113 protein-coding genes and 1 pseudogene (1 of these 114 cut by a window edge) are annotated in these 112,846 nt (G+C 72.1%); 79 read left to right on the forward strand and 35 right to left on the reverse strand.

The window, feature by feature from the left end:
- The first annotated feature begins 275 nt into the window (after window positions 1-275).
- The 3 genes from trpS (at window position 276) to ACIBEA_RS11050 (ending at window position 3,199) form a co-directional block, all read left to right on the forward strand.
- The gene (gene trpS, locus ACIBEA_RS11040) at window positions 276-1,289 is read left to right on the forward strand and encodes a tryptophan--tRNA ligase (protein ID WP_399259547.1); all 1,014 of its coding nucleotides are present in this window, start codon (window positions 276-278) and stop codon (window positions 1,287-1,289) included.
- 151 nt (window positions 1,290-1,440) lie between these two features.
- On the forward strand, window positions 1,441-2,028 hold the full coding sequence (locus tag ACIBEA_RS11045) for a 2'-5' RNA ligase family protein (RefSeq protein ID WP_399260111.1): 588 nt from the start codon (window positions 1,441-1,443) through the stop codon (window positions 2,026-2,028).
- A gap of 214 nt (window positions 2,029-2,242) precedes the next feature.
- Entirely contained in the window at window positions 2,243-3,199 is a 957-nt protein-coding gene (locus ACIBEA_RS11050) for a YihY/virulence factor BrkB family protein (protein ID WP_399259548.1), read from the forward strand.
- Here the strand turns inward: ACIBEA_RS11050 and ACIBEA_RS11055 are convergent.
- Window positions 3,147-4,412, reverse strand: coding sequence for a D-alanyl-D-alanine carboxypeptidase family protein (locus tag ACIBEA_RS11055; RefSeq protein WP_399259549.1), 1,266 nt, complete (start codon window positions 4,410-4,412; stop codon window positions 3,147-3,149). The two genes, ACIBEA_RS11050 and ACIBEA_RS11055, sit on opposite strands and share 53 nt — an antisense overlap.
- A gap of 121 nt (window positions 4,413-4,533) precedes the next feature.
- Here ACIBEA_RS11055 and ACIBEA_RS11060 point away from each other — a divergent pair, with 121 nt between their 5' ends.
- The 3 genes from ACIBEA_RS11060 (at window position 4,534) to ACIBEA_RS11070 (ending at window position 7,957) form a co-directional block, all read left to right on the forward strand.
- Window positions 4,534-4,788, forward strand: coding sequence for an SCO4848 family membrane protein (locus ACIBEA_RS11060; protein WP_399259550.1), 255 nt, complete (start codon window positions 4,534-4,536; stop codon window positions 4,786-4,788).
- A gap of 5 nt (window positions 4,789-4,793) precedes the next feature.
- A complete protein-coding gene (locus ACIBEA_RS11065; RefSeq protein WP_399260113.1) occupies window positions 4,794-6,266 on the forward strand; it encodes a metallophosphoesterase in 1,473 nt (490 codons plus the stop codon).
- Window positions 6,267-6,397: 131 nt separating this feature from the next.
- Entirely contained in the window at window positions 6,398-7,957 is a 1,560-nt protein-coding gene (locus tag ACIBEA_RS11070; RefSeq protein WP_399259551.1) for an ABC transporter substrate-binding protein, read from the forward strand.
- Between the two features lie 87 nt (window positions 7,958-8,044).
- Here the strand turns inward: ACIBEA_RS11070 and ACIBEA_RS11075 are convergent, their stop codons facing one another.
- From ACIBEA_RS11075 to ACIBEA_RS11120, 10 genes are all read right to left on the reverse strand, one after another.
- Window positions 8,045-8,866, reverse strand: a complete 822-nt coding sequence (locus ACIBEA_RS11075) for a TetR family transcriptional regulator (protein ID WP_399259552.1) — start codon at window positions 8,864-8,866, stop codon at window positions 8,045-8,047.
- On the reverse strand, window positions 8,848-9,279 hold the full coding sequence (locus tag ACIBEA_RS11080; protein ID WP_399259553.1) for a thiol-disulfide oxidoreductase DCC family protein: 432 nt from the start codon (window positions 9,277-9,279) through the stop codon (window positions 8,848-8,850). The genes ACIBEA_RS11075 and ACIBEA_RS11080 overlap by 19 nt, the downstream gene beginning before the upstream one ends.
- Window positions 9,280-9,282: 3 nt before the next feature.
- Complete coding sequence (locus ACIBEA_RS11085; protein WP_399259554.1) at window positions 9,283-9,687, reverse strand: hypothetical protein; 405 nt, start codon at window positions 9,685-9,687, stop codon at window positions 9,283-9,285.
- Window positions 9,688-10,100: 413 nt separating this feature from the next.
- The gene (locus tag ACIBEA_RS11090; protein WP_399259555.1) at window positions 10,101-10,616 is read right to left on the reverse strand and encodes a hypothetical protein; all 516 of its coding nucleotides are present in this window, start codon (window positions 10,614-10,616) and stop codon (window positions 10,101-10,103) included.
- Between the two features lie 55 nt (window positions 10,617-10,671).
- On the reverse strand, window positions 10,672-11,274 hold the full coding sequence (locus tag ACIBEA_RS11095) for a Uma2 family endonuclease (protein ID WP_399259556.1): 603 nt from the start codon (window positions 11,272-11,274) through the stop codon (window positions 10,672-10,674).
- A gap of 206 nt (window positions 11,275-11,480) precedes the next feature.
- Complete coding sequence (locus ACIBEA_RS11100; protein WP_399259557.1) at window positions 11,481-12,248, reverse strand: succinate dehydrogenase iron-sulfur subunit; 768 nt, start codon at window positions 12,246-12,248, stop codon at window positions 11,481-11,483.
- Window positions 12,248-14,011 (reverse strand): succinate dehydrogenase flavoprotein subunit, encoded by a 1,764-nt coding sequence (sdhA, locus tag ACIBEA_RS11105; protein ID WP_399259558.1) that lies wholly within the window; start codon window positions 14,009-14,011, stop codon window positions 12,248-12,250. The genes ACIBEA_RS11100 and sdhA overlap by 1 nt, the downstream gene beginning before the upstream one ends.
- Window positions 14,012-14,022: 11 nt before the next feature.
- Complete coding sequence (locus tag ACIBEA_RS11110; protein WP_399259559.1) at window positions 14,023-14,514, reverse strand: succinate dehydrogenase hydrophobic membrane anchor subunit; 492 nt, start codon at window positions 14,512-14,514, stop codon at window positions 14,023-14,025.
- A gap of 5 nt (window positions 14,515-14,519) precedes the next feature.
- Complete coding sequence (gene sdhC / locus ACIBEA_RS11115) at window positions 14,520-14,900, reverse strand: succinate dehydrogenase, cytochrome b556 subunit (protein ID WP_330332151.1); 381 nt, start codon at window positions 14,898-14,900, stop codon at window positions 14,520-14,522.
- A 152-nt stretch (window positions 14,901-15,052) separates the two neighbouring features.
- A complete protein-coding gene (locus ACIBEA_RS11120; protein WP_399260115.1) occupies window positions 15,053-15,616 on the reverse strand; it encodes a 2-oxo-4-hydroxy-4-carboxy-5-ureidoimidazoline decarboxylase in 564 nt (187 codons plus the stop codon).
- 357 nt (window positions 15,617-15,973) lie between these two features.
- Here ACIBEA_RS11120 and ACIBEA_RS11125 point away from each other — a divergent pair, with 357 nt between their 5' ends.
- Window positions 15,974-16,753, forward strand: coding sequence for an RNA polymerase sigma factor (locus ACIBEA_RS11125; RefSeq protein ID WP_399260117.1), 780 nt, complete (start codon window positions 15,974-15,976; stop codon window positions 16,751-16,753).
- Window positions 16,753-17,793 (forward strand): hypothetical protein, encoded by a 1,041-nt coding sequence (locus ACIBEA_RS11130; protein ID WP_399259560.1) that lies wholly within the window; start codon window positions 16,753-16,755, stop codon window positions 17,791-17,793. Before ACIBEA_RS11125 ends, ACIBEA_RS11130 begins: the two co-directional genes overlap by 1 nt.
- Before the next feature lie 192 nt (window positions 17,794-17,985).
- Here ACIBEA_RS11130 and ACIBEA_RS11135 read toward each other — a convergent pair whose 3' ends face one another.
- Entirely contained in the window at window positions 17,986-18,867 is an 882-nt protein-coding gene (locus tag ACIBEA_RS11135) for a peptidoglycan-binding protein (RefSeq protein WP_399259561.1), read from the reverse strand.
- Between the two features lie 203 nt (window positions 18,868-19,070).
- On the opposite strand from ACIBEA_RS11135, the gene leuE reads away from it, so the two are divergent.
- Window positions 19,071-19,721 (forward strand): leucine efflux protein LeuE, encoded by a 651-nt coding sequence (gene leuE, locus ACIBEA_RS11140; protein WP_399259562.1) that lies wholly within the window; start codon window positions 19,071-19,073, stop codon window positions 19,719-19,721.
- Window positions 19,722-19,755: 34 nt separating this feature from the next.
- On the opposite strand, the gene ACIBEA_RS11145 is transcribed toward leuE, so the two are convergent.
- Together ACIBEA_RS11145 and ACIBEA_RS11150 are read right to left on the reverse strand one after the other, a co-directional pair.
- Window positions 19,756-20,292, reverse strand: coding sequence for an NUDIX domain-containing protein (locus tag ACIBEA_RS11145; RefSeq protein WP_399259563.1), 537 nt, complete (start codon window positions 20,290-20,292; stop codon window positions 19,756-19,758).
- A gap of 1 nt (window position 20,293) precedes the next feature.
- Complete coding sequence (locus tag ACIBEA_RS11150; RefSeq protein WP_399259564.1) at window positions 20,294-21,649, reverse strand: tetratricopeptide repeat protein; 1,356 nt, start codon at window positions 21,647-21,649, stop codon at window positions 20,294-20,296.
- A gap of 194 nt (window positions 21,650-21,843) precedes the next feature.
- On the opposite strand from ACIBEA_RS11150, the gene ACIBEA_RS11155 reads away from it, so the two are divergent.
- From ACIBEA_RS11155 to ACIBEA_RS11170, 4 genes are all read left to right on the forward strand, one after another.
- Window positions 21,844-22,593, forward strand: a complete 750-nt coding sequence (locus ACIBEA_RS11155) for a hypothetical protein (RefSeq protein WP_399259565.1) — start codon at window positions 21,844-21,846, stop codon at window positions 22,591-22,593.
- Between the two features lie 80 nt (window positions 22,594-22,673).
- Window positions 22,674-23,585 (forward strand): aminoglycoside phosphotransferase family protein, encoded by a 912-nt coding sequence (locus tag ACIBEA_RS11160; RefSeq protein WP_399259566.1) that lies wholly within the window; start codon window positions 22,674-22,676, stop codon window positions 23,583-23,585.
- Entirely contained in the window at window positions 23,586-24,278 is a 693-nt protein-coding gene (locus ACIBEA_RS11165; RefSeq protein ID WP_399259567.1) for a class I SAM-dependent methyltransferase, read from the forward strand. It abuts the gene before it with no gap.
- 21 nt (window positions 24,279-24,299) lie between these two features.
- On the forward strand, window positions 24,300-24,857 hold the full coding sequence (locus tag ACIBEA_RS11170; RefSeq protein ID WP_399259568.1) for an HAD domain-containing protein: 558 nt from the start codon (window positions 24,300-24,302) through the stop codon (window positions 24,855-24,857).
- A gap of 41 nt (window positions 24,858-24,898) precedes the next feature.
- Here the strand turns inward: ACIBEA_RS11170 and ACIBEA_RS11175 are convergent, their stop codons facing one another.
- On the reverse strand, window positions 24,899-26,266 hold the full coding sequence (locus ACIBEA_RS11175; protein ID WP_399259569.1) for a polysialyltransferase family glycosyltransferase: 1,368 nt from the start codon (window positions 26,264-26,266) through the stop codon (window positions 24,899-24,901).
- Entirely contained in the window at window positions 26,263-27,255 is a 993-nt protein-coding gene (locus ACIBEA_RS11180; RefSeq protein ID WP_399259570.1) for a glycosyltransferase family 2 protein, read from the reverse strand. The genes ACIBEA_RS11175 and ACIBEA_RS11180 overlap by 4 nt, the downstream gene beginning before the upstream one ends.
- A 177-nt stretch (window positions 27,256-27,432) precedes the next feature.
- Here ACIBEA_RS11180 and ACIBEA_RS11185 point away from each other — a divergent pair, with 177 nt between their 5' ends.
- The 12 genes and pseudogenes from ACIBEA_RS11185 (at window position 27,433) to ACIBEA_RS11240 (ending at window position 40,742) form a co-directional block, all read left to right on the forward strand.
- Window positions 27,433-28,764 (forward strand): DUF6716 putative glycosyltransferase, encoded by a 1,332-nt coding sequence (locus tag ACIBEA_RS11185; RefSeq protein WP_399259571.1) that lies wholly within the window; start codon window positions 27,433-27,435, stop codon window positions 28,762-28,764.
- A pseudogene (locus tag ACIBEA_RS11190) lies at window positions 28,761-29,459 on the forward strand (cytidylyltransferase domain-containing protein); the annotation flags it as partial. The gene ACIBEA_RS11185 and the pseudogene ACIBEA_RS11190, both read left to right, overlap by 4 nt.
- Before the next feature lie 56 nt (window positions 29,460-29,515).
- The gene (locus ACIBEA_RS11195; RefSeq protein WP_399259572.1) at window positions 29,516-30,424 is read left to right on the forward strand and encodes an N-acetylneuraminate synthase family protein; all 909 of its coding nucleotides are present in this window, start codon (window positions 29,516-29,518) and stop codon (window positions 30,422-30,424) included.
- Window positions 30,425-30,490: 66 nt separating this feature from the next.
- Window positions 30,491-31,651: a hypothetical protein gene (locus tag ACIBEA_RS11200; RefSeq protein WP_399259573.1), complete on the forward strand. Its 1,161-nt coding sequence runs from the start codon at window positions 30,491-30,493 to the stop codon at window positions 31,649-31,651.
- A gap of 137 nt (window positions 31,652-31,788) precedes the next feature.
- Window positions 31,789-33,033 (forward strand): amidohydrolase, encoded by a 1,245-nt coding sequence (locus tag ACIBEA_RS11205; protein ID WP_399260119.1) that lies wholly within the window; start codon window positions 31,789-31,791, stop codon window positions 33,031-33,033.
- A 218-nt stretch (window positions 33,034-33,251) separates the two neighbouring features.
- A complete protein-coding gene (locus tag ACIBEA_RS11210; RefSeq protein WP_399259574.1) occupies window positions 33,252-34,307 on the forward strand; it encodes a BMP family protein in 1,056 nt (351 codons plus the stop codon).
- A gap of 273 nt (window positions 34,308-34,580) precedes the next feature.
- The gene (locus ACIBEA_RS11215) at window positions 34,581-36,158 is read left to right on the forward strand and encodes an ABC transporter ATP-binding protein (protein WP_399260121.1); all 1,578 of its coding nucleotides are present in this window, start codon (window positions 34,581-34,583) and stop codon (window positions 36,156-36,158) included.
- Window positions 36,155-37,270: an ABC transporter permease gene (locus tag ACIBEA_RS11220; protein ID WP_399259575.1), complete on the forward strand. Its 1,116-nt coding sequence runs from the start codon at window positions 36,155-36,157 to the stop codon at window positions 37,268-37,270. The genes ACIBEA_RS11215 and ACIBEA_RS11220 overlap by 4 nt, the downstream gene beginning before the upstream one ends.
- Entirely contained in the window at window positions 37,267-38,532 is a 1,266-nt protein-coding gene (locus tag ACIBEA_RS11225) for an ABC transporter permease (protein ID WP_399259576.1), read from the forward strand. Before ACIBEA_RS11220 ends, ACIBEA_RS11225 begins: the two co-directional genes overlap by 4 nt.
- The gene (locus ACIBEA_RS11230) at window positions 38,529-38,927 is read left to right on the forward strand and encodes a cytidine deaminase (protein ID WP_399259577.1); all 399 of its coding nucleotides are present in this window, start codon (window positions 38,529-38,531) and stop codon (window positions 38,925-38,927) included. The genes ACIBEA_RS11225 and ACIBEA_RS11230 overlap by 4 nt, the downstream gene beginning before the upstream one ends.
- Window positions 38,928-39,035: 108 nt before the next feature.
- The gene (locus tag ACIBEA_RS11235) at window positions 39,036-40,313 is read left to right on the forward strand and encodes a thymidine phosphorylase (protein WP_399259578.1); all 1,278 of its coding nucleotides are present in this window, start codon (window positions 39,036-39,038) and stop codon (window positions 40,311-40,313) included.
- Between the two features lie 75 nt (window positions 40,314-40,388).
- Window positions 40,389-40,742, forward strand: a complete 354-nt coding sequence (locus tag ACIBEA_RS11240; RefSeq protein WP_399259579.1) for an STAS domain-containing protein — start codon at window positions 40,389-40,391, stop codon at window positions 40,740-40,742.
- Here ACIBEA_RS11240 and ACIBEA_RS11245 read toward each other — a convergent pair.
- Both ACIBEA_RS11245 and ACIBEA_RS11250 read right to left on the reverse strand, forming a co-directional pair.
- Window positions 40,638-41,615 carry a sigma-70 family RNA polymerase sigma factor gene (locus ACIBEA_RS11245; protein WP_399259580.1) on the reverse strand — a complete coding sequence of 326 codons (978 nt, stop codon included), beginning with the start codon at window positions 41,613-41,615 and terminating at the stop codon, window positions 40,638-40,640. The genes ACIBEA_RS11240 and ACIBEA_RS11245 overlap by 105 nt on opposite strands.
- Before the next feature lie 93 nt (window positions 41,616-41,708).
- Window positions 41,709-42,764 carry a ScbA/BarX family gamma-butyrolactone biosynthesis protein gene (locus tag ACIBEA_RS11250; RefSeq protein WP_399259581.1) on the reverse strand — a complete coding sequence of 352 codons (1,056 nt, stop codon included), beginning with the start codon at window positions 42,762-42,764 and terminating at the stop codon, window positions 41,709-41,711.
- 345 nt (window positions 42,765-43,109) lie between these two features.
- Here ACIBEA_RS11250 and ACIBEA_RS11255 point away from each other — a divergent pair, with 345 nt between their 5' ends.
- Window positions 43,110-43,751 carry a ScbR family autoregulator-binding transcription factor gene (locus ACIBEA_RS11255; RefSeq protein WP_399259582.1) on the forward strand — a complete coding sequence of 214 codons (642 nt, stop codon included), beginning with the start codon at window positions 43,110-43,112 and terminating at the stop codon, window positions 43,749-43,751.
- A gap of 77 nt (window positions 43,752-43,828) precedes the next feature.
- On the opposite strand, the gene ACIBEA_RS11260 is transcribed toward ACIBEA_RS11255, so the two are convergent.
- Window positions 43,829-44,527 carry a TetR family transcriptional regulator gene (locus tag ACIBEA_RS11260; protein ID WP_399259583.1) on the reverse strand — a complete coding sequence of 233 codons (699 nt, stop codon included), beginning with the start codon at window positions 44,525-44,527 and terminating at the stop codon, window positions 43,829-43,831.
- Window positions 44,528-44,685: 158 nt separating this feature from the next.
- Between ACIBEA_RS11260 and ACIBEA_RS11265 the strand changes: the two genes are divergently transcribed.
- The 18 genes from ACIBEA_RS11265 to ACIBEA_RS11350 all read left to right on the forward strand — a co-directional run bounded on the left by ACIBEA_RS11265 (window position 44,686) and on the right by ACIBEA_RS11350 (window position 61,979).
- A complete protein-coding gene (locus ACIBEA_RS11265) occupies window positions 44,686-45,567 on the forward strand; it encodes a helix-turn-helix domain-containing protein (protein WP_399259584.1) in 882 nt (293 codons plus the stop codon).
- A gap of 18 nt (window positions 45,568-45,585) precedes the next feature.
- The gene (locus tag ACIBEA_RS11270) at window positions 45,586-46,443 is read left to right on the forward strand and encodes an MBL fold metallo-hydrolase (protein WP_399259585.1); all 858 of its coding nucleotides are present in this window, start codon (window positions 45,586-45,588) and stop codon (window positions 46,441-46,443) included.
- A 179-nt stretch (window positions 46,444-46,622) separates the two neighbouring features.
- Window positions 46,623-47,267, forward strand: coding sequence for an AAA family ATPase (locus tag ACIBEA_RS11275; RefSeq protein WP_399259586.1), 645 nt, complete (start codon window positions 46,623-46,625; stop codon window positions 47,265-47,267).
- Between the two features lie 117 nt (window positions 47,268-47,384).
- Window positions 47,385-48,179: an AAA family ATPase gene (locus ACIBEA_RS11280; protein ID WP_385775246.1), complete on the forward strand. Its 795-nt coding sequence runs from the start codon at window positions 47,385-47,387 to the stop codon at window positions 48,177-48,179.
- 38 nt (window positions 48,180-48,217) lie between these two features.
- Window positions 48,218-49,705 (forward strand): MFS transporter, encoded by a 1,488-nt coding sequence (locus ACIBEA_RS11285; protein WP_399259587.1) that lies wholly within the window; start codon window positions 48,218-48,220, stop codon window positions 49,703-49,705.
- Window positions 49,706-49,918: 213 nt separating this feature from the next.
- Complete coding sequence (locus tag ACIBEA_RS11290) at window positions 49,919-50,671, forward strand: HAD family hydrolase (protein ID WP_399259588.1); 753 nt, start codon at window positions 49,919-49,921, stop codon at window positions 50,669-50,671.
- Complete coding sequence (locus ACIBEA_RS11295; RefSeq protein ID WP_354379835.1) at window positions 50,668-52,017, forward strand: long-chain fatty acid--CoA ligase; 1,350 nt, start codon at window positions 50,668-50,670, stop codon at window positions 52,015-52,017. The genes ACIBEA_RS11290 and ACIBEA_RS11295 overlap by 4 nt, the downstream gene beginning before the upstream one ends.
- Window positions 52,014-52,775 carry an SDR family NAD(P)-dependent oxidoreductase gene (locus tag ACIBEA_RS11300; RefSeq protein ID WP_399259589.1) on the forward strand — a complete coding sequence of 254 codons (762 nt, stop codon included), beginning with the start codon at window positions 52,014-52,016 and terminating at the stop codon, window positions 52,773-52,775. The genes ACIBEA_RS11295 and ACIBEA_RS11300 overlap by 4 nt, the downstream gene beginning before the upstream one ends.
- Window positions 52,769-53,053, forward strand: coding sequence for an acyl carrier protein (locus ACIBEA_RS11305; RefSeq protein WP_330332185.1), 285 nt, complete (start codon window positions 52,769-52,771; stop codon window positions 53,051-53,053). The genes ACIBEA_RS11300 and ACIBEA_RS11305 overlap by 7 nt, the downstream gene beginning before the upstream one ends.
- A 1-nt stretch (window position 53,054) precedes the next feature.
- Entirely contained in the window at window positions 53,055-54,122 is a 1,068-nt protein-coding gene (locus tag ACIBEA_RS11310; protein WP_399259590.1) for an AvrD family protein, read from the forward strand.
- Between the two features lie 133 nt (window positions 54,123-54,255).
- Window positions 54,256-54,996: an AAA family ATPase gene (locus ACIBEA_RS11315; RefSeq protein ID WP_399259591.1), complete on the forward strand. Its 741-nt coding sequence runs from the start codon at window positions 54,256-54,258 to the stop codon at window positions 54,994-54,996.
- Window positions 54,993-56,519: an MFS transporter gene (locus ACIBEA_RS11320; RefSeq protein ID WP_399259592.1), complete on the forward strand. Its 1,527-nt coding sequence runs from the start codon at window positions 54,993-54,995 to the stop codon at window positions 56,517-56,519. Before ACIBEA_RS11315 ends, ACIBEA_RS11320 begins: the two co-directional genes overlap by 4 nt.
- A gap of 1 nt (window position 56,520) precedes the next feature.
- Complete coding sequence (locus tag ACIBEA_RS11325) at window positions 56,521-56,967, forward strand: ester cyclase (protein WP_399259593.1); 447 nt, start codon at window positions 56,521-56,523, stop codon at window positions 56,965-56,967.
- Window positions 56,964-57,863 carry an FAD binding domain-containing protein gene (locus ACIBEA_RS11330; protein ID WP_399259594.1) on the forward strand — a complete coding sequence of 300 codons (900 nt, stop codon included), beginning with the start codon at window positions 56,964-56,966 and terminating at the stop codon, window positions 57,861-57,863. Before ACIBEA_RS11325 ends, ACIBEA_RS11330 begins: the two co-directional genes overlap by 4 nt.
- A complete protein-coding gene (locus ACIBEA_RS11335) occupies window positions 57,860-58,414 on the forward strand; it encodes a (2Fe-2S)-binding protein (RefSeq protein ID WP_399259595.1) in 555 nt (184 codons plus the stop codon). The genes ACIBEA_RS11330 and ACIBEA_RS11335 overlap by 4 nt, the downstream gene beginning before the upstream one ends.
- Window positions 58,411-60,750, forward strand: a complete 2,340-nt coding sequence (locus ACIBEA_RS11340; protein WP_399259596.1) for a xanthine dehydrogenase family protein molybdopterin-binding subunit — start codon at window positions 58,411-58,413, stop codon at window positions 60,748-60,750. Before ACIBEA_RS11335 ends, ACIBEA_RS11340 begins: the two co-directional genes overlap by 4 nt.
- A 60-nt stretch (window positions 60,751-60,810) precedes the next feature.
- Window positions 60,811-61,212, forward strand: coding sequence for an acyl carrier protein (locus ACIBEA_RS11345; protein ID WP_399259597.1), 402 nt, complete (start codon window positions 60,811-60,813; stop codon window positions 61,210-61,212).
- On the forward strand, window positions 61,209-61,979 hold the full coding sequence (locus tag ACIBEA_RS11350; RefSeq protein ID WP_399259598.1) for a 4'-phosphopantetheinyl transferase family protein: 771 nt from the start codon (window positions 61,209-61,211) through the stop codon (window positions 61,977-61,979). The genes ACIBEA_RS11345 and ACIBEA_RS11350 overlap by 4 nt, the downstream gene beginning before the upstream one ends.
- 112 nt (window positions 61,980-62,091) lie before the next feature.
- On the opposite strand, the gene ACIBEA_RS11355 is transcribed toward ACIBEA_RS11350, so the two are convergent.
- Both ACIBEA_RS11355 and ACIBEA_RS11360 read right to left on the reverse strand, forming a co-directional pair.
- A complete protein-coding gene (locus tag ACIBEA_RS11355) occupies window positions 62,092-62,385 on the reverse strand; it encodes a DUF6087 family protein (RefSeq protein ID WP_399259599.1) in 294 nt (97 codons plus the stop codon).
- Window positions 62,386-62,398: 13 nt separating this feature from the next.
- A complete protein-coding gene (locus tag ACIBEA_RS11360) occupies window positions 62,399-63,772 on the reverse strand; it encodes a Tat pathway signal protein (protein WP_399259600.1) in 1,374 nt (457 codons plus the stop codon).
- Window positions 63,773-63,925: 153 nt separating this feature from the next.
- Between ACIBEA_RS11360 and ACIBEA_RS11365 the strand changes: the two genes are divergently transcribed.
- The 11 genes from ACIBEA_RS11365 (at window position 63,926) to ACIBEA_RS11415 (ending at window position 76,008) form a co-directional block, all read left to right on the forward strand.
- Window positions 63,926-64,192, forward strand: a complete 267-nt coding sequence (locus ACIBEA_RS11365; protein WP_399259601.1) for a putative ATP-grasp-modified RiPP — start codon at window positions 63,926-63,928, stop codon at window positions 64,190-64,192.
- Between the two features lie 3 nt (window positions 64,193-64,195).
- Entirely contained in the window at window positions 64,196-65,176 is a 981-nt protein-coding gene (tgmB, locus tag ACIBEA_RS11370; protein ID WP_399259602.1) for an ATP-grasp ribosomal peptide maturase, read from the forward strand.
- Window positions 65,173-66,378 carry an ATP-grasp peptide maturase system methyltransferase gene (gene tgmC, locus ACIBEA_RS11375; protein WP_399259603.1) on the forward strand — a complete coding sequence of 402 codons (1,206 nt, stop codon included), beginning with the start codon at window positions 65,173-65,175 and terminating at the stop codon, window positions 66,376-66,378. Before tgmB ends, tgmC begins: the two co-directional genes overlap by 4 nt.
- A 253-nt stretch (window positions 66,379-66,631) precedes the next feature.
- Window positions 66,632-68,050 (forward strand): protein kinase, encoded by a 1,419-nt coding sequence (locus tag ACIBEA_RS11380; RefSeq protein ID WP_399259604.1) that lies wholly within the window; start codon window positions 66,632-66,634, stop codon window positions 68,048-68,050.
- Between the two features lie 69 nt (window positions 68,051-68,119).
- Entirely contained in the window at window positions 68,120-68,758 is a 639-nt protein-coding gene (locus ACIBEA_RS11385; RefSeq protein WP_399259605.1) for an HAD family hydrolase, read from the forward strand.
- A gap of 54 nt (window positions 68,759-68,812) precedes the next feature.
- Entirely contained in the window at window positions 68,813-69,973 is a 1,161-nt protein-coding gene (locus ACIBEA_RS11390) for a helix-turn-helix domain-containing protein (RefSeq protein ID WP_399259606.1), read from the forward strand.
- Window positions 69,974-70,068: 95 nt separating this feature from the next.
- Window positions 70,069-70,287, forward strand: coding sequence for a hypothetical protein (locus ACIBEA_RS11395; RefSeq protein ID WP_399259607.1), 219 nt, complete (start codon window positions 70,069-70,071; stop codon window positions 70,285-70,287).
- Between the two features lie 307 nt (window positions 70,288-70,594).
- Window positions 70,595-71,803: a transposase gene (locus ACIBEA_RS11400; RefSeq protein WP_399259608.1), complete on the forward strand. Its 1,209-nt coding sequence runs from the start codon at window positions 70,595-70,597 to the stop codon at window positions 71,801-71,803.
- A gap of 46 nt (window positions 71,804-71,849) precedes the next feature.
- Window positions 71,850-73,016, forward strand: a complete 1,167-nt coding sequence (locus ACIBEA_RS11405) for a ParB/RepB/Spo0J family partition protein (protein WP_399259609.1) — start codon at window positions 71,850-71,852, stop codon at window positions 73,014-73,016.
- Window positions 73,017-73,046: 30 nt separating this feature from the next.
- A complete protein-coding gene (locus tag ACIBEA_RS11410; RefSeq protein ID WP_399259610.1) occupies window positions 73,047-74,573 on the forward strand; it encodes an MFS transporter in 1,527 nt (508 codons plus the stop codon).
- Between the two features lie 100 nt (window positions 74,574-74,673).
- The gene (locus tag ACIBEA_RS11415; RefSeq protein WP_399259611.1) at window positions 74,674-76,008 is read left to right on the forward strand and encodes an FAD-binding oxidoreductase; all 1,335 of its coding nucleotides are present in this window, start codon (window positions 74,674-74,676) and stop codon (window positions 76,006-76,008) included.
- Window positions 76,009-76,097: 89 nt separating this feature from the next.
- Here ACIBEA_RS11415 and ACIBEA_RS11420 read toward each other — a convergent pair whose 3' ends face one another.
- Both ACIBEA_RS11420 and ACIBEA_RS11425 read right to left on the reverse strand, forming a co-directional pair.
- The gene (locus ACIBEA_RS11420; protein WP_385775210.1) at window positions 76,098-76,517 is read right to left on the reverse strand and encodes a VOC family protein; all 420 of its coding nucleotides are present in this window, start codon (window positions 76,515-76,517) and stop codon (window positions 76,098-76,100) included.
- Window positions 76,514-77,227 carry a class I SAM-dependent methyltransferase gene (locus ACIBEA_RS11425; RefSeq protein WP_399259612.1) on the reverse strand — a complete coding sequence of 238 codons (714 nt, stop codon included), beginning with the start codon at window positions 77,225-77,227 and terminating at the stop codon, window positions 76,514-76,516. The genes ACIBEA_RS11420 and ACIBEA_RS11425 overlap by 4 nt, the downstream gene beginning before the upstream one ends.
- Before the next feature lie 246 nt (window positions 77,228-77,473).
- Between ACIBEA_RS11425 and ACIBEA_RS11430 the strand changes: the two genes are divergently transcribed.
- The 22 genes from ACIBEA_RS11430 (at window position 77,474) to ACIBEA_RS11535 (ending at window position 100,897) form a co-directional block, all read left to right on the forward strand.
- Complete coding sequence (locus ACIBEA_RS11430; protein WP_399259613.1) at window positions 77,474-78,298, forward strand: SDR family NAD(P)-dependent oxidoreductase; 825 nt, start codon at window positions 77,474-77,476, stop codon at window positions 78,296-78,298.
- Window positions 78,299-78,394: 96 nt separating this feature from the next.
- Window positions 78,395-79,597 carry an acyl-CoA dehydrogenase family protein gene (locus tag ACIBEA_RS11435; RefSeq protein WP_399259614.1) on the forward strand — a complete coding sequence of 401 codons (1,203 nt, stop codon included), beginning with the start codon at window positions 78,395-78,397 and terminating at the stop codon, window positions 79,595-79,597.
- 32 nt (window positions 79,598-79,629) lie between these two features.
- Window positions 79,630-80,211, forward strand: coding sequence for a PhzA/PhzB family protein (locus ACIBEA_RS11440; protein WP_399259615.1), 582 nt, complete (start codon window positions 79,630-79,632; stop codon window positions 80,209-80,211).
- Between the two features lie 14 nt (window positions 80,212-80,225).
- Window positions 80,226-80,849 (forward strand): isochorismatase family protein, encoded by a 624-nt coding sequence (locus tag ACIBEA_RS11445; RefSeq protein WP_399259616.1) that lies wholly within the window; start codon window positions 80,226-80,228, stop codon window positions 80,847-80,849.
- A complete protein-coding gene (locus ACIBEA_RS11450) occupies window positions 80,846-82,720 on the forward strand; it encodes an anthranilate synthase family protein (protein WP_399259617.1) in 1,875 nt (624 codons plus the stop codon). The genes ACIBEA_RS11445 and ACIBEA_RS11450 overlap by 4 nt, the downstream gene beginning before the upstream one ends.
- Window positions 82,717-83,085: a hypothetical protein gene (locus tag ACIBEA_RS11455; RefSeq protein WP_354379812.1), complete on the forward strand. Its 369-nt coding sequence runs from the start codon at window positions 82,717-82,719 to the stop codon at window positions 83,083-83,085. The genes ACIBEA_RS11450 and ACIBEA_RS11455 overlap by 4 nt, the downstream gene beginning before the upstream one ends.
- Window positions 83,078-83,941, forward strand: coding sequence for a PhzF family phenazine biosynthesis protein (locus tag ACIBEA_RS11460; RefSeq protein ID WP_399259618.1), 864 nt, complete (start codon window positions 83,078-83,080; stop codon window positions 83,939-83,941). The genes ACIBEA_RS11455 and ACIBEA_RS11460 overlap by 8 nt, the downstream gene beginning before the upstream one ends.
- Before the next feature lie 15 nt (window positions 83,942-83,956).
- Window positions 83,957-84,631, forward strand: coding sequence for a phenazine biosynthesis FMN-dependent oxidase PhzG (phzG, locus tag ACIBEA_RS11465; RefSeq protein WP_399259619.1), 675 nt, complete (start codon window positions 83,957-83,959; stop codon window positions 84,629-84,631).
- A 63-nt stretch (window positions 84,632-84,694) separates the two neighbouring features.
- Window positions 84,695-85,216 (forward strand): flavin reductase family protein, encoded by a 522-nt coding sequence (locus ACIBEA_RS11470; protein WP_399259620.1) that lies wholly within the window; start codon window positions 84,695-84,697, stop codon window positions 85,214-85,216.
- Between the two features lie 89 nt (window positions 85,217-85,305).
- Window positions 85,306-85,905 carry an NAD(P)H:quinone oxidoreductase gene (gene wrbA, locus ACIBEA_RS11475; protein ID WP_399260123.1) on the forward strand — a complete coding sequence of 200 codons (600 nt, stop codon included), beginning with the start codon at window positions 85,306-85,308 and terminating at the stop codon, window positions 85,903-85,905.
- A gap of 53 nt (window positions 85,906-85,958) precedes the next feature.
- Window positions 85,959-87,536 carry an amino acid adenylation domain-containing protein gene (locus ACIBEA_RS11480; protein WP_399259621.1) on the forward strand — a complete coding sequence of 526 codons (1,578 nt, stop codon included), beginning with the start codon at window positions 85,959-85,961 and terminating at the stop codon, window positions 87,534-87,536.
- Window positions 87,533-87,826: a phosphopantetheine-binding protein gene (locus ACIBEA_RS11485; protein ID WP_399259622.1), complete on the forward strand. Its 294-nt coding sequence runs from the start codon at window positions 87,533-87,535 to the stop codon at window positions 87,824-87,826. The genes ACIBEA_RS11480 and ACIBEA_RS11485 overlap by 4 nt, the downstream gene beginning before the upstream one ends.
- A gap of 7 nt (window positions 87,827-87,833) precedes the next feature.
- Complete coding sequence (locus ACIBEA_RS11490) at window positions 87,834-88,850, forward strand: 3-oxoacyl-ACP synthase III family protein (protein ID WP_399259623.1); 1,017 nt, start codon at window positions 87,834-87,836, stop codon at window positions 88,848-88,850.
- Window positions 88,851-88,995: 145 nt separating this feature from the next.
- Complete coding sequence (locus ACIBEA_RS11495) at window positions 88,996-90,096, forward strand: phenazine antibiotic biosynthesis protein (protein ID WP_399259624.1); 1,101 nt, start codon at window positions 88,996-88,998, stop codon at window positions 90,094-90,096.
- Window positions 90,096-91,475, forward strand: a complete 1,380-nt coding sequence (locus tag ACIBEA_RS11500) for an aldehyde dehydrogenase family protein (protein WP_399259625.1) — start codon at window positions 90,096-90,098, stop codon at window positions 91,473-91,475. The genes ACIBEA_RS11495 and ACIBEA_RS11500 overlap by 1 nt, the downstream gene beginning before the upstream one ends.
- A gap of 92 nt (window positions 91,476-91,567) precedes the next feature.
- A complete protein-coding gene (locus tag ACIBEA_RS11505) occupies window positions 91,568-93,550 on the forward strand; it encodes an FAD/NAD(P)-binding protein (RefSeq protein ID WP_399259626.1) in 1,983 nt (660 codons plus the stop codon).
- Complete coding sequence (locus ACIBEA_RS11510; protein WP_399259627.1) at window positions 93,547-95,004, forward strand: lyase family protein; 1,458 nt, start codon at window positions 93,547-93,549, stop codon at window positions 95,002-95,004. Before ACIBEA_RS11505 ends, ACIBEA_RS11510 begins: the two co-directional genes overlap by 4 nt.
- Window positions 95,001-96,224, forward strand: a complete 1,224-nt coding sequence (locus ACIBEA_RS11515; RefSeq protein ID WP_399259628.1) for a 3-deoxy-7-phosphoheptulonate synthase class II — start codon at window positions 95,001-95,003, stop codon at window positions 96,222-96,224. Before ACIBEA_RS11510 ends, ACIBEA_RS11515 begins: the two co-directional genes overlap by 4 nt.
- Window positions 96,221-97,597, forward strand: a complete 1,377-nt coding sequence (locus ACIBEA_RS11520) for an acetyl-CoA carboxylase biotin carboxylase subunit family protein (protein WP_399259629.1) — start codon at window positions 96,221-96,223, stop codon at window positions 97,595-97,597. The genes ACIBEA_RS11515 and ACIBEA_RS11520 overlap by 4 nt, the downstream gene beginning before the upstream one ends.
- The gene (locus ACIBEA_RS11525; RefSeq protein WP_399259630.1) at window positions 97,594-98,901 is read left to right on the forward strand and encodes an MFS transporter; all 1,308 of its coding nucleotides are present in this window, start codon (window positions 97,594-97,596) and stop codon (window positions 98,899-98,901) included. Before ACIBEA_RS11520 ends, ACIBEA_RS11525 begins: the two co-directional genes overlap by 4 nt.
- Before the next feature lie 109 nt (window positions 98,902-99,010).
- A complete protein-coding gene (locus ACIBEA_RS11530; RefSeq protein ID WP_399259631.1) occupies window positions 99,011-99,820 on the forward strand; it encodes a LuxR family transcriptional regulator in 810 nt (269 codons plus the stop codon).
- 6 nt (window positions 99,821-99,826) lie between these two features.
- Entirely contained in the window at window positions 99,827-100,897 is a 1,071-nt protein-coding gene (locus ACIBEA_RS11535; protein WP_399260125.1) for a histidinol-phosphate transaminase, read from the forward strand.
- 88 nt (window positions 100,898-100,985) lie between these two features.
- Here ACIBEA_RS11535 and ACIBEA_RS11540 read toward each other — a convergent pair whose 3' ends face one another.
- The 11 genes from ACIBEA_RS11540 to ACIBEA_RS11590 form a co-directional block, all read right to left on the reverse strand.
- On the reverse strand, window positions 100,986-102,668 hold the full coding sequence (locus tag ACIBEA_RS11540) for a class I adenylate-forming enzyme family protein (protein WP_399259632.1): 1,683 nt from the start codon (window positions 102,666-102,668) through the stop codon (window positions 100,986-100,988).
- Window positions 102,669-102,815: 147 nt separating this feature from the next.
- Window positions 102,816-103,694 carry a prephenate dehydrogenase/arogenate dehydrogenase family protein gene (locus ACIBEA_RS11545; protein WP_399259633.1) on the reverse strand — a complete coding sequence of 293 codons (879 nt, stop codon included), beginning with the start codon at window positions 103,692-103,694 and terminating at the stop codon, window positions 102,816-102,818.
- A complete protein-coding gene (pabB, locus tag ACIBEA_RS11550) occupies window positions 103,691-105,853 on the reverse strand; it encodes an aminodeoxychorismate synthase component I (protein WP_399259634.1) in 2,163 nt (720 codons plus the stop codon). Before pabB ends, ACIBEA_RS11545 begins: the two co-directional genes overlap by 4 nt.
- Window positions 105,850-106,146: a chorismate mutase family protein gene (locus tag ACIBEA_RS11555; protein ID WP_399259635.1), complete on the reverse strand. Its 297-nt coding sequence runs from the start codon at window positions 106,144-106,146 to the stop codon at window positions 105,850-105,852. Before ACIBEA_RS11555 ends, pabB begins: the two co-directional genes overlap by 4 nt.
- Window positions 106,147-106,361: 215 nt before the next feature.
- Window positions 106,362-106,568 (reverse strand): hypothetical protein, encoded by a 207-nt coding sequence (locus ACIBEA_RS11560; RefSeq protein WP_399259636.1) that lies wholly within the window; start codon window positions 106,566-106,568, stop codon window positions 106,362-106,364.
- A gap of 32 nt (window positions 106,569-106,600) precedes the next feature.
- Window positions 106,601-106,795 (reverse strand): hypothetical protein, encoded by a 195-nt coding sequence (locus ACIBEA_RS11565; protein ID WP_399259637.1) that lies wholly within the window; start codon window positions 106,793-106,795, stop codon window positions 106,601-106,603.
- Window positions 106,792-107,127, reverse strand: a complete 336-nt coding sequence (locus tag ACIBEA_RS11570) for a hypothetical protein (RefSeq protein WP_399259638.1) — start codon at window positions 107,125-107,127, stop codon at window positions 106,792-106,794. Before ACIBEA_RS11570 ends, ACIBEA_RS11565 begins: the two co-directional genes overlap by 4 nt.
- Window positions 107,124-107,285, reverse strand: a complete 162-nt coding sequence (locus ACIBEA_RS11575) for a hypothetical protein (RefSeq protein WP_399259639.1) — start codon at window positions 107,283-107,285, stop codon at window positions 107,124-107,126. Before ACIBEA_RS11575 ends, ACIBEA_RS11570 begins: the two co-directional genes overlap by 4 nt.
- Complete coding sequence (locus tag ACIBEA_RS11580; RefSeq protein ID WP_399259640.1) at window positions 107,282-107,572, reverse strand: hypothetical protein; 291 nt, start codon at window positions 107,570-107,572, stop codon at window positions 107,282-107,284. Before ACIBEA_RS11580 ends, ACIBEA_RS11575 begins: the two co-directional genes overlap by 4 nt.
- Window positions 107,573-107,739: 167 nt before the next feature.
- Window positions 107,740-108,477 carry a GntR family transcriptional regulator gene (locus ACIBEA_RS11585; RefSeq protein WP_399259641.1) on the reverse strand — a complete coding sequence of 246 codons (738 nt, stop codon included), beginning with the start codon at window positions 108,475-108,477 and terminating at the stop codon, window positions 107,740-107,742.
- A 164-nt stretch (window positions 108,478-108,641) separates the two neighbouring features.
- Window positions 108,642-109,925, reverse strand: coding sequence for an MFS transporter (locus tag ACIBEA_RS11590; RefSeq protein ID WP_399259642.1), 1,284 nt, complete (start codon window positions 109,923-109,925; stop codon window positions 108,642-108,644).
- A 98-nt stretch (window positions 109,926-110,023) separates the two neighbouring features.
- Here ACIBEA_RS11590 and ACIBEA_RS11595 point away from each other — a divergent pair, with 98 nt between their 5' ends.
- Window positions 110,024-110,950, forward strand: coding sequence for a LysR family transcriptional regulator (locus tag ACIBEA_RS11595; RefSeq protein ID WP_399259643.1), 927 nt, complete (start codon window positions 110,024-110,026; stop codon window positions 110,948-110,950).
- Between the two features lie 16 nt (window positions 110,951-110,966).
- Here ACIBEA_RS11595 and ACIBEA_RS11600 read toward each other — a convergent pair whose 3' ends face one another.
- Window positions 110,967-111,998: a LuxR C-terminal-related transcriptional regulator gene (locus ACIBEA_RS11600; RefSeq protein ID WP_399259644.1), complete on the reverse strand. Its 1,032-nt coding sequence runs from the start codon at window positions 111,996-111,998 to the stop codon at window positions 110,967-110,969.
- 166 nt (window positions 111,999-112,164) lie between these two features.
- On the opposite strand from ACIBEA_RS11600, the gene ACIBEA_RS11605 reads away from it, so the two are divergent.
- Window positions 112,165-112,846: the 5' portion of an acetyl-CoA carboxylase biotin carboxylase subunit family protein gene (locus tag ACIBEA_RS11605; protein ID WP_399259645.1), read on the forward strand. The gene runs 452 nt beyond the window's last position; 682 of the gene's 1,134 nt are visible here — the first part of the coding sequence; the start codon lies at window positions 112,165-112,167; its stop codon lies beyond the right edge, outside the window.

Raw genomic sequence — 112,846 nt, forward strand, 5'->3', positions numbered from 1 at the left:
CTCCGGGGGCGCCTCAAACGCCGGCGAGGCTGGATGTGGCCGGGGCCTGCCCGGGGCCACCTCGGCCGCGCCGGTGTCCGAGGCGCCCCCCGGAGGGGTGGGGGGCGGGCGGAAAGCGGTCGCTTGATTCGCACAAGATCAAGCCGACCGGGTACGCGCGAGTACGCGGGGTCACGCCCGCACCGCACCGCCCCGCACAGCGCAGAGGCGCCGGAGCCAATCGATTCCGGCCAGCGCGGGCCGAAGACCGCCCCCGCACCTGAGAGAATGGGCCCATGGCCTCTGATCGTCCCCGCGCGCTCTCCGGTATCCAGCCCACCTCCGGTTCGTTCCACCTCGGGAACTACCTCGGAGCGATTCGGCAGTACGTCGCCCTGCAGGAATCCCACGACGCCTTCTACATGGTCGTCGACCTGCACGCGATCACCATGCCGCAGGATCCGAAGGAACTCCGCGCCAATACGCGGCTCTCCGCCGCCCAGCTGCTCGCCGCCGGTCTCGACCCCGAGCGCTGCACCCTCTTCGTCCAGAGCCACGTGCCCGAGCACGCGCAGCTCGGCTGGGTCATGAACTGCATCACCGGCTTCGGCGAGGCCAGCCGGATGACCCAGTTCAAGGACAAGTCCGCCAAGTCGGGCGCGAACAACGCCACCGTCGGCCTGTTCACCTACCCGATCCTGCAGGTCGCCGACATCCTGCTGTACCAGGCGAACTCCGTCCCGGTCGGCGAGGACCAGCGCCAGCACATCGAGCTGACCCGCGACCTGGCCGAGCGCTTCAACCAGCGCTTCGGCCGGACCTTCACCGTCCCGGCCGCCCACATCGTCAAGGAGGTCGCGAAGATCTACGACCTCCAGGACCCGGCGATCAAGATGTCGAAGTCCGCGTCCACCCCCAAGGGCCTGATCAACCTCCTCGACGAGCCCAAGGCCACCGAGAAGAAGATCAAGAGCGCGGTCACCGACACCGAGGCCGAGATCCGCTTCGACGCCGAGAAGAAGCCCGGCGTCAGCAACCTGCTCACGATCTACTCCACCCTCACGGGTACGGCGATCCCCGTCCTGGAGGAGAAGTACGAGGGCAAGGGCTACGGCGCGCTGAAGACCGACCTGGCCGAGGTCATGGTGGACTTCGTCACTCCGTTCAAGCAGCGCACGCAGGAGTACCTGGACGACCCGGCGACCCTGGACGACGTCCTCGCCAAGGGCGCGGAGAAAGCCCGCGCGGTCGCTTCCGAGACGCTGGCGAGCGCGTACGACCGACTCGGTCTCCTGCCCGCGAAGCACTGACGGCGCCGGTCGCGAACCGCTGGGACCTGCGACTCTGGCCGTTTGGATGCGCTGGCCTCACACTGGGGGCGGAACACCGCGCACAGGCGACGCACAGACGCATGACGACGACCGCATGCGGATCACGGATCAGATCACCGAGGAGACATACGTGGGGACCGTAACGCTCGGCGTTTCGATCGCGGTCCCGGAGCCGTACGGCAGCCAGCTCCAGCAGCGGCGCGCCGGCTTCGGGGACGCTGCCGCGCACGGCATCCCCACGCACGTCACCCTCGTACCGCCGACCGAGGTGGACGCCGAGCGGCTGCCCGCGATCCGGGCCCACCTGGCCGAGGTCGCGGCGGCCTTCCGTCCCTTCGCGATGCGGCTCTCGGGCACCGGTACCTTCCGGCCGCTCTCGCCCGTGGTCTTCGTCAAGGTCGTCGAGGGCGCCACGGGCTGCACCCGGCTCCAGGGCCAGGTCCGCGACCCCGGGGGCCCGGTCAGCCGGGAGCTGGCCTTCCCGTACCACCCGCACGTCACGGTCGCCCACGGGATCTCCGAGGAGGCGATGGACCTGGCCTTCGAGTCCCTCGCCGACTACGACGCGGACTGGACCTGCACGGGCTTCGCGCTCTACGAGCAGGGCTCCGACGGGGTCTGGCGCAAACTGCGCGAGTACCCGTTCGGGACCGGTCCGACGGGCGTTCCGGCGCAGGCCGGGTCACCGGTCGACGAGCCGACCGCGCACCGCGCCTGACCCCGCTCCCGACCCTGCTCCCGACCCTGCTCCTGCCCCTGGGGCCGGCCGACCGGACGCAGCGGCCGCAGGCCCACCATCGTGTGGAACCGGAGCTTGCGCAGGAGCAGGTCGTGGAACGGGCGAGCCGTCAGGCGGAAAGTCACAATCGACGACCGTAGCGCCCAAAAGCCACAATCCCGGCTATTTCGGGAGGCTGAATTACGGTGACCCCATGGACTGGCTGACGAAACTCCCTTTGATCGGGCCCCTGGTGCGTCGCCTCATGCGGACCCACGCGTGGCGTTCGTACGAGCGTCTGGACCGGGTGCGCTGGAGTCGGCTCGCCGCGGCCATCACCTTCATCAGCTTCCTCGCGCTCTTCCCGCTGATCACGGTGGCCGCCGCCGTCGGAGCGACGCTGCTCACCGCCGACCAGCTCGACCGGCTGGAGGCCAACCTGGCCAAGCAGGTCCCCGGGATCTCCGACCAGCTCGACATCGACGGCCTGGTCCACAACGCCGGCACGGTCGGCCTCGTCGCCGCCGGGATCCTGCTCTTCACCGGCATCGGGTGGGTGGGCTCCATGCGCGGCTGCCTGCGCGCGGTCTGGGAGAAGGACGACGAGGACGACGGGAACCCCTTCGTCCGCAAGGGCAAGGACGCCCTCGTCCTGATCGGCCTCGGCGGTGCGGCCCTCGGCTCGGCCGCCGCCTCGATCGTCGGCTCCAGCGCGGTCGGCCGCTTCGGGAAGTGGCTGGGCATCCCCGACCACGGCGGCGGCGGCGCGGTCCTGCGCGCCGCCGCCTTCGCCGTCGGGGTGCTGGCCGCCTTCCTGCTCCTGCTGTACGTCCTGACCCTGCTGCCGGGGGTCCAGCCGCCGCGCCGGCGCCTGGTCCAGGCGGCCCTGATCGGCGCGGCGGGCTTCGAACTGCTGAAGCTGCTGCTCAGCGGCTACATGCGGGAGGTCGCGGCCAAGAGCATGTACGGGGCCTTCGGCGTCCCCATCGCCCTGCTGCTCTGGATCAACTTCACCGCGAAGCTGCTGCTCTTCTGCGCCGCCTGGACGGCGACCCGCGACGACGCCGACGGCGACGGCGCGGAGGACGCCGAAGCCGACAGCGACGGAGCGCAGGACGTCAGCTCGGGTCCCCGCCGCGCGCCTGGCGGCCCCGCGGCCACCGCCGGTTGACCAGGAACGCCCCGGCGGCCAGCACCGCCACCACGGCGCCCGCGATGCCGAGCGCCGTGCCGAGCCCGCCGCCGCCCTCCTCGCCCGCCGCGGCCGACGTGTTGTTCTCGTGCGACTGGGCGGGGGAGCCGTGCGAGGAGGTGTCCGCGCTCTTCGGTGGCACCAGCTCGCCGACCGGCTTCACCTTCCCGACCGCCGCGAAACCCCAGTCGAAGAGCGTCGCGGTCTCCTCGTAGACCGAGTTGACGCCGCCCGCGCTCGGATTCATCACGGTCACCACGAGCTTCTTGTCACCGCGCTGCGCGACCCCGGTGAAGGTGGACCCGGCCATGGTGGTGTTGCCGTTCTTCACCCCCGCGATGCCCTTGTAAGGGCTGATGCCGCCCGCGCCCGTCATCAGCCGGTTGGTGTTCTGGATCTCGAAGGAGTCGCGCGGCTGGCCGGGCCGCTGCTCGCCCGGGAACTTCGCGCTGGCCGTGGCCGCGTACTCCCGGAAGTCCTTCTTCTGCAGCCCGGAGCGGGCGATGAGGGTCAGGTCGTAGGCGCTGGACACCTGGTCCGGGGCGTCGTAGCCGTCGGGCGAGATGACGTGCGTGTCGAGCGCCTGCAGCTCCTCGGCGTGCGCCTGCATGTCCTTGACGGTCTTCTCCACGCCGCCGTTCATGGCCGACAGCACGTGCACGGCGTCGTTGCCGGAACGCAGGAACACCCCGAGCCACAGGTCGTGCACGGTGTATTCCTGGTCCTCCTTGACCCCGACCAGGCTGCTGCCCGCGCCCATCCCGGACAGCTCCTGCTGACTGACCTTGTGCACCTGGTCCTTGGGGAGCGTGGGCAGCACGGTGTCCGCGAAGAGCATCTTCAGCGTGGAGGCCGGGGGCAGCCGCCAGTGCGCGTTCTGCGCCGCCAGCACCTCGCCGGTCTCCGCGTCCGCCACGATCCAGGAACGCCCCGTCAGGTTCGTCGGCAGCGCGGGCGCGCCCGGCATCAGGTTGACCTGCGGGCCCGGCTGACCCAGCAGGCTGCCGCCGATCCCGGACATCTTGGGGGGCGGTGCGGGCGCCTTCACGGGGGGCTTGCCGCCCTTGTCGTCCGAGGACGGCGTGGGGGTGGGCGTGGGCGGGGGAGTGACGGCGTACGCGGGGGCCGCGACCAGGGCGGGCAGCAGCAGCGCGGTGGAGAGGACCGTCAGCGCGGTCTTTTTGGCAGACACGCACGAGAACGTACATCCCCTCGCCGCGTCAGCCGGTCCGCTCCGGCCAACCCGCCGCAACCACCGCCGGGACAGCCCACCCCGACGCGTCCGTCCTGGGGACGGAACCGATACTGGGCCCATGAGACTCAGCCGCGCCGCATCCTGGTTCCTGCTCGCCTTCGGGGCGTGGTCCTGGTTCATCTGGACGACCTTCGTTTCGAACCTGTGGAAGGACGGCAGTGGGCTGGCCTTCGACGACGCCGGTGAGCCGACCGCGTACTTCTGGGTGCACCTGATGCTCGCCATCGCGTCCTTTCTCCTGGGGACGGGTGTGGGGATCATCGGGTTGCGTGGGGTGCGGGCGCTGCGGCGTGGATCACGTGGTGAGCGGTGACCGTCCTGGTCTTCGCGCTGGTGGCGCTGGCGGTGCTGGCCCTGTTGGTGCTGGTGCACCGGTGGGTGTGGGTCCGGCTGGTGCGTGACACGACCGCGCCGGGCGGGTGGGCGCGCCGGGTGCTGACGGGGTGTGTGGTCGGGCTGCCGCTGTTGTCGGTGGCGGCGCTGGTCGCGGGGCGGGCGGGGGCGCCGTTCTGGGTCCAGCGGGGGGTTTCGTGGCCGGGGTTCATGTGGCTGGCGCTGCTGTTGTACCTGGTGCTGGCCCTGCTGGTGGCGGAGCCGCTGCGGCTGTTCCTCCTCCGCCGGGCCGCCTCCGGCGGGGTCGCTGGTGTCGGGGGTGGCGCGCCCGCCGGGGCCGAGGGTGGCGTGGCCCCCGCCGGATCCCCCCACGCCTCCGGCGGCGCCTCAAACGCCGGCGGGGCTGAGGGTGGCGGGGCTGAGGGGGGTGCGCCCGCTGGGGTCCGTTGTGCCTCCGGCGGCGCCTCAAACGCCGGCGGGGCTGACGGTGGCGGGGCTGGTGATGGGGGTTCCGGGCGGGCGAATTCAGCCTCGCCGGCGTTTGAGGCGCCGCCGGAGGCTGCGTCGGCCCACCCGGCGCCGCAGGGCTCCCCACAGGCCGGCCCCGGCGAGGTCGGCTCCGGGCCCGGGAGTACCCGGCGGGTGTTCGTGGCGCGGGCGCTGGCCGGCGCGGCGGTGGCGGCCGCGACGACCACCGTCGGCTACGGCACGTACGGCGTCCTGCGCGGCCCCAAGGTCAAGCGCGTCACCGTCCCCCTCGCCAAACTCCCCCGCGCCGCCCACGGCTTCCGCATCGCCGTGGTGAGCGACGTACACCTCGGCCCGATCCTCGGCCGCGCCCACACCACCCGCATCGTCGAGGCCGTCAACGCCACCCAGCCGGACCTGATCGCGATCGTCGGCGACCTCGTGGACGGCTCGGTCCACGACCTCGGGTCGGCCGCCGAGCCGCTGGCCCGGCTGCGCGCCCGGCACGGCAGCTTCTTCGTGACCGGCAACCACGAGTACTTCTCCGGCGCCCAGCAGTGGGTGGACCACGTCCGCGAGCTCGGGCTGCACCCGCTGGAGAACGCCCGCCAGGAGCTGCCGTACTTCGACCTCGCGGGCGTCAACGACGTCGCCGGCGAGAGCGAGGGGCACGGCCCGGACTTCGACCGCGCCCTGGGCGGCCGCGACCGCGACCACCGCACGGCCGTGCTCCTCGCCCACCAGCCGATCGTGATCCACGACGCGGTCCGCCACGGGGTGGACCTGCAACTTTCGGGGCACACCCACGGCGGTCAGCTGTGGCCGGGAAACTACCTCGCGGAACTCGCCAACCCGACCGTCGCGGGTCTGGAACGATACGGGGACACGCAGCTTTACGTGTCCCGGGGAGCCGGTGCGTGGGGACCCCCCGTAAGGGTGGGGGCACCCTCTGACATCACCGTCGTTCAACTCGCCTCATACCAGACATAATTCCTCGGACCCGGCACCGAAACGCCCTTCCACCTCCGAATTTTCCGTGATTGGGTGACCGGTAATCGGATAAATATGCGCCAGCAGCGGACGAGCGGCTCGGCGCGGGGTGGGCTATGAGGAGTTCTGGGATGCTGCGGTCTGTCCGCTCCAAGATCATCGCGGCCGGGCTGGTCCTGGGCACAGTGGGGGCCGGAGCCTGGGTGCTGCTGCCCGACGACGCCGCCGGGCATGGCGCGATCACGGTGGGTACGACCGACTCGGTCTCCTCGCTGGACCCGGCGGGGGCGTACGACGCCGGGTCCTGGGCCCTGTACAGCAACGTCTACCAGTCGCTGCTGACCATCAAGGCCGGATCGGACGTACCGGTCCCGGACGCGGCCACGGCGTGCAAGTTCATCGGGGCGAAGCTCACCACGTACCAGTGCGAGCTGCGCACCGACGTGAAGTTCGCCAACGGGCGCACGATCACGGCCGAGGACGTCAAGTTCTCCATCGACCGGATCAAGGCGATCAACTCCAAGCAGGGCCCGGCGCCGCTGTTCAACACCCTGGAGTCGGTCAAGGCCGAGGGGCGGACGGTCACCTTCAACCTCTCCGCCCGTGACGCCACCTTCCCCTTCAAGATCGCGACGGGCGCCGCCGCGATCGTCGACAAGGACAAGTACCCGGCGAAGGGGCTGCGCGAGGACGACAAGGTGGACGGCTCCGGGCCGTACGTCCTGGGCGCCTACAAGGACGGCGCGAGCGCCGAGCTGAAGCCGAACCCGGCCTACAAGGGCGCGGTCAAGTCGGCCAAGGCGCCGGTCACGGTCAAGTACTTCAAGGACTCCGACTCGCTGAACGCGGCCTGGAAGGACAAGGGGATCCAGGTCGCCCACCGCGACATGCCCCCGGAGGTCCTGGCGGCTCTGAACCCGAGCCTGAAGGACACCCGCTACCAGGAGTCCGGCGGCACCGAGACCCGCAGCATGGTCTTCAACGTCCGCCCGGGCTCGGCGACGGCGAAGCAGCCGGTCCGCCAGGCGATCGCCGCCCTGCTCGACCGGTCGAAGATCGCGGGTGACACGTACAAGGGGACGGTCACCCCGCTGTACTCCACCGTCCCGGCCGGCATCGCGGGTCACAGCACGCCCTTCTTCGACACCTACCCGTCGCCGAACGCCGCGACCGCGAAGAAGATCCTCAAGGACGCCGACATCCCGACCCCCATCAGCTTCAAGCTCGGCTTCAACGTGCGCGGTGCGAACGTCCCCGAGGCGGCCGAGATCAAGAAGCAGTTGGAGTCCTCGGGCCTCTTCCAGGTGCAGACCGAGGCCGTGCCGGTGTGGGAGGACTTCCAGCGGGACTACGCGGCGGGCAAGTTCGACGCCTACACCATCGGTTGGATCCCCGACTTCCCGGACGCGGACAACTTCACCGCTCCGCTCGTCGGCGCCGACTCCAGCATGAACAACGGCTTCGCCGACAAGACGGTGGGCGACCTGATCACCCGTACCCAGTCCTTCTCGAACCGCAGCGAGGCGGCGAACGACTTCCGCGAGCTCCAGCGGGTCGTCTCCCAGCAGATCCCGATGCTGCCGATCTGGCAGAAGAAGGACTACGTCCTCTCCCGCGAGGCCGTCACCGGGGCGCAGTACCTCTCCGACGGCACGGGCGTGTGGCGCCTGTGGGAGCTGAACTGGCTGTGAGGCCGGGCGGCCGCCGGGCCGTAGGGGCCAAAGGGGCCGCGGGGCCCCGTCGGTGGGAACGGATCGCAGCGGGAGGCGTCGGACGACTCAGTCGTCCGACGCCTCCCGCGTTCCCGCCCTGTCGGCCTTCTCGGCCCTATCCGCCTTGTCAGCCTTGCCCGGCTTGGTGAAGCGGGACGCCTTCTTCGTGGAGGCGGCGGCCTGGGCCATGCCGGGCAGGAAGTCCGCGAAGAGCTCGTGCAGTTCGCGCACCAGCGGCCGCAGCACCCGGAAGCGGGCCAGGACGATCCCGCGCGTGGTCAGCTGCGCGCCGCGCTCCGCCAGCCGCCGGGTCTTCTCGCTGTTCTCCGAGCGGTCGAAGACCCAGTAGAGGACCAGCCCCATCTGCGAGAGCCACATCAGCTCCGGCAGTACGTCGGCCAGTTCCTCGGGCACCTTGGTCTTCGCCCCGGCCAGGACTTCCTTGTGCATCTCGATCGCCTGGCGCCGCGCGGGCTCGGACTCGGCCGAGAACGGGCTGAGCGGACTCTCGGGGTCCGCCGCGTTCTTGAAGAACTGCGCGGCGAACTCGTGGAAGGGCTCCGCGATGTCCAGCCAGCTCAGGAAGACTCCGGCGAGCCGCTTCTGCAGGTCGCTCTCGCTCTCCAGGATCGGCCGGACGGCAGCCTGGTGGGAGCTGCCGATCCGGTCGTAGAACCCCTGGACCAGGTGTTCCTTGGACTCGAAGTAGTAGTAGGCGTTGCCCACCGAGACTCCGGCCTCCTTGGCGATGCCCCGCATGGTCGTCTTGTCGTAACCGCGTTCCTGGAACAGCTTCAGGGCGGTTTCGAGGATCAGCGTGCGGGTGTGTTCGCTCTTGGGAGCCTTCTGATCAGTCACGGTGTCCGACCTTATCGGGGTACGGCGCATTGGTCGTCACAGGCGACCTCGGCGGCAGGATCCTGCGAGGAACGGACGGCTCCGCGCCAGGCGGCCGCCGCGAGCATCGTGGCCCGGGCGAAGGGCCGTCCGGTGGTCGTGGCCAACCAGTTGGCCTTGGGGCGGTGTTCGAGGAGGGCCCACAGGGTCACGATGAAGGCGTCCGTGCCGGTCCACACCTGGCCGCGGTCCCCGATCACCGTGATCTCGCGCCGCGTCGCCGCGTGGTCGAGTCGGGGGAAGCGGTTCCGGGCCCCCTGCGACCCGGCGGGGATCAGTGCCAGGGGGACCAGGCAACGTTGGCTCAGCAGCCAGTTCCTGATGTGCACGCAGAGCGGGCACTGGGCGTCGTAGAGGACGACGAGCTTCTGTACGGGCGCACTCGCCACCCCGGCGGTGAGCATCGGTCAGGCTCCGGCCGGGGCGGTCCAGCCCTGCGGCGCGACCGGCGGGGTCTGCTGGCGCTCCATGATGCCCCGGCGGCGGATCTTGTTCAGCACCCACACGTTGCCGAGGTGCATGACGCCGAGGACGAGCAGGACGACGCCGAGCTTGACCGAGAGGGCCTCGAAGATCCCGCGGGCCTCCAGGATGGCGTAGTCGGCCTGGAGGTAGAGGGCCACGAAGCCGAGGTTCACGAGGTAGAACCCGACGACCAGCAGGTGGTTGACCGCGTCGGCGAGCTTTTCGTTGCCCTGGAGGACGTCGGCGATGAAGATGCGGCCGTTGCGGGTGAGGGTGCGGGCCACCCAGACGGTCAGCCCGACGCTGACCAGCAGGTAGATGACATAGGTGAGGACGGTGAGATCCATTGCCCCGGCTCCTTGAACGTGTTCAACTGCTTGATGTGCATGACTGTAGACCTGTTTTTGAACACGTTCAAGCGAATGGCGCGAGCAATCCTCGACCGGCCGCGGCTCGGCCGACGCGCTTCGGGGTGCGGGGCGCTGACGCGCGATGCCCATGGGGGAGCTGCTGGCGACGGGCGCGAGCCCGGCCCAGGGCTGTCACCGCATGGAGGGATTGATCGGCGGGGGCGCGGGCGCGGGCGCCCGCGCGGTCCGCTCGGCCCCGCGCGCTGCCCGCTACGGCGCTGTTCGCGGACCGGCGGGTCCCGTACCTGCCCACGGACCCCGGAGGGCCGCCCACGGGGCGCCCTGCGCGTCCTGGGCGGCATGCCGAGGGGCCATCGTGGCGGCGGTGCCGGCCAGGAAGCGGCGAGCCCTCAGATGCTGAGCGAGCGGGCGTAGTTGAGCTGGTTCATCACCCAGGGGAAGGTGTTCATGTCGACGGCCGGGATCATCGTGGCGTGGTGGCGACCACCGCTGGTCACCGTCACCTGGATGTAGCCGCTGGTGACCTTCTCCTTCATCAGGAGGAAGAGCAGGCCGAGCAGGCAGAAGACGGCGAAGACGACCGCGAGCACGATGGACGAGGTGGGGATCTTCTCCTCGGTGCGCGAGAAGTCCGTGGCGTTCCACATCGCGCCCCTGAGCGGCATGGTCCCGCTCGGGGTGATGATCTGGTCCCCGGCGACGGTGATGTCCCCGAGGGCGAAGGACGCCATCCCGGGCGCCGCGTACGGGACGCCCTGACCGCCGATCGTGGGCTGCTGGTAGGGCGGGGCGTCGGGATAGGGCTGGGGGTATCCGTAGCCCGGGTTGCCGGGCTCCCACTTGGGCTCGCCCGATCCGCCCTGCCCGGGATCGCCTGCGTACGGGTTCGGCTGCTGCTCACTCATACGGCCGATCTTTCCACAGTCCCCGCACGGCTCCCACGGCCTCGCGGACCGCCGCCTACGGGGCGGTGAGCTCCCCGGTGATCGTCAGCCCCTTGGCGGGGCCGTCGGGGATCGTGACGGGGGTGCCGTAGCCGACGCGGCTCTTCGACCCGTACGCACCCTTGGCCGGGTCGGGGGAACTGAAGACGGTGACCGTACCGCCGTCGTCGAAGTCGTCGATGACGATGTACACGGGGATGCCGGCCTGGGCGTATCGCCGTTGTTTGCGAATGTGGTCCCGCCTGTGGGCGTCCTTACCGGGCGAGACGATCTCTGCGACGAGCGGTACCCGGGTGGCGTCCACGCCCAGATCCTCTTCGTCGGGAATCTCGTCAAGATCTCGCGGGCCCACGAAGAGATCGGGGATGCAGACCTTGCGGCCGTGGATGACGTTGATGTCCTGGAAGACCTTGAGGTCGCCTTCGAGATGGGCGTCCAGGGCCCATCGCAGACGGCTGGTGAGTAGGCCATGGCGGCGACGGCCGGTGGGAGACACCTCGATGAACCCTTCGATGATCTCGGCCCGGTAGCCCTCCGGAAGGTCCATCGCCTTCCAGGCCTGCCAAAGGACCTCATCGAGCCCCGGGTCATATGGGGTCTCATGGGCAAGAGCGGACATGGGAAGCACCTCCTTCTCTCAGTGTGGGTGCGGACAGCGCTTCGGTACAAGCGACGTCGGGGACCGTACCGCCGTTCGCCCGTCGCCCCGGTGCGATGAAAGGTTCATCCGGGGGATCTCCACCCTTACGGGGACCGGTACGCCGAAGGCCCCGCCCCGGTGCGAACACCGGGGGCGGGGCCCTCGTACGAGAACTGACCCGGGGGTCAGAAGCGGCGCGTGATCAGGGCGCGCTTGACTTCCTGGATGGCCTTCGTGACCTCGATGCCGCGGGGGCACGCGTCGGTGCAGTTGAAGGTCGTGCGGCAACGCCACACGCCGTCCTTGTCGTTCAGGATCTCCAGGCGCTGCTCTCCGGCCTCGTCGCGCGAGTCGAAGATGAAGCGGTGCGCGTTGACGATCGCCGCCGGGCCGAAGTACTGGCCGTCGTTCCAGAACACCGGGCACGAGGACGTGCACGCGGCGCACAGGATGCACTTGGTGGTGTCGTCGAAGCGCTCACGGTCCTCGGCGGACTGCAGGCGCTCGCGCGTCGGCTCGTTGCCCTTGGTGACGAGGAACGGCATGACGTCCCGGTACGCCTGGAAGAAGGGCTCCATGTCGACGATGAGGTCCTTCATCACCGTGAGGCCCTTGATGGCCTCGATGGTGATGGGCTTCTCCGGGTTGAGGTCCTTGATCAGCGTCTTGCAGGCGAGCCTGTTCTTGCCGTTGATCCGCATCGCGTCGGAGCCGCAGATGCCGTGCGCGCAGGAGCGGCGGAAGGTCAGCGTGCCGTCGAGGTCCCACTTGATCTTGTGGAGACCGTCGAGCACGCGCTCCTTCGGGTCGATCTCGACCTGGAAGTCCTGCCAGGTCGACTCTTCCGAGATCTCCGGGTTGAACCGGCGGATCCGGAAGGTGACCGTGATGAACGGGGAGGCCGCGGCCGCCGCTTCCATCTCGTCCGTCTTGGACATGGTCGGGGTGGCCATCAGTACTTACGCTCCATCGGCTGGTAGCGGGTGACGACGACGGGCTTGTAGTCCAGCCGGATCGTGTCCTTGGCGTCCGGCCCGTCGCCGACGACCTCGCGGTACGCCATGGTGTGGCGCATGAAGTTGACGTCGTCGCGGTTCGGGTAGTCCTCGCGGTAGTGGCCGCCGCGGGACTCCTTGCGCGCCAGGGCCGAGACGGCCATGACCTCGGCCAGGTCGAGCAGGTTGCCCAGCTCGATGGCCTCCAGCAGGTCCGTGTTGAACCGCTTGCCCTTGTCCTGGACGGACACGTGCAGGTACCGCTCGCGCAGCTCCGCGATCTTCTCGACCGCGGTCTTGATCGTCTGCTCGGTGCGGAACACCATCACGCAGGCGTCCATCGTCTCCTGGAGCTCCAGGCGCAGGTCGGCGACCCGCTCCTTGCCCGTGGAGTTGCGCAGCCGCTCGACCTGGTCGATGACCTGCTGCGCCGGGTTCTCCGGCAGCTCGACGTAGTCGTTCTCCGCCGAGTACTTCGCCGCCGCGATGCCCGAGCGCTTGCCGAAGACGTTGATGTCCAGCAGCGAGTTGGTGCCCAGGCGGTTGGCGCCGTGCACGGAGACGCAGGCGACCTCGCCGGCCGCGTACAGGCCCGGGACGACGGTGGTGTTGTCCGACAGGACCTCACCCTCGACGTTGGTCGGGATGCCGCCCATGGCGTAGTGCGCGGTGGGCTGGATCGGGATCGGGTCCGTGTAGGGCTCGATGCCGAGGTAGGTGCGCGCGAACTCCGTGATGTCGGGCAGCTTGGCGTCCAGCTGCTCCGGCGGGAGGTGCGTCAGGTCCAGGTACACGTGGTCGCCGGCCGGACCGCAGCCGCGGCCCTCACGGATCTCGGTGTAGATGGAGCGCGAGACGACGTCACGGGACGCGAGGTCCTTCATGACCGGCGCGTACTTCTCCATGAAGCGCTCGCCGTCCTTGTTGCGGAGGATGCCGCCCTCACCGCGGGCGCCCTCCGTCAGCAGGATGCCCATGCGCCAGATGCCCGTCGGGTGGAACTGGAAGAACTCCATGTCCTCCAGCGGCAGACCGCGCCGGAAGCAGGCCGCCTGGCCGTCACCGGTGAGGGTGTGCGCGTTGGAGGTCACCTTGAAGAACTTGCCCGTGCCGCCGGAGGCGTAGATGACGGACTTCGCCTGGAAGACGTGGATCTCGCCGGTCGCCAGCTCGTACGCGACGACGCCGGCCGACTTCTGGACCCCGTCCTCCTCCACGAGGAGCTGGTCCAGGACGTAGAACTCGTTGAAGAACTCCACGCCCTCCTTGACGCAGTTCTGGTACAGCGTCTGGAGGATCATGTGGCCGGTGCGGTCCGCGGCGTAGCAGGACCGGCGGACCGGGGCCTCGCCGTGGTTGCGCGAGTGGCCGCCGAAGCGGCGCTGGTCGATGGTGCCGTCCGGGGTGCGGTTGAACGGCAGGCCCATCTTCTCCAGGTCGAGGACGGCGTCGATGGCCTCCTTCGCCAGGATCTCGGCGGCGTCCTGGTCGACCAGGTAGTCACCGCCCTTGACCGTGTCGAAGGTGTGCCACTCCCAGTTGTCGTCCTCCACGTTGGCGAGCGCGGCGGCCATGCCGCCCTGCGCCGCGCCCGTGTGGGAGCGGGTCGGGTACAGCTTCGTGAGCACGGCGGTGCGGCTGCGCTTCGTCGACTCGATGGCCGCGCGCATGCCCGCGCCACCGGCGCCGACGATGACGGTGTCGTACTTGTGGATCTTCATCAGGATTCGCCTCAGCCCGTGCCGCGGATGTTCGGGTCGAAGGTGAAGATCACCAGCGTGCCCAGAAGGATGGTGAACACCGTGGCGGTGTAGAGCAGGCCCTTCAGCCACAGCCGCGTGTTGGCGCGCTCCGCGTAGTCGTTGATGACGGTACGCAGACCGTTGGCGCCGTGCAGCATCGCCAGCCACAGCATCAACAGGTCCCAGCCCTGCCAGAACGGCGAGGCCCAGCGGCCCGCCACGAAGGCGAAGCCGATCTTGGACACGCCGCCGTCCAGCACGAGCTGGATGAGCAGGTGGCCGATGACCAGGACGACCAGGACGATGCCCGAGAGGCGCATGAAGAGCCACGCGACCATCTCGAAGTTGCCGCGGGTCGCGCGGGGGGTCTTGCTGGTGCGCTTGCGCGGGGCCTCGATGTACGGCGCCGGGTTGTCGACGTCGTAGAGGCTCACGCCCTCCACGTCGCTGATGCCCTGGGCGGAAGAAGTGTCAGAAGACATGCGTGTCACTTCCCGAACAGTTCGAGGTAGGCGTGGTGCAGGACGGGGTACACGGCCCCGGCCATCAGCACGACCCAAACGCCCACCACGGACCAGAGCATCTGCTTCTGGTAGCGGGGGCCCTTGGACCAGAAGTCCACGGCGATGACACGGAGACCGTTGAGCGCGTGGAAGAGGATTGCGGCGACGAGGCCGTACTCCATCAGCGCGACGATCGGCGTCTTGTAGGTAGCCACGACATCGTCGTACGCCTCGGGGGAGACGCGGACGAGAGCGGTGTCGAGGACGTGTACGAACAGGAAGAAGAAGATGAGGACGCCGGTGACTCGATGAGCCACCCAGGACCACATTCCTTCCCGGCCGCGGTACAACGTTCCAGCCGGCACGGAAAACCCTCCGGAAGCGGGGCGGGGGCCAGCCGGCTTCATTGTCGGTCGGGCCCGGCCGGGTACGGTCCTCCGGCCCCGGACATCGTAGCGACGCTTTGTCGGTTCCCTTGCGCGGGGGCCATCGGTGTGATCAAACAGGCACGGACGGACTATCCCACAGGAGCGAAACGCCCCAATTCAGACGCGTCGTCGGTGGTTCCGGCACCGGCCCCGCCCGACATGTGGAGAAAACCCACGAGGTGGGCGAGTCGCGAACACGCGACCCGGCGCAGTTCGTCGGCCGAGGTGGCCCGCTCCTCGTCCACCTCGTGCGCCATCCGCCGCCGGATCGCGGCCAACACCTGGTGCGCGTGCTCATCGGCCGGGTGCCCGTCGAGGCAGATCACGAAGGCGTGCCCGAACTTCCGCTCGTACTCCGCGTGCGCCGCGCCCAGTGCGAGGTGCGCGGCGTACGGGGCGTCGGGGGCCAGCTCCGCCGAGGACTCCTGGGCGAGTGCCTGGGCCAGGTCCGCCTGGCGCAGGTCGTACGCCGCCTCGTCCGCGGCGGCCAGCAGCGCGTCCAGGTCCGGGTACGGCCGGTGCTCGGCCACCCGGTGCGCCCAGCGGTCGCTGCCGCAGCAGCGCAGCAGGGCCTCCCGGGCGGACTCGGCCGACGCCGCGTTGAACCGAGCCAGCGCGCTGCCGCGGACCTGCGCCGGAAGGTGGCTGGACAGCGTGGGGCTCCTCGGGATGCTGGTGGGGTGTCACGCCACGCTATCGACGCGGAGGCCCGGGCGACGTACCCAACCGCGGATTTCACCCGGAAGAGAGCCGAAAGGAGGAGATGGGGCGGGTTGTGGAGGGGAAGGCGACCGAGACCGCCACCCCCCACAGGAGAGGCCCCGGCCGCCATCCGTTACGGGCTCGTGCGACAAGCCCGTACCCCTGTCAGCGCCGCGAGTGCGTTTTGTGTCACACCTCGCTTCGCGCACGGTTGGTTGCAGGTTGTACAACGCGTGGACGGGAGCCGCGACACGCCGTAACGTGCTGATTTGCGCCAGACGTACAGGACAGTGAACGGGTTGGGGACTTTGCTGGGGGACGACGCGGAGCTGACCGCCGCGGTGCTCGCGGCACAGGACGGCGACGAGAGCGCGTTCCGGACTGTGTACCGCGCGGTGCACCCGCGACTGCTGGGCTATGTCCGCACGCTCGTCGGGGACGGCGACGCCGAGGACGTGACCTCCGAGGCCTGGCTGCAGATCTCGCGCGACCTCGACTCCTTCACCGGCGACGCCGACCGCTTCCGCGGCTGGGCCGCGCGCATCGCGCGCAACCGCGCCCTCGACCACATGCGGATGCGCGGCCGACGCCCCGCCATCGGCGGCGACGAGAGCGAACTCACCGGCCACGCCGCCGACTGCGACACCGCGGGCGAGGCCATGGAAGCCCTCTCCACCGGCCGCACCATGGCCCTGATCGCCCAGCTCCCGCAGGACCAGGCGGAGGCCGTCGTGCTGCGCGTGGTCGTCGGCCTCGACGCCAAGAGCGCGGCCGAGACCCTGGGCAAGCGACCCGGCGCCGTACGGACGGCGGCGCACCGCGGGCTCAAGCGGCTCGCCGAGCTGATCGTGAGCGAGAACGACCTCGGGGCGGGCGACGGGGCGGGCGACGGGCGCACCGCGGGCCTCGGGGATAATCGGCCGGGCCGCACCGGTGACGGAGGCGGCAGCGGAGCCGCGGGAGCCGCCGGGGACACCGGTGGCGGCCGGGATCTGGACGCCGTACCCGCCCAGCGGGCCCGGTTCGGAGGACTCGCGGAGCGAACCGGTGTGACGCATTCACGTTGGCGGACGCAGAAGGACATGTGATGGCCGACGATCGCACCAGGTGGCTGGACAAAGCCGCGGCGGACAGACTGCTGCGCGGTGAACCGGTGGACCCGAGCGGCGACTTCCGCACCCGCGCGGACGCCGCCCGGCTGCGCGACGCCTTGGACTCCCTCGCTCCCCGCGCGGCCGCCACGACCGAACTGCCCGGAGAGGCCGCCGCGCTGGCCGCCTTCCGCGCGGCGCACCCGGACCGTGCGGCCGGCCGATCGGTCGGCGCCGCCGCCGGTGCTGTCGGTGGTGCTGTCGGTGCGGAGCCGCTGGTCGCCATCGTTCCCGTACCGACGCCGGTCGCGGTCGGGGCAGCGGTCGGGGCCGCCCGTGCCCCGCGCCGGGTCGGCGCGTGGCGACTGGGCCTCGCGGCCGCCGTCGCCAGCGTGGCCATCGGCGGCGTCGCGGCCAGCGCGGGCTCCGGCCTCTTCGACCGCGCCCTGCACCTGAACGCCGGCCCCCTGCCCTCCGCCGACGTCAGCGTCGAGCCCACCCCGGAGCCGGTCGGCGGCACCGCCGCACCGAGCGTCGAGGCGCCCCGGTGGTCGCGGCCGTCGGACGCCGGCAGCACCCCGGGCGGCCCGCACACCCCGGGCCCGGATGTCCGCGCCACCCCGGGCGCCACCGGCGCCGCGGCGAGCGGCGGGAACAACGGCGGAGCGGGCGGTACGGACGGCACGGGCGCCACCACGGGCAACGGCGCGGGCAAGGACAACCGAGAGCACTTCGGGATCACCGAGGGCGGCGGCGCCGGCGAGGGCAAGGACGCCCTGCGCGGGGCGGCCGACCTGTGCCGCGACTTCCGCTCCGGGCGGCTGAACGGCGACCGGGAGAACCGGCTGAACCTGTTGGCCAAGGGTCGCCAGAAGGTCCAGCGCTACTGCGACGAGCTGCTGAGGACCACCCCGGCCACCCCGCCGAAGGGGACGGGCCCGACGGACACGCTTCCCGTTCCGGGCCCCGGCCCGGGCCCGGGCACCGGGGACCCGTCGGGTGCGGCGGGCTCGCTGGGCCTGCGCCTGCGGCGCTGAAAGACGTCCCGCACACCTGCTCTGAGCTGGCTGTAACACTTTTCGAACCACCGGCGCAGTAACAAGTGAGCCGACTGGTCATCGGCCGCGCATGAGCCGGGGTTCCCCCCGTACCCCTGGGCTCTGCGCAACCTGGCGCGGGCGGGGTTCGTTCCCCCGGCCCTGCCCGCGCCTCTTACTTCCGTCCGCCGGTCACCAGTAGACGACGACCTTGTCGCCGACCTTCACCTGGTCGTAGAGCGCCGACAGCTTCGCCTTGTCGCGCACGTTCACGCAGCCGTGCGAGGCACCCGCGTAGCCCCGGGCCGCGAAGTCCGACGAGTAGTGCACGGCCTGGCCCTCGCTGAAGAACATCGAGTACGGCATCGGCGTGTGGTAGATCGTCGAGACCCAGTCCTTCGCCTTCCAGCCCACCGCGAACTCGCCCTCGCGGGTCGGGGTGTTCTCCGAGCCGAAGCGCACGTCCATCGTGGAGACGACCTTGCCGTCGATCATCCAGGCCAGGGTGCGGCTCTCCTTGCTGATGCACATCACCCGGCCCTTCATGCAGCGCGGGTCCGGCGCGTCGACCTGGTTCGTCGTCGGCGACATCTCCTCGGCGGTGGGCTTCTTGCTGACGCTCTGGACCTTCTTCCAGGTGGCGTCGTCCACCGAGCCGGACACGGTCAGCTGGTGCTTCGTCTGGAAGGACTTGACCGCCGCGATCGTCTTGGAACCGTAGAAGCCCGTGGGCGTCGCGCTGAACATGCCGAGCTGCTTGAGCCGCGCCTGGAGCTCGCGCACGTTGTCGTCCTCCGTGCCCTCGGCCATCAGGTACTTGGCCTGGGAGGCGGAAGCGGAGGCGGAGGCCGAGGGGGACCCGGACGCCGAAGCGGAAGCCGAGGGTGAGGCGTCGCCCGGCTTGTTGTCCTGGGCCGACGGCGAGGCCGGCGTCGAGGCGGCAGAGCTGGAGGAGGCCGGCCCCTTCGCATCCGACTTGTGCGGCCCGCAGGCGGTGGCGGTGGCGGCGAGAGCCACCGCGGTGGCCACTCCGAGCGTGCGGATGACGACTCTCTGGCGGTTCAGGCGGTGCATGGCAGGTCCCCCGGTTTCTATGACGTGTAACTAGACGATGCCTCGCGGGCGCGGATAGTTGCGGGCGCTCCCGGGATGTTGCGCCTTTGTGACCGGAGGCCGCTGCGGAGACGTTCTACCAGGCCGGGCCCCCTCCCCGCGGCGGGCAACGGGGCGTGTACGGGCACTATGTTTCGGCCACCTGGTTCTGAGACACTCCGGACATGTATGGCGTCACAGACCTTCCGACCTACCTCGCCGGCCTCGTCCTGATCATCCTGCTGCCCGGCCCCAATTCGTTGTACGTGCTGTCCGTGGCCGCCCGGCGCGGTGTACGGACCGGGTACAAGGCCGCCGCCGGGGTGTGGACCGGGGACACCGTGCTGATGACGCTGGCGGCGGTGGGGGCGGCCTCGCTGCTCCAGGCCAGCCCGGTGGTGTTCGGGGTGGTGAAGGTGCTGGGCGCCGGCTACCTGTCGTGGCTGGCGGTGGGGATGCTGCGGGGGGCCTGGGCGATGTGGCGGGCGCGGGGGGCGGAGCCGGAGGTGGTCGCCGCCGCTGCCGCCGCGCCCTCCGGTCCGGAGCGCCCGTACCGCCGGGCGCTGCTGATCAGCCTGCTCAACCCGAAGGCCATCCTGTTCCTGATGTCCTTCTTCGTGCAGTTCGTGGACCCCGCGTACCCCTACCGGGGGCTGTCGTTCCTGCTGCTGGGGTCACTGCTGCAGGTCGGCAGCTTCCTGTACCTCACGCTCCTGATATTCGGCGGCACGAAGCTCTCGGAGGCCTTCACCCGCCGCCGCCGACTCTCGGCCGGAGCCACCTCGATGGCGGGCGTCCTCTTCCTCGGCTTCGCGGCGAAACTGGCGATGAGCTGAGGCCTGGGGGTGCGGGGGCGGGGGGAGGCCCTGGTCAGGCTGCCGACCATCCGCTCAGGGAGACCGCTTTCTCGCCTCTCAAGTAGTGGTGAAGGGCGTTGGCCGTGGTGTCGACGAAGGCGTCGGGGATGGCGGCGACATCGATCCAGCGGACCTGGGAGTGCTTGCGGGGTTCGCGGTTCTCGGGTTCGCCGGTCCATTCGTGGGTGGCGAAGACGACCGTGAGGAAGCCGTTGGGGGCTTCGACTCCCCAGGCGCCGTGGATGACGTGGGCGACCTTGAGGGACTCCGGCTTCACCGTGAGGCCCGTCTCCTCGTGAAGCTCGCGGACCGCCGTCTTGGTGATGGGCTCACCCGGCTCGCTCTTGCCGACGGGGAGGTCCCACATGCCCTGGGCGAACTTGGCGTTCTCGCTGCGCTGGAGGAGGACGATGCGGTTGGTGGCCCTGTCGTGGACGATGACGGCCGCGACCAGCAGGGTCATGGAGTCGAGTGCCGGCTTGAGGGCTTGGGAGCGGTCGTCGGTCTGCTGGGCCACGGGGTTCCCTTCGTCGGGCGGGTTGTTGGGCATGTTAGGCGAGGGCCTCGCGGGCGCAGCGGGCGAGATCGGAGGCGCCGGGGACGCGGCGGCGCTGGTAGACCGCGAGGGTCGAGCGGATCGAGGAGATCGCCTTGCGGGTGCGTTCGGAGGTCACGCCCTCCATGAGGACGAGGGCCTGGGCCCAAGCGGCGACCGCTTCGTCGGCGCGGGCCTGGGCGGCGAGGCTGTCTCCGAGATCGGCGTGGGTGAGCGCGTGGACGCGCTTGTACTTCTCCGGGTCCCACCGGGTGAGCGCGTCGCGGTGCTGCTGCTCCGTGCCGAGGTGGTCCGCGAGATCGGTGAGAGTGCGGGCGGTGTGGCTGGCCACCGTGCCGGCGGCCGGCCCGCTGACGCGCGAGAAACTGGGCTGGGGCCCGTCCTCGCGTTGGAGGGCGTCCTCGGCGGCGAGGAGGGCGCGTCCGGCCGAGGGATTCTCGCCGACGGCCGCGTATGCGCGCGCGTGGGTGATGTGGAGGAGGGCTTCGGTCTGGCCGTCGACGTGGCCGAGGCCGAGCCGCAGAGAGCCTTCGACCAGTTCCACACAGTGCTGGGGCTGTTTGAGGCTGAGGGCTTGGTGGGCGAGGGCTCGCATCATCCAGGCTGCGTGGCCGTGGGGGTCGGCTTCGCAGGCGAGCTGGTAGCCGACCTGGTAGTAGCGCTGGGCGGCGCCCTCGTTACCGAGGTCGTGATGCTTCCACCCAGCCAGGTAGGCGAGTTCGGCGACGGCTCCAAAGGCCGCCTTGCGAAGCGGTTCCGAAGGGAAGCGCCCACGGAGCATCGGGGCTGCCGTGTCTGCGAGGTAAGCGGTGACCGTGGTCAGGCCGTGACCGCCGCCGAGGCGTTCGTCAGCGGCGCTGAAGGCTTCCGTGATCTGCCGTACGACGTCGATGTCGACGCTACCGACCAGGGAGCGGGCAGTGCGGGCGCGGAGCATCCGGGAGGTGGCTTCGTGGTCGTGCAGGAGCGGCATGGCCACGCCGGCCGTGGTGAAGGCGGCGATGGCCAGGAAGCGCCGGCGTTCGACGTCCGCCCGCCCCAGGTCCGTGATGGCGGTGACTGGGTCGGTCTCCGGTGATGACTGCGCGTCGGGTGAGCGGAGGCCGATCTCGGTCGGGGTGACGACGCGGTCCAGCCGTCGGGAGAGGGCCTCGGCCAGGTACTGGCCTGTCCGGCCGGAGGGCGAGCGGGTGCCGTTCGCCCAATGGGAGATCGCCGACTTGTTGGTCTGGAGCAGCTCGCCGTTTTCGGCGGCGATGCGGCGGACGTCTCTGGCGAGCGCGTCGTACGTGCACCCGGCGGACTCGATGGTGTCGCGCAGGCGGGGGTTGGGGGTGCTCGGCGCCTTCACGATTGCCTCCGGTCCGGAGCTGTAAACCGCGTATACCGCTTGGCCTCCGTCACACCGTACCCACTCTGCGTAGCCGGCGGTTCACTTATCGATAGCTGCCCCGCTTTCGAGCCGGGCGGCCCCCAAGTTCCGTACGCCCTCACGGGCTCGGGCATCCCTATGCCCGAGCCTGGACGATCAGAGACGGAGAAACGGTGACCGCCATCGATACCGAGACCATCACGGTCGAGTTGCACGACGCCTTCGACCCGCGCTGGAGTCGCCTGCCCGGCATCCAGGTGGACGGTCGATGCATCAGCATCGACCCGGCCGATTACTTCTTCCGGTTCGAGTCCAACACCTGGCTCGTCGCGGACTGGGGGCTGGTCAAGACCCAGCTCATGGACGTGGAGGAGACGATCGAGAGCGCGGTCGAACAGCTCGCGCTCGACTTCATCAAGAACCACGGCGAGTCCACGTCGGACGCCGCCCGCGTGCTCGCCACGGCGTACGGGGTCTACTCGTACCTCTTCCGCGAAGAGCACCTGGCGGGCCTCGGCCTGCCGCAGATCACCGCCGATCACCTGCGCATGCTGCGCGAGGCGGCCACGCTGATGGCGCTTAACAAGGTCGAGCTGGACGGGCACATCTCCAACGTCGGGCCGTGCTGGTTCTTCCCCGCCGCCACCTCCGTCGTTTTCGACCTGGACGACACGATGGGCGCAATGCTGGACGAGGTCTACCACGGCGGCTGGTTCAACGAGCACCGCCGGATCGAGTCCATCAAGGCCCACGCCGCGCTCGGCGGCCGGCTCGTGCACGGCTGCCAGTCCGTGCCGGACCAGACCGGCGGCGTCGTCGCGCCCTACGGTGCCTCGATGGCGAACTTCCGTGACGACCTGGCCGAGTTCAAGGCGGGCTGGATCGAGCAGGTCTTCGCCCACCGCGTGACCGTCGCCGAATAGCCCCAACCCCTGTACGGCTCCGGGGCGGAGTGCTGCGCTCGCCCGCCCCGGAGCACACACCGGACTCCCGGAGCCACCCTATGGACCAGAGCTTGACCGCCGCCCTGCTGGACGGCCTGTGCACCCTCGTCGGCAAGCCCCTCCCGGAACGGGCCGAGATCCGGGTCTGGGGCATGTCCGGCGTCGAACGCGTCACTTTCCCCGACGGGGAGAGCGCCGTCTTCAAGTACGCCAAGGAGCCCTTCGACCGTGAGGCCCAGGCTCTTCGGGTGGCCCATCGGCGCGGCCTGCCAGTACCCGAACTCCACGCCATTGCTATGCAGGACAAGTGGCTCGGGATGCTCATGGACGACCTCGGCACCCCCGTACGGGAGGCAGAGGACCTCGATGGTGTGGCCGCCGCCGTGATGCTCCACGCAGCCCGGCCGTCCGGCGCCCTGCCCTTCCTTGACGGGCAGGGCCTCGCGGCCTTGCCCGGCCGAGCCCTCGATCACCTCCAGCGGCTGAGGAGGGCCGACCGCTGGACGGACTGCGACGACATCGAGACCGCTCTGGGGAAGATCTCCGCTGCGGCCGACGCCCGCGTCCAGGGGGCGACGCTCGACCCGTTCGGCTGGGTCCACTCGGAGTTCCATCCCACGAGCGTCCACATCGGCGAGGACAGCTGGCACCTCCTCGACTTCGCGCGCGCCTTCACCGGCCCCGGCCTGATCGACCTCGCCTCTTACCACGGCACCACCGCCGTGCCGAGCCCCGTGCGACTGCGGGTGTTCCTGGAGCAGTACGTCGCCGTAGGCGGCCACGAAGACGCTCTCGCCGCCCGGGGCGGACTGGCCGCCGAAGAGTGGGCCCTGGGCTGGCACCGCATGTGGGCGGTCGAGTGGTTCATGGAGCAGGCCGTCCGCTGGATCAACGACCCGGCCAAGGACCCCGCCTACATCCCCGTCGTCCGCCGCCACCTGAACGACGTGGTCCAACTACTGGAGGTCTAGGTGCTCGCCCCGGTCTCCCCTTGGTATGTCCATGCCGTCCAGCGCTTCGCCGCCGGCCCGGCTCAGGCCCTTCCCGCACCGACTCGGATGGAGTGGAGCACTCACCCGGGTCTCGGCCCCGGCGCCGAGACCCTTGGCCGGGACCTGTGCCGCAAGCGCGTCCTGGAACTGGGCTGCGGCTCCGGACGCAACGTCGCCCACCTCGCCAAGCATCACCAGGCCCGCGCCATCGGTGTGGACCTGGTCGGACTCCAAGTACGACGCGCCCGCTCCCACTACGGCCACATCGCCGGCGCCACCTTCGCCGCCGGCCATGCCCTGCACCACCTACAAGCCGCCAGCCACACCTTCGACGCGATCTACTCCGTCTTCGGTGCCGTCGGCCTCGTCGCTCCCGAGCTGCTACTCGCCGCCATTTCCCGACGCCTGGGGCCGGGCGGTGTCCTGGCTTTCTCCGTTCCGCACCCGGCCCGGGCCGGAAGACATCCATCCACGGACGACCGTCCGCGCGAGGACTACGTCACCATGCCCGACCACAGGCGGCTGCCCATCGCCCGATGGGAGTTCGACGCCCGCCGCTGGGGTGCCCACCTCACCCGGAACGGTCTGCGGATCACCTCTGTGCTGGAACTCCGCCACCCGCGTCGTGACCCGTGGCCCACCACCCTCCTGATCACCGCCCGAAAACGATGACAGCTGACACTGGAGGCATCGATGACCCGCCCCTACCTGCTCCTGGACATCGACGGAGTCCTCATACCGTTCCCGGCGGTAGACGGCAGTACCCCGCCCACCCACGCCCGCCACGCCGTCCTGCCCAGGGGGCGGGGGCCGGATGACCCGGTGCCCGTCTGGCTCGATCCCAGTCACGGCCCGCTGCTCGCCGACCTCGTGACCAGCGGTCTCGTCAGCCCGGTGTGGTGCACGAGCTGGCGCGAGGATGCGACCAGGATCATCGGGCCGCTCCTGGGTCTGCCAGCCTTCCCGTACCTCGACCTCCCCCGGCCTCAGATCACCACGAGCCATCCCAACGGCTACCTTTGGAAACGCGACCACGTCGACCCGTGGCTCGGTAGAGCCCCCGTTGTCTGGATCGACGACGACTTCACCGCCCTCGACCACATCTGGGCCGCCGAACGTGCGGCCCGCGGCGACCCCACGCTCCTCGTCCAGCCGGACCCCTATGCAGGTCTCCGGCCGAGCCATGTCACCGAAGTGCAGGAGTGGGCCCTCACCGTCCGCCCCACCCCTGGGTGCCAGAGGATGCCGTAGCGGATCGACCGGCGCCGGCAAGGTCGTAGCCGGCTAGCCGGCTAGCCGGCGGCGGCGCGGCGCAGGCGTAGGACCGCTCGGCGCAGTCGGCGCAGGGTGTGGTGGGTGGCCAGGGGGGTCAGGCGGGTCGGGACGCGGCCGCCCGGGAGCGCCAGGGAGGTCAGGCGGCGGCGGGTGAAGTAGGGGCGGGTGCGCGGGGTCAGGTGCGCCGCCAGGTACGCCTCGGCTTCGGGGCGGCGGGCCGCCAGGACCTTCGGCTGCATCGTGAAGCCGACCGCCGTGAGCAGGGCCGGCAGGTGGGGGACCGCCGTCAGGAGGGCGGGGAGGTCGGGGAGCGGGGGTGCGGGCTCCGCCAGGTCCGGGACCAGGGCGTCCACCAGGACCAGGGGGACGCGGTTGCTGTTCTGGTACGGGGTGAGGCGGGCCAGGACCTGCTCCGTGCCGGTCCGGGCCACCGGGAGTCCGTACAGGGTCGCGGCCGTGAGCAGGGCGGTGGAGAAGCAACCCACCACCAGGGCGGGGCGGATGCTCGCGAACAGGGTCTCGGCGAGCACCGTCGCGGGCAGCACCCGCAAGGGGACGCCCAGCCGCGCCGCCTCCTCCTCGGCCCGCCGGGAGTACCCGGCCGGGGCGCCGGGGTGCGGTTTGAACAGCAGCCGCCGGTGTCCCCGGGCGCAGGCGCCCCGCACCATCGCGGCGTGCAGTTCCTCCTCCTCCGCGGCCGTGAGCAGGTCGAGCGCGGACAGGTACTGGCCGAGGAGCAGGGCCGGCGGTTCCTCGTCCGGGCCGGCCTCCGGCGCCGGGAGTTCCGCCAGGACCTTCAGGAAGGCGTCCGTCGGGACCGTCCGGGCCGGTACGCCGAACTCGGTCAGCAACAGCGGTTCCAGCCCGGGCACCAGGTCCAGGTGCAGGACGCGCCGCACCCGGGTGCCGAGCTGCGGATCGAGCCGGAACCGGGTCGGGCCGTAGCTCATCAGCCCGTCGGCGTAGACCTCGACGGCCGCGCCGGGGAAGAGCCGGCACAGCGCCTGGGCCGGGGCGACCTGTACGGACTCGACGTACAGCTCGATCCGGTCGTCGCCCAGGCCCCACAGCGCGCGCAACTGGCGTTCCCACAAGGGCGCGTCCTCCGGGCGCGGGGTCCAGGCGCCGGGGTGGAAGGGGGCGATCGCCGCGTTCCAGTCGAGGACCTCGTCGAAGCGGCTGCGCAGGGCGTCGAAGCCCGGCATCGAGGCGAGTGGCGGGGCGACTTCGGGGATCGGGGCGTTGTCGCTGGTCAGCAGGATGCGGTGGACCGGTGGATCCGCCGGGTCGGTGGGGTCGCAGGCGCCCGCGTCGACGGCGGCGGCGAGGGTGGCCGTCCCGTACAGGGTGGACGCGAGGAAGATCTGGGTGGTGGGCCGGTTCACGCCGACGCCCCCGAGGTCGACCGGTTCGAAGGGGCGCGGCGGCGGAGCAGTCGCCGCAGCAGGGCGGTCCGTTCGGCGTCCATCGAATTCAGCGTCTCGTCGAGCAGTGGCCGCGGCATTCGCCGGAGCGCTTCCGCACTCATCGAGCGGAGTTTTCTGGCCACGGCCGGTTCGAACCTTTCCCTGGATCCGATGTGGTGGGCGATAATTGCGCAATACGTGCGAACGGCTTTCGGAAGGAGATCCGCGGATTCATGATCTTGGGCGGTTTCCGACAGGACTTGATCGAATGCGCGGATGAAATCGAGCTGACGCTCGTCGCCGATCTGCGTCAAGGAGGTGGAGACCCCGCGCCGGTAGAAGACCCCGGGCAGGCCGACCGCCGCGAACGAGCGCGCCCCGCGGTGCAGCCGCCAGATCCACGGCCGGTCCTCCGCGGTCCGCAGCCCGTCCGTGAAGTGCAGCAGCCCCCGGTCGAGGAGGCGCCGGTGGTACATCCCGGCCCAGGCGTACGGGTAGTCCACCGAGGTGGACCGCCCGGCGGGCAGGATCGCGCCGCGCGGGTCGGCCACCACGTCGTACGGGCCGTGCGGGACGCGCTGCACGACCCGCTCCCGGCCGGTCACCTGGACATGGTCCGTGCGGACGAAGTCGCAGTTCAGGCCCTGTATGGCGGCCAGGGTGCGGGTGAGGTGGCCGGGGGCGAGCCAGTCGTCGCCGTCCAGGAAGGCCAGGTACTCGCCGCGTGCCGCGTCCAGGCCGGTGTTGCGGGCCGTGGCCAGACCGCCGTTGCGGTCGCACCGCAGGTGCACGGCCCCGGGCAGCTCGCGGACCGCCCGTTCGAGCAACTCGCCCGTCCCGTCCGTCGAACAGTCGTCGACGAGGAGGAACTCGATGTCGTCCCTCGCGTTGCGTCCGAGGCTCTTCAGGGCGTCCGGGGCGTATGCGCGCACGTTGTAGAACGGCACGACGACAGAGAGCTTCAGCACCCGGGCGACGTTATGGGGGCGTCCCGGCATTCGCCATGGACCGGACGAGGACTTCGCGTGAACGACGCGCGGCGGCTGCGTTAACCCGCCCGGCTCCGCATTTTGCCGACGGGTTGTTAACCCGCTGTTGCGTGCTCGTTGGGCCGGTCAGGAGAATTCCCGCATAGCTTCTCGGTCGTGCCAGTAAGCCAGCGGGTCGCCGTTCTCGCCGATTCCGATACGCGATGGAAATGGGGCGCGCTCACCGCCCGCGGACTCCTGCCGGGCACGCCGGGCCCCCCGGGGACCGGCGGCCACCACCTCACCGGATACCTGCTGCGCGGCCGGGCCACGCCCACCGCCCGCCAGCTCGGCGAGGTGGGCGCCCGGGTCGACCGACTGACCGAGGTGACCTGCGCCGAATTCCTCGACGAGCTGCGCCGCGAACGCTACGACGTGGTCGTCCTCGCCCTCGTCGGCGGCGCCGTCCAAGCCGTCCTGCACGGCGTGCGCGCCCTGTGGCCGGAGCCGGCGGCGCGCCCCGTGCTCGTCACCGGGTACGTCGGCGTCGTCTACGAGAAGCTCGCCGACGGGCTGCTGCTGCGCCACGGCGCCGACCTGGTCCTCGCCAACTCCCGCCACGACGCGCAGCGCTTCCGCGCCGTGTACGAAGGGGTCGGCGCCGACGCGGCCGCCGTCACCGAGACCGCCCTGCCCTTCCTCGGCGGCGCGCCGTACGAGAGCGCGGGCGGCGGCCGGGCCCGCACCGTGGTCTTCGCCGCCCAGCCCTCCGTGCCCGAGAGCCGCGCGGACCGCACGTACCTGCTCGCCCGGGCCGCCGGGCACGCCAGGGCCCACCCCGACCGCGAGGTGCTGATCAAGCTGCGCAGCCGTCCCGGCGAGCACACCACGCACCTGGAGGAACTCCCCTACCAGCGGCTCGCGGACCGGCTGCCCGGCGGGCTGCCGGCCAACTGCCGCCTGGTGTACGGGAACATGGGGGAGGTCCTGGACCGCACCGACCTGCTGGTGACCGTGTCCTCGACCGCCGCGCTGGAATCCCTGCACCGGGGGATCCCCACCGCCGTCCTCACCGACCTCGGCGTCCGCGAGGCCCTGGGCAACCACCACTTCACCGGCTCCGGCTGCCTCGCCTCCTGGGACCGCATCGACGCCGGGCTGCTGCCGACGGGGGACCCCGGCTGGCTCGCCGCGCAGGGGGTGCTGGCCGACGCCGGGGCCTTCGACGCGGCCCGCGCCCGGGTCGCGGAGCTGGCCGCGCTGCCGTTGCTGGCGCCGCCGGACCCGTACTACACGCTCACCACCGCGCCCGGGTACCTGCCCGGGCTGCTGGCCCGCCACCACCTGGCCCCCGACGGCACCCCGCTGCCCGGCTCGACGCGGCCCGCCGCGGGGGAGTCCCGGCTGCGCGGCTGGCTGCGCGGGCGGCTGCGGGAGGCTGCGCGGGGCGCGTACCGGCACGGGGTCCAGCGGGTGGCCCCGGCGATCCGCAGGATGGGGGAGCTGTGAGGGTGCTGGCCGTGATCCCGGCCCGGGGCGGCTCCAAGGGGGTGCCCGGCAAGAACCTCGCGGAGGTGGCCGGCGTGCCCCTGGTCGGCCGGGCGGTGCGCGCCGCGCTGGCCGCGCCCACCGTCACCGACGTGGTGGTCTCCACCGACTCCGACGCGGTCGCCGACGCGGCGCGGGCGGCGGGGGCCGACGCCCTGCGCCGCCCGGCGGCGCTCGCCGGGGACGCCGCGAGCAGCGAGAGCGCCGTGCTGCACGCCCTGGAGTCCTTCGAGGAACTGCACTCGGTCACCGTGGACGTGGTCCTCCTGGTCCAGTGCACGAGCCCCTTCCTCACGGCCTCCGACGTGGAGGGCGTCGCCGCCGCGGTGGCGGGCGGGGCCGCGGACTCGGCGCTCACGGTGGCGCCCTTCCACGGCTTCCTCTGGCGCGCCCCGGACCAGCGCGCCCCGGGCGCCGTCACGGGGGTCAACCACGATCCCGCCGTCCGGCCGCGCCGCCAGGACCGGCCCCAGGACCTGCTGGAGACCGGCGCGGCGTACGCCATGGACGCGGCCGGCTTCCGGGCCGCCCGGCACCGCTTCTTCGGCCGGGTCCTCCCGGTGCCCACCGACCCGTCCCGGGTCCTGGAGGTCGACGACCCCCACGACCTGGCCCGCGCCCGCGCCCTGGCCCCCCTGCTGGACGACCCGCCACCACCCCGCACCCGCAAGCGCACCCGTACGCGCACCCGCACCGAAGGGCGTCACCTGACATGAGCGTCACCTCCAACCCCCGCCTGCGCCGGATCGGATCGCGCACCGCCGGTCCCGGTCGGCCCGTCTACGTCGTCGGTGAGATCGGCATCAACCACAACGGCGACCTGGACACGGCCCTCGCGCTCGTCGACGCCGCCGCGGACGCCGGGTGCGACGCCGTCAAGTTCCAGAAGCGGACCCCCGAGATCTGCACCCCGCGCGAGCAGTGGGACGTCGAACGCGACACCCCCTGGGGCCGGATGAGGTACATCGACTACCGCCACCGGGTGGAGTTCGGCGAGGACGAGTACCGCGCCGTCGACGCCCACTGCGCCGAGCGCGGCATCGACTGGTTCGCCTCTCCGTGGGACACGGAGGCCGTCGCCTTCCTGGAGGGGTTCGGCGTGCCCGCCCACAAGGTGGCCTCGGCCTCCCTCACCGACGACGAGCTGCTGCGGGCCGTACGCGCCACCGGCAAGACGGTCGTGCTCTCCACGGGCATGTCCACGCCGCGCCAGATACGGCACGCGGTGGAGGTGCTCGGCAGCGACAACATCCTTCTGTGCCACGCCACTTCGACCTACCCGGCCAAGGCCGAGGAGCTGAACCTGCGGGTGATCAACACCTTGCAGGAGGAGTACCCGAACGTCCCGATCGGCTACTCCGGCCACGAGACGGGCCTCCAGACCACGCTGGCCGCCGTCGCGCTGGGCGCCTCCTTCGTCGAGCGGCACATCACCCTCGACCGGGCGATGTGGGGCTCGGACCAGGCGGCCTCCGTCGAGCCCGGCGGCCTGCACCGGCTGGTCCGCGACATCCGCACCATCGAGGCCGCGCTCGGTGACGGGGTCAAGCGGGTCTACCCCTCCGAGCTCGCCCCGATGAAGAAGCTCCGCCGGGTCCAGGGCGCCCTGGCCGGGGTCTGACCTCCCGCCCCCAGCCTCCCCGGCGCCCCCGCCCCCTCCCCGGCGCCTCCGACGAAGGAGCACCCGATGACCCCCACCGCCGCCACCCTCGCCCTCGTCGAGAGTCCGGTCCAGCTCCTGAACGCGCTGGAGTGGGCCCACGCGAGAGGCGCCGACGACGCGGTCCGCGGCCCGTTGCTCGGCACCGTCCCGCGCCAGCCGGCCTACCGCGAGGCCCACCGGGAGCCGGGCGGCGGCGCGGGCGGCGCGGCGCCGCTGCGGATCGTCGTGCTGCCGCCCACCGACCCCATGTCCCGCGGACAGCTGCGCCGGATGGCCGGGCTGGCCCGCGACGAGGGCCACGAAGTGCGCTGGCAGGAGGCCCGGGGCGGCAAGCTGGCTCCCTTCAAGGCGCTCGCCGCGCTGGTGCGCGAGGTGCGGGCCGCCCGCCGCGTCGTCATCGGCGACCCCTTCTCCCGCTACGTCCAGCTGCTGCTCACCCTGGTCCGCGCCGACGAGCTGGTCGTCGTCGACGACGGCACCGCCACCATGGAGTTCATCGACCGGACCGCGCGCGGCGAACGGCTGGTGCGCTGGCACCGGGCGGGCGGCGGCGGCCTGCCGGGCCGGATCCGCGAGCTGGCGTACGCGCCGGTCTCCGGGACCGCGCGCCGCCGGTTCACCGCGGTGCGCGAGGGGCGCCGGGTCGAGGTGTTCACCTCGATGCCCGTCACCGCGCCGCCGGGCATGGGGCTGCGGCTCAACGACTTCGGCTGGGCCCGCTCGCGCTTCGGCCCGCCGCGGCTGACCAAGGGCACCGACCTGGTGGGCACCTCGCTGGTGGAGACGGGCGTGGTGGACCCGGACCGCTATCTGGCGGCCGTACGGGCGCTGGCCCGTGAGCACGGCGCCACCCGCTACTTCGCGCACCGCAGGGAGTCCCCGGACAAGCTGCGGGCGCTGAGCGAGGCGACCGGGCTGGAGATCGTCCGTCCGGACCTGCCGCTGGAGCTGATCGCCCGCCGGGGGCCGGTCGGCCGGACCGTCGTCAGCTTCCCCTCGACGGTCGTGCACACCCTGCCGTACGCGCTCGCGGGCACCGGGGTCACCGTCGCGGTCCGGGAGATCGATCCGGCCTGGCTCACCCGGAACGCGTCCCCGCGGGCCCGCGGCTTCCTCGCCGGGGTCGCCGGGACCGCCCGTGATGTGCGCAGACTCCCCGCCCACACCGCCCAGACGGCTCGATGAGCGGCGGAGTTTACCCCCGGGGGTATGCGCTCATGCGCCCAGAGGCCGGGTTTTCTTCGCCTAACGGGTTGAACTTTTCCTGATCTCCGGCCAGTTGAGCCGTCCGTGCGCCTACCCTTCAACGGGTGAACCAGTTGATGTCCCGCGAGTCACTGACCGCCCTGCCCGGCGAGCCCGCCCAGCCCGAGCTGCCCGGTACGCTGCCGGACCACCTGCGTGCCGAACTGATCGCGTTCCGCCGGGACTTGCACATGCATCCCGAACTCGGGCACCAGGAGTTCCGCACCACCGCCGCGCTCAAGGCGAGGTTGGAGAAAGCGGGCCTGCGACCACGGGTACTGGACTCCGGTACCGGGCTCATCTGTGACGTCGGCAGCTGGGACGGAGTGGTGCCGATGCTCGCCATCCGCGCGGACATCGACGCCCTGCCCATTCCGGACGCCAAGACCCATGTGTCCTACCGTTCCACCGTCCCCGACCGCGCCCACGCCTGCGGTCACGACGTGCACACCGCCGTGGTGCTCGGCACCGGCCTGGTCCTGGCCGAGCTGGACCGGCAGGGGCTGCTGCCCCGGCCCGTTCGGCTGCTCTTCCAGCCCGCCGAGGAGGTGTTGCCGGGCGGCGCCACCGAGGCCATCGACTCCGGTGCGCTGGACGGCGTGGGCAAGATGATCGCGGTGCACTGCGACCCGCGCGTGGACGCCGGCCGGATCGGTCTGCGGGCCGGCCCGATCACCTCGGCCTGCGACCGGCTGGAGGTCACCCTCGACGGGGCCGGCGGGCACACCGCCCGGCCGCACCTGACCACCGACCTGGTGACGGCGGCGGCCCGGATCGCGCTCGACGTGCCCGCGCTGCTGTCCCGCCGGATGGACGCCCGGAGCGGCATGGCCGTCACCTGGGGCCGGATCGAGGCCGGGCACGCCTGCAACGTCATCCCGATGCACGCCGAGCTGTCCGGGACCGTGCGCTGCCTGGACCTGGCCGCCTGGCACGAGGCGCCGGAGCAGGTGCACGCGGCGATCGACGAGATCGCGACGATGCACCGGGCCAAGTCGACGATCAACTACGTCCGCGGGGTGCCGCCGGTCGTCAACGATCCGGCCGTCGTCGAGCTGCTGCGCGAGTCGATGGCGGCGCGGCGCGGTGCGGACTCGATCGAGGACACCGAGCAGAGCCTGGGCGGCGAGGACTTCTCCTGGTACCTGGAGCACGTGCCGGGCGCGATGGCCCGGCTCGGGGTGCGCGCGCCGGGGGACACCGCCAAGCGCGACCTGCACCGCGGCGACTTCGACGTGGACGAGTCCGCGATCGCCGTCGGGGTCGAGTTCTTCACCGCCGCCGCGCTCCTCGACGGGCGCCGCGCAAGGCCGATCAGGTAAAGCTCCGTACAACAACCGAGAAGCGGCGGGTGGCCGCGTCCAGCCCTTGATACACAAGGGCTGGACGCCTGTCCGGTTACCAATCGGTCACTGTCCGGTTCGCGACGATCCGATAACGACTCATGTACGGGTCTTTAACTGACATCTACGCGCGTTACGATCGCGGCGAAACCAGCGCCGGTCCCGGCGCTTCGGTCAGGTTTTGAAGGAGCCTCCCCTTGCGCCGGATCACCAGGATCGCCACCGTGGGCATCGCCTCCGCGGCGCTCGCCCTCTCGGCCACCGCCTGTGGCGGTAAGAAGTCCTCGGACACCGGATCTTCCTCCGACAAGAAGGAAGCTTCCGTCGCCATCGCGTACGACATCGGTGGCCGCGGCGACCAGTCGTTCAACGACGCCGCCTACGCGGGCCTCCAGCAGGCCGAGAAGGACCTGAAGGTCAAGGGCGCCGAGGCGGAGCCCACCGACGGCGAGGGCGAGGCCGACAAGGTCCAGCGCCTCACCGAGCTGGCCCGCAAGGGCAACAACCCGGTCATCGGCGTCGGCTTCTCCTACGCCCCGGCCATCAAGAAGGTCGCGCCGAAGTTCCCGAAGACCACCTTCGGCATCATCGACGACACCTCGGTGACCGGCCCGAACATCGCCAACCTGGTGTTCAACGAGGAGCAGGGCTCCTACCTGGCCGGCGTCGCCGCCGCCAAGGTCTCCAAGACCGGCACGGTCGGCTTCATCGGTGGTGTCGAGGTCCCGCTGATCAAGAAGTTCGAGGCGGGCTTCACGCAGGGCGTGAAGGACACCAACCCGAACGCCAAGGTGCTCTCGCACTACCTGACCCAGCCCCCGAACTTCGACGGCTTCTCCAAGCCCGACCTCGGCAAGGCCACGGCGCAGGGTCAGCTCGACGCCGGCGCCGACGTGATCTACGCCGCCGCCGGTCTGGCCGGCTCGGGCGCCATCGAGGCCACCGCCGCCAAGGGCAAGTGGGCCATCGGCGTCGACTCGGACCAGTACAACCAGGCGGGTCTGGTCAAGTACAAGGACCACATCCTGACCTCGGTCACCAAGCAGGTCCAGCAGTCCGTCTTCAACCTCATCAAGTCGGTCGAGGACGGCAAGCCGCAGACGGGCGAGATCCGCTACGGCCTGGACAAGGACGGCGTCGGCCTGGCCGACTCCAACCCCGAGTACAAGAAGATGACCGACGTCATCGCTGCGGTGAACCAGGCGAAGGCCGACATCATCGCGAAGAAGATCACGGTCAAGACCACTCCGTAACGTCTTGACTGACGGGTCGACATGGTTTCCGGGGTCCGGGCAGCGGTCTCTACCGCTCCCGGGCCCCGAGCCGTCTCCCTCGGTTCTTGATCGCTTTTTCTGGCCACTTGGCCGCAAGTTTTCACTTCCGACAGTGCTACGCGCGTAGAGGCATCGTGGACGCGATACCTTCTCTCCTCCGCTCTGTCCCCCCTGCCGCCACGGCATTTCCAGCTCCTTCCGCGCCAAGGAGAGTGCGTCATCAACGCGTCCAGCCCCCCTCTCGCCGTAGAACTGAACGGCATTACCAAGCGCTTCCCCGGCGTCGTCGCCAACAAGGACATCGCGATCAGCGTCCGCAAGGGCACGGTCCACGCCTTGATCGGTGAGAACGGCGCCGGCAAGTCGACCCTGATGAAGATCCTCTACGGCATGCAGAAGCCGGACGAGGGCACCATCGCGATCGACGGGGAGCAGGTCACCTTCTCCAGCCCCGGCGACGCCATCGCCCGCGGCATCGGCATGGTGCACCAGCACTTCATGCTCGCCGACAACCTCACCGTCCTGGAGAACGTCGTCCTCGGCGGCGAGAAGCTCTACGGCATCGGTGCGAAGGCGCGCAAGAAGATCATGGAGATCTCCGACGCGTACGGCCTGGGCGTGCGCCCGGACGCCCTCGTCGAGGACCTCGGCGTCGCCGACCGGCAGCGCGTGGAGATCCTCAAGGTCCTCTACCGCGGCGCGAAGATCCTCATCCTCGACGAGCCCACCGCGGTGCTCGTCCCGCAGGAAGTGGACGCGCTCTTCGACAACCTGCGCGAGCTCAAGGCCGAGGGCCTGACCGTCATCTTCATCTCGCACAAGCTGGGCGAGGTGCTGAAGGTCGCCGACGACATCACCGTCATCCGGCGCGGCACGACGGTCGGCACCGCCGACCCGCGCGACCCCAAGACCACGACCAAGCTGCTCGCCGAGCTGATGGTCGGCTCCGAACTCCCCTCGCCCGAGACGCGCGAGTCCACGGTGACGACGACGCCGATGCTCCGGGTCGAGGGCCTGAACCTGGTTGCCACCGACCCGGACGGCATCGTCCGCGAGGTGCTCGCCGGTATCGACCTCACCATCCACAAGGGCGAGGTGCTCGGCATCGCGGGCGTCGAGGGCAACGGCCAGACGGAACTCATCGAAGCCCTCATGGGAATGAGCATCCCCGACGGCGGCACCATCACGCTGGACGGCAAGGACATCTCCACCGTCCCGACGCGCAAGCGCCGCGAAGGCGGCATCGGTTACATCCCCGAGGACCGCCACCGGCACGGCCTGCTGCTGGAGTCCTCCCTGTGGGAGAACCGCATCCTGGGCCACGTCACCGAGGCGCCCAACTCCAAGCGCGGCATCCTCGACCCGAAGGCCGTCCGCAAGGACACCGAGCGGATCGTGCGCGAGTACGACGTCCGCACGCCCGGCATCGACGTCACCGCGGCCTCGCTCTCCGGCGGCAACCAGCAGAAGCTGATCGTCGGCCGCGAGATGAGCCACAACCCCAAGTTCCTGATCGCCGCCCACCCCACCCGTGGTGTGGACGTCGGCGCCCAGGCCCAGATCTGGGACGCGATCCGCGAGGCCCGCCGCGAGGGCCTGGCCGTGCTGCTGATCTCGGCCGACCTGGACGAGCTGATCGGCCTGTCCGACACCCTGCGCGTGATCTACCGCGGCCGCCTGGTCGCGGACGCCGACCCGGCGACCGTCACCCCGGAAGAACTCGGCACCGCCATGACGGGCGCCGCGACCGGGCACCTGGAAGCACCCGACAACCACTCCGACGCCGGTGCCGACGCTGGTACCGCATCCCCGGAGGACGAGGCCCGATGAAGAAATTCGACAAGGACCGGCTGCTCCTCGCATTCGCCGGGCCCGCGCTCGCACTGGTCGCCGCCTTCGTGCTGACCGTGATCGTGCTGGCGGCGACGGGCGTCGACCCGATCGACCCGCTGCGCATCATGGTGGAGAACGCCGGCTACGAGGACGTCCAGATCCTCATCCTGAACCAGGCCGGCACCTACTACCTGGCGGCGCTCGCGGTGGCCATCGGCTTCCGGATGAACCTCTTCAACATCGGCGTCGACGGCCAGTACCGCCTCGCCGCGATGGTCTCCGCCGTCGTGGGCACCGCGGTGAGCCTGCCCGGGCCGCTGCACATCCTGCTCATCGTGGTCGTCGCCATGCTGACCGGTGCCTTCTGGTCCGGCATCGCGGGCGTGCTGAAGGCCAAGCGCGGGGTCAGCGAGGTCGTCTCCACGATCATGCTGAACGCCATCGCGACCAGCCTCATCGCCTGGCTGATCCTGCCGAAGAACTTCGGCGTCCAGCCCGCGGGCTCCAACGACCTGACGACCGGTGACATCGCCGAGTCCGGTTGGTTCCCCGCGGTGACCGTCGGCGACGGCCTGGAGATCTACGGCTTCACCTTCGTGGCCTTCGCCCTCGGCGTCGTCTACTGGTTCGTGCTCAACCGCACCCGCTTCGGCTTCGACCTGCGCGCCACCGGCGCCAGCGAGTCCGCCGCCCAGGCGTCCGGCGTGGACGCCAAGAAGATGATCATCACCTCGATGGTGATCTCGGGCGCGGTCGCGGGCCTGTCCGGCATGCCGCAGCTGCTGGGCGAGACCCACACGTACAACCTGTCCTTCCCCGTGGGCGTCGGCTTCACCGGCATCACCATCGCGCTGCTGGGCCGCAACAGCCCGGTCGGCATCCTCTTCGCCGCCTTCCTGATGTCCTTCATCGACAAGGCCTCGGCCGGTCTCGACACGGCCGGGTACGCGAAGGAGATCGGCACGATCATGAAGGGCCTGATCGTGATCGCCGTCGTCGTCTCCTACGAGCTCGTCCGCCGCTGGGGCATCCGCCGCCAGCAGCAGAAGGTCGGCGAGGAGCTGGCCGCGGGCCACGCCATCAAGACCGAGAAGGAGGTCGCGGCGTGAGCGCCAGCACCGTTTCCGCGACGAATGCGGCCCCCAAGAAGCAGACCGGCCGCAAGAAGCTCACCCTGCCCTGGATCATGCTGATCATCGCGGGCGGCCTCGCGCTGGTCTCGCTGGTCCGCGTGATCAGCGGGGCCCAGGACCTGACCTCCGTCGGCCAGGTCTCCGGCGCGCTCTCCCTCGCCGTGCCGATCGGTCTCGCCGGTCTCGGCGGCCTGTGGGCCGAGCGCGCGGGCGTCGTCAACATCGGCCTCGAAGGCATGATGATCCTCGGCACCTGGTTCGGCGCCTGGGCGGGCTACCAGTGGGGCCCGTGGACCGGCGTGGTCGTCGGCATCGCGGGCGGCGCCCTCGGCGGCCTGCTGCACGCGATCATCACGGTCACCTTCAACGTGAACCACATCGTCTCCGGTGTGGCCATCAACATCCTGGCCCTCGGTTTCACCCAGTACCTGTCGAACTTCACGTTCAACGAGGCGCCCGGCGGCTCCTCCAAGCAGTCGCCGCGCGTCGAGGAGATCTACCACATCACCGTGCCGGGGCTGTCCGACTGGCTGACCACCCTCCAGGGCAAGCACTGGTTCTTCCTCTCGGACCTGGCCGGCGTCCTGGGCGGTCTGGTCACCAACCTGTCGCTGCTGACCGTCGTGGCCCTGCTGCTGATCCCGGGCACCTGGTGGGTGCTGTGGCGCACCAGCTTCGGCCTGCGCCTGCGCTCCTGCGGCGAGAACCCCGTCGCCGCCGAGTCCCTCGGCGTCAACGTCTACAAGTACAAGTACATCGCCGTGATCGTCTCGGGCGCCCTCGCGGGCCTCGGCGGCGTGTTCCTCTCCGAGGTCGCCAGCCCGATCTACCAGGAGGGCCAGACCGGCGGCCGCGGTTACATCGGTCTCGCCGCGATGATCTTCGGCAACTGGATGCCCGGTGGCATGGCGCTCGGTGCGGGCCTCTTCGGCTTCACCGACAGCCTCAAGCTGCGCGGCGGCGCCGAGAACGTGCACGCGATGCTGCTGCTGATCGCGATCCTGCTCGTCCTGGCCGTCGCCTGGCAGCTGTACAAGAAGAAGTACGTCTCCGCGATCGTCTCCGCGGTCATCGCCGCCGGCCTCTTCCTCTGGTACGCGACCACCGACTCGGTGCCGAGCCAGTTCGTGGACGCGGCCCCGTACCTGACCACCCTGCTCGTGCTCGCGCTCTCCGCGCAGCGCCTGCGGATGCCCAAGGCGGACGGCATGCCCTACCGCAAGGGCCAGGGCAAGTGACGACCGCGACCGCGCCCGACTGGGACGCCCTGCGGGAGGCCGCCCGGGACGCCATGTCCCGGGCGTACGCCCCCTACTCGGGCTTCCCGGTCGGCGTCGCGGCCCTCGTCGACGACGGCCGCACCATCACCGGCTGCAACGTCGAGAACGCCAGCTACGGCCTCGGCCTGTGCGCCGAGTGCGGGCTGGTCTCCGCCCTGCAGGCCACCGGTGGCGGCCGCCTGACGCACTTCACCTGCGTCGACGGCAAGGGCGAGGTCCTGGTGCCCTGCGGGCGCTGTCGCCAGCTCCTGTACGAGTTCGGCGGGCCCGAGCTCCAGGTGGAGACGCCCGAGGGCGTCCTGCCGCTGGCGGCCATGCTGCCGCAGGCCTTCGGGCCCGACCACCTGAGATAGCCGTGCGGACGGCCCTTCGCCCTTCGGGGCGGAGGGCCGTCCTGCTTCTCCACACCTGCCTCACCCCTCACCCCTCATCTCTCTATGCGCGTAGAAGGAAGTCATCCCATGGACGTCATCTCCGTCATCCGGACCAAGCGTGACCGCGGCGAGCTGAGCCCCGAGCAGATCGACTGGGTCATCGACGCGTACACGCGCGGTGTCGTCGCCGACGAGCAGATGTCGGCCCTGGCGATGGCCATCCTGCTCAACGGCATGAACCGGACCGAGATCGCCCGCTGGACCGCCGCGATGATCGCGAGCGGCGAGCGCATGAACTTCGACTCGCTCTCGCGCCCGACCGCCGACAAGCACTCCACCGGTGGCGTCGGCGACAAGATCACCCTGCCGCTGGCCCCGCTCGTCGCCGCCTGCGGCGCGGCCGTACCGCAGCTCTCCGGGCGCGGCCTCGGCCACACCGGCGGCACCCTGGACAAGCTGGAGTCCATCCCCGGCTGGCGCGCGCTGCTCTCCAACGAGGAGATGCTGCACGTCCTGGACACCACCGGCGCGGTCATCTGCGCGGCGGGCGACGGGCTGGCCCCGGCCGACAAGAAGCTGTACGCGCTGCGCGACGTCACCGGCACCGTCGAGGCGATCCCGCTGATCGCGTCCTCGATCATGTCCAAGAAGATCGCCGAGGGCACGGGCTCGCTGGTGCTCGACGTGAAGGTCGGCTCCGGCGCCTTCATGAAGAACATCGAGGACGCGCGCGAGCTGGCCTCGACGATGGTCGGCCTCGGCACCGACCACGGGGTCAAGACCGTCGCGCTGCTGACCGACATGTCCACGCCGCTCGGCCTGACCGCGGGCAACGCGCTGGAGATCCGCGAGTCGGTGGAGGTGCTCGCCGGCGGCGGCCCCTCCGACGTGGTCGAGCTGACCCTGGCGCTGGCCCGCGAGATGCTGGCGGCCGCCGGCATCCGTGACGCGGACCCGGCGAAGGCGCTGGCCGACGGGTCGGCCATGGACGTGTGGCGCCGGATGATCGCGGCCCAGGGCGGCGACCCGGACGCGGCCCTGCCGGTGGCCCGCGAGCAGCACGTCGTCACCGCCCCGGCCTCGGGCGTGCTGACCCGCACGGACGCGTACGCGGTCGGCGTGGGCGCCTGGCGCCTGGGCGCGGGCCGCGCCCGCAAGGAGGACCCGGTGCAGGCGGGCGCGGGCATCGAGCTGCACGCGAAGCCGGGCGACGCCGTCGTGGCGGGCCAGCCCCTGATGACGCTGCACACGGACACCCCGGAGAAGTTCGAGTACGCGCTGGCGGCCCTCGACGGCTCCTTCGACATCGCCCCGGCGGGCACCTCCTTCACGGCGACCCCGATCGTGCTGGACCGCATCGCGTAGTGCGCCCGCGCCCCTGAGCGACCCCGATCCCCGCCCCCGCCGATGAGTTCCGGCGGGGGCGGGGGTCATTGAGGCGTGGAGACGAAACGGTTCGTGGTGCCCGGGCCCGGGATGACGGTGGCGGAGGCCGAGGAGGCCCTCGCGCGGCTCGCCGGCGGGGCGGGGGTGGTGTGGGACGTCAGCGCCGTCACCGAGCCCGGCCTGGCGGCCGTGGAGGCCCTGGCACGGCTCGCCCTGGCCGCGCGCCGGGGCGGGGCCGCGCTGACCGTCACGGGGGCCGGAGCGGGGCTCCTGGCCCTGCTCCGGCTGACCGGACTGGCGGGGTCAGTCGAGGTGCTCGGGGAGCCCGAAGAGGGGGAACCAGCGCGCGGTGTCCAAGAAGGCGTTGAGGCCGACGATCCGGCCCCGGGAGACCTCCAGGACCTGTAGGGCCCAGGGAGCGTGTCCCCGGCCGTCCGCAGCCGGCCGGTACTGGCCGAAGGCGGGCATGCCGTTGGCCGTGGTGGGGAGCAGGCGCGAGCCGCGGCAGCCGATGCCCTGGTTCAGGTGCCAGGCGGCGATGTCCTCGGGGCCCTGGAGCCACAGGTCGAACGGCGGCATCGACAGGACGGCGTCCTCGTGCAGCAGGGTGGTCAGCCGCGAGATGTCGTAGGCCTCGAAGGCGGCGAGGTACTGCTCCAGCAGCTTCGCCTGGTCGGCGTCGAGCGGGTCCGCCGCTTCGCTCGGGCGGATCCGACCGGCGGCCAGGGTGGCCCGCGCGCGCTGGAGGGCGCTGTTGACGGAGGCCACGCTGGTCTCCAGCAGGGTGGCGACCTCGTCCGCCTTCCAGGCCAGCACCTCGCGCAGGATCAGCACCGCCCGCTGCTTGGCCGGCAGGTGCTGCAGGGCCGCGACGAAGGCGAGCCGGACCGACTCCTTGGCCAGGGCCAGCTCGGCCGGGTCGGCGGTCTGGGAGATCACCCGCGCGTCCGGCACCGGCTCCAACCAGGTCACCTCGGGCCGCTCGCTCAGGACGGCGGAGGCCTGGTGCTGCGGGGCCGTGAGGTCCATCGGGCGGGCCCGCTTCTTCCCCGCGGCCAGCAGGTCCAGGCAGACGTTGGTGGCGATGCGGTAGAGCCAGGACCGCAGCGAGGAGCGGCCCTCGAACTTCTCGTAGCTCCGCCACGCACGGACGTACGTGTCCTGCACCGCGTCCTCGGCGTCGAAGGCCGAGCCGAGCATCCGGTAGCAGTACCCGGTCAGCTCGGTCCGGTGGCGGTCCATCGCCGAGTCCAGCTCCGACCGCGTGGCGAGGTCACTCATGATCGTCGAACCCCCAAGTAGATCCCGATACTTGGGACGCTACCCGAGGGGTCCGACAACGGCACCGCAGGGCCGCGGCGCGCTCCCGCGCGGTTACGCGGAGACCGCCGGCTGGATGGTCGGCTGGAGGCCCGGGTGGATGGGGGAGTGGGTCACCGCGGGGCCCGGCAGGGGGCGCCGGGCGGGCAGCGGGGTGGTGCTGACACGAGCCGTGAACAGCTCCTGGCCCTCCTGGTGGATGGCCACCCGGACCCGGCCGGTGCCCTGTTCCGGTTCCGCTTCGACCCAGCACGGGGCGTCGAGCTCGGCGAAGCGCGAGAACTTGGTGTCCATCGCCGCGGCCATGGCCCGCGCGGGCCCGGCGACGACGTGGGCGGCCTGGCGGGCGGCCTCCAGCATGAGCGCGCCGGGGACGTGGTCGACGGGGTGGTCGAAGAGCACGGGGTGGTCGGTGTCCACGCGCAGCTGCCAGCGGTGCGGGGAGGTGGTGGCGGCCAGGACGACGTTCTCCCGCAGCTCGTGGCCCACCAGCTTCGGCGAGACGGGCAGCGGCACCGGCACGGCGGCGGCGAGGGCGGTGTCCACATCGGCGTACTCGGCCCGCAGCCTGCGGTAGATGGCGGGCGCGTGGCTGCTGAAGCGGGTCTGGGCGCTGCCGAGCCAGACGCCGTCGCGCCGGGCCTCCACGTGCAGGGAGAGGGCGCCGAGCTTGCCGCGGCGCTGGACGACGTCGTGGCAGTTGACGTAGAGGGTGACCTCGGCGGGCCGCAGCCGGGCCTGCAGGGCGGCCGCGCCGGGGGCTATCGCGTAGCGGAAGTACTCCCAGATCAGGTGGTGGCCGAAGGGGACGGTGTACGCGGCGTGCGAGAGCAGCGGGAAGATCTGCCGCACGGTCTCGGCGAAGAGGAGCGGGTCGTGCAGGCCGTTCTGGGAACGGTAGAAACTGTGGGCGCGCGGCCATTGGGCGGTGATGGTGAAGGAGTCCTGGGCGTCCCGGTGCCAGCCGGTCAGCAGGACCTCCGCCAGGGCGGCCTTGTGGACGTACTCGCGGGGGACCGTGGTGGTGACGGTGGCCGGCGGTTCGGCCGGCCCGCCGAAGGGGAGCTGCGTGATGGCGCCGGACTGGTAGCGGGCGTACTCGAACTCCATGTGAATCCCCCAGAGATGGCCGTGCGCGAACCGGTGTGGAGCAGACGTGGTGCAGATGCGTCGCGGAAGCGGGGCAGGTGCGTGGCTGTACCGGAGCAGGCCGGCCGAGAGCCCTTCGGACGAGGTCCGGGGTGGCCGGCACGAATTAAACTAGAGAGTGCTCGTTTTGTTTGTCGAGCGGGAACGGGTGGAAAGTCGAGAGTGGCTTGAACTGGCTGCCGGAGGATGCGTTCATCGGAGGGAGGTCTCACCCCAGCCCTCCGGCCCGCTGGCATAACATAGAGGGCGTTCGTTTTTTTGCGAGGGGTGCTCGCACCATCCGACCCAGGCGCAAGTGGAGTGATCGTGTCGCAGGCCAGGCAAGCCCGAGCCATCCGGACCCGAGAGAAGATCCTCCGGGCTGCCGCCGAAGTGTTCGACGAACACGGTTTCTCCGGCGCCAGCATGAACAAGATCGTGCGCACCGCGGACACCACCATGGGCGCGATGTACTTCCACTTCGCCTCCAAGGAGGAGATCGCGAAGGCGGTGATGGCCGAGCAGGCCACCGACCTGTCCTTCACCGAGGGTGAGGACGGCCTGCAGCGGCTGATCTACATCAACCTCGAAGTGGCCCACCAGATGCGCACCAATGTGCTGTTCCGGGCCGGTGTGCGGCTCGCGGTGGAGCAGGGCGAGTTCGGCATGCGGGACGCGGCCCCGTACCGGCTGTGGATCGACCTCTTCCGCGGGCAGCTCGAAGCGGCCCGGCAGCGGGGGGAGTTGCTGCCCGGCGTGGACGTCGACGACTTCGCCGAGGTGCTCGTCGGGGCCTACACGGGAACCCAGTTGATGTCGAACATCACCACCGGTCGGGAGAACCTCATAGGGCGGATCAGCGCCCTGTGGGGATACCTGCTGCCCTCCATCGCGGCTCCCGCGGTGATCTCCGGTCTGGACCTGACGGGCGCCGCGCGCGTCGAGGGGCAGGACGCGGCCAAGGTCTGAGCGGGCCCGCGATCCCCGGGAGCCGGCCGCCCCGAGCGGCCGGAGCCGGTGCCGGACCCGTCCATCCAGGGGTGTTTTCAGGCCACCGAGGGATCCTTGCCGGGTGACGAGGGCCCCGGGGCCCTGCTGTCAGACCCGGAGGAAACGGAAGTACGGGAGATTCCTGACCACAGAACCTCCCACACTTCGGCCAGCCGGCCCCGCACGCTCCACGCGTTTCCCGCGGGCGACTCGTACTGCCGCTGCGCGGACACCTCCAGACTGGAGACGAGGCAGGCGACGAGCACCCCGACGATTTCGGGGTCGGCGCCCGGCCCGCGCTCCAACTCGCCGCCGCGGTGGGCCCGGTCCAGCAGTGCACGCACGGCCGGGGTCCAGGAGTCGTACCAGTCGGCCGTCACCGGCAGCTCGCGCGAGAGCCGCGCGGCGGCCCGGACGACGGGTTGTTTTTCCAGCAGACGCGCGAGCGTCTGTGTCACCTCGGTGAGCGCCTCCAGCGCCGAACCGCCCGGACCGGTGGACCCGGCGGCCTCCTCGACGGCGTCGGCGGTCAGGTCGTGACCCCGCTCGCACACCGCCTCGGCCAGGTCGTTCTTCGCCGGGAAGTGGAAGGTCAGGGCGCCGATGGTGGCCATCGCCGACCTGCTGATCCGGGTGAGCGAGGTGCCCGAGTAACCCCTTCGGGCGAACTCGTCCCCCGCCGCCTCGATGAGGAGGTTGCGGGTCCGGCCCGCCCTCTCCTGCTTCGTACCCGCACGTACGTGGTGTGTCGTCATGGCTGGTCCCTTGGTGGACGGTGTCCGGCGTCGTTCCGGCCCCCCGGCCGTGCCCTGCCTACGTAGCATCCCAGAAAAACAAAGCGAGTACTCTCTATGGTGTAGAAAAAAGAGCGAGCGTTCTCTACGCTTACCGGGGAGTGAGGAGGAGATGCACGATGACTCGTAACGCACCGCGGCTCGTGGACCCGAAACTCGCCGAACTGGGACACTTCCTCGCCGAGCGCCGGGCCGAGGTCACCCCCCAGCAGGTCGGACTCCCCGGCGGAGCGGCCCGCCGGGTGCCAGGACTGCGTCGCGAGGAGGTCGCGATGCTCGCCGGCATCGGGGCCTCCTGGTACGCCTGGATCGAACAGGGCCGCGCCAAGAACGTCTCCCCGGAGATCCTCGGCGCCATCGCCCGGGTGCTCCGGCTCGACGAGGCCCAGCGCCTCTACGCCATGCGGCTGGCCGGCTACGCGGCCGTCGGTCGCCCCCGACGCTGTGCCGACGACGACCTGCCGCTGCTGCTCCAGGTCGTCGACGGCTTCCTCCCCAGCCCCGCCTACGTGCTGGACCACTGCTGGGACGTCACCGCCGCCAACGCCACCGCGACCCGACTGCTCGGCCTCGGCGGCGACCGCTCCAACTACCTGCGCACGCTCTTCCTCGACCCCGCCGCCCGCGACCGCTTCCCCCAGTGGGACCAGGAGGCCGCCGCGGCCGTCGCCGCCTTCCGCGCCCAGGGCGGCGAGCTGCTCGCCGATGCCCGACTCGGCGCGCTGGTGCGCGAACTCACCGAACACAGCCCGGTGTTCGCCGCCCTCTGGGCCCGCCACCGGGTCGCCGACCGGGCCGACGGGGCCCAGCGACTGCGCCACCCCGACCTGGGCGAGCTGGAGTTCACCAAGGTCTCGCTGTGCGTCAACGGTCGGGCCGGACTCCAACTGGTCCTGCTCAGCCCGCAGTACGGAACCGCCGAGTTAACCGAGCAATGGGCTGCCTCCGGGCGGTCCGACGCGCTGACCCGCCCCCTGGGCGGGCGCGGCGCCACCGTCTGAGAAGAGGACCGATCCGCCATGACGACCGCCACCCGGTGGAACACCCCGGCCACCGCGCCGCGCACCCTGCGCTTCGGTGAGCACACCGTCACCTGGCTGCCCGACGGGTTCGTGCAGCTCGACCCCCGCCGCTGGCTCCCCGACACCACGGACGCGGACTGGGCCGGCGAGAACGCCGAACTCCTGGACCCCGAAGGCTTCTTGGCGGCCTCCATCGGCGCCCTCCTGATCCAGCACGGCGACCGCGCGATGCTCGTGGACGCGGGCTTCGGCCCCCACGACATCCCCGCCGCGCACACCCACCCCGCGCTCGGCGCCCTCGTCGGCGGGCAACTCCCCGCGGCCCTCGAAGCCGTCGGAGTGGACCCCGCCGCCGTCGAACTGATCGCCTTCAGCCACCTCCACGACGACCACTTCGGCTGGGCCTTCCGCCCCGGCCAGGGCCTCGCCTCCCCCTTCGTGAACGCGTCCTTCGCTGCTTCGGCCGCCGAATGGGCCAACTGGGCCCAGCCCACGGCCGGTTCGCCCCGGGTGCGGACCGTCGAGGACGGCGAGGAGATCTTCCCCGGGGTCACCGCCCGGCTGACCCCCGGACACACCGGCGGACACACCTCCTACGTGCTCTCCTCCGGCGAGCGCCGACTGATCGCCTTCGGCGACGTCTTCCACACGCCCGCCCAGTTCCCCCGCCCCGACTGGCGGGTGGCGATGGACTCGCTGCCCGAGCGCGGGGTCGACTCCCGGCGCGAGCTGCTCGCCGAGCTGGCCCGCCCCGGCACCATCGCCTTCGCCAACCACTTCTCCGATGTGGTCTTCGGGCGGCTCGGCGACAATTCCGGTACCCCTTGCTGGGAACCTTTGGCAGAATTTTCCTGAAAAACGGCGCGGCACTTGCAGATCTTCCGTCCCGGCTTCAGAATTCATGGAGCCGGGGCTTTCTGTGTGTGCCAGCCGGCTCTTCGCCCTGCCCCGCCTATTGGTGTTGGCAACAGGTGTCGTGCTCATAGCAGCAAGAGAGGCTGGGAAATAGCCCGGGCTGCTGAAATGATTTCTGCATGAGCCAGAGAATCGCCATTGTCGGCGCCTACGGATCTGGAAAGACCCTCCTCTCCGAGGCCCTCTCCGAAGTGACCGGACTTCCCTACACCCAGGGCACCGCCATGCGGGAGCCCATCGGTGGGGAGGGAAAGCACATCTGGAACTGGACCGAGGGTGAGCTGCTCCAGCTGACCGTGAAGCGCTACGCCGAGCGCACCCTCAACGAAGCGGCCCACCCGGCCGGCTTCATCAGTGACGGATCGATCATCCACGAGTGGGTGTTCGCCAAGCTCCGCCTGGTCCTGGGCCCGAATCCGGGCACCGAGCAGTCGGTCGACAGCCGCTTCCGCGGCGAGGTCACCGCGGCCTACGAGGACGTCGCCGACCACATCGGCAGGCTCGCGGTGCGGCACGCGAAGACCGCGTACGACGCCTTCTACCACCTGCCGATCGAATTCCCGCTGGACGAGGACAACCGTCCCATCAACGACATCTTCCGCAAGTTGTCGGACGAGGTCCTGCTGCCCGCCCTCGCGGACACCGGAATTCCGATCCACACGATCACCGGAACTCCCGCCGAGCGGCTCCAGCAGATCATCGAGATCAGTGGCCTGCCGACCGTCGTGGACATCGACAAGGCGCTCGCGTCCGTCCAGAAGTAATACCGCGCGAAATGCGCACCCACGCTCGAAAGCGGACACGCTCCTTCGGAAAGTAGCTCCACTCGGCTCCACTCAGCTCCACTCACCCCAGGCGCCACCAGAGAAAGGTCACCGAAAATGCAGCTCGAGGTTCCCAAGTGGGGCGACAAGCCCGATCTCAAACTGGCGATATCCGGCACCTACTCGTCCGGCAAGTCGACCACCACGGAAGCCCTCTCCATCGCGACCGGCATCCCCCGGACGCACGCCAAGACCTCCCGTGAGCTGCTGGTCGACCTCGTCCCGGGCAAGACGGTGATGGAGCTCAACGCCATGGAGCTGGTCAAGCTGGGCCTGCGCCGCTACGAGGAGCGCCTCGTCAACGAGGCCGGCACCGGCGCGTTCATCTCCGACGGCGGCGTCTTCCACGAGTGGGTGTACTTCGAGGCCCGCATGCGGGTCGGCATCAACCCCGGCATGCCGTGGTGGTTCCAGACGATCAAGAAGTCCCTGGGCGTGGTCTCGAAGGGCTTCTACCAGAAGTACACGGACACCCTCGGGGACATACAGAAGGACCGCGCCAAGCGGTCCTACGACGCCTACGTCCACCTGCCCGTCGAGTTCGACATGGACCGCGACGGCCACCGCCCGGTCTCCGAGGAGTTCCGTCGGCTCTCCGACGACCTGCTCATCGGCGCGCTGGACGAGATCAAGATCCCGTACCGCGTCGTGGGCGGCCCGATCCCGCAGCGCATCGAGAAGATCGTCGAGATCTTCGAGCTGCCGATCGTCGTCCCGATCAAGGAGGCCATCGAGGAGGCGGAGCGCCGCGTGGCCGCCGACATCTCGGACCTCCAGAGCAACCTCGCGTACATGGAAGCCATGCGGAAGAAGTCCTTCGGCAAGCGGCTCGCGTACGCCTTCCGTTACTGATCCCCCCGTCCTTGACCGTCCGACCGGAAGGAAATGGCGTGCCCACCAGCGTGCAGGCCAAGCCGCGTCGTCTCGGAGCGATTCTCGGCCTGCTGGCCTTCGCCCAGATGATCATCGCGATCGACTACAACATCATGTTCGTGGCCCTGCCCGACATCGGCAGCGACCTCGGATTCTCCGCCCAGAACCTGCAGTGGGTGATCTCGGCCTACTCGGTCGCCTTCGGCGGCTTCCTGCTGCTCGGCGGACGTGCCACCGACCTCTTCGGTCGCAAGAACATGTTCCTCTTCGGCCTCTTCCTCTACGCGGCCTCCTCGATCGCCGGTGGCCTGGCCACCGACTCGTGGCTGCTGGTCGCGGCCCGCGTGGTCCAGGGCCTCGGCGGCGCGTTCCTCGCACCCGCCACCCTCTCCCTGGTCACGACGCTCTTCGCCGAGGGCACCGAGCGCAACCGGGCCCTCGCGGTCTGGGGCGGCGCCGGCGGCTTCGGCATGGTGCTCGGCGCCATCCTCGGCGGCATCCTGACCGACGCCTTCGGCTGGCAGGCCGTCATGTGGGTCAACGTCCTGTGCGCCGGTGCGGCCATGGCCTACGGCATCAGCGCCCTGCCCACCACGGCGAAGACCAACTCCAGCGGCTTCGACCTCCCCGGCGCCGTCACCGGCACCGTGGCCTCCACGCTGCTCGTCTTCACCCTGGTCAACGGCCCCGAGGTGGGCTGGGGTTCGGCCACCACCATCGGCAGCCTGATCGCCACGGTGGTCATGTTCGCCATCTTCCTCACCATCGAGTCGAAGACCCGCGCCCCGATGATGCCGCTGCGGCTCTTCACCAACCGCAACGTCTCCGTCGGCACCACGATCACCTTCCTCTTCATGGCGACCTTCGGTGCCTACGCCTACTTCCTCACCCAGTACTGGCAGGTCGTCCAGGGCTACAGCGCCTGGGCCACCGGCTTCGCCTTCCTGCTCCCCTCCGGCTGCGTCCTGATCGGAACCGTGGCCGCCGGGAAGCTGATGAACTCCTACGGCGCCCGCAAGACCCTGCTGATCGCCCTCACGGTCGGCCTGGTGGGTACCGTCGCCCTCGCCCTGACGCTGACCCAGGACAGCTCGTACGCGGTCATCGCCGCACCGCTGGTCGTCCTCTCACTCGGCCAGGGCGTCATCTTCACCGCCATGTTCGCCGCCTCCACCACCGGCGTCGCGGACGAGGACCAGGGCATCGGCTCGGGCGTCGCCCAGACCGGCCAGCAGATCGGCGGCGCCGTCGGCCTCGCGGTCCTCATCGCCATCGCGGCCTCCGCCGCGGGCGGCGACGGGGCCACCGACCCGGCCCTGCTCACCGACGGGATCCTGGCCGCGACCTGGGCCACCGCCGCGGGCATCGCGCTGACCTTCCTGGCCACGCTCGGCCTCAAGAAGCCCTCCGCCACCCAGGTGGCCGAGGCAGCCGCCGCACCGGCCGAACAGGTCACCGCGGCGGACCCGATCACGGTGGCGGCCCCCGTCACCGAGCGCGTCTGACGCATCCACCCCCGCTGCGTCCGGCGCCCCGCGCGCGGCTCCCTCCTCCCAACTTCCCCCGTGGGGGAGGGGGTCGCCCGCACGGACCGCACCACCGCACCACCGCACCACCGCGCACCCGCACCACCGCACCCGCACCCGCACCACCGCACGGAGAGATCGCTTACCGAAGCCCACGCACCGCACCATCCCGGCCGGAAGTGGAGAGACGCAGTGAACGGCTACCGCACCGCATTCTTCGACGTGGACGGCACTCTCACGACCGCCCCGAGCATGTTCCGCTTCCTGCGCCACTACCTCGCCGCGCTGGGCAACCCGCCGCACGAGTACACCAGCCGCCGCCGCGAGTTGAAGGCGATGAACCAGGTCGGCTGCCCCCGTACGGTCACCAACCGCGCCTACTTCGCCAACCTCGAAGGCGCCTTCGCCGCCGAGGTCTCCTTCCGCGCCGAGGACTGGTTCCGCGACGAACTGCGCTCCGGCACCTTCTTCCACGAACACGGCGTCGCCGCCCTGCGGCGCCACCAGGACGACGGCGCCCGGATCGTCCTGGTCTCCGGCTCCTTCCCCGCCGTCCTCGACCCGATCGCCGAGCACCTCGGCGCCGACGAGGTCTGGTGCACCGAACCCGACATCGCCTGGGGCCGGTACACGGGCCGGCTCACCCGGCCCCCGATGCTCGCCGAGGCCAAGGCCGAGGTGGTCCGGGCCGTCGCGGCCCGCCACCGCACCACGCCGGCCGAGTGCATCGCGTACGGGGACCACATGTCCGACCTGCCGATGCTCAGGGCCGTCGGGTCCGCGGTGGTCGTCGGCGGCGACAAGGTGCTGCGCACCCACGCACGTATCCACGGGTGGTCCCTGCTGCCCGCCGCGCCGGTCCCCCCGGCGCTCGACCTGCCGCAGTGGCACAGCGACCGGCACACGGCCGCTCACGACGAGGTGAAAGAGGTGGAAAGCGTATGACGTCATGGTTCTTCGACCGGATGCGGAGCTTCGGTGAGGCCGATGCCATCGTCTTCAACGGTGTGAGTTACAGCTACGCCCAGCTGGCCAGGCTGACCGGCGAGTGGGAGAGATTCCTCGACCGGGGCGGCGTCCACGCCGGCCAGGTCGTGGCCCTGGAGGGCGTCAGCAGCGTCGAGGCCTGTGCGGGCCTCCTCGCCCTGATCGAGCGCGGCGCGATCATCGTCCCGATGACCCCGCTGCCGCCCGCCAAGCGGGCCGAGTTCCACGAGGTCGCCGAGGTGGAGACGGTCATCACGATCGACTCCCAGCAGTGGCGCCGCAGCATCGAGATCACCGGCCGCTCCTCCGAGCACGAGCTGTACGACCAGCTCCGCACGGACGGCGTCCCCGGACTGGTCCTCTTCAGCTCCGGCACCACCGGCCGCAGCAAGGCCAGCGTCCTCGACTTCTCCAAGGTCCTGTCCAAGTACGGCCCCCCGACCCGCCCCCGGCGCACCCTCGGGTTCCTCAACCTGGACCACATCGGCGGCATCAACACCCTGCTGCACACCCTCAGCCAGGGCGGCGCCCTCGTCACGATCGACGAGCGGACCCCGGACAAGGTCTGCGCGGCCATCGAGTCCAATGCCATCCAGATCCTGCCCACCACCCCGACGTTCCTCAACATGTTGCTGATCTCCCGGGCCTACGAGCGGCACGACCTGTCCTCGCTCCAGCTGGTCAGCTACGGCACCGAGCCCATGCCGGAAGGCACCCTGACCCGGCTGGGCCAGGCCCTGCCGCAGATCCGGCTCAAGCAGACCTACGGCCTGTCCGAGCTGGGCATCATGCCCACCAAGTCCCGCGACGACGGCAGCCTGTGGGTCAAGCTGGGCGGCGAGGGGTTCTCGTACCGCATCGAGGACGGGATCCTGTGGATCCGCTCCGACATGGCGATGCTCGGCTACCTCAACGCGCCGGCGCCCTTCGACGACGACGGCTTCTTCAACACCCAGGACGCCGTGGAGACGGACGGGGACTACGTCCGGATCCTGGGCCGCAAGTCCGAGCTCATCAACGTCGCGGGGGAGAAGGTCTACCCCAGCGAGGTCGAGAACGTCCTGCTGGAGCTGGACTACGTCGCCGACGCCGTCGTCTCGGGCCGCCCGAGCCACGTCACCGGACAGGTCGTCAAGGCCATCGTCCGCCTCATCGCACCGGTCGAGGACGAGCGGGCGACCGCCCGGCGCATCCGCGAGTACTGCGCCCAGCGCCTGGAGGCCTTCAAGGTTCCGGTGGTGGTCGAGGTGACCACGGCGGACACGCACTCCGACCGGTTCAAGAAGATCCGGAGCGCCGTGTGAGCACGCAGCCCACACCGCCCACCGACGAGCCCGGGGACGGGCGGGTCGCCGTCGTCAGCGGCGGCAGCCGGGGCCTGGGCCGGGCGCTGACGGAGCGGCTGCTCGCCGCGGGCTGGCGGGTCGCCACCTTCAGCCGCAAGCCCAACGAGTTCACCGAGGAGAAGGCCGCGGCCCTGCCCGAGACCTTCCTGTGGCAGTCGGTGGACCTCCACGAGACCGCGCAGATCCGGCAGTTCACCAAGGCGGTCCAGGGCCGCTTCGGCCGGGTCGACCTCCTCGTGAACAACGCGGGAGTGCTCCACCAGGAGCTGTTCCTCACCCTCGCCCCCCAGCGGGTCGACGACCTGCTGGCGGCGAACCTGACCGCCCCCGTGCACCTCACCCAGGCGTGCGCCCGGCTGATGATGCGCGGCGGCGGATCCATCGTGAACATCTCGTCCATCAACGCCATCCGCGGCTACCGCGGGGTCGCCGTCTACGCGGCGGCCAAGGCGGGCCTGGAGGGGTTCGGCCGGGCACTCGCCCGGGAGCTGGGGCCCGTGGGCATCAGGGTCAACACCGTGACCCCCGGGTTCTTCGACAGCGAGCTGACCTCGGACGTCACCGAGCGGAACCGGGAAAAGATCCAGCACCGGACTCCGCTGGGCCGGCTCGGCAGCGCGGAGGAGATCGCCGACGCGGTCCTCTACCTCGCCTCTTCACAAGCACGTTTCATCACCGGTCAGTCATTGGTCATCGACGGAGGAATCACATGCTGAACGAGCAGAACATCCAGCAGATCATCGAGCGCGAGATCCAGTCCGTGGTCCTCAGCTCGGAGGAGGAAGAGGTATCGCTGGACGACGAGCTGCTCAAGTCCGGGGTGAACTCGCTGATGCTCGCCCAGCTGCTGATCCAGCTGGAGACCGAGCTGGGCGTCGACCCCTTCGCCGCGGACCTGTCCATCACGGAGATACGGACGCTGCGCGAGCTGGTCGGCGCGTACGAGGCGGCCCTCGAGCGTGCGGCCTCGGCCGGTGCGACGGCGGGTGCGTGACGTGTCCGCCGCGACCGAGACAGAAACTCCCCGGAAGCTGTTCCTGAAGGCCGTCGACGACTACCTCGGTCCCGCCGAGGGCCGCTTCTTCTCCCGCGGCTACCAGCGGGCCGAGTACCTCGTCCGCGACCTCGTCTCCACCCCGGTCACCATCGAACGGCCGGGCATCCGGGCCACCGTGGACGTCAGTTACCCGGCCGACTGGTCCCGCAAGAAGAACGGCACGGACCTGCGCCCCCACCTCAGCACGGTGGACGCACTGGTCCTGGGCGTGCAGCTCGCCGAGCTGCACCTGGTCCACGCCTACGGACTGACCGGCGACGCCCGCAGCACCATGCGGCTGCGCAAGGTGGTCCTGCGGGCCGGCGGAGCGCCGCAGGAGGACCTGCTGCGGATCCCCGCCTCCTCGCGCCTGGTGCGCACCGACGACGTCCCCGGGGTCCCGGGGCGGCGGCTGTCCGTCCACGACGGCGCGGTCGGCGAGCTGCGGGTGCGCTGCGAGATCGAGCACGACGAGGGAGTACGGGCCGAGAGCGAGGCCGCCTTCCACAGCCTGGACGAGGGCCTCGGCGAGGGCGCGCGGCGCTTCTACGGCGACGGCTTCAAGCGCCGGCGCCACGTCATCCGTGACGTGGTGGTCGACATGGAGGAGCTGGGCGCCACCGCCGGGGTGCACTTCGTCCCCGGTGCCAACGAGGGCCCGGGCGGGCCCGGAGCGCTGGGCGTCGACGCGGCCACCGAACCCTCGGTCTCGCTCGTGGACGCCTTCGTGGTCAACCTCCAGCTGGTCCAGGTGCTCATGTACGAGCTGGACCAGGTGAACCGGGCCGCGAGCAACACCCTGTGGATGATGCAGACCGTGCTCACCGCGGCGGACACGGCCCTGCCGTTGCCGACCCGCGGGGACGAGGCGCAGACCGCCTCGGCACGGCTGACGGCGAAGCGGCTGCTGCCGCTGCGCGGCGGGGTGTGGCGCAGCGTGGACATCGAGGCGGGCCTCGGCGGAGTCGGCGTGCGCGCCTCGTTCGCGCACGAACTCCCGGCCGAGGCCGCGGCCTCGGCCAGCTGAGCGGCCCCGCGGGCGGCTGACCGGTCCCCTCGGCCGGTCGGCCGCCCCGGCCCCCGGGCGCGGGGGCGCCGCCGACCCGGACCCCCGCGCCCCACCCCGGCCACCGAACCGAACACCACCAAAGGAGACACCGATGCGGCTGTCCGTGTCCGGTACCTATTCCGCGGGGAAGACCTCCACGGCCACCGCCCTCGCCTCCTACACCGGTCTCGCCTTCGCCCCCGCCCGACCCATCCGGGAGATACTGCCCGACGCCGTGCCCGGCAAGGCGCTCGCCGAGGTGACGCCCGCCGAGTACATCCAGCTCGCCGTGCGCCGGCACGTCGGCCGGGTGCAGAACGAAGCTCGGCTCGGGGCGCGGGGCGCCGGATTCGTGTCCGACGGCTCCTCGCTCCAGGAGTGGATCTACGCGGCCGCCCGCGTCCGCTTCGGGATGGACCCCGCCGCTCCCGCCGCCACCGCGCCGGCCACCGCGGCCATGGGGTTCTTCGCCGAGGCCGTCGACCAGCTCGGCCACGCGATGCGCCAGCACGTGAAGGAGACCTACGACGGCTTCGTGCACCTGCGGGCCACCGCCGCGGCGGTGGGGCCCGGCGGGCACCGCCGGATGCACCCCGACTTCCGCGCGTTCTGCGACGACATGCTGCTGCGGGCGCTGGAGGACCTCGACGTCGACTACCACGTGGTCGAGGGCACCCGCCCGGAGCGGCTGGAGAAGATCGTCGAGCTGTTCGGGCTGCCCGTCGTGCGCTCCGCCGACGAGGCGATCGAGCTGGCGGCCCGCGCCTACGAGGCCATCGACTGGCGGCTGGAGGGCGAACGCGCACAGAGCGCCGCCTCCCTGGTCGCCGCGGCCGCGGGAGGGACCAAGTGAGCGCCTCGACCCCCCAGCCCACCCAGCCCATCGAAGCCGCCCCCTACGCGCGGCGCTGGCTGATGCTGCCCGTCGTGCTGGCCGCGCTCTTCATGGCCCAGTTCGACCTCTACGTCGTCAACGTCGCGGCCCCCACCCTCCAGCGGGAGCTGGGCGCCGGACCGGTCGCCCTCGAACTCATCGTCGCCGGCTACGCCTTCACCTACGCCAGCGGTCTGATCACCGGCGGCCGGCTCGGCGACCTCTTCGGCTCCCGCGTGATGTTCCTCGGCGGGGCCCTCGCCTTCACCCTCGCCTCGCTGCTCTGCGGGATCGCCCAGAGCCCCGGCCAGCTCGTCACGGCCCGCCTGCTCCAGGGCGTGACCGGCGCGGCCATGGTGCCGCAGGTGCTCGCGCTGATCACCGGGGTGTTCAGCCCGGCCGAACGACCGCGCGCGCTGGCCTGGTTCGGCTTCACCGTCGGCGTCGGCGCGGTCGCCGGTCAGGTGCTCGGCGGGATGCTGCTCCAGGCGGGCTCCGACGGGATCGGCTGGCGCGCGATCTTCCTGGTCAACGTGCCCGCCGGGCTGCTGACCTTCCTGCTCGCCCGCCGGCTGGTGCCGAAGCGGGCCGCCGGGGCCGGTCCGCGGGGCGGGCTCGACCCCGTCGGGGCGATCGGGATCCCGGCCGGGCTCGCGCTGGCGCTCGTACCGATGATGCTCGGCGGGGCCGAGGGCTGGCCGCTGTGGACCTGGCTGTGCCTGGCCGCCGCCGTGCCCGTGCTCCTGGGGACCTTCGGGTGGGAGCGGGCCCTGGCCCGCCGGGGCGGGCGGCCGCTGCTCGACCTCTCGCTCTTCAGGATCCGCTCCTTCCACCGCGGTCTGGTGGTCAGCGGGGCGGTCTTCGGAGCGTTCTTCAGCTTCATGTTCGCGCTGACGCTGGTGCTCCAGTCCGGCCTCGGGCTGAGCCCGCTGGCCGCCGGCTTCTCCTTCGCCCCGCTCGGCCTCGCCTTCGCCGGGGCCTCCATGGCCGCGCGCCGGATCCCGCCCGCGCGGGCCGCCCGTACGGTCCTGGGCGGCACGCTGGTCGCCGCCGCCGGACTGGTCGTGCTGCTGGGCGAACTCACCTGGGCCGCCGACCGGATCAGCGCCCTGCGGCTGCTGCTGCCGATGGTCCTCATCGGCCTCGGCAACGGCCTCGCCGTGCCCGCCCTGACCGGCGCGGTGCTCACCGGAGTCGGGCCCGGCCAGGCCGGGTCCGCCGCCGGGGTGCTCACCACGGCCCAGCAGTTCGCCAGCGCGGCCGGAGTGGCCCTGCTCGGCTCCGTCTTCTTCTCGGTGCTCGGCTCCGGGGAGGGACCCAGCGCCTACGCGATCGCGCTGCGCTGGGTCGCCGGGATCGGACTGGTCCTGGTGCTGGTCGCGGCCGCCGCGAGCCGGGCGCTGCCCCGTCCGGAGGACGAGACCGGGGCCGAGACCGGGGCCGGAGCCGCGACCGAGGACCCGCACGTCAAGGACCCGTCGAAGATTCTGGGGAAGGTGTGACATGCCGGGGACGGCCCTGAGTGTGGAGGAGCGCAAGGCCAAGGCCGCGCAGCTCTTCGAACGGATCATCACGCACGGCGAGCTCGACCTCGCCGACGACCTCTTCCACGAGGACTTCAGCTGGCCGCAGTTCGGCCTGCACGGCCCGGAGGGGGTGCGCACCTGGGTGCGGGCCTTCCGGACCTCCTTCCCCGACATGGTGGACACCGTCGTCGAGCAGTGGGCCGAGGGGGACACCGTCATCTCCCGGGTGGAGTGCACCGCCACCCAGGTCGGCGCCTTCCGCGGGCTGCCGCCCAGCGGCCGCAAGGCCACCTTCGCGGCGCTGGGCATCGACCGGTTCCGCGGGGACAAGATCATCGAGCGGTCGGCGCACTTCGATCTCGCCGACCTGATGCGCAAGTACGGCCACACCGAACTGCGCGTGCCCCCGCAGGACGCGCCGTGAGGCCCGCCCCGTTCGACTACGTCCGCCCCGCCAGCGCGGCGGAGGCCGTGTGGGCGCTGGCCGCGGCCCACGAGGCCGGGCGCGACGCCCGGGTGCTCGCGGGCGGCCAGTCGCTCGTCCCGCTGCTGAACCGGCGCGCGCTGCGGCCCGACCTGATCGTCGACCTCGGCCGGGTGCCCGCGCTCACCGGCATCCAGACCGGCCGGCGCGGCATCCGCATCGGCGCCCTCACCCCGCACGCCACCGTCGAGCGCAGCACCGACCCCGAGCTGAACCGCCGGCTGCCGGTGCTCCCCGAGGCGGCCGCGCTGATCGGACAGGTGCCGGTGCGGGTGCGCGGGACCGTCGGCGGCAGCCTCGCGCACGCCGACCCGGGCGCCGAGTGGTGCCTGCTCGCGGTGCTGCTGAGCGCCGAACTGACCCTGTTGGGGCCGGGCGGCACGCGGGTGGTGGGCGCCGACGCCTTCCTGCGGGGGCGCCACCGCACCGCCCTGCGGCCGGGGGAGATCCTGGTCGAGGTGCGCTTCCCGGTCGCGGAGCCGGCCGCGGCCCTCGTCGAGTACGCCGTCCAGCCCGGCCGGATCCCGGAAGCGGCCGCCGCCGCGGCCCTGGTCCTGGACGCCGACGGGCGGATCGGCTCCGCCCGCCTCGCCCTGGCGGGACCGCTGGAGCGCCCCATGCGGATCCCGGCCGCCGAGGCCCTGCTGATCGGGGCCCGCCCCGGCCAGGAGAGCTTCGCGGTGGCCGCCGCCAAGGCCGTACGGATCACAGGGGCCACCGGTGACCTGGGCACCCTGGCCGCCGTACTGGCCCGCCGGGCGCTCGCCGAGTCCGCCGCCCGGGCCGCCGTACTGGCCCCGCTGCGCCGCGACAGAATGGAGCTGATGCCGGTATGACCCCCTCGGCCTCGGGCTCCGTCTCCGCACCGACCCCCCTCACCCCCGCCGCCCGCGCCGTACCCGTGGCGCTGACCGTCAACGGCGAGCGCCGCGCCCTGGACGTCGAGGCGCGACGCAGCCTGGCCGACGTGCTGCGCCGTGACCTGCGGCTCACCGGCACCCAGGTGGGCTGCGAGACCGGGGTGTGCGGTTCCTGCACGGTGCTGCTCGACGACGAGCCGGTGCGGTCCTGCGCGGTGCTCGCCGTGCAGGCCGACGGCGGCTGCGTGGAGACCGTCGAGTCCCTCGCCGCACCGGACGGCGAACTCGGCCCGCTCCAGACCGCGTTCCGCGACCACTTCGCCGTCCAGTGCGGCTTCTGCACCCCCGGCTTCCTGATGCTCGCGACCGCGCTGCTGCGCCGCGATCCCGAACCGGACCGCGGCGCGGTGCGGGCCTGCGTCTCGGCGAACCTGTGCCGCTGCACCGGCTACCAGTCGATCGTGGACGCGGTGTCGGCCGCCGCGGGGGCGGCCCGCGCCGAGGCCGCCGCCGAGGAGACACCGTGAGCACCGGGGTGGTGGGCGCCGGCGCCGTCGGCCGGTCCGTGCCCCGGTCGGAGGACGACCGGCTGCTGCGCGGCCGCGGCCGCTTCCACGACGCGGTGGCGCGCCCCGACCAGCTGTGGCTGCGCGTCGTACGGTCCCCCCTCGCGCACGCCCGGATCCTCGGCGTGGACACCGCGCGGGCCGCCGCCCTGCCCGGGGTGGCGGCCGTGCTCACCGCCGCCGACCTGCCCCCGGACCTGCGGATACCGGTCCGTCAGCCGCATCCCGGGATGGACTTCACCGCCTACCTCCAACCGCCGCTCGCCACCGGGTACGTCCGGTACGCGGGGGAGCCGGTGGCCGTCGTCCTCGCCGAGGACCCCTACGTCGCGGAGGACGCCGCCGAGCTGGTCGCCCTGGACCTGGCGGAGCTGACCCCGGCGCTGGACGCCCGTACGGCGGCGGCCGGGCCCGGGCCCGTCTCCCTGGCCGGGACACCCGCGGCCCGGGTCGGCACCGTCGACTTCACCTACGGGGACGTGGACGCCGCCTTCGCCGCCGCCGCCCACGTGGTCCGCGCCGACCTGCGCACCGGACGGCACAGCGGCACCCCGCTGGAGCCGCGCGGCCTGTTCGCCGAGCTGGAGGACCCGGGCGGACCGGACGAGCGGATCGTCGTGCGGGGCGCGGCGAAGATCCCGCACATCAACCGGCGGGTCCTGGCCTCCCTCCTCGGCGTCCCCGAACACCGCATCCACATGCGGGAGACGGACGCGGGCGGCAGCTTCGGCATCCGCGGCGAGTTCTATCCCGAGGACTTCCTCGTGCCCTTCCTGTGCCTGCGCACCGGGCGCCCGGTCAAGTGGTCCGAGGACCGGGCCGAGCACATGGTCGCCGCCAACCACGCGCGCGAGCAGGAGCACCGGATCGAGCTGGCCCTCGACGCGGACGGTTTGCTGCTGGGACTGCGCGACGAGGCCTGGCTGGACAACGGCGCGTACGTCCGCACCCACGGCGCGGTCGTCGCGGCGCTCACCGCGTCGATGATCTCGGGCGCCTACCGGATCCCCGCGTGCAGCTCGCGCGTGCACATCGTCACCACCAACAAGACCCCGATCGGCACCTACCGGGCGCCGGGCCGCTTCCAGCACAACTTCGTGCGCGAGCACGCCCTCGACCTGGCCGCCACCCAACTGGGCGTCGATCCGGTGGAGTTGCGGCGGCGCAATCTCCTCACCGGCGCCGAACTCCCGCACCGGCGGCCGATGCAGGTCTTCGGCTCGCCCCTGGTCCTCGACGGCAAGGACCACCTGGAGCACTTCGACAAGGCGCTCGCCGCGGTCGGTTACGCCCGCTGGCGCGAGGAGGCGCGGGCCGCCCGGGCCGCGGGACGGCTCGTCGGCACCGGCTGCGCGGTCATCCTGGAGAAGGCCGGGCTCGGCTACGACAGCGCGGTCGTCGACATCGGCGTGACCGGCGCGGTCCGGGTCGCGATGGGCGGCGCCAACGTCGGGCAGGGCATCGAGACCGTGATGGCGCAGATCGCCGCCGACGAACTCGGCGTGCCGCCGGCCGCGGTGCGGGTCGTGCTCTCCGACACCGACGTCCTGCCCGACGGCGGCGGCACCTTCGGCAGCCGCTCCACGGTCGTCGGCGGCGAGGCCGTGCGCCGCGCGGCGGCGGCGGTGCGCGAGAAGGCGGTCCGGGTGGCCGCGGGCCTCCTCGACGTCCCGCCGCAGTCCGTGCACCCGGTGCCCGGCGGCCTCGGCTCGACCGGCTCGACCAGCTCCCCGGCCGAGATCGGCTGGCCCGCGCTCGCCGCGGCGGCGTTCACCCCGCGGTGGATCCGCACCGGCGAGGAGGCCGGCCTGATCGGCCGGGCGACGTACGCCGCGGACGGGATGACGTACCCCTACGGCGCCCACTTCGCGCAGGCCGAGGTCGACCCGGGCACCGGCGCGGTGCGGCTGCTGCGGTACGCGATGACCTACGAGATCGGGCGCGCGGTGCACCCCGAGGCGGTGCGCGGCCAGCTCGTCGGCGGCGCCGTCCAGGGCATCGGCGGCGCGCTGTCCGAGGAGTTCCGCTACGACGCGCGCGGCCGCCCGCTGTCCCTGACCCTGGACGACTACCTGTGGCCGCGCGCCGCCGATCTCCCCGAGATCCAGGTGGAGATCTACGAGGACGCCCCGGCCCCGGGCAACCCACTGGGCCTGCGCGGAGCCGGCGAGGGGGGCACCGCGGGCAGCGGGGCCGTCGTCGCGGGCGCCGTACGGGACGCCCTGGGACTGCCCGGCGACGTCGGCGCCCTCCCGCTGCACCCCGCGCGGGTGCGCTCCCTGATGTCCCACCCCTAGATGTCCCACCCAGATGTCCCTGCACCACCCCACCCCGCACCACGACTCGAAGGAGGAGCTGTGACGGCGAACCAAGCGGTTCTCGACTGGCTCAATACCGAACCCGACTGGGACGTACCGGCCGAAGTCCCGGGCGCCCCTGTCTCCGACGGCCCTGTCTCCGTGGACGTGACCGCACCCTCGGCGGCCACGCTCGCGTCGGCGACGGCGGCAGAGCGGATGGAACTGGTCACCGACTACGTGCGCCGGGAGGTCGCCCGTTCCGTGGGCGTCACCCCGGCCGCGCTGGACACCGAGCGGACGCTGGTCAGCGTGGGCATCGGCTCGATGCTGGGGCTGGAGCTCCAGTACCGGCTGAAGTCCTCGCTCGGCGTCGCACCCGAACTGACGGAGCTGCTCATGGCCAAGGACACGCACGCGCTGGCGGCCATGGTCGTCGCGCTGCTCGGGTCCGGCGGATGACCGCGAAGCTGGCGCCGCCGGCCGGCGCTGATGTCTGGTTGCTGCGGCAGCCGAAGCCGGACGACATCACCGGCGTGCTGGAGATGACCGAACTGGACGAGAACGAACTCCAGCGGGCCCGCGCCTGTCGCCGCCAGTCCGGCGGCTACCTGTACGCGGCGGCGCACATCGCGCTGCGCCGGGTACTCGCCACGTACGTGGGGGAACCGGCCGGGTCGCTGGAGTTCGGCCGCGGTCCCTGCCCGTGCTGCGACAAGCAGCACGGGCGGCCGATCCTCCTGCAACCCGCCTCCGACCTGCACTTCTCGCTGTCGCACAGCAGCGGGATCGTGCTGATCGGGGTGGCCTCCGTACCCATCGGCGTCGATGTCGAGAAGGTGCCGACGGCCGAGACGGCCCGGGTGTGCACCGCCGCGTTGCACGCGGACGAGCGCGCCGAGCTGGCGGAGGTCCCCGAATGCGCGGGCACCTCTGCCTTCGGGCGGCTGTGGACCCGCAAGGAGGCCTACCTCAAGGGGTTGGGCACCGGCCTCGGCCGGGACCTGTCCCTGGACTACCTGGGGTGGGAGACCGACCGACACCCGAAGGGCTGGTCGGTGGTCGACGTACCGGCGGGCCCCCGCCACACGGCGGCGGCCGCGATCGGCTACGACGGCGCCCCGGCGGGCCCGGTGACCCTGCGCTGGCTCCCGATCGAGAGCCTGTTCACGGGCACCCGCGCCAACCTGGCGCACCGCGACTCGGTCCTCGCGGAGCTGGCCGCCTGACCGCGGCACGCCTGCGGGCCAGCCGTACGAGGATCCCCCGGCCGGGGAAGTCCATCGGCCGGGGGATTCTCGTGCCGTGCTGTCGGAGCGCGTTCCTTACCTTTACCAAGGATCACCGCGCGGCGGGGTCGTCGCCGATCGGGAGTTCGTTCACCCAGGCCTGGGCCACCGCGAGGTCGGGGGCGGTACCGATCACTTGGTACGCGAAGCCGTCCCATGCCTCCAGGACGCGAGGCTCGTCGGGGCGGAGGTGGCCGGCGCCGCCGTTGACGGGCCGGTGGCGCCGGTAGATGTCCATCGGCGGGCGGCGCCGCTTGTTGTACGCGGCGAGCGGGTCGGCGGTGTCGATGGGCGGGACGGCGCGGGACGGCTGGTTGGGTGGTCCCGGTCGGCGGTGCTTGGCCATGTCCTCGATGGTCTCAGGCCGCGACCATCGTCGGACGCGCGGCGGCGAGATCCTTCGCCCGGTCACGTACGTCGTTGACCGCGGTGGTCTCGTACGGGCGGGCCGCGTGCAGCAGCGTGTTGAGCCGGGAAGTCACGAGGGTGGAGTCGACACGGGCCGCGTCGTCGAGCGCCCGCTGTGCGGCCTGGGCGCCGCGTTCGGCCTCGCCCTGGTCGAAGAGGGCGGCGGCGAGCCCGATGCGGTCCATGACGCGTACCCGGTCGAAGCCGGGCTTGCGCAGCGCGAGGGCGTCCTCGAAGTGGATGCTCGCGGGCCGGTGGCCCCGGCCGAGTCCGGCGAGGTCGCGGGCGGAGACCGCGCGGGCGCCGGCGTGCTCAGCGGCGTCGAAGTAGCCCACCCATTCGGGGACGTCATCGCCGAGGCCGTCGCCCAGGAATGCATCGGCGTCGCCGAGGTGCCGGTCCGCCTGGCGCTCGTCGCCGAGGGCCGCGTGCACCCGCCCGGTTTGTGAGGCGACCAGTGCCCGGGTCACGGGAATCTTCGCTTTCGCCGCGGCCACGCCGAGAAGACTCAGGGCGTCTTCCGGGCGGCCGAGGTAGATCATCTGGTGTGACATGCGGGTGACGATCTCCACCCCGCGCTCCGGCTGTCCTGCCTCTCCGGCCGCGTAGATCCCGTAGCTCCAGTACCGCTGCGCGGTCGGGTACCGGCCGCTGTCGTGGCTCACCCACCCGGCGAGCGCCGCCAGGTCGGCGGTTGCCGCGAACACCCGGGTCCGCAGGCTGCGGGGCACCCCGTCCTGGACGCGGCCGGCGACTTCGGCGAGCTGGGCGACGATCGCGGAGCGGTACAGGCCACCGCCCTTGGAGGCGTCGGCCTTTGTGAAGAAGGCGGTGACCTCTTCGAGGGCGGTGACGGTGTCGGTGTCGAAGCCCTTGCGGTCGTTGCTCAGGGCGTGGGCGGTGCCGCCGAGCATCCGTTCGGCGGCGAGGATCAGCGGAGCGCCGATGGCGAGCCTGAGGGTGTCGCGGCGGTTCATGAACAGGTCCATCTGCGTCCATCCGGCCAGGATTTGAGCGGCTGCCTCGGTCAGCAGCGGGAGCTGGATGCCATCCAACACCGGGCCCGCGGCGGTCAGGCCGAGATCACCGGCAGTGAGCACCTGCCCGGTCGCTTCCGAGAGGACGTCGGCAAGCAGGGCGGGGACTGGTGCGCGGGGCCGTTCCCCGTCGGTCCAGCGTCGAACCCGGGTCGCGTCCGGTGCGATCTGCCGATGGCCATGGGCTTTAGCCGCTGTGGCGATCCGTCGGGTGATCTCCCCGTGGGACAGGCCCGTGGCCGCGATCCACAGCGCCAGGTGCGGGTTGCCGGATTTGCTGGACGTCACTGCCTCACCCTCCCCGTCGACGTATACGGAGCGTGGCATTTCCGCCACGGTTCGCGACCCCCACGGTACTGGTGTGGACCCCTGCCGGGCAGCGATTCTGCTCAGGCGGCAGCCGACTTGCTACCGCTCGATGTACAGGGGAAGGAAATGGGCATGGCGACGCTTACACCCCAAGCTCCATGGGCGATGCGGTTGGTCACGGACCGACTGCCGATCGGCCCGCCGTCCTACGCGGCGGTGACGCTCGACGCGTCCACGCAGAGGGCCCGCTACACCGACACCGCCGGCCGGGTGGTGGAGATGGGCGAGCATGGAACCAATCAGACCAATCCGACGACGTCGATGTCCGGCGGCGGTGACGGGGCCGAACCGCAGCCGCAGACCGCGGACGACTCCACCCCCGACTACTCGTCGGACTGATCCATGACCTCCACCATCCTGGTCGTCACCGCGCTGGAGGACGTCACCGCAGACATGGTGATCTCCGTGCTCAACGAGCGTGAGGTGCCCGTCGTCCGGGTCGACCCCGCCGACATCGGGATCGCCCTGACCTTCGCGGCCCGCATCGAGACCGAGGCGCCCGCGTGGGGCGGGCGGCTGGTCACCGGCAGCCGGGAGGTGGAGTTGGGGGAGGTGGCGGCGGTGTATTACCGCCGCCCCACCCCGTACGCCGCCCGGTACGGGCAGCTACCCGCTCAGCAGCGCGACTTCGCGACCGCTGAGGCCCGAAACGGGCTCGGTGGCATCCTGCACAGCCTGAACGGCGCCCTGTACGTCAACCATCCGCTCGCCGTCGCGCGGGCCGAGTTCAAGCCCGCCCAGCTGAGGCGGTTGGCGGAGCTCGGACTCACCATCCCCCTGACACTGGTCACCAACGACGCGGAGCAGGCGCGCATGTTCGCCGCCGAGCACGGGCCGATCATCTACAAGCCCTTCCGCGGCCTGCCCCAGGACGAGGACGGGCACGCCGGAGCGATCTGGGCCCAGCGCGTCGACGGGGCCACCTTCGACGACTCCCTGGGCGTGATGCCGCACCTGTTCCAGGCGGAGGTGCCCAAGACCGGCGACGTGCGGATGACCGTGGTCGGGACGCGGATCTTTGCCAGTCGCATCGAGGCGCCGGACGGCGCCCTTGACTGGCGCCGCGGCGATTGGAACAAACTGGTCCACACCCCAATCGAGGTCCCCGAGTCCATCGCGGCCGCGGCCCTCAGCTACCTGGCATCGTTCGAGCTGGTTTTCGGCTGCTTCGACTTCGCCCTGACCGGCGACGGGAGCGCCGCCGAGCACTGGACGGCCATCGAGTGCAATCCGAACGGACAGTGGGGCTGGTTACCCGACGCGCCAGCCATCACCGAAGCCATCGCCGACATCCTCACCCAGGAAGGAGGCGGCACGCGATGACGATGCCCGCCCACCTTGAGACCGATGCCACGCAACTGCGCCAGACGATGGCAAAGGGCCTTACCGAGGGCGGCGCCCTTGCCGATCCGGCCTGGCGCCAGGCAGTGGAGCGGGTGCCGAGGCACCGGTTCGTGCCAGGCTTCTACCTGCCCGCCGACGAGCGCGACGAGCAGGGCCTGACCGTGTGGGAGCCGGTCACGGCCGAGCTCGACTACGGCCGGTGGCTGGCCGCCGTGTACTCCGACACCACACTGATCACGCAGTTCGACAGCGCCGAACCCGACTGGAAGCAGCCCGCCGTACGCCACGGTGGAGCCCCGACCTCATCCTCCACGCTGCCCTCGCTTGTCGTGCAGATGTGGGCGGACGCCGACGTTCGCGAGGGGCACACGGTGCTGGAGATCGGCACCGGTACCGGGTACTCGACCGCGCTCGCCTGCGAACGTCTCGGCTCCGCCGACGTCACCTCGATCGAGGTCGACCCGCACCGGCTCAGCCAGGCCGCAGGCGCCCTGTACGGCCTGGGCTACACCCCCACGCTCGTGGTGGCGGACGGCCTGTACGGGTACTGGCCCGAGGCGAAGTTCGACCGGATCGTGGCTGCCTGCTCGTTCCGTGCGGTGCCGTCGGCCCTGCTTGCGCAGACCCGGCCGGGCGGGAAGATTCTGCTCACCCTCTCCGGCTGGCTCTACGGTTACGCCCGTGTCCTTCTTACGGTCGGCGCCGACGGGGCCGCCGAGGGCCGACTCCTGGGCGGCACGGTGTCGTTCATGTCCGCGCGTACGCACGCAGCACCGATGTTCGGGAACCCCGCCCACTGGGCCGCGGGCCTTCCCGGGAATGCCCGTACGACGCCGCACAGCCCGCAGCGGATTAGCGCCCCCACCCAGGAGGCGTTCCACCTGCGGTTCCTCGTCCAGAGCGCGGTGCCGGACGTGCAGATGACGACCGTGGGCGAGGTGGTGCACCTGGTCGACGTTGTCACCGGTTCCGCCGCCACTCTCACCCCTGGCGGCGGTGGGTGGGCCGTGCGCGAGGGCGGGCCGGTGAAGTTGTGGGAGCGTATCGAGCGGCTCCTGGACGCCTACGACGCGGCCGGTGCCCCGGGCCCGGAGACGTTCACACTGCATGTCTATGACGGGGGGCAGCACCTGCGGCACCCGCAGATGCCTGGCCTGCCACTGTCCCTGCCCCGGTCCTGACCGGCCCGTACCGCTCCCGGCGCCCCGGCGGGCCCGGTGACCCTGCGCTGGCTCCCGATCGAGAGCCTGTTCACGGGCACCCGCGCCAACCTGGCGCACCGCGACTCGGTCCTCGCGGAGCTGGCCGCCTGAGCCCGCCCCGCCCCCGGGCCCCGCGCACACGCATCCCCCGACCGGGAAACCATCCCGGCCGGGGGATCCGTGCGTGCCCCGATAGGGTGCGTCGGCATCGGCAAGACGGGTGGGGGCTGTGATGGCGCAGGGGCAGGACGACGCATGGGCGACCAGGTTGGGCGGCGCGGTCGGCAACGGTCGTTACGCGCTGGGGCGGTTGCTGGGCAGCGGGGGCATGGCCGCCGTCCACCAGGCGCACGACACCCGGCTGGACCGGGTCGTGGCGATCAAGACGATGCACGCCGAACTTGGCCTCGACCAGGGCTTCCTGAAGCGGTTCGAGCGCGAGGCGCGGACCGTCGCGCGCATCAACCACCCGAATGTCGTGGCCGTCCACGACACCGGTGAGCAGGAGATGCCGGACGGGTCGCCGCCGGTGGCGTACATCGTCATGGAGTACGTGGCGGGCCGCTCGCTCGGCGAGGTGCTGCGGGACGAGGCGGGGCCCCGTGGCGGGCTGGATCCGGCGAGGGCGCTGGCGCTCACCTCGGACGTCCTGGCGGCGTTGGCGGCCAGCCATGAACTGGGGCTGGTCCACCGGGACATCAAGCCCGCGAACGTCATGCTGACGGACCGCGGTGTGGTGAAGGTGATGGACTTCGGCATCGCCCGTGCCCAGCAGGACGACCGACCGGTCACCCAGCTCACCCGGACCGGTTCGGTGATCGGTACGCCGCACTACCTGTCGCCCGAGCAGGCGCAGGCGCTGCCGCTGGACGGCCGCTCGGACCTGTACGCGGTCGGGGTGATGCTCTTCCAACTGCTGACCGGTGAACTCCCCTTCGACGGGGACTCGTTCACCGCGATCGCGGTCAAGCACGTGACGCAGCCGCCGCCGCTCCTCGCGGACATGGGCTGGCAGGCGCCGCCCGCGGTGCAGCGGCTGGTGTCCCGGGCGCTGGAGAAGGATCCGGCGCGGCGCTTCGCGACGGCTGAGGAAATGCGGGCCGAGGTGGACCGGGTACGGGGTGCCCAGGCGGCGCCGGCGCCGGAGTCACTCGAACGCCCCGTACCGACGATGCCGGCATGGCCGCCGGGCGCGGCCGCGGCGATGCCGCAGCGCCAACCCACGGCCAGGCGACCCAGCTCCGTCGCAGCCGTCGCCGCCGGCCTCCTCGCGCTGGTCAGCGCCGGCCTGCTGGTGGCGTTCGCGCTCCTCAACTCGGAGCAGGCCGGCGCGGACGCCCCGTGGACGGGCGTGACGCGTATGAACGTGATCGGCGGTTTGGTCTCCGCCGCCCTGCTGGTGTGGCTGGGGGTGTCCATGCTCACCCGCACCGCCGCTCCCGCCCGCACCCTGGCCGTCGTCTGCGGGCTGATGGCGGTGACGACCCTCGTCGTGCAACCCCTGCTCGGCGTGGCCTTCAGCGCCCAGCTCGACTTCGTGTTCGGCTTCCACAAGCCGACCGGCGTGATGATCGGCCTCGCCACCGTCTTCGAGCTGCTGACCGCGACCGCCGCGGCCGCGAGCGCCATCAAGCGACCGCGAGCGCGGTGAGTGCTCTTCCGTCGGGCCCGTCATCGCTCGATGGTGATGTTCGGACGGGGCCCGTACGCTGGCGGGGTGATGCGGACCGTCGTATTGGACGTGGGCGAGACCCTGACGCGCGACGACCGGTACTGGGCGTCCTGGGCGGACTGGCTGAACGTGCCCCGGCACACGTTGTCGGCCCTGGTGGGCGCCGTCGTCGTGGACGGCCGGGACAACGCCGACGCCATTCGACTGCTGCGTCCGGACATCGACATCGCCGCAGAGTACGCCGCCCGGGAGGCCGCGGGCCAGGGCGAGCGGCTCGACGAGAGCGACCTCTACGAGGACGTCCGGCCGGCCCTGACGGCCCTGCGCCGCCTCGGCCTGAGGGTCGTGATCGCCGGAAACCAGACGGCTCGGGCCGGAGCCCTGCTCCGGGCGCTGGACCTGCCGGTCGACCTCGTGGCGACCTCGGGGGAGTGGGGCGCGGCGAAACCTTCGCCGGCCTTCTTCCGGAAGGTCCTCGCGGTGTCGGGAGCCCCTGCGGACCAGACGCTGTACGTCGGTGACCACCCGGCCAACGACATCCATCCGGCCAAGACGGCCGGGCTGCGCACGGCCCACATCCGGCGCGGGCCGTGGGGTTTCTGGTGGGCGGACGACCCGACGCTCCGGGCGGTCACGGACTGGTCGGTGAACTCGCTCTCCGAACTTGCCGAAGTCGTCAATACGTAGGAAAAGGAAGCCGGTTCATGGCTGCGCTCGTCCCGGCGCGAGTACCGTGCCGCCATGCCCGTGGACCACATCGGACAGCGCATCGCCGCCCTGCGCCGCGTACGGCGCATGACCCAGGCCGACCTCGCCCGTGCGATCCCGGCGTCCCTCTCGACGGTGAAGGCGATCGAAAGAGGTGCGCGCAACCCGAGCGCGGACATGCTGGAGCGGATCGCGGAGACGCTCGGTGTGGACGTGGCCCGGCTCGTCCCGGGATACACCGGGGTCGCCGGACGGGTGCAGGCGGCGCTGCCCTCGATCTCGGCGGCCATCGCCGGGTACGACGTTCCCCTGGACCCTCCGGGCCGCTCGCTGCGACAGCTCACCGTCGACATCGGCACGGGTGTTGAGTGTCGGCTCGCCGCACGGTACGGCCCGATCGCTCTCACGGCTCCCGAGCTGCTCCGGGACGCCCTGGCGCACCTGCATGCCCAGTCCGGACCGGGACGGGCACTGACGGCGCGCCTGGTGGTGGCGGCCGCGCGTACCGCGGACGCGGTGGCGTACAAGTACGGCGCGCACGACCTCTCCGCCCGCTTGATCGAGGTGATGAGGTGGGCGGCCGAGCAAGCGGCCGATCCGGATCTCATCGGCGTGGTGTCGTACGTCAGGGCCGAGACCTTCTTGGCGGCTCACTCCCACCGGGGCGGACTGGTCGCATTGGAGCGGGCGTTGGACGGACGCGCGCCGCTGACGCCAGCGGTGCGGGGTGCCTTGCACATGAGGGCCGCGGTCGTCGCCGCGCGAGCCCGCGACGAGTGTGCGGCCACCGCGCACATGGCCGAGGCGAGGGGCCTGGCCGAGGGGCTCGCGGAGGGCGTGTACCTCGGGACGGCCTTCGGCCGGACGAGCGTGCGCATCCACGAACTCGCCGTTGCCGTAGGGCTCGGCGGAGACCGGATCGGCCGGGCCCTCGGGACGGCGCGTGAATGGCGGCCGGGCGCCGAGGTCCCGGCGGAGCGCCGGAGCGGCTACTACATCGACCTGGGCCGGGCGCAGCTCTGGCAAGGGCGGCCGGACGCGGCCTTCGCGTCCCTCAGGACGGCCCGTGACTTGGCGCCGCAGCACGTGCGGGAGCACCCGTGGGCGCGGGCGGACGTCGAGCGGATCCGTCGGCTCAAGCGCGGCGATGTCGCCGGACTGAGCGCCTTCACCGAGTGGATCGGCGCAGTCTGAGCCGCAGGCGTCAGGGACACACGGAGTAGTCCTTGTGGCCCACGCGGTGGCACACCATCTGTCCGCCCGTAGGTAACGGGCGGACAGGAGGGCCCGTGGACAAGCCTTACGAACTGCCGGGGAGTCGCTGCCAGGACGCCGTTCTGCCCACCCTGCGCGAACTCACGTGGGACCAGGCGGTGGGCAGGGCGTGCTGCTCCTGCGGGAAACAGCTCACTCTGGGGGCGGTCAGCCGGGGCATCATCCGCGGCCACCACGGCGTGCACGTGACGGATGCCGAGGTGTGGTCGTGTCCGAGCGGGGTGAGTGGATGATGGCGGCGTCGACCCGCATCTGCTGCGAATGTGACCGTCCCGTCGTGGGAGGCGGTCACGAGATCGTGCGGGATTCGATGTCCGGTGCGCGCCCGAACGACTGGGCCCATGACGTGGGCGATCCCGCCTGCACGCCGCTCCCGCGCGGTGGGCGGGGCCGCTTCGTGTGAGGGCGCCGTGGGGTCCGGCGGAGGTGACAAAGTCGTTGCGGGGGTGTCGAGGGGTCGCAAAACATAGAGAACACTCGCTATTCTTTATTTCGCTGGCCAACCGACCCGACCCGCCTTGCCGGAGGGAGCTGCCCGCCATGCCGACCGCCGACTTACTCGCCCGGCGTCTCTTCCACTGCCTGCCCCGTACCGATCAGCGCCGTTGGGCCGGTGCCTACCTGTCCGGGCTGTTGGGTACGCCCGGAAAGAAGTCCGTGCGGAACATGGCGCGGTCCACCGCCGCGCTCGGAGCCGCCTCGCAGTCGTTGCACCAGGTCGTCAACGCCAGTACCTGGGACTGGAATCCGGTCCGTCGGGAACTGGCCGCCTGGTGCGGGGAGCAGGCCGGGGTACGGGCGCTGCGCATGGTGCCCGTGGTCATTCCCAAGCGCGGCCAGTGCTCCGCCGGAGTGCACCGCCGCTTCGACCCCGCGGGCGGGCGCACCCTGAGCTGCCAGCTCGCGCTCGGGCTCTTCCTCGTCACCGACCACGGCAGCGTGCCGGTCGACTGGAGGCTGGTGCTGCCCGGCCGCTGGAGCGAGGACGACGAGCTGTGCGAGCGGGCCCGGATACCCGCCGCCGCCCGCACCTCCCCGGCCGCCCCCGCCGCCCACCCCGGGCTCGGCCTCGACCAGGCCGCCGAGGCCGCCGCCGCGCACGCGGCCGCCGCCGGCGTGCCCGTCGTCGCCGAGGCCGCCACCGAGGCCCCCCTCGACGCGGTGCGGCTGATCGCGGGCCTCGCCGCACGCAGCCTCGGCTTCGCCGTCTCCGTACCGCTCGGCACGCCCGTCCTGTGCGGTCCGCCCGGCGACCGCGCGCCCCACACCACCACCGTCGCCCGGCTCGCCGCCCGCCTCGGCCCCTCCTCCTCCCCGCTCGCGGGCGGGCGGCTGCGCCGGGCGCCCGCGCTCATCCGCGTCCCCGGGGTGGCCCGGCCGCTGGCGCTCCTCACCGAATGGGACCCGGCCACCCCGGAGCGGCCGGTGAAGCACTGGATCGCCGACCCCGACGGCCGCACCCTGGCCGCCACCCGGTTCTCCCTGTCGGCCGCCGCCTCGCTGTCGCTGGCCACCTCGATGGACGTGCTGGAGGAGTGCGGGCTGCTCGACTTCGAGGGGCGCTCCTTCCCCGGGTGGCACCGACACATGACCCTCGTCTCGGCCGCCGCCGCCCACCGCCTGCTGGGCGGACCGCAGCGCGCGGCCGCCCGTCCCGCGCGGGTCCCCGCCCCCGAGCCCGCCCCGACCCGCGTGCCCACCCGCGTCACCGCCCAGGTCCACGCCCGAGCCCACGCGTTCAGCGGCTGACCGTGCTCCGCACCCCGTGCCCGAGGATGCCACCCAAGGAGTCGAAATGACCGTCGATACGGCGGCAGCCCCCGTCCGCGCGATCAAGCTGCCCGCCCTCACCACCCTGCCCGTCGTCACGACCCTGCCCGTCGTCACGGCGCTCCCCGTCGTCACCGCGCTGCGCCCGATCACGCTGCCCGCCCCGGCCTCGGCCCTGATGACCGGCTGCGTACCCGTGCACGCGCTGCTGGACGCCGAGTCCCCGCGGCTGGCCGGGGTGGACCAGGACCACGTACGGCTGCTCGCGGGCCTGGAGACGGAGCTGCCGCCGATCGTCGTGCACCGCTCCACCCTGCGGGTGATAGACGGCATGCACCGGCTGCACGCGGCCCGGCTGCGCGGCCGCGAGTCCATCGCCGTCCGCTGGTTCGACGGCACCCGCCCCGAAGCCTTCCTGCTGGCCGTCGAGGCGAACAACCGGCACGGGCTGCCGCTGACCCTCTCCGACCGCCGCGAGTCCGCCCGCCGCATCCTGCGCGCCTGGCCCGACTGGTCGGACCGGGCGGTCGCCGCCAAGGTCGGGCTGTCCGGCAAGACCGTGGGCGTGCTGCGCCGCACCGCCGCCGAGAACGGCGAGGCCGGGGCCCCCGGGGAACTGCCCGCCGCCCGGGTCGGTTGCGACGGCCGGGCCCGCCCGCTCAACGCCACCGAGGGTCGGCTGCGGGCCATGGACTACCTCGCGGTCCGCCCCGAAGCCTCGTTGCGCGAGATCGCCCGCTCCGCCGGGATATCGGTGGAGACCGCCCGCGACGTGCGCGACCGGCTCGGCCGCGGCGAGGGCCCCCTGCCCGGCAGCGGCGCGGGGGCGCGTACGGGCGCCGGTACGGGAGCGCGCGGCGTCGGCCCCGGCGGGCGCGGCGGCGTACGCGCCCCCGCACCGGACGGCGAGGGCGGCGCCCGCCGCCCCGACCGCGCCGCCCTCGACCTCCCTCTCGTCCTGGACTCCCTCAAACGCGACCCCACCCTCAAGTACAGCGACGAGGGCCGCGCGATGATCCGCTGGCTGGAGGCCCGGATGATCCGCGAGGGCGAGAGCGGAGTGGTGCTGCGCGCCCCCGACCACCAGGCCCCCAAGATCGCCGCCATGGCCCGCGCCTGCGCCGCGCACTGGGCCGAGATAGCCGCGGAACTGGAACACCGCGGCGCGAGGTCGGTCACCGAAGAGAACTGAACAACCGCTGAGAGAAGATGAGTTGACACGATGACGACCACCGCGAACACCACCGCCGCGACGAACGCGAAGAATCCGTGGGCCGCGCTGTCGGCCCTCTGTGTCGGCTTCTTCCTGATCATGATGGACACGACGATCGTGACCGTCGCGATCCCCGGCATCATGAGCGGCCTCGACGCCGACCTGAACCAGATCACCTGGGTGCACAGCGTCTACCTGCTCACCTACGCCGTCCCGCTGCTGGTCGCCGGACGGCTCGGCGACCGCTTCGGCCGCAAGCCCGTCTTCCTCGCCGGGATGGCCGTCTTCACCGCCGCCTCCCTGTGGTGCGGGTTGTCCGGCAGCGCGGAGATGCTGATGGCCGCCCGCGCCGTACAGGGCGTCGGAGCCGCGCTGATGGCCCCGCAGACCATGGCCTTCGTGACCACGCTCTTCCCGCCCGACCGGCGTGGCGCGGCCCTCGGCATCTGGGGCGCCGTCGCGGGCCTGGCCACCACGGTGGGCCCGCTGCTCGGCGGCTTCCTCGTCGGCTCCGCGGGCTGGCAGTGGATCTTCCTGGTCAACGTGCCGATCGGCCTCGCCGGGCTCGCCATGACCGTGAAGCTGGTCCCCGGCGGCCAGCCCCGCAACCGCCGCCGCTTCGACCTGCTCGGCACCCTGCTCTCCGGACTCGGCCTGCTCGCCCTCGTGTTCGGCCTGCAGAACGGCCAGCACTACGACTGGGGCACCGTCGCCGGACCGGTCACCGTGCCGATGGTCATCGCCGCGGGCGTGGTGCTGCTCGTCGTCTTCGTGCTCTGGCAGCGCTTCAACCCGCGCGAGCCGCTGATGCCGCTCTCCCTCTTCCGGCGCCGCCACTTCTCCACCGCCGCCTTCGCCGCGGCCGCCATCGGCTTCGCCGTCACCGGCCTCTACCTGCCGCTCACCCTCTACATGCAGGCGGTCATGGAGCTCTCCCCGCAGCAGGCCGGGCTGCTCATGGTGCCCGTCGCCGTCTCCAGCGGGCTGGCCGGGCCGCTGGCCGGCACCCTCTCCGACCGGGTCCCCGGCAAATGGGTGGTCCTCGCCGGCTTCCTGATCTTCGCGGCGGGGCTGGGCATGATCGTGCTGGCGATGCGCCCCGAGGGCGGGGTGTGGCAGCTCGCCGGCGCGCTGTTCTTCGCCGGGATCGGTACGGGCGCCGCCTTCGCGCCCATGGCCAACGTGGCCACCGGCACGCTGCCCGTCACGGAGATCGGTGCGGGGGCCGGGATGTACAACTCGATCCGCCAGGTCGGCTGCGTCATCGGCGCCGCCGCCGTCGGGGTGCTGATGCAGGCGCAGCTGTCCTCCCTCGCCACCGAGACCCTCGCCGAGAACGCCACCACCGCCGAACGCCACGCATTCCACGAGGGGTTGGCGCAGGCGTCGGGAACGACCCTGCTGCTTCCCGTGGTAGTGCTGCTCGTGGGCGCACTCGCCTGCCTGCTCATGCCGTCCGGAAAGTCCGCGCACGCGAGCGAACCCGCCGCGAAGCCGCTGGACGCCCCGAATTCCGACCTGCAAAAGGTCGGCTGAACCACCGCATCGCGTGCCATCGAAAGGAATAGTCCTGATGTCCCATGACAACACCCCGATTGACAACAGTCGGATTGACTTCACCTCCCTTACGGATTCGGTGACCGGACCGGTTTTCACCCCCGGACAGGAGGGCTACGAGGAGGAACTCACCGGATTCCAGACCGGATACCGGCACGACCCCGCCGCCGTGCTCGGCGCGGCCGACGCCGAGGACGTCCGCCTCGCGGTCGCCTTCGCCGCCGAACACGGGATCGCCGTCTCCGTCCAGGCCACCGGGCACGGCGTCACGGTCCTGGACCGGGGCGGCCTGGTCATCAACACCCGGCGCCTCACGGAGGTCACCGTCGACCCCGCGGCGCGCACCGCCCGCATCGGAGCCGGCGCCCGCTGGGAGCAGGTCGTCGAGCGGACGGCCCCGCACGGGCTGGCCCCGCTGAGCGGGTCCGCCGGGCACGTCGGCGTGGTCGGATACACCCTCGCCGGCGGACTCGGGCTGCTGGCTAGGGAGTTCGGCTACGCCGCCGACCTGGTCGAGGCCGTCGAGGTGGTCACCGCCGACGGGCGGGCCCGCCGGGTCACCGCCGACAGCGACCCCGACCTGTTCTGGGCGCTGCGCGGCGGCCGCGACAACTTCGGCATCGTCACCGCCCTGGAGATCTCGCTGCTGCCGGTCGCCACGGTCTACGGCGGCGGCATGTACTTCGACGCGGCGCAGGCCGACCTGGTCCTGGAGCAGTTCCGGAGCTGGACCGCGACCGCCCCCGAGAGCGTCACCGCCTCCCTCGGCATGATCGAGTACCCGCCGATCCCGGTGTTCCCCGAGCCGCTGCGCGGCCGCCACGTCGTGCACATCCGCTTCGCCACCACCGACCTGGCCGCGGGGCCCGAACTGGTCGCCCCCTGGCGCGCGTTCGGCGCCGAGATCATCCACGAGCACCTCGGCGAGCTGGCTTACCCCGAGGTCGGCTCGATCTATGCCGAGCCGACCTTCTCGCACGCCTACGACGGCAACAGCGTCCTGCTGAGCGAGCTGACCCCCGAGGTCCTGGAGGCCGTACGCACCCTGGCCGGGCCCGGATCGCCGGTGGACTGCATCGTCGACCTGCGCCACATGGGCGGGGCCCTGGCGCGCCAGCCCGCCGTGCCCAACTCGGTGCCGTTCCGCGAGGCCGCCTACATCCTGCGCGTCCTGTCCGGATCGGACGAGGCGCCGCTGGCGGAGATCCGCGCCGCCCACGCGGCCCTGGACGAGGCCGTCGCGCCCTGGACCCTGGGCCGCTCGCTGAACTTCGTCTACGGCGAGCGCACCGCCGACGCCTACGCGGGCGAGCTGTACGACCCGGCCACCCGGGCCCGGCTGGCCAAGCTCAAGGGCGTCTACGACCCGACCAACCTCTTCCGCACCAACTTGAACATCGAGCCCGCCGCGTAGGGCCCGGCGCCGCAAGGCGCGGCGCAGCGACAGCGCCCCGGGACCGGATGCGATCCGGTCCCGGGGCGCTGACGTGCGTACGCGGGGGGTCAGGCGGCGGGGGAACCCAGGCCCACGCGGTTGCCCGCGGGGTCGCGCACGTACGCCACGCGCTCGCCCCACGGGGTGTTCTCCGGTTCCTGCACCACCGGGGCGCCCGCGGCCCGCAGGGCGTCCACGGTGACGTCGACGGCCTCCACGAAGACGAACAGGTCCACCCCGCCGGCCGGCAGGTCGACTGCCTTGTCGTCCCGGCTCACCGCCAGCTCCGCGTCGTCGCGGCGCAGGGCGACGAAGTCCGGTTCGCCCTGCGCCGGGTGGCGGTGCCCGGCCCGGAAGCCGAGCCGCTCGTAGAAGGCGGCGGTGGCCCCCACCCGGCGGGCGCGCAGCACGGGGAAGGCGCGCCGCACCACGGCGGGGGCGGCGGGGCGTGCGGGGGTGATGGGGAGCGAGGAGTGCGCCCCGCTCACGCCGCGGACCCGTCGGCGCCGCGGTCGGCGTACAGCTTCCACACCGGCAGCCGGGTGCGGCCCTTGTCGTCCAGCTCGGGGCGCCGGCCGGTGCGCTCGAAGAACTTCTCCATGCCGACCGCGACGCCCGCGTACTCCGACAGCTCCAGCAAGGTGATCGTCCAGCCCGCCGCCGTCAGCGTCGTGCGCAGCTCCTCCTCCGACACCGACAGCGGCGCGGGCATGCCGCCGGGCACGTCGGCGAAGCACAGCACGCTCAGTCGCGCCCCGGGGCGGGTGACCCGGTGCAGGGCGGCCGCGTACAGGGGGCGGGCGGGCGCCGGCAGGGTGTGGAAGAGGGCGCTGTCCAGGACGGAGTCGAAGCGGCCCTCGTAGCCGGTCAGGGCGGTCGCGTCGGCGACGGCGAACTCGATGTCGAGGTCGCCGGCCCGGGCGCGGGCCTGCTCGATGGCGGCGGAGGCGGCGTCGACGGCGGTGACCTTGTAGCCGCGGCCGGCCAGGAAGACGGCGTTGTCGCCGGGGCCGCAGCCCACGTCGAGGACCTCGCCGCTGAAGCGGCCCAGGCGCTCCAGCTCCACCACGTCGGGCTGGGCCTCGCCGATGTCCCACGGGACGACCTTGATGGCGGCCCCTTCGAGCAGTTCGCCGCCCGTGTAGACGGCGTTGAAGTCGGCGGCGGCGTAGTCGTAAGTCTGTTCCGTGGCGCTCACGCGAATCTCCTTGCGGTGAATTCGATCTCGGGGATCCGTAGGTGCGGGATTCACGGCAGTATCACCCGCCAACTCCCGTGTCCGAAACGGTGGTTGGTGTCCGAGCGGGGTGTCCGGGGATGCCCTTCCGCGTCCGTCCGAGGAAATTCCTCACTTGGACGGGGTGTCCGAATTCCTTTCATGGACAGGCCGCGGCGCGTCGGGATGAATGGAGCACAAGCCTCACCGACGGGTTAAGGAGCCGCAGTGACTTCCGCAGTGACAGGAAAGGTCTGGTTCATCACCGGGACGTCCCGGGGCTTCGGCCGGGTCTGGGCCGAGGCCGCCCTCGAACGGGGCGACAAGGTCGCCGCCACCGCCCGCGACCTCGCCTCCCTCGACCCCCTCGTCGAGGCGTACGGCGAGGCGGTTCTGCCCCTGCGGCTCGACATCCGCGACCGGGACGCGGCCTTCGCGGCGGTAGCCGCCGCCCACGCCCACTTCGGCCGGATCGACGTCGTCGTGAACAACGCGGGCTACGGACTCTTCGGCGCGGTGGAGGACATCACCGAGGAGCAGGCCCGCGAGCAGCTCGACACCAACCTCTTCGGCACGCTGTGGGTGACCCAGGCCGCCCTGCCGGTCCTGCGGGCCCAGGGCAGCGGACACATCCTCCAGATGTCCAGCATCGCCGGACTCGCGTCCTGGCCGATGCTCGGCCTCTACCACGCCTCCAAGTGGGCGATCGAGGGCCTGACCGACTCCCTCGCCCAGGAGGTGGGCCGCTTCGGCATCCACGTCACCCTGGTCGAGCCGGGCCCGTACAAGACGGACTGGCGCGGGAGTTCGGCCGTCTGGGCCGAGCCCTCCGAGGCGTACGCCGACTTCGCCAAGGCCCCCTCGGCGGGCTCCGCCCCCGGCGACCCGGCCGCCACGGCCGGCCCCGTCCTGGAGCTGGTCGACCACCCGGACCCGCCGCTGCGCGTCCTGCTCGGCGCGACCGTGCTGGACACGATCACCACCGCCTACGAGGAGCGCCTCGCCGGGTGGAAGCAGTGGGACGCCCTCGCCCGCGCCGCCCAGGGCAACTGAGCCCCCCGAGACATAGCCCGAGACATAGCCCGAGACATAGCCCGATACAGACACCGAACCCGACACCGAGCCAGAACCCTCGAAGGGAAGAAGACCGTGCAGAGTGAAGCCGTGAACGGCGTGGCCCCGGGCCGCGAGGAGCTGGTGGCCCGGGCGGCCGCACTGCGCGCGGGCCTGTGGGAGGACGCACCGCAGAGCGACGGCGCGCGGCGGCTGACCGGGCGGAGCATCGACGCGGTCACCGGCGCGGGCCTGATGCGGCTCATGACCCCGCAGCGCCTGGGCGGCTACGAGGCCGACATCCGCACCCTGCTGGAGGTCGCCACCGAGGTGGGCCGCGGATGCAGCTCCACCGCCTGGATCACCGGCGTGCTGAACGCGGGCAACTTCGTCGCCTCCCTCTTCCCCCGCCAGGTCCAGGACGAGGTGTGGAGCCTGAACCCGGACGCCCGCACCGCCCTCGTGCTCGGGATGCCCGCCCGCGGGATCGAGAGCGCCGACGGCGGGGTGCTGGTCACCGGTGAGTGGGCCTACGTCTCCGGTTCGCTGCACGCCGACTGGGTGGGCGTGCTGATCGCGCGGCCGGTCGAGGACTCCGACCCGGTCGTCCACTTCGCCCTGATGCGGGCCGACGAGGTCGAGATCAAGGACACCTGGCACTTCGCCGGGATGCGCGGCACCGGCAGCAACACCGTCGTCGCCTCCGGGGTCTTCGTGCCCGAGCGCCGCCTGCTGCCCTACCTGCCACTGCTCAACGGCGAGACGGACGGGCTGATCGACCCCGCCCACCGCTACCGCAACAGCCTGGTCGGCCTCTTCTCCATCGGGCTGCTCGGCTCGCTGCTCGGCGGAGCCACCGCCGCCTTCGACTTCGTCCGCGAGTCGGCCCCCAAGCGGCCCGCCGCCGGGTCCCGCTACCCGAACCAGGCCGAGTCGCCCTCGCTCCAGCTGGACCTGGCCGAAGCCGCCACGAAGATCGAGACGGCGAAGCTGCTGGCCGCCAAGGTCGCCGACGCGGCCGACGCGGCGGCGTACGCGGGGGAGTTCGCGGACGTCCTGGTCCGGGCCGCCGCCCGGCAGTACTCCACGCAGGTCGCCCAGCTCTGTCGGGAGGCCGTGGACCTGCTGATGACGGCGTACGGCTCCTCCGCCTTCAACGAGGCCAACCCGCTCCAGCGGATCTGGCGCGACGTGAACGTCGGCAGCCGCCACGCGGGCTTCGGCATGGGCATCCCGCAGCAGCTCTACGGCCGGGCCCTGGTCGGCCGCGACCCGCGCGAGATCAGCCTGCTGGTCTGACCGCCGCCCTCCTCCCACCGGAAAGGAACACCGTGTCTTTCGAGCAGACGGCAGACGAGCAGACGGCGGACGAGCGGACGGCGGACGAGCGGACGGCGGACGAGCGGACGGCGGACGAGCGGACGGCGGACGAGCGGACGGCGGACGAGCGGACGGCGGATGAGCAGGCGGTCCGCGAGCACAACCGGAGCATCGTCGAGCAGTACATGAACACCCGCGGCGAGGACCGCCTCCGCCGCCACCTCCTCTTCACCGAGGACGGCGTCGGCGGCCTGTGGACCAACGAGACCGGCAACCCGATCACCATCACCGGCCGCGACCGGCTCGGCGAGCACGCGGTGTGGTCCCTGCGCTGCTTCCCCGACTGGGCCTGGACGGACGTCGAGATCTTCTCCACCCAGGACCCGAACCGCTTCTGGGTCGAATGCCGGGGCGAAGGAAAGATCGTCTACCCCGGATATCCCGTCGGTCACTACACCAATCACTTCATCCACTCCTTCCTCTTCGAAGACGGAAAGATCAAGCAGCAGCGCGAGTTCATGAACCCCTGCCAGCAGTTCCGCGCCCTCGGGATCGACGTCCCGCAGGTACGGCGCGAAGGAATCCCCACGTAGTAAGGAGATGCCCGATGCCCGGCCTGCCCCCCGTCGAGTCCTATCCGCTGCCCACCGCCGCGGAGCTGCCCGCCAACACCGTTTCCTGGACCCCTGACCCCGGCCGGGCCGTGCTGCTCGTCCACGACATGCAGCGCTACTTCCTGGCCGCCCTGCCCGACCCGCTGCGCGCCGACCTCGTGCACAACGCCTCCCAGCTCCGCAAGCGCGCCGCCGCCCTCGACGTCCCCGTCGCCTACACGGCGCAGCCCGGCCGGATGTCCGACGAACAGCGCGGCCTGCTCAAGGACTTCTGGGGTCCGGGCATGCGGACCGGGGACGCGGACCGCGAGGTGGTCGCCGAGCTGGCGCCCGACATCGAGGACTGGGTCTTCACCAAGTGGCGCTACAGCGCCTTCTTCCGCTCCGGCCTGCTGGAGCGGATGCGCGCCGAGGGCCGCGACCAGCTGATCCTGTGCGGGGTCTACGCCCACATCGGGGTGCTCGCCACCGCCATGGACGCCTTCAGCAACGACATCCAGCCCTTCTTCGTCGCCGACGCCGTCGCCGACTTCTCCGCCCTCGAACACGCCCGCGCACTGGAGTACGTCGCCCAGCGCTGCGGCCGGGTCATATCCGCCGGGGAGGTCTTCGCGTGAACAGAGACCTGCTCGCCCGGATCCTGGCCGGAGACGTCCGCGACTTCGCCCTGCTGCACCGGCCCGAGCTCGCCCCCGACGCCGTCGAGGTGCTCGCCGGCGCCGTGCACGCCCCGGCCGCGCTGGCCGACGTACCGCTGGACGCCGACCAGGTGCTCGTGATCGTGCCCTACCGCCAGCTCGCCGAGCGCGGGTTCGCCGCCCCCGACGACGGCGCCCCGCTGCTCGCGATGACCGTCACCGAACGCCAGACGGTCCCGCTCGCCGCGCTGCCCGACCGGATCGCCGACCAGCCGGTGCACCTGAGCGGCGGCGGCTTCGACGTCGACGACGACCAGTACGCGGCGACCGTGCGGCGGATCATCGCCGACGAGATCGGCACCGGCGCCGGTTCCAACTTCGTCATCAAGCGCAGCTACACCGCCACCATCGAGGACCATGCCCCGCGGCGGACCGCGCCCGCCCTCTTCCGCCGCCTGCTGGAGCGCGAACAGGGCGCCTACTGGACCTTCGCCATCCACACCGGCGGGCGGACCTTCGTCGGCGCCACCCCCGAACGGCACGTCTCCCTCGCCGGCGGCACCGCCGTCATGAACCCCATCAGCGGCACCTACCGCTACCCGCCCACCGGGCCCACCCTCGACGGGGTCACCCGCTTCCTCGCCGACCGCAAGGAGGCCGACGAGCTGTACATGGTCGTCGACGAGGAACTGAAGATGATGGCCCGGATCTGCGCCGACGGCGGCCGGGTCACCGGACCCCACCTCAAGGAGATGGCCCGCCTCGCGCACACCGAGTACTTCATCGAGGGCACCACGGAGCGCGACGTGCGGGAGATCCTGCACGAGACGATGTTCGCGCCGACCGTCACCGGCAGCCCCCTGGAGAGCGCGGCCCGGGTGATCCGGCGCCACGAGCCCGAGGGCCGCGGCTACTACGGCGGGATCGCCGCCCTGATCGGCCGCGACCCCGCGGGCGGGCGCACCCTGGACTCCGCGATCCTGATCCGCACCGCCGACATCGACGCGGACGGCCGGATGCGGATCGGCGTCGGCGCCACCCTGGTGCGCCACTCCGACCCCGACTCCGAGGTCGCCGAGACCCGCGCCAAGGCCGCCGGGCTGCTCAGCGCCCTGGAATCCGGCACCGCGGTGCGCTTCGCCGCGCACCCCGAGGTACGGGCGGCGCTGGCGGCCCGCAACACCGGGATCGCCTCCTTCTGGCTGCGCGGCTGCGCCGAGCGCGGCGACCGCGGGGCGTGGGAGCCCCGGCTGGCCGGGCTGCGCGCGCTGGTCGTCGACGCGGAGGACACCTTCACCGCGATGATCGGCCAGCAGCTCGCCTCGCTCGGCCTGGAGGTGACCGTGCGCCGCTTCGACCAGCCCTACGACGCGGCCGCCCACGACCTGGTCGTCCTCGGCCCGGGCCCCGGCGACCCGCGCGACGGCGCCGACCCGCGGATCGTGCACCTGAACGCGCTCGCCGGAGAACTCCTGGAGCAGGGCAGGCCGTTCATCGCGGTCTGCCTCAGCCACCAGGTGCTCAGCCTGCGCCTCGGCCTCCCCCTGGTCCGCCGCGCCACTCCCAACCAGGGCGTGCAGCGGCAGATCGACCTCTTCGGGACGACGGAGCGGGTGGGCTTCTACAACACCTACGCCGCCCAGAGCGCCGAGGACAAGATCGACGCGGGTGACCTCGGCATCGTCGAGGTCAGCCGCGACCCGCACACCCGCGAGGTGCACGCCCTGCGCGGAGCGCGCTTCGCCTCCATGCAGTTCCACGCCGAATCGGTGCTCACCGTCGACGGCCCCCGGATCCTCGGGCAGGCCCTGCTGCGGGCCCTGGGGTCGCTGGAGGTGGCGGCCCGATGAGGGTGGACATCGCCTGGTGGGAGCTGGCCGGGACCGGCGCGAGCATCGACTCGCTGCGCGAGCACCTGCGCGAGGAGGCCGTGGACGCCTGGGTCGACGTGCCCGGGCTGGTCCTCAAGCTCTGGGTCGCCGACCGGCCCGGGAACCGGTGGGGGGCCGTGATGCTCTGGACCGAGCGTCCCCCCACCGACACCCTGCCCGCCAACCGGGCCGCCGAGCTGATCGGCGGCCCGCCCACGCACCGGTCGCGGTTCGAGGTCGAAGCCGCGGTGGAGGGCGTACACCCCCTCGTCACCCTCCACGGGCTCGGCGCAGCGTTCGCCGACGCCACCTCACTCAGTCAGGGAGCGCTTCCCCATGCATGACTACATGGTCGTGGATGCCTTCGCGCGCAACCCGCTCGAAGGCAACCCCGTGGCCGTCTTCTTCGGCAGCGAGGACCTCACGTCGGACCGGATGCAGGCCATCGCGCGGGAGATGAACCTCTCCGAGGTCACCTTCGTCCTGCCGCCCGACGCCGACGAGGCCGACGCCAAGATCCGGATCTTCACCCCGGTCAACGAACTGCCCTTCGCGGGCCACCCGATGCTCGGCACCGCCGTCGCGCTGGGGCTGTCCCGCAAGGCGCTCGGGGTCGGCCGCAAGGAGGAGCGGCTGCGGCTGGAGACCGGCATGGGCGTGATCCCCTTCGACGTCGGCATGGACAACGGGGACGGCTCGGTCATCGTCCAGATGCGCCAGCCGCACCCGAGCTGGGAAGCGTACGAGCACGCCGAGGAGCTGCTGGAGGCGCTCGGCATCGACAAGTCCATCGCCCCGGTGGAGATCTACCACAACGGCCCGCGGCACGTCTTCGTCGGCCTGGAGAGCATCGAGGCACTGTCCGCCGTACGACCCGACCACCGGGCGCTGTCCCGCTTCCCCGACATGGCGGCGAACTGCTTCGCCGGCGCGGGGGAGGAGTGGCGCACCCGGATGTTCTCCCCGGCCTACGGGGTGGTGGAGGACGCGGCGACCGGTTCGGCCGCCGGGCCGCTGGCCATCCACCTGGCCCGGCACGGGCTGGCCCCGTACGGACAGCGCATCAAGATCACGCAAGGGGTCGAGATGGGCCGCCCGTCACGGATGTGCGCCACCGCGCACGGCATGGCGGACCGGGTCAACGGGGTGCGGGTGGGCGGCTACGGCACGGTCATCGCCCGCGGAACCATCTACGTCTAGGGAGCAGCAGCGGCCATGAGCACTTCGACGAGCCCCGCCGTCCGGGCGGGCCTGGACACCAGCAAGTACGAGTCCCTGACCGGCGCCACCGACCTCCCCTTCCTCGAGTACGACGCCCCGCCCGCCGAACCCCTCGCCCTGGCCCGGCAGTGGATCGCCGAAGCCGTCCGGCGCGGGGTCCGCGAGCCCCGCTCGCTGGCCCTGGCCACCGCCACCCGGATGGGCCACGCCTCCAACCGGATCGTCACCATCGCCCGGGAGACCGAGCGCGGCTTCGTCTTCACCACCCACAGCACCAGCCGCAAGGGCCGCGAACTCGCCGACAACTGCTGGGCGTCCGGCGTCCTGTACTGGCGCGAGACCGGCCAGCAGCTCATCCTCTCCGGCCCGGTCACCGCCCTGTCGGCGGCCGAATCGGACGAGCTGTGGGCGGCCCGCCCCACCCCGCTGCACTCGATGACCACCGTCTCCCACCAGAGCGACCCGGCCGCCGACCTGGACGCGCTCCGCGAGCGGGCGTGGTCACTGGCCGAGGGCGGGCAGCCTCTGCCCCGCCCCGACCGGTTCACCGGCTACCTGCTGGAGCCCGCCGAGGTCGAGTTCTGGAACGCCGCCTCCGACCGGCTGCACCGCCGGCTCTCCTACACCCGCCTCGGCTGCGACTGGCACACCAGCCGCCTCCAGCCCTGACCGGCCCCGCACCGACCCCAACACCGATTCGAAGAGACCCGACCGGAAAGGAAGGACCGTGCGATGGAGCGCTCCCAGCTCACCGGCACGATGGCCCGCGTACCCGGCCCGGTGACGGTGGTGACCACGATCGACGGCGAGGGCGAACGTTGGGGCTTCACCGCCAGCTCGTTCAGCTCCGTCTCCCTCGATCCGCCGCTCGTCTCGGTCTGTCTGGACAAGGGCGCCAGCACGCACGCCGCGTTCGCCACCGCGCGGCACTTCCTGATCAACGTCCTCACCGAGGAACAGCACGCCGTCGCCCGCCGCTTCGCGACCTCCGGCATCGACCGCTTCGCCGCCGGGGACATGGAGACCTGCGAGATGGGCCTGCCCGGCCTGCAGACGGCCGGCGTACGCGTCGCCTGCTCCATGCACTCGGCGGTCGACGCGGGGGACCACACCATCCTCCTCGGCTGCGTCGAGGAGACGTACACGAGCGACCGCACCCCGCTCGTCTACTACAACCGCGCCTTCGCCCGGCCCACGCCCAACGCGTCCCGGGCCGAGCAGGACTTCAGCGCCTGCCACATCGCCGACTGGTGAACCTTCGAGCCGAGGAGCCGTACGCCGTGACCACCGCAGCGCCCACCACCGCACCCGCCGCCGCGCCCACCGACCAGGGCCGCCTCGCCGTGAACGTCGCCGTGATCTACTACTCGGCCACCGGACACGTCACCGAGATCGCCCGGGAGATCGCCGAGACCGCCGAGAAGGCGGGCGCCGAGGTCCGCCTGCGCAAGGTCGCCGAACTCGCCCAGCAGTCCGCGATCGACGCCAACCCGGTCTGGGCCCGGCACGCCGCCGAGACCGCGACCGTCCCGGTGGCCACCCCCGACGACCTGCTGTGGGCCGACGCGGTCCTCTTCGGCTCGCCCACCCGCTTCGGCAACGTCTCCGCCCAGCTCAAGCAGTTCCTCGACTCCCTCGGCCCGGCCTGGAGCAAGGGCCTGCTCGCCGACAAGGTCTACGGCGGCTTCACCTCCACCGCCAGCCCGCACGGCGGCCAGGAGTCCACCCTGCTGGCCCTGACCGCCTCCTTCCACCACTTCGGCGGCATCGTCGTCGCCCCCGGCTACACGCACCCCGACAAGTTCACCGACGGCAACCCCTACGGCACGGCCCACTGGTCCGGCGGCAAGGGGTCCCGGCCCGTGGACGACACCACCCGCAACGCCGCCCGCGCCCAGGCCGAACGCATCGTCCGCTTCGCCCGCGCCGTGAAGCACGCCTGACCGAGCGAACCCACCAGCCCAGTCCGTCCGCACCCCGGAGCCCGGAGCCCGCCATGACCATCGCCACCATCGGCCCGCCGCACACCGAACGCGCCACCGACTACCGCACGCTCACCGACCTCCTCGCCGGGTCCGTCGCGCGCTTCCCGGAGCACACCGCGATATCGGCCGACGGGATCTCCTACACCTACCGCCTCCTCGACGGCTGGGCGAACGCCATCGCCGACCTGCTCGTGCGCCGCGGCGTGGGCGGTGGGGACCGGGTGGCGCTGCGGCTGCCGCCGGGCGCCACGGCCATCGCCGCGATGATCGGCGTCATGAAGGCGGGCGCCGCCTACGTGCCCCTCGACGTGCGCAACCCGCCCGCCCGCAACGAGTTCATCGTCTCCGACAGCGCGGTGGCCGCCTTCCTCGGCGACCCCGACGGCTGCCCCACCGGCGCCGTCCCGGTCCTCTCCGAGGACGCCCTCGCGGCCCTGCTGGACGGGCCTGTCGCCGCCCCGCCCGCCGGACCCGGCCCGGACCCGCACGACATCGCCTACATCATCTACACCTCCGGGACCACCGGCCGCCCCAAGGGCGTCCTGGTCCCGCACGGCGCCGCGGCCGTCCTGCTGGCCAGCGCGGACGGGCCCTTCGCCTTCAACGAGCGCGACAGCTGGCTGCTCTTCCACTCCATCTCCTTCGACTTCTCCGTCTGGGAGATCTGGGGCCCGCTGTCCACCGGCGCCCGCGTCGTGGTGCTGCCCGCCGGGACCGCCCGCTCGCCCGAGGCCACCCTGCGCTTCATCCGCCAGGAGGGCGTCACCGTCCTGAACCAGACGCCGACCGCCTTCGGCGCGCTCACCACCATCGTGCTGCGCGAGGACGCCGACCTGCCCGAGCTGCGCTACGTCATCTTCGGCGGCGAGAAGCTCACCCCCGAGACCGTGCGCCCCTGGTCCAAGCGGTTCGGCCTCGCCCAACCGGCCCTGGTCAACATGTACGGGGTCACCGAGGCCGCCGTCCTCAGCACCTACCACCCGGTGACCGAGGAGGACCTCGACCGCGACGACCTCCCCGTCGGCATCCTGCTCTCCGGCAGCGCCCGCGTGGTCACCGAGGACGGCCGCGAAGCCGCCCCCGGCGAGGAGGGCGAGCTCTGGCTGGCCGGACCGCAGGTCGCCGACGGCTACCTCGGCCGCCCCGAGCTGACCGCGGAACGCTTCCCGACCGTCGACGGCGTGCGCCACTACCGCAGCGGAGACCTGGTCAGCCGCCGCCACGACGGCCGCTTCGTCTACCGCGGCCGCGCCGACCTCCAGGTCAAGCTCCGCGGCCACCGCATCGAGCTCAGCGACATCGAACTCGCCGTCCAGGCCCACCCGCACGTCGCCGACGCCATCGTCTGGGTGCACACCTTCAAGCCCGGCGACGACCGGCTCGCCTGCGCCTACGTCGTCGCCGAGGGCGCCGAGGACCCGCGCGCCCGCACCCTGCGGGCCCACGTCCGCGACCTGCTGCCGTCGTACATGCACCCGTCCGTCTACCAGGCGCTGCCGCTGGCCTACCTGCCGCGCACCGTCAACGGAAAGGTCAATCGGGCCGAGGTGGCCCGCATCTGGGAAGAGCAGAGGAGCCAGTCCGCATGAGCATCCCCCAGCACCACACGACCACCGTCGCCCTGCCCGAAGAGGTCCGCGAGGCCACTCTCGCCTGGGTCGCCGAGCTCCTCGAAGAGCCCGACGTCACCCTGGAGGACACCTTCCTGGAGCTGGGCGGCCACTCCGCCCTCGCCCTCCAGCTCGGCCGCTACGCCCACGAGCGCTTCGGCATCGAGTACGACCTGCTGGTCCTCTTCGAGCGCCCGCTCGGCGAGGCCGCCGACGAACTGACCGAGCGGATCACCCGGATCAGCGCCACCGACGCGGAAGCAGCCTGAGGCCGCCGTGGTCGACATCGGAATCGTCTCCTTCGGCTACGCGTTCGGGGAGGACCAGAGCGTCGCCGCCGCCGCGGCCGACTACGTCAGCGACCCCGAACGCGTCGTCAAGTGGGGCTACCACACCTTCCACCGCGCCGCCGACGGGGTCACCGGCACCGACCTCTCGCGGGGCGCGGCCGAACAGGCCCTGGCCCGCGCCGGGATCACCGCCGACGCCCTCGACCTGGTCGTCGTCGCGATCACGGACATGCCCGAGTACTCCTACTGGGACAGCGCCTCCGCACTGGCCCGGGAACTGAAGATCGGCCGCACCCAGACCCTGCTCCTGCAGGAAGGGTGCGGGTCCGGGGTCAACGGCCTCTTCTACGTCGCCTCCACCCTGGCCATGCAGCCCGAAGCCGAGTACGCCCTGCTCGTCGTCGTCAACCGGGTCAGCGAGTTCCACCGCAACCGGATGAACGTCATCAACACCGTGCTGTCCGACGCGGCCGTCGCCGTCGTCGTCCGGCGCGGCCACGACGCCAACAAGTGGCTGGCCAGCGAGCAGTTCACCGACCCCGAGTACAGCGACCTGCTGCGCCTCGACTTCGGCGGCGCGGTCACCCCGCTGCCCCCCGTCGGCTGGACCAGCGCGGACGCGCCCTCCGCCTACGACCAGGTGCGCGAGCAGTTCGGCGGCAACCCCGCCGCGCTGCGCACCTTCATCGGCGAGCGCTACACCCGCCTCGTCGAGGTCATCGAGGGCGCCTGCCGCCGGGCCGGGGTCCAGCGCACCGACCTCGACCACGTCATCTACCTGAACGACGTCCCCTCCAGCATCGCGGCCGTCGCCGGACCGCTCGGCATCCCGCTGGAACGCACCAACGCGGCCATCGCCCCCGGCCACGGCCACATGGGCGGCGCCGACCAGCTGATCTCGCTCGGACTCCAGGTGGAGAGCGGCGAACTGAACCCCGGCGACCTGGTGGCCCTGTGCGGGATCTCCACCGGCCGCTGGTGCGCCACCTTGATCCGCGTCTAGCCCGTCCAGCCGTGACCTGAGAAGCACGCGCCCGGCCACCCGGGCCACCAGACCAGCGCGTACGCCGGCGGGGCCGTCCATTCCCCCGTGCCGGGCCCCGCCGGCGTACCCGCTGCACCACCCGTCTCGCCCGAAGGAGAGCACAGTGCCCTCGCCCGCCAACCCGATCCTGGACCTCCCGTACGACGTGCAGCCCGATCCGGACGAGTTCGTCCAGGCCGCGATGGAGTGGCACTTCAACCCGGAGACCGGTTCGCCGTTCTGGCTGCGGCGGGCGGAGACCCTCGACTTCGACCCGCGCACCGAGATCAAGTCCCACGCGGACCTGCGGCGCTTCCCCAATGTCACCGGCGAGCTGCGGTACGTGCGCGCCGAGGACCTCATCCCGCGCGGCTACGGCTCCGGCCCCGACGTCGTCGGCGTCTTCGAGAGCGGCGGCACCACCGGCGCCCCCAAGCGGGTCGTCCTCACCCGCGACTGGCTGGAGCGCATGGTGGCGTGGTCCAACGCCAACATCGACGCCCACGGCTTCCCGCGCGGCGCGAACTGGCTCGGCCTCGTGCCCACCGGCCCGCACATCGTCGGCGAGTTCTTCCACCGCTCCGCCACCACCCACGGCGCCCGCGGCTTCACCATCGACCTCGACCCCCGCTGGGTGAAGAAGCTCATCGCCCAGGGCCGCGGCGCCGACGCCGGGGCCTACGCCCTGCACCTGCTGGAGCAGGCCGAGTTCGTGCTGCGCTCCCAGGACATCGGCGTCCTGACCATCACCCCGTCCGTCCTGGAGCGCCTCGCCGGCCGCGAGGACCTCGTCGAGCTGGTCAACCACAAGGTGAAGGCGATCCGCTGGGGCGGCACCCAGCTCGACCCCGACTCCCGCCACCTGTACAAGACGGAGATCTTCCCCGACGTCGCCTTCTGCGGGAACTACGGCAGCACGATGATCCTCGGCTTCGCCGGCGAGCGCGCCGGCCTGCCCGACGACGAGCCCTGCGTCTTCGACCCGCTGAGCCCCTACGTCACCTTCTCCGTGGTCGACCCCGCCACCCGCGAACCGGTGGCCTACGGCGAGCGCGGCCAGGTCCTGGTCAGCCACGTCAGCAAGGGATTCCTGCTCCCCAACAACCTGGAGCGCGACCTCGCCACCCGGCTCCCCGCCAACGGTGCCCTCGTGGGGGACGCCGTCGCCGACATCGCCCCCGTCGCCACCTTCGAGGACGAGCCCGTCATCGAGGGGGTCTACTAGTGAGCACCGTCCCGCGCCTCGACGCCCTCGGCCCGCGCGGCTCCTTCCGCGCCCGCAAGCGGCTCACCGTCACCGATGTCTCGGGCGCCCCGGCCGCCGAACTCAGCCTGGTCCCCTCCCTGTTCGTCGACCGCGCGGCCAAGGCCCTGCACCGGGCCCGGCCGCTGGACGCCGACGCCCGCATCGCCGCCGTCCTGCGCGCCGCGCGGCTCTTCGCCACCGCCGAGCTCGACGGCCGCTCCATCGAGGTCCACGAGCGCGCCGTCAGCCGCGTCGGCGGCGTCCCGCTGGCCGTCGTACGGGCCACCACCACCAACATCGCCGCCCGCCTCACCCGCGTCTACGACAGCCTCACCCAGGCCCGCCCGGCCGGCACCGCCGAGCACTGGCGCTCCCCGCTCACCCGCACCGGCCGCGCCGTGTGGACCCGCCGCGGCGAGACCTTCGCGGTCCTGGCCGCCGGCAACCACCCCGGCACCCACAGCCTGTGGCCCGAAGCCCTGGCGCTGGGCTACCGGGTCGCCGTCCGCCCCTCCCGCCGCGAACCCTTCACCCCGCACCGGCTGGTCACCGCCCTGCGCACCGCCGGCTTCGGCGACGACCAGATCGTGCTGCTGCCCACCGAACACGCCGAAGCCGACACCCTCGTGCGCGCCGTGGACCGGGCCATGGTCTACGGCGGCGAGGACGTCATCCGCAAGTACGGCGGGAACCCGGCCGTCCACCTCCAGGGCCCCGGCCGCAGCAAGATCCTGATCACCGCCGACACCGACTGGCGCGCACACCTCGACACCGTCGTCGCCTCCGTCGCCGGACACGGCGGCACCGGCTGCGTGAACACCACCACCGTCCTGGTCGAAGGCGTCGAAGCCGCCACCGCCCTGGCCGAGCAGCTCGCCGAACGCCTCGCCGTGCTCCCCGCCCTGCGACCCGAGGACGACAAGGCGGTCCTGCCCGTCCAACCCCTGGAGAGCGCCCTCGCCATCGAGCGCTACCTGCTCTCCCACACCGAGGGCGCCCGGGCCTGGCTCGGCGGCGACGGCATCGCCGAGGAACTGGGCGACGGCAGCGCCGCCCTGCGCCCCGCCGTCCACCAGCTGGAACGCGCCGACGCCCCCCAAGCGGGCATCGAACTCCCCTTCCCCTGCGTGTGGGTGGCCCCCTGGGACCGCGCGGACGGGATCGGACCGCTGCGCGGCTCCCTCGTCGTCACCGCCCTCACCCAGGACGAAAGCCTCCTCGACGACCTCGTCGCGGAGCCCTCCATCGGCAACGTCCACGCCGGCGACCACCCCACCTACTGGATGGGCCCCGGGCTCCCGCACGACGGCTACCTCGCCGAATTCCTCATGCGCAGCAAGACCGTCATCCGCGACTGAAAGGAGCGGCCATGTGCACCAGGTGCGGACTCTCCGACGTCGGCTGGAACATCCCCTCCGCGTGATCCGCGGCCCGAACAGAAGGATCAGCCATGCAGCACAGCCATGCCCAGATCTGCATTGTCGGGGCAGGCCCCCGGGGCTTGTCCGTCCTCGAACGGCTCTGCGCCCAGGAGCGCAAGTCCCCGGCCCACGACGCCCTGACCGTCCACATCGTCGACCCGGCCCCGCCCGGCGCCGGAAACGTGTGGCGCACCGCGCAGCCCCGCCACCTGCTGATGAACACCGTCGCCTCGCAGATCACCCTCTTCACCGACGACAGCGTCCGCATCGAAGGGCCCATCGAGGAGGGCCCCAGCCTCTACGCCTGGGCCCGCCGCCTGGACCCCTCCGACCCCGGGCACGAGGAGCGCTACGGCGCCCAGACCCTCGCCGAGGCCCGCGAACTGGGCCCCGACACCTACCCCACCCGCGCCTTCTACGGCCATTACCTCCAGTGGGCCTTCGAAGAGGCCCTCGACGCGGCCCCCGCCCACGTGGACATCCAGGTCCACCGCACCCGCGCCATCGCCCTGCACGATTCGGAGATCCCCGGGGGCGCCCAGTCCGTCGAACTCGCCGACGGAGTACGACTGTCGGGCCTGTCCGCGGTCATCCTGGCCCAGGGCCACCTGCCCGCCAAGCTCACGCCCGAAGAGCAGCGGCTCGCCGACTTCGCCACCGAGTACGGCCTCTCGTACACCGGCCCGGCCAACCCCGCGGACACCGACCTCACCGCGATCACCCCCGGCCGCCCCGTCCTGCTGCGCGGCCTGGGCCTCAACTTCTTCGACTACATGGCGCTGTTCACCCTCGGCCGCGGCGGCTTCTTCGAGCGCCGGGCGGACGGCCGGCTCGTCTACCGGCCCTCCGGCCTGGAACCCAAGATGTACGCCGGGTCCCGCCGGGGCCTGCCCTACCAGGCGCGCGGCGAGAACGAGAAGGGCCCCGACGGGCGCTACGCCCCCCGGCTGCTCACCGTCGCCCGCGTCGACGCGATGCGCGCCGCCGCCAAGGACGGCGACTGGATCCACTTCGGCATCCACATCTGGCCGCTGATCCAGAAGGAGGTCCAGAACGTCTACTACGAGCGCCTCCTCGCCGCCCGTGGCGAAGACCCCGCCGCCGTGGCCTCCTTCACCGACCGCTACCTCGCCGCCCCCGACGAGGACGCCGAAGACCTCCTGCTGCTCGAAGCGGGCGTCGAAGATGGCCAGCGCTGGAACTGGGAGAGCCTCTCGCGCCCCTACGGCGACCTGCGCTTCACCGGCCGCGACGACTTCCGCCGCTGGATGCTCGCCTACCTGCTGCGCGACGCCCACGAAGCCCGCGCGGGCAATGTCAGCGGCCCCCTGAAGGCCGCCCTCGACGTCCTGCGCGACCTGCGCAACGAGATCCGGATAGCCGTCGACCACGGCGGCCTCGAAGCCACCTCGCACCGCGACGAACTCGAAGGCTGGTACACCCCGCTCAACGCCTTCCTCTCCATCGGCCCGCCCGTCTCCCGCATCGACGAACTGATCGCGCTCGCCTCCGCGGGCATCGTCGAGTTCACCGGCCCCGGCCTGCGCGTCACGGCCGACCCCGACGGCCCGGGTGGACCCGCCTTCGTCGCCACCGCCACCGGCGTCGACGCCCCCGACATCCGCACCACCGCCCTCATCGAGGCCCGACTGCCCCACCCCGACCTGCGCCGCACCACCGACGCGCTGCTCGTCCAGCTGCTGGAGAGCGGCCAGTGCCGCCCCTACAAGATCCTGGGCGCCTGCGGCATCGAGTACGAGACCGGCGGCCTCGCCGTCTCCGAACGCCCCTACCGCCTCGTCGACGCCGAGGGCCGCGAGCACCCCCGCCGCTTCGCCTACGGGGTGCCCACCGAATCCGTCCACTGGGTCACCGCCGCCGGCATCCGCCCCGGCGTCGGCTCGGTCACCCTGGAGGACTCCGACGCCATCGCCCACGCCGCACTGGCCCTGTCCGCGGTCACCGCGCCCCTGGCCAGCGCCTCCGGCACCGGAGCGGAGCCCCGGCCGTGACCGCGCCCCGCCCCGGACCCGCCACCGGCGCCGACATCGACGTCGGACTGCTCTCCCCGGTACGGGCCGGCACCCCGGCCGAGACCACGACCTCGGACACCGCCTGGCTCCAGGCCATGCTGGACGCCGAGGCCGCGCTCGCCCGGGCCCAGGCCCGCCTCGGTACGGTCCCCCCGGACGCCGCCGAGGCGATCACCGCCGCCGCCCGCGCCGAGCACTTCGACGCCCGGGCCCTGGCCCTCGCCGCCCGCGAGACCGCCAACCCCGTCGTCGGCCTGGTCACCGCCCTCACCGCACACCTGGAGGGCGAGGCCGCCGCCGAGTACGTCCACCGCGGCTCCACCAGCCAGGACATCCTCGACACCGCCATGATGCTGGTCGCCGCCCGCACCCTGGCCCCGCTCCGCGCCGACCTGCTGGCCGCGGCCGGCGCCCTGGCCCGCCTCGCCGCGGACCACCGGGACACCCCGATCGCCGGCCGCACCCTGGCCCTGCACGCCGTACCCACCACCTTCGGACTCAAGGCGGCGGGCTGGCGGCACGGGCTGCTCGACTCCGTCCACCGCATCGACCTGCTCCTGGACGGCGGGCTGCCCGTCTCCCTCGGCGGAGCCGCCGGAACCCTCGGCGGCTACCTGGAGTACGCCCGTATCGCCGCCGCCGCCACCGGCAGCGGTAGCGGTAGCGGCGTCGACCCCGACACCTTCCACGACCGGCTCGCCGCCGCCTTCGCCGCCGAGACCGGCCTCGCCGCGCCCCTGCTGCCCTGGCACGCGCTGCGCACCCCGGTCGCCGACCTGGGCGCCGTACTCGCCCACACCACCGGAACCCTCGGCAAGTTCGCCGCCGACGTCCTGCTCCTCGTCCGCACCGAGACCGCCGAGGCCGCCGAACCCGCCCCGGCGGGACGCGGCGCCTCCTCCGCCATGCCGCACAAGCGCAACCCCGTACTGGCCACCCTGATCCGCTCCGCCTCCCTCACCGTCCCCGCGCTGGCCGCCGTACTCGCCCAGGCGCTCGTCACCGAGGAAGAACGCTCCGCCGGTGTCTGGCACAGCGAATGGCACGCCCTGCGCGAATGCCTGCGCCTGGCCGGCGGGGCCGCCCGCACCGCCGTCGAACTGGCCGAAGGCCTCACCCCCGACCCCGTCCGGATGCACGCCAACCTGGCCCTCACCGGCAGCGCCGTCGTCACGGAACGGATCGCCGCCGTCCTCGCCCCGCACCTGGGCAAGGCGGCAGCCCGCCGGCTGCTCACCGAGGCCACCGACGCCGCGCGCGCCACCGGCGACCCGCTGTACACCACCCTGTCCGACCTCCTGTCCGAACACCTCTCGGGCACCACCGACCTCACCCCGGAGCACCTGCGCGACCTGCTGGAACCCGCCCAATACACCGGGGTGGCCGGTCCGCTGACCGACCGGGCCCTGAAGCGAGGAGCGAGTACACGATGATCACTGCCCCCAGCGGGACCCTCCACTCGGCCCAACAGCCGGACTGGCCCGACCCGCAGACCCTCACCACCGTCACCGACCGGCTCGCCGCACTACCACCCCTCGTCCCGCTCTCCGAGGCCGACGCCCTGCGCGAGCGGCTGGCCGCCGCCGCCCGCGGGGAAGCACTCCTGCTCCAGGGCGGCCACTGCGCCGAGGAGTTCGGCCCGCGCGCACTCGGCGAGGCCGAGAGCACGGTCACCACCCTGCGCCAGATGGCGGAGATCATCTCCTACGGCGCCGCCGTGCCCGTCGTACCGCTGGGCCGGATGGCCGGGCAGTACGCCAAGCCGCGCTCCAGCTCCACCGAGACCCGCGGCGGCGTCGAACTCCCCGCCTACCGGGGCGACTCCGTCAACGGCCTCGGCTTCACCACCGCCGACCGGGCCCCCGACCCCTGGCGGATGGAGACCGCCTACCGCACCGCCGCCCGCACCCTGGAACGCATCCGACTGCTGCCGGGCGCCGACGACGAACTCACCGGACCCGACGGCCTCGCCGACCCCGCCGCAGGGGCGCCCTTCCACGTCAGCCACGAGGCCCTGCTCCTCGACTACGAAACCCCGCTCGTGCGCACCGACCCCGCCACCGGCCGCCGCTACGCGGGCTCCGGGCACCTCGTGTGGATCGGCGAACGCACCCGCCAACTCGACGGCGGACACGTCGCCTTCGCCGCCTCCATCGCCAACCCCATCGGCGTCAAGGTCGGCCCCACCGCCACCGCGGACGAACTCCTCACCCTCACCGACATCCTCGACCCCGACCGCGAGGGCGGCCGCCTCACCTTCATCACCCGCATGGGCGCCGACCGCATCCACGCCGTCCTGCCCGCCCTGGTCGAGAAGGTCACCGCCGCCGGCGCCAACGTGCTGTGGGTCTGCGACCCGATGCACGGCAACACCCAGGTCGCGCCCAACGGCTTCAAGACCCGCAGCCTCGGCGACATCACCGCCGAGATCCGGGCGTTCGTCGAGATCCACCGCTCGCTGGGCACCCACCCCGGCGGCCTGCACCTGGAACTCACCGGCAGCCACGTCACCGAATGCGTCGGCGGCACCGACCCGGTCACCCTCGACGACCTCGACCGCAACTACACCACCGCCTGCGACCCGCGCCTCAACCGCGGCCAGGCACTCGACATGGCCTTCCTGGCCGCCGACCTGTGGAGGCCCGCGCGATGAGCACCGCACCCGTGACCGAGACCCTGCCGCCGTTGTCGGGGAGACCCTCGGCCTTCCTCCTGACCGGATCCTTCCTGGCGATCTGCCGGGCCCCGCGCTACCTCACCGAACTCGCCGCGCGCGGACTGAAGATCCTCGTCATCACCCCGTCCGTGTGGCGGGAGCAGGCCCTGGCCGGGCTGAACGAGCCCGGCCACCCCGCCGCCGACATCGCCGACATCGCCTTCGTCGACGGCTCCGTCGACCGCGAGGGCTCCTTCACCCCCGGAGTCGTCGCGGCCGTCCGCGCCTGGGAGTCCTCGTACGAGATCATCGGCGCCTACGCGGCCGGCGAGACCCTCGTCGAGCCCACCGGCCTCATCGCCGACGCCCTCGGCCTGCCCGGACCGGGCCTGCGCGCCAGCCGGGTCTGCCGCAGCAAGTACCTCCAGCGCCTCCACCTCGGCGAGTTCAACCCCGCCTCGGTGGTCCTGCCGCCCGGCGCCCGGGAAGGCTTCGACCCCTCGTCGGTGCCCTTCCCCGTCGTCGTCAAGCCCGCCACCCGGCACTCCAGCTCGGGCGTCGCGACCGCCGCCGACGCGGCGCAGCTCACCGAGCTGCTCGCCGGCTACCCCGCGCACGAGACGATCCTGGTCGAGGAGAAGGTCCCCGGGCAGGAGTTCTCCGTCGAGGCCCTGATCCAGCACGGCAAGGTCGTCTTCGAGTCCGTCACCGTCAAGGAGACCACCGACTCCCACGCCGACACCTTCGTCGAGCTGTCCCACACCGTCTCCGGCGCGGTCGGCCTGGAGCGCAAGACCCTGCTCGCCGCCAACCGCTGCACCCTGAAGCTGCTGGACTTCAAGGACGGCATGACCCACTCCGAGTGGCGCCTGGACGCCGGCGGCCACCCCCGGCTGATGGAGATCGCCGCCCGCACCCCCGGCGACGGCCTGACCGTCCTCTACCACCTGGCCACCGGCCGCCCGCTGGAGCCGGAGATCATCAAGATCGCCCTCGGGGAGCCCGCCGAATACCCCAAGCCCGCCCGCCACGCCCGCCAGGTCTACCTCGAACACGACCCCGGCGTCCTCGACGAGATCAGCGTCGACTGGCCCGGAGCCGTCGTCGAATGGGCCGGCGAGGGCGACCTGTGGCCCGAGGTCCCCGTCGGCCGCCCCAACGACCCGCCGACCCTGCGCGCCGTCTTCGCCCAGAAGGAGAAGGGCACGGAGGTCGGCCCGCTGCTCAGCTCCGAGGACCGGGTCGCGAACTTCTTCATCGACGCCCCCACCGGCGTCGCCCTCGACGCACTGGAAGCCCGCGTCCGGGCCGCGATCACCATCCGCACCTCGCCCGCCGGGCCGGAGCCGGAGGCGGTGGCCGGGGCGTGACGCACACCGCACCACAGCCGGACGCCGAGGCCCCGCAGCAGTCGGCGGCCCCGGCTCCGGCCGACGGGACCCGCGCGGCCGTACCCCCGGCCGCGCGGGCCACCGTACGCGCCACCTTCAGCGAAGCGCCGCTCGCCGTGAAGACCCTGCTCGCCGGGGTGTTCATCAACCGGCTCGGCGGGTTCCTCAACATCTTCCTCGTCCTCTACCTCACCTCGCTCGGGCACTCCGCGGGCCGGGCCACCCTCGCGCTCGGCAGCTACGGCGCGGGCACCGTCCTCGGCGTGCTCATCGGCGGCTCGCTCTCCGCCCGGCTCGGCGCCCGCAACACCACCGCCGTGAGCATGGCCGGCTCGGCCGTGCTCACCGCGGCCCTGCTCTACCTCACCGACTACACCGCCCTGCTCGCCGTGATCGTCCTCGCCGGCCTCGCCGGTCAGATGTTCCGGCCCGCATCGGCGGCCCTGCTCTCCGAACTCGCGGGCCCGGACCGGCAGATCATGGTCTTCGCCATGTACCGCTTCGGGCTCAACCTCGGCGCGATGGCCGCGCCGCTCGTCGGCTTCGGCCTCTTCCGGCTCGGCCACGACTCCTACCACCTGCTGTTCTGGGGCGAGGCGCTGATCGCCCTGGCCTTCGCCCTGCTGGCCTGGCGCACCCTGCCCGCGGGCCGGGCCACGACCGCCGGACCCGACGAACCGGTTCCGGCCGGCAGCTACCTGGCGGTCCTGCGCGACCGTCGCTTCACCCTCTACCTCGTCGCCACGGTCCTGCACACCGCCGTCTACGCCCAGTACCTCTCCACGCTGCCGCTCGACGTGGCCGCCGCCGGACTGGGCCTCATCTGGTACACCGCCGCGGTGTCCCTCAACGGCCTGCTCGTCATCGCCTTCGAGCTGGTCCTCACCAAAGTCACCCAGGACTGGCCGGTACGGGTCACCATCGGCCTGGCCTTCGCCCTGCTGGGCGCCGGAGTCGCCCTGTACGGGCTGCCGATGGGCCCGGCCGTCATCGTCACCGGCACCCTCGTCTGGACCCTGGGCGAGATCATCGGCGGGCCGGCGATCTTCTCGTACCCGGCCGTGATCGCACCGACCCCGCTCAAGAGCCACTACCTCGGCAGCTTCCACTTCGCCTTCGGCCTGGGTTCCGCCCTCGGCCCGGTGGCGGGCGGATGGCTGTTCGCCGCCTTCGGCCACTCCTTCTGGTACGCCGTCGGCGCCATCTCCCTCCTGGCCACCGTGCTCGCCCTGCTGGCGCTGCGCACGGCCCCGGCCGCACCCGAACCGGAGCCGGGGGAGTGAGCACAGACGCACCGAGGGCCGCGGAGGGATGCTGCATCCCCCCGCGGCCCTGCCCGTTGTCCGCCCCACCCGACCGGACCGTTCCTCCCCCGCCCCGAGAGGCCACGCCATGAACACCACCCAGGGAGCCACCTCCACGATCGACCCGCTCGACACCCTCCTGCGGATGGCCGACACCCTCGGCACCCTCTCCCGGTACGCCGCCGAGAGCGCCGAGCACGCCACGTCGGCGTTCCCGCCCGCACCCGCACCCGCACCGGCCGCCGGCATCGCCTACCTGCACGGCGGCTCGGAGATAACCGGGGCCATCCACGACGCACTGCGCGAGGCCCGCCACGAGATACTCACCGCCCAACCCGACGGCCCCCGCCCCGACGCCACCCTCGACGAGGCGTACGAAGCGGTCCGCGGCCACCTCGACCGCGGCGTCGCCATGCGCACCCTCTACCAGCACAGTTCGCGCTTCCACGAGGCCACCAAGCGGTACGTGGGCTGCGTACAGGCCCGCGGCGCGCAGGTCCGCACCCTCCCGGAGCTCTTCGACCGGATGATCGTCATCGACCGCGAGGTGGCCTTCATCCCCGCCGACGAGGCGCGCTCCCGCGCCGTCCTGGTCCGCGACACGGCCGTCACCGGCTACCTCGCCGACGTCTTCGAGAAGGCCTGGGACCGCGCCGAGCCCTACCCCTTCCGCCCGGTCCGCGCCGCGGACGCCGCCTGCGAGGTGATCCCGGACCTGCGCCGGGCCATCCGCAAGCTGCTCATCGAGGGCCGCTCCGACAAGGCCATCGCCCGCCGGCTCGGCATCAGCCTGCGCTCGGTCCAGGGCCACGTGTCATGCCTGCGCGACGAGTTCGGGGCCCAGCACCGCTTCCAGCTCGGCTACCTGATGGGCCTCGCCGAGCACGAGGGGTCCTGAGGGGTCCTGAGGGAGCCCTGCCCCACCCGACCGCGACCGTCCCCGCCCCGACCGTTCGTACCCCCTTCCCGAAAGGAACCCGCCGTGCACCTGCTCGCCGCCAACGAGAACCCCTACCCGCCGCTGCCCTCGGTCGCCGAGGCCCTCGCCGAAGCCGCCGGCCGGGCCAACCGCTACCCGGACCGCGCCGCCACCGAGCTCACCGACCGCCTCGCGGAGCGGCTCGGCGTCCCCGCCGGTCGACTCGCCCTCGGCGCCGGCTCGGTCGGGGTGCTCCAGCACCTCCTCCAGTCCTTCGTCCGCGCGGACACCGACGAGGTCCTCCACGCCTGGCCGTCCTTCGAGGCGTACCCGCACCTCACCGACATCGCCCGGGGCACCGGCGTGCGCGTCCCGCTCGGCCCCGGCGCCGTCCACGACCTCGACGCGATGGCCGCGGCCGTCGGGGAACACACCCGCGTGGTCATCGTCTGCAATCCGAACAACCCGACCGGCACCACCGTCCCCGGCGTCGACCTGGAGCGGTTCCTGGACCGGATACCGGCCGGGGTGCTCGTCGTACTGGACGAGGCCTACCGGGAGTTCGTCACCGACCCCCGGTCGGCCGACGGCGTCGCGCTGCTGGCCGGCCGCCCGGACCTGGTCGTCGTGCGCACCTTCTCCAAGGCCTACGGTCTCGCGGGCCTGCGGATCGGCTACGCCGTCGCCCACGAGCCGGTCGCCGCGCGGATCCGGGCGGCCGCCGTGCCCTTCGGGGTGAACAACGCCGCCCAGGCCGGGGCGCTGGCCTCGCTGGCCGCCGAGTCCGAACTGCTGGCCCGCGTCGAGGAGTTGGTCAAGGAGCGCGAGCGCACGGCGCGCGCGCTCACCGACCTGGGCCTGGCGCCCGCGGTCAGCGAGGCCAACTTCCTGTGGCTCGGGCTCGGCGCTCGCGCCGCGGAGTTCGGCGCCGCATGCGCGGAAGCCGGGGTGGCCGTTCGGGCCTTCCCCGGCGAGGGGGTCCGGATCACGATCGGCACCCCGGAGGCCAACGACACCGCTCTCGCGGTGGCCGCGGCCTTCGCGCACCGACCCTGATCCGGGCCCCGTTCCGCTTGCCTTCCCCTCGCCCTGTCCCGGTCCGCCCCTCGCCGGCCCGGGACAGGGCCGTCCCATGTGGTTGCGCTCAGCCCGCCGCCGCGAGGGTCTTGCCGTCGCCGCCCAGCAGGTAGGACCCGAGGTCGGCGTACTTCTCGCGCAGCTTGCGCTTGAGCACCTTGCCGGTGACCCCGACCGGGAAGTCCGACTCGTCCGCGGCGACTTCGAGCAGCCGCAGCGTCGGGTGCCCGGCCGCGGCCAGCGCCTCGTTGGCGCGCACCAGCAGCTTCTCGACGTCGTCCGCGCCCTCCTTCGTGGTCACCACGGCCACCGGGACGACGGCCTCGCCCTCGCCGCCCGCGACCACCGCGACGTCCTCGAAGGCGGGCACGTCGTTGAGCAGGACCTCCTCCATGAGCACCGAGTACGCCGGCCCCTGGGCGGTCTGGATCTGGTCGGCGGCGCGGTCCACCAGGAAGAAGTCGCCGTTCGCGTCCTTGTAGGCCATGTCGCCCGGCAGCCAGTGCCCCGCCAGCTTGTAGCGGTAGGTGGTCGCCGAGTCGCCCCAGTAGCCGGGGGTGATGGCCGGACCGCGGGCGGCCAGGAAGCCCACCTCGCCGATGTCGGCGTGGCTGCCGTCCTTGCGCAGGATCGCCACCTCGGCGACGCCCACCGGCTGGCCGGCGCAGCGGTCGTTGCGCTCCGAGTCCCGGGTGCGGATCTTCAACAGCACGCCCCAGCCGAGCTCGGTGGTGCCGAGCCGGTCGAAGAACTGCGCCGAGTCCAGCTCCGGCGAGCGCAGCGAGAGCACCTTGTTGATGTGCGCCTGGTGGACGGCGTCACCGATGGACACCCAGGAGTTGACGCTGTCCAGGGCGCCGTCCGCGCTCTCCAGGGAGGCCAGCTCGGCGTAGGAGTGCGCGAAGGCCATCACCGCGGTGGGCCGGTGCGCGGCCACCGTCGCCGCCAGGTCGGCGCCGTCGCGGTCGCTGTGCGCGACCACCGGGGTCCCGGCCAGCACCGCGTACACGGTGAAGGCGATGCAGCCCAGGTGGGACTGCGGGAGCGCGGTCAGCATCAGCGCGCCCGGGTTCTCCTTGAAGTCGACCAGCCGGAACTGCGGCCCCGCCACGATGGTCTTGTGGGTGTGGATCGTCGGCTTGGGGCGACCCGTGGTCCCGGAGGAGTGCAGGATCACCACCGGGTCCTCCTCCACGTGCTGCCAGTACGCGTCCTGCTCCAGCCGCGCCGCCGGGGGCGCCGGCAGCTCCTCCTCGGTCTGGGTCCAGTCCAGCCCGTCCAGGATCGTGCTGGTCGCGGCGAGACCGTCGAGGCGGGCCCGGTCGGCGTACAGACCGACCGGGGCGGTCTGCTCCAGCAGGGACTCGGCGATCGCCGGGGTCGCCTTGCTGTTGATGAGGACGGCTATCGCACCGATCTGGGCGATCGCGTAGAAGTGCACGGAGTAGGCGAAGGAGTCCTCGAACCAGACCGCGACCCGGTCCTTGGGCTGCACGCCCTGGCCGAGGTACCAGGCCGACCAGGACTGGGCGAGCTGCTCGATCTCCGCGAGGCTGTAGTCGTACTGCTCCACCCCCTCCAGATTCGTGATCGGCCGGGTGGAGTGGACGAAGGGGGTCGTCGGGCTCGGGCTGGCGGCGAGCGCGGAGCGCAGCAGGTTGCCGCCGCCGACGCTCCCGTCGGCCGCGAGCGCGGCGCGCTGTGCGGGGTTGAGAACGGTGTCGGCGAAGCCCGGGCGGGAGTCGGTCATGTCTCTCGTGCCTCTCGGTCGGATGACGGAACGGGATGCTGAACGGGGCGTCGTGCGCGTGCCGTACGGGCGCCGCGCGGGCGCTGTACGGGGGAGGTTCGGGGCGGTCCGGGGGCGGTCCGGGGGCGGTCCGGGGGCGGTCCGGGGTCAGACCGAGGCGAAGATCCGCGCGCAGAGCTCGCGGTAGTTGTCGAGTTCGGCGCCGAGGGCGCCGCGGACCGTGGCCATCAGGGCCGCGAAGTCGGCCTCGTCACCGTCCTTGACGGTGTCGGCGAGCCGTCGGGCGGCCTCGGCCAGCGCCGCCCGGGCGCCCGCGGCCTGCGGGTTGGCGGCCTGGACGTCCCAGTACACCTCCGGGGTGCCGGAGGAGACGCGGGCGAGCAGCGAGGCCAGGGTCTTGTGCGGGGGCGGGGCGATCCGCCCGACCTCCACGCTGTCGGTGCCGAGCCCGTGCAGGGCCAGCCCGAAGGAGAGCACCGTGGCGTGGGTGAGCGCCTGGGAGACGGCGGTCAGCCGGTCGTGCTCGACCGCGTCGACCCGGACGACCCGGGCCCCCCAGGATTCGACCAGGCCCAGCAGTTCGGTGGTGAGCGGCCCGTCGTAGGTCACCGACGCGGCCACCACCCGGCCCTCGAAGCCGAGGGCCGGGGCGAACATGGGGTTCAGGCCGAGGCCCTCCACCCCGTCGAGGTGGGCGCTCAGTTCCTCGGCGATGCGCTGCTTCACCGAGAGCGTGTCGACCAGCAGGGTGCCCGGCCGCATCGCGGCCGCCACCCCCTTGATCGAGGCGAGCGCCACCGGCTCCGGCACCGCCAGCATCACCACGTCGGCGAGCCGCAGCTCCTTCTCCAACGCCGGTGAGATGTCGGTGATGTCCCCGTGGATGCGGCGGGCGCCGCCCGCCGCCGGCTCCCCGGCACCCGCCGGGTCCACCACGCAGATCATGATCCCGCTGCCGAACAGCTTCTCGGTGAAGAGCCGACCGACGGCGCCCTGCCCGCCGACGATGACCGCGCGGCGGATCACGCCGCGCTCCCGGTGCTATGGGACGCCAAGGGGGCCTTGGTCGGGGGGAGTTGGGCAGGGGCGGCGACCGGGTGCAGCGCGGTGCCCACCACGGCCTGGACCATGGCACGGGACTTCACGACCGTCTCCTCGAACTCCTCGTCGGCGTCCGAGAGCGCGATGACCGCGCCGCCGACACCGAAGGTGACCCGGTCCTCGGTCGCCACCAGGGTGCGGATGACGATGTTCAGGTCGGCGGCCCCGGAGAGCGCGAACCAGCCGAGTGAACCGGAGTACACCCCGCGGGCGCCCTCCTCCAGCCGGTCGATGATCTCCATCGTGCGCACCTTGGGCGCGCCCGTCATCGAACCGCCGGGGAAGGCGGCCCGTACCGCGGTGACCGCGGACTCGCCGTCGCGCAGCGTGCCGCGCACGGTGGAGACCAGCTGGTGCACCGGGGCGTACGTCTCCACGTGGAACAGCTTGGGCACGTGGACCGAGCCCACTTCGGCGACGATGTTGAGGTCGTTGCGGATCAGGTCCACGATCATCAGGTTCTCGGCCTGGTCCTTCTCGTTGCCGAGCAGGTCCTGGCGCAGCGCCTCGTCCTCGGCGGGGGTGGCCCCGCGCGGCCGGGTGCCCTTGATGGGCTTGGACTCCGCGGTGCGGTCGGTGCCGATGGTCATGAACCGCTCGGGCGAGCCGCTCAGCACCGACACCCCGGGGAAGTCGAGGAGCGCGCCGTAGGGGACCGGGCTGATCCGGCGCAGCGCCGCGTAGGTCTCCAACGGGTCGATGCGCGCCTTGACGGCGACCTGGTTGGTCAGGCACACCTCGTAGCTCTCGCCGTCGTGGATCTCCTGGTGGATCTCGGCGATCCGCTCCAGGTAGCCGGCCCGGTCGTGCCGCATCCGGATGATGTCGGCGAGCGCGGGGTCGGTCATCCCGGTGGTGGCGAAGCTGCGCGGCGCGGCGGCGCCCGCGGCCCCGGCCGGAGCCGGCCCCAGCGCCATCAGGCGGGCGGCCGTACGGTCGAGCCAGTCGGCCGCGTCGGCCTCGGTGGCGTCGCCGCGGGTCAGCGCGAGCAGGTAGGTGGCGCCCTCGGCGTGGTCGAAGGCGACCATGCGGTCCGCGAACAGGAGCGCCGCGTCGGGGGTGTCGGCCTTGTGGGCCCCGTGGCCGCCGGTGTCGGCCTTCAGCTCGTAGCCGAGGTAGCCGACGTAACCGAGGTTGAACTCGAAGGGCAGCCCTTCGGGGACCTCGATGTGCCGGCCCGCCAACTGCTTCTCCAAGTAGTCGAAGACGCCCTCCTCGACGAGCTCGTCGCGCCCGTCCCGGCGCTGGACGCGGACGGTGTGCTCCAGCACCTGGTAGGTGAGGTACTCGGCGAGGGGGCCGGTGCCGTCGCCCATGAAGGAGAACCGCGAGAGGCCCTCGGTGACGTTGCTGCTGTCCAGCCAGAAGCCGTGGTCGTTGCCGGCGAACAGCTCCCGGTACGCCTCCTCGGTGTCGGGCAGCATCGCGACCTTGCGGACCTGCACGGCGTACGGGGCCGCTGCCGCGGTCGCACCCGCGGTGCGGCGCGCGCCCTCGGCCAGGGCCAGGTCGCGGAAGTTCGCCAGGAGTTCGCGCCCGTACCCGCTGCTGATCGACTCGGGGTGGAACTGCACCCCCCAGACGGGCAGGCTGCGGTGGCGCACCGCCATCACCACGCCGTCCTCGGTCCAGGCGGTCGGCTCCAGCTCCTCGGGCAGCCGGATCGCGGCCAGCGAGTGGTAGCGCACCACCGGATAGGGGGAGGGGATGCCCGCGAAGATCTCCCCGCCGATGTGGGTGATCTCGGAGACCCGGCCGTGCATGGGCTGCGGCGCGTGGCCGACCTCGCCGCCGAAGAGGTGGCAGATGCCCTGGTGGCCCAGGCACACCCCGAGGACGGGCAGGCCGCCCTCCAGGATGGCGCGGGCGCTGATGCCGAAGTCGCGGGCGCGCTCGGGGCGGCCGGGGCCGGGGGAGATGACGATCGCGTCGTAGTCGTCCATCGACAGCGTCGACCAGTCGGTCTCGTTGGTGACGACGACCGGCGGGCGGCCGTTCACCTCGCCGAGCAACTGGTAGAGGTTGTAGGTGAACGAATCGTGGTTGTCTATCAGGAGAGTTCGCATCGTGCGTGGAGTGCTCATGATCCGATCACCAAGTCCTCGACCCGGCAGGTCTCCTCGATCACCAGGTCATAGAGTGCGCGCAGGAAGTCCCGGTCGATTCCGTGAGCGGTCCCGAAGGCCGCGGCACGTTCCTGGACCAGGCCGATGCGGTGCGGCTGCATCATCGGAATGCCCTGGTCCTTCTTCACGAGGGCGATCTCGACACATACGCCGATGCGCGCCCGTAAGTCCTCGAGGAGCCGCTCGTCGATCCGGTCGAGCTTCGAGCGCAACTCGTCTATTCCGGCGGTGGCTTGCGCCGTGCCCGTCATGAACTACCTCCCGGTCGGTCCCGTCACGGATATCGCTTCATGCACACAGCGTGACGCGCCGGGAGGGCGCGGTGAAAGGGAGACCAAGCCTCAGGTCTGCGCACTGCGCATGAGTGAACGTTCCTGCGTACAGGCCCCGGAACGCACCGAAGGCCCCCCGCCGGCCTCAAGGAACTGAGGGGCGCGGGGGCCTCCGGTCTTCTCGGTGCACGGGGTCAGCGGGCGAAGACGAACCCGCGCTCCGGCCGTCGCCCACGCGCCGCGGTGACCTCGGCCAGGGCATGGGCCGTGATATCCCCACCGGCCTCGTCGACGACGCGCCAGGCACCCGCGACGTCCCCCTGGCTCACCGGCTCGACGGCCCCCCGAATCCCGAAGCGCCGCATGGCGGCGTGCATCTCGTAAGCCTCAGCAGCGGTCATGTCCTTGCCCCTTTCGCGCGCGTGCACGGAGATTACCCCTCGCCTTCGCCCTCGCCGTGCGTTGCGCAGTTCCCGGGGTTGATCGGGCCACACCCGCCCGGCACGGGGGTGTGAGAGCAGTTCGCGGCCACGGTGACGAGCGACTTCTTCGGCCCGACCCACAGCTCTGCGTCGGGGGTGTACCCGGCTTGCTCGATCAGCGCGATCGTGCGGACGAGGACGATCACCGAGCCTGTTCCTGTGTCTGCCGTGCGCGGCGGCGGGCTTGGTGCTGGTCTTCTTCGGCGAGGAGGTCGCGGATCGCTTCGGCGAGGGCGACGGCCTTCGGCCAGCCGTCGGGGAGGCGGACCGCGATGTGCCACGCGGCCAGGGCGGCCGCGGCCTCCAGGGTGCGGCGGCCCTCGGCCTGGAAGTGGAAGCACCGCACGCCATGAGCGACGAGGCTGCCGCCGTCACCCAGGTACGCCAGCCACTGCGCGGTGACCGCGCCGTCCGGCGGCTGCTCGGCGTGAGCGAGTACGTACGCCGCCTGCTCGGCGAGCCGCGACTCCCGGCTCACCGCGCGCCCACCCGTACCGGCTTGCACGCCGGGTCCAGGAGATCGTGCGCCCAGTCCGAGGGGCGGGCGCCGGACGCCGAGTGCCGGATGAACTCCCGCCCGCCGGTGCGGATCGGGCGGTCGCACACGGCGCAGATCCGCGTGCCTGCCGTGCTCACAGCCCCACCAGGGTGTCCGGCGCGGCCGTGAACTCCAACCCATTGGCCGCCCTGACGTACGCGGTCCGGGTGTGCTTCGGGGACCCGGCGACCGTGCCGACGAACTCCTCGACCACGGCCATCAGCTCGCCCTCGCGGTCGGATTTGGGGTCACGGACTTGCCGGTGCAGCAGGGGGTGCCCGACGTGCCCGAAGGTTTCGTTCGCGGCAAGCAGCATGCCCACCGACATCACCTGAGCACCGCTCTCGGCATCGACCACGATCTCACCAGCACGAATCTGACGCATGCAGATCACTCCTCCGGAGGGAAAGGGGAGGCCTCAACCTCCCTAGGGAAGATGGAATCAGAATCTCCCTAGGGAGGTCAATGTCCTTTGCTTCGCCGCCACTTCGCCGCCCCTGTCGGCACAACGAAAAAGGCCCACCGAAGTGGGCCTTTGCGCTGGTGAGCGTTCTAGCTCTGGAAGTTGTACTGCATCACGTAGGAACCGGCGTCGAGAAGCATGTGGTTGACCTCTACCGGGTTTCCCTCAGCCGTGAGGGCCGTCCGGTAGATCTCCACGACCGGCGTACCAGGCAGCAGGTCAAGGGCCTCGGACTCCTCCGGACTGGGCATACGGGCCCGCAGCTCCTCCACGAAGTCGACCGGCCCTCGACCGATGTCGGCGAGCCGGGCGTAGACACCGCCGGGGCCGGGGTTCGGTTCGGCGATCGGAGTGCTCCGCACCAGGTCCGCAGCGAGATACGACGTGGCCTTCTGCACCGCCGAGCCCTCCACCACGTAGCGGCGACTACGTACCAGCACCGCCGCGCCCTCCTCCAGGGCGAGGGCGCGCGCCACCCAGCGCGGGGCGACGGACTCGTAGACCTCGATGTCCACGACGTCCATCGGTCGGCCGCTCACATCGGCGGACCAGATCGAGTTCCCGGAAGACCACTGAGACTGGGCCAGACGCTCGGCCGCCACTCGGCGGATCGGCTTGAACTCGCGAACGTACGTCCCGGAACCCGGGCGCGAGAAGGCAGCACCTTCGCCGATGAGGAGCTTCAAGGCGTTGGCCGCCGTCATCTTGGCCACGCCGTACTGCTTGACCAGGGCTGGTTCGCCGGGCAGCCGAGCACCGGGACCGAACTCGCCGGAGTCGATCCGTGCCCGCAAGTCGTCGGCGATCTGTCGCGCCGTCTCGGGCATGATCGACCTCTATTTCTCCCTAGGGTGGTACCACGTTAGCCAACGTCCTGCGGGTTCGCTAAGCAGCTGCCCAGGCATCCGGTGCGTTCGCGGTGGCCCAGGGGGACGAGCCGCTGAGCACGGGAACCCGCGCAACGCCCGACCGGCCCGAAGGGGCGCGGTCGTCAGCGGGCGACCGCCGCCAGGTGCATGCTGCGGCGCTCGGCGCGGGCCGCGTGGGACCCGTACAGGGTGATCGACACGACCCCCGCCACGGCCAGCAGGGCGATCCCTACCGTCGCCGCCCAGCCCCCCGAGTGGTAGGCGAGCGCGCCGAGCGTGCCGCCCGCGCTGCTGCCCAGGTAGTACGCCGACTGGTACAGCGCGGAGGCCTGCGCGCGGCCGGTCTTCGCGGTCCGGCTCACCGCGGACGAGGCCACGGCGTGCCCGGCGAAGAAGCCCGCCGTGATCAGCACCAGCCCCGCCAGGATCGCGGGCAGCGCGTCGGACAGCGACAGCAGCAGACCGAGCGCCGTCGTGGTCACGGCGAGGTAGAGCGCGCCCCGGCGCCCGGTGCGGGCCACCAGCTGCCCGGCGGCCGCGGAGGAGACCGTGCCCACCAGGTACACCAGGAAGATCGACCCGATCACGCCCTGTCCCAGCGAGAAGGGCTCCTCCACCAGGCGGTAGCCGATCACCGTGTACACCGCCCCGAAGACGGTCATGAACAGCGCGCCGATCCCGTACAGCCGCAGCAGCAACGGATCCCGCAGGTGCCCGGCGACGGTACCTCGCAGCGCCCGCGGGTTCAGCGAGGCCGGGCGGAAGAACCGCGCCCGGGGCAGCAGCACCAGGAAGGCCACCGCGCAGGCCAGCGACAGCACGGCGACGGTGAGCAGCCCGGCGCGCCAGCCCCAGGCCTGCGCCGCCCAACCGGTGACCAGTCGGCCGCTCATCCCACCGATGGAGTTGCCCGCGACGAACAGACCGATCGCCCCGACCAGCGCCTTCGGCTTCACCTCTTCGGCCAGGTAGGCCATCGCCGAGGCGGGGATGCCCGCGATCGCCGCGCCCTGCACCGCGCGCAGGACCACCAGCCACTCCAGGTTCGGGGCGAAGGGCACCAGCAGCGCGACGGCGACGGCGGTCACCATCGACCAGGTCATCATCCGGGTCCGGCCGAACCGCTCGGACAGCGCGCTCAGCGGCAGGACGAAGAGGGCGAGCGCGCCGGTGGCCGCGGACACGGTCCAGCTGGCCTGACCCGCCGTCACCCCGAAGCCGTCGGAGATCGCGGGCAGCAGCGCCTGGGTGGAGTAGAGGAGGGCGAAGGTCGCGAGACCGGCGGCGAAGAGCGCGAGGCTCATCCGGCGGTAGCCGGGGCGGCCGGGGGAGCGGGGCTCCGGAGCGGGGAACGGCAGGGCGGAGGCGGCCACGGTGGTGGACGCCCCGGTATGAGCGGGAGGCATACCTCGAAAATAGGCCCCTGGTTTTTATGCGTCCAATGCGCGGATTGGCGATAATTGATTCATCCACGCATGAGTGCAGCTCAGGGGAGCGCCTGTCAATGACTCGTTACGAAGAAGACATGAGCGTGACAAGTTCGCTGGCCCCGCGCCTCGCGTACTTCGTCGCGGTCGCCCGGCACGAGCACGTCACCCGGGCCGCCCAGGAACTCGGCGTGCCGCAACCCACCCTCTCGCGGGCGATCGTGCGCCTCGAACGGGACCTGGGGGTCACCCTGTTCGCCCGCAAGGGCCGCACCGTCGCCCTCACCACCGCGGGCCGCACCTTCCTCGCCTCCGCCGAACAGGCCCTCGACGGCATCGCCCGCGCCGCCGCCTCCCTCCAGCGCGACGCCGACCCCGAGGCCGGCAAGGTCGCCTTCGGCTTCCTGCACACCCTCGGCCCCGAAACCGTCCCCGGACTCATCCGCGCCTTCCGCGTCGACCACCCCAGGGTCCGCTTCTCCCTCGTGCAGAACTACGGCGAGGCCATGCTGGAGCGGTTGCGCGCCGGCGAGCTCGACCTCTGCCTGACCTCCCCGCTGCCGGACGCCCCCGATCTGGTCGCCCGCCGCCTGGACGAACAGCGGCTGCGCCTGGTCGTCCCGGACGACCACCGGCTCGCCGGCCGCAAGCGGATCCGGCTCGCGGAAGCCGCCGAGGAAACCTTCGTCACCCTGGAATCCGGCTACGGGCTGCGCCGGATCACCGACGACCTGTGCGCCGAGGCGGGCTTCACCCCCCGGGTCGCCTTCGAGGGCGAAGAAGCCGAGACCCTGCGCGGCCTGGTCGCCGCGGGACTCGGCGTGGCCCTGCTGCCGCCGCCCGCCGTACCCCGCCCCGGCGTCGTCGAACTGACCGTCACCGCTCCGCGCGCTGTCCGCGAGATCGGCCTCGCCTGGCTCGACGGCCACCCCGACACCCCGCCGGTGGCCGAGTTCAAACGCTTCCTGCTCTCACGCCGCGGCCGCCTCATCCCCGAACTCTGAGCCCGCCCCCCGAAAGCTACCCCTCCCCCTCCTTCTCATCCTTCTCCACATTGACGCTGGCCAAGAGGTACCCCGCGTGGAAGCGGGACTTCGCCCCCACCGCCCGCATCACCTCCGCGATGTGCCGCTGGCACGTCCGCTCCGACATGCCCAGGCGCCGCGCGATGACCTTGTCCTCCAGGCCCTCCGCCAGCATCCGCACGATCGTCCGCCGCAGCCCGTCCGACAGCGACCGCGCCTGGTCCGGGCTCACGCTCGACGCGAAGGGCTCCGCCTCCACCCAGGACCGCTCGAACGCCTCCGTCATGAAGTGCACGACCGCCGGTTCGCGCACCAGCAGCGCCGCCCCGGCGATGTCCGGGACCGCCATCAGCGCCGTGCGGCCGTCGATCACGATCATCCGCATCAGCCCGTCCCCCAGGGTGCGGACCTGCGCCCCGCGCGCCGTCATCCGGTCGACGTACGCCGCGGTCGGCCGGGAGTAGCGCGCCGTGTGCTGGTAGAGCGTGCGCATCCGCACCCCGCGCGCCAGCACCGACTCGTCCCGCCCGATCGCCTCCTCCAAGGCGTCCGCCGGACGCCCGCCGCCCGGCTGCGAGGTCAGCACCTCCCGCTCGCAGGAGGCGACCAGCTCCGTGATCAACCCCCGTACGGCGCCCAGGTCGGTCACCAGCTCCAGCGGAGCCAGCCCGCCCAGGTCCCGCCGGGCGGCCCCGGCCTCGTACTCCGGCACCAGCGCGTCCAGCCGCCTGCGCACGGTCTCCATCTCGTCGTGCGTCTCGCGCACCCGCAGCGCCAACGGGGCCAGCGCCCGCGCCACGGCGGCCCGCGGGGACACCGCGCTCCACCGCTCGGGGCCGTCGCCGGCCGGCCCCGCCGGGGCGGGCTGGAGTAGCTGGGCGGCCACCAGTTCCGTGATGGCGGCCGCGGCCCGCGCGCCCAGGGCTCCCGTGGCCTCGGCCGCGTCGAAGGCGTGCCGCTCGACGGCGTACGCGTACAGGCGCCGGGCGGCCGGACTCAGGTCGGCCGTTTCATCATCGGCAGGCATAGGCATATTCGTCCCGGAATCTCCTGAGTTGTAAACCCCTCGGGTTCTCGCACGGCACCAAGACGACGCCTGGCCGCGGCCCCGCGGCATATGCCGAACCGGCACAGTGGACCCACGGCAGCGGCCCTCCGGGGGGAGGCGCGAGCCGGACCCGGGGGTGGACACGGTGCAGAGCGAGAGCGCCAGACCCGTGGCCATCCTGCTGAGTCCGCGCCCGGCCGTGATCGCCGCCGCCCGCCGAGCGGGTGCGCGCCCCGTGGTGGTCGCGCCGGTCGCGTCCGTACCGTCCGTCCGAGAGGGGGCGGAACGGCCGGTACGGACGGACTGGCGCGACCACCGGGCACTGACCGCGGAACTCGCCCGGCTGGCCGCGGTCCGCGGCGGCCGGGCCGCCGTCTTCGGCTTCGACGCGGCCAGCGCGCTCGCGGCCGCCCGCGCCAACGAGGCGCTGGGCCTGCCCGGCACCCCCAGCGGCGCGGTCACGGCCCTCATGGACAAGGCCGCCCTGCGCGCCCGCACCAACACCCTGCTGCACCCCGGCCACCCCGTCTCCTTCGCCCGCTGCGGACGCGCCGACCTGCTCCCCTTCATCGCCGACCTCATCGGCTACCCGTGCGTGGTCAAACCGCGCGCGGGCGCCGACGGGGAGGGCGTGCGGGGGCTGACCGGCCCCGCGGACGCGCGCGCCGCCGCCCGCGCCTACCCGGAAATCACCGACCTGCTCGTGGAGGAGTTCCTCGAAGGCCCCGAGCTCACGGTCGAAGCGCTCTCCCGGGCCGGCCGCCACCGCATCCTCGGCTGGAGCCACCGCCTGCCCGGCCCCCGGCTCACCACCGCGGGCCACCAGC

The organism is Streptomyces sp. NPDC051555, assembly GCF_044454405.1.
Taxonomy (GTDB): Bacteria; Actinomycetota; Actinomycetes; order Streptomycetales; family Streptomycetaceae; genus Streptomyces.

Excerpts from the sequence above, each read along its gene's own strand:
- trpS (WP_399259547.1), top strand. The coding sequence starts at position 276 with ATGGCCTCTGATCGTCCCCGCGCGCTCTCCGGTATCCAGCCCACCTCC.
- ACIBEA_RS11050 (WP_399259548.1), top strand. The coding sequence starts at position 2,243 with ATGGACTGGCTGACGAAACTCCCTTTGATCGGGCCCCTGGTGCGTCGC.
- ACIBEA_RS11060 (WP_399259550.1), top strand. The coding sequence starts at position 4,534 with ATGAGACTCAGCCGCGCCGCATCCTGGTTCCTGCTCGCCTTCGGGGCG.
- ACIBEA_RS11070 (WP_399259551.1), top strand. The coding sequence starts at position 6,398 with ATGCTGCGGTCTGTCCGCTCCAAGATCATCGCGGCCGGGCTGGTCCTG.
- ACIBEA_RS11075 (WP_399259552.1), bottom strand. The coding sequence starts at position 8,866 with ATGCGCCGTACCCCGATAAGGTCGGACACCGTGACTGATCAGAAGGCT.
- ACIBEA_RS11080 (WP_399259553.1), bottom strand. The coding sequence starts at position 9,279 with ATGCTCACCGCCGGGGTGGCGAGTGCGCCCGTACAGAAGCTCGTCGTC.
- ACIBEA_RS11085 (WP_399259554.1), bottom strand. The coding sequence starts at position 9,687 with ATGGATCTCACCGTCCTCACCTATGTCATCTACCTGCTGGTCAGCGTC.
- ACIBEA_RS11090 (WP_399259555.1), bottom strand. The coding sequence starts at position 10,616 with ATGAGTGAGCAGCAGCCGAACCCGTACGCAGGCGATCCCGGGCAGGGC.
- ACIBEA_RS11095 (WP_399259556.1), bottom strand. The coding sequence starts at position 11,274 with ATGTCCGCTCTTGCCCATGAGACCCCATATGACCCGGGGCTCGATGAG.
- ACIBEA_RS11100 (WP_399259557.1), bottom strand. The coding sequence starts at position 12,248 with ATGGCCACCCCGACCATGTCCAAGACGGACGAGATGGAAGCGGCGGCC.
- sdhA (WP_399259558.1), bottom strand. The coding sequence starts at position 14,011 with ATGAAGATCCACAAGTACGACACCGTCATCGTCGGCGCCGGTGGCGCG.
- ACIBEA_RS11110 (WP_399259559.1), bottom strand. The coding sequence starts at position 14,514 with ATGTCTTCTGACACTTCTTCCGCCCAGGGCATCAGCGACGTGGAGGGC.
- ACIBEA_RS11130 (WP_399259560.1), top strand. The coding sequence starts at position 16,753 with ATGGCCGACGATCGCACCAGGTGGCTGGACAAAGCCGCGGCGGACAGA.
- ACIBEA_RS11135 (WP_399259561.1), bottom strand. The coding sequence starts at position 18,867 with ATGCACCGCCTGAACCGCCAGAGAGTCGTCATCCGCACGCTCGGAGTG.
- leuE (WP_399259562.1), top strand. The coding sequence starts at position 19,071 with ATGTATGGCGTCACAGACCTTCCGACCTACCTCGCCGGCCTCGTCCTG.
- ACIBEA_RS11145 (WP_399259563.1), bottom strand. The coding sequence starts at position 20,292 with ATGCCCAACAACCCGCCCGACGAAGGGAACCCCGTGGCCCAGCAGACC.
- ACIBEA_RS11160 (WP_399259566.1), top strand. The coding sequence starts at position 22,674 with ATGGACCAGAGCTTGACCGCCGCCCTGCTGGACGGCCTGTGCACCCTC.
- ACIBEA_RS11170 (WP_399259568.1), top strand. The coding sequence starts at position 24,300 with ATGACCCGCCCCTACCTGCTCCTGGACATCGACGGAGTCCTCATACCG.
- ACIBEA_RS11195 (WP_399259572.1), top strand. The coding sequence starts at position 29,516 with ATGAGCGTCACCTCCAACCCCCGCCTGCGCCGGATCGGATCGCGCACC.
- ACIBEA_RS11200 (WP_399259573.1), top strand. The coding sequence starts at position 30,491 with ATGACCCCCACCGCCGCCACCCTCGCCCTCGTCGAGAGTCCGGTCCAG.
- ACIBEA_RS11205 (WP_399260119.1), top strand. The coding sequence starts at position 31,789 with ATGTCCCGCGAGTCACTGACCGCCCTGCCCGGCGAGCCCGCCCAGCCC.
- ACIBEA_RS11220 (WP_399259575.1), top strand. The coding sequence starts at position 36,155 with ATGAAGAAATTCGACAAGGACCGGCTGCTCCTCGCATTCGCCGGGCCC.
- ACIBEA_RS11235 (WP_399259578.1), top strand. The coding sequence starts at position 39,036 with ATGGACGTCATCTCCGTCATCCGGACCAAGCGTGACCGCGGCGAGCTG.
- ACIBEA_RS11245 (WP_399259580.1), bottom strand. The coding sequence starts at position 41,615 with ATGAGTGACCTCGCCACGCGGTCGGAGCTGGACTCGGCGATGGACCGC.
- ACIBEA_RS11250 (WP_399259581.1), bottom strand. The coding sequence starts at position 42,764 with ATGGAGTTCGAGTACGCCCGCTACCAGTCCGGCGCCATCACGCAGCTC.
- ACIBEA_RS11260 (WP_399259583.1), bottom strand. The coding sequence starts at position 44,527 with ATGACGACACACCACGTACGTGCGGGTACGAAGCAGGAGAGGGCGGGC.
- ACIBEA_RS11265 (WP_399259584.1), top strand. The coding sequence starts at position 44,686 with ATGACTCGTAACGCACCGCGGCTCGTGGACCCGAAACTCGCCGAACTG.
- ACIBEA_RS11270 (WP_399259585.1), top strand. The coding sequence starts at position 45,586 with ATGACGACCGCCACCCGGTGGAACACCCCGGCCACCGCGCCGCGCACC.
- ACIBEA_RS11275 (WP_399259586.1), top strand. The coding sequence starts at position 46,623 with ATGAGCCAGAGAATCGCCATTGTCGGCGCCTACGGATCTGGAAAGACC.
- ACIBEA_RS11280 (WP_385775246.1), top strand. The coding sequence starts at position 47,385 with ATGCAGCTCGAGGTTCCCAAGTGGGGCGACAAGCCCGATCTCAAACTG.
- ACIBEA_RS11295 (WP_354379835.1), top strand. The coding sequence starts at position 50,668 with ATGACGTCATGGTTCTTCGACCGGATGCGGAGCTTCGGTGAGGCCGAT.
- ACIBEA_RS11305 (WP_330332185.1), top strand. The coding sequence starts at position 52,769 with ATGCTGAACGAGCAGAACATCCAGCAGATCATCGAGCGCGAGATCCAG.
- ACIBEA_RS11315 (WP_399259591.1), top strand. The coding sequence starts at position 54,256 with ATGCGGCTGTCCGTGTCCGGTACCTATTCCGCGGGGAAGACCTCCACG.
- ACIBEA_RS11325 (WP_399259593.1), top strand. The coding sequence starts at position 56,521 with ATGCCGGGGACGGCCCTGAGTGTGGAGGAGCGCAAGGCCAAGGCCGCG.
- ACIBEA_RS11335 (WP_399259595.1), top strand. The coding sequence starts at position 57,860 with ATGACCCCCTCGGCCTCGGGCTCCGTCTCCGCACCGACCCCCCTCACC.
- ACIBEA_RS11350 (WP_399259598.1), top strand. The coding sequence starts at position 61,209 with ATGACCGCGAAGCTGGCGCCGCCGGCCGGCGCTGATGTCTGGTTGCTG.
- ACIBEA_RS11355 (WP_399259599.1), bottom strand. The coding sequence starts at position 62,385 with ATGGCCAAGCACCGCCGACCGGGACCACCCAACCAGCCGTCCCGCGCC.
- ACIBEA_RS11365 (WP_399259601.1), top strand. The coding sequence starts at position 63,926 with ATGGCGACGCTTACACCCCAAGCTCCATGGGCGATGCGGTTGGTCACG.
- tgmB (WP_399259602.1), top strand. The coding sequence starts at position 64,196 with ATGACCTCCACCATCCTGGTCGTCACCGCGCTGGAGGACGTCACCGCA.
- tgmC (WP_399259603.1), top strand. The coding sequence starts at position 65,173 with ATGACGATGCCCGCCCACCTTGAGACCGATGCCACGCAACTGCGCCAG.
- ACIBEA_RS11380 (WP_399259604.1), top strand. The coding sequence starts at position 66,632 with ATGGCGCAGGGGCAGGACGACGCATGGGCGACCAGGTTGGGCGGCGCG.
- ACIBEA_RS11385 (WP_399259605.1), top strand. The coding sequence starts at position 68,120 with ATGCGGACCGTCGTATTGGACGTGGGCGAGACCCTGACGCGCGACGAC.
- ACIBEA_RS11390 (WP_399259606.1), top strand. The coding sequence starts at position 68,813 with ATGCCCGTGGACCACATCGGACAGCGCATCGCCGCCCTGCGCCGCGTA.
- ACIBEA_RS11400 (WP_399259608.1), top strand. The coding sequence starts at position 70,595 with ATGCCGACCGCCGACTTACTCGCCCGGCGTCTCTTCCACTGCCTGCCC.
- ACIBEA_RS11405 (WP_399259609.1), top strand. The coding sequence starts at position 71,850 with ATGACCGTCGATACGGCGGCAGCCCCCGTCCGCGCGATCAAGCTGCCC.
- ACIBEA_RS11410 (WP_399259610.1), top strand. The coding sequence starts at position 73,047 with ATGACGACCACCGCGAACACCACCGCCGCGACGAACGCGAAGAATCCG.
- ACIBEA_RS11445 (WP_399259616.1), top strand. The coding sequence starts at position 80,226 with ATGCCCGGCCTGCCCCCCGTCGAGTCCTATCCGCTGCCCACCGCCGCG.
- ACIBEA_RS11455 (WP_354379812.1), top strand. The coding sequence starts at position 82,717 with ATGAGGGTGGACATCGCCTGGTGGGAGCTGGCCGGGACCGGCGCGAGC.
- ACIBEA_RS11460 (WP_399259618.1), top strand. The coding sequence starts at position 83,078 with ATGCATGACTACATGGTCGTGGATGCCTTCGCGCGCAACCCGCTCGAA.
- phzG (WP_399259619.1), top strand. The coding sequence starts at position 83,957 with ATGAGCACTTCGACGAGCCCCGCCGTCCGGGCGGGCCTGGACACCAGC.
- ACIBEA_RS11470 (WP_399259620.1), top strand. The coding sequence starts at position 84,695 with ATGGAGCGCTCCCAGCTCACCGGCACGATGGCCCGCGTACCCGGCCCG.
- ACIBEA_RS11480 (WP_399259621.1), top strand. The coding sequence starts at position 85,959 with ATGACCATCGCCACCATCGGCCCGCCGCACACCGAACGCGCCACCGAC.
- ACIBEA_RS11485 (WP_399259622.1), top strand. The coding sequence starts at position 87,533 with ATGAGCATCCCCCAGCACCACACGACCACCGTCGCCCTGCCCGAAGAG.
- ACIBEA_RS11505 (WP_399259626.1), top strand. The coding sequence starts at position 91,568 with ATGCAGCACAGCCATGCCCAGATCTGCATTGTCGGGGCAGGCCCCCGG.
- ACIBEA_RS11515 (WP_399259628.1), top strand. The coding sequence starts at position 95,001 with ATGATCACTGCCCCCAGCGGGACCCTCCACTCGGCCCAACAGCCGGAC.
- ACIBEA_RS11520 (WP_399259629.1), top strand. The coding sequence starts at position 96,221 with ATGAGCACCGCACCCGTGACCGAGACCCTGCCGCCGTTGTCGGGGAGA.
- ACIBEA_RS11530 (WP_399259631.1), top strand. The coding sequence starts at position 99,011 with ATGAACACCACCCAGGGAGCCACCTCCACGATCGACCCGCTCGACACC.
- ACIBEA_RS11540 (WP_399259632.1), bottom strand. The coding sequence starts at position 102,668 with ATGACCGACTCCCGCCCGGGCTTCGCCGACACCGTTCTCAACCCCGCA.
- pabB (WP_399259634.1), bottom strand. The coding sequence starts at position 105,853 with ATGAGCACTCCACGCACGATGCGAACTCTCCTGATAGACAACCACGAT.
- ACIBEA_RS11555 (WP_399259635.1), bottom strand. The coding sequence starts at position 106,146 with ATGACGGGCACGGCGCAAGCCACCGCCGGAATAGACGAGTTGCGCTCG.
- ACIBEA_RS11560 (WP_399259636.1), bottom strand. The coding sequence starts at position 106,568 with ATGACCGCTGCTGAGGCTTACGAGATGCACGCCGCCATGCGGCGCTTC.
- ACIBEA_RS11580 (WP_399259640.1), bottom strand. The coding sequence starts at position 107,572 with ATGCGTCAGATTCGTGCTGGTGAGATCGTGGTCGATGCCGAGAGCGGT.
- ACIBEA_RS11585 (WP_399259641.1), bottom strand. The coding sequence starts at position 108,477 with ATGCCCGAGACGGCGCGACAGATCGCCGACGACTTGCGGGCACGGATC.
- ACIBEA_RS11590 (WP_399259642.1), bottom strand. The coding sequence starts at position 109,925 with ATGCCTCCCGCTCATACCGGGGCGTCCACCACCGTGGCCGCCTCCGCC.
- ACIBEA_RS11595 (WP_399259643.1), top strand. The coding sequence starts at position 110,024 with ATGACTCGTTACGAAGAAGACATGAGCGTGACAAGTTCGCTGGCCCCG.
- ACIBEA_RS11600 (WP_399259644.1), bottom strand. The coding sequence starts at position 111,998 with ATGCCTGCCGATGATGAAACGGCCGACCTGAGTCCGGCCGCCCGGCGC.